Source organism: Paenibacillus sp. FSL R7-0333 (assembly GCF_038000365.1).
GTDB classification, from domain to species: Bacteria; Bacillota; Bacilli; order Paenibacillales; family Paenibacillaceae; genus Paenibacillus_AQ; species Paenibacillus_AQ silagei.
In genome coordinates, this window is sequence record NZ_JBBOBZ010000001.1 from 576,714 (window position 1) to 692,056 (window position 115,343).

The 115,343-nt window shown below is 54.0% G+C and carries 87 protein-coding genes, 13 tRNA genes, 3 rRNA genes and 1 pseudogene (1 of these 104 only partly in view); 85 read left to right on the forward strand and 19 right to left on the reverse strand.

From position 1 onward, the window contains the following. From MKY86_RS02395 to MKY86_RS02425, 7 genes are all read left to right on the forward strand, one after another. Positions 1-1,854 carry the 3' portion of a HEAT repeat domain-containing protein gene (locus MKY86_RS02395; RefSeq protein ID WP_076081964.1) on the forward strand. It extends 1,530 nt beyond the left edge of the window, so 1,854 of the gene's 3,384 nt are visible here — the last part of the coding sequence; the start codon falls outside the window, past its left edge; its stop codon occupies positions 1,852-1,854. A gap of 280 nt (positions 1,855-2,134) precedes the next feature. Further along, positions 2,135-3,262, forward strand: coding sequence for an ROK family transcriptional regulator (locus tag MKY86_RS02400; RefSeq protein ID WP_076081963.1), 1,128 nt, complete (start codon positions 2,135-2,137; stop codon positions 3,260-3,262). Positions 3,263-3,465: 203 nt separating this feature from the next. After that, positions 3,466-4,506 carry an NAD(P)-dependent alcohol dehydrogenase gene (locus MKY86_RS02405; RefSeq protein ID WP_076081962.1) on the forward strand — a complete coding sequence of 347 codons (1,041 nt, stop codon included), beginning with the start codon at positions 3,466-3,468 and terminating at the stop codon, positions 4,504-4,506. A gap of 690 nt (positions 4,507-5,196) precedes the next feature. Next, positions 5,197-5,820, forward strand: coding sequence for a glycoside hydrolase family 11 protein (locus MKY86_RS02410; RefSeq protein ID WP_076081961.1), 624 nt, complete (start codon positions 5,197-5,199; stop codon positions 5,818-5,820). Between the two features lie 166 nt (positions 5,821-5,986). After that, entirely contained in the window at positions 5,987-6,847 is an 861-nt protein-coding gene (locus MKY86_RS02415; RefSeq protein WP_076081960.1) for a formylglycine-generating enzyme family protein, read from the forward strand. Positions 6,848-7,074: 227 nt separating this feature from the next. Continuing rightward, positions 7,075-8,640 carry a glycosyltransferase family 39 protein gene (locus MKY86_RS02420; RefSeq protein WP_076081959.1) on the forward strand — a complete coding sequence of 522 codons (1,566 nt, stop codon included), beginning with the start codon at positions 7,075-7,077 and terminating at the stop codon, positions 8,638-8,640. After that, positions 8,630-8,878: a hypothetical protein gene (locus MKY86_RS02425; RefSeq protein WP_076081958.1), complete on the forward strand. Its 249-nt coding sequence runs from the start codon at positions 8,630-8,632 to the stop codon at positions 8,876-8,878. Before MKY86_RS02420 ends, MKY86_RS02425 begins: the two co-directional genes overlap by 11 nt. Before the next feature lie 68 nt (positions 8,879-8,946). On the opposite strand, the gene MKY86_RS02430 is transcribed toward MKY86_RS02425, so the two are convergent. Both MKY86_RS02430 and MKY86_RS02435 read right to left on the reverse strand, forming a co-directional pair. Continuing rightward, a complete protein-coding gene (locus MKY86_RS02430; RefSeq protein WP_076081957.1) occupies positions 8,947-9,477 on the reverse strand; it encodes a ClbS/DfsB family four-helix bundle protein in 531 nt (176 codons plus the stop codon). Positions 9,478-9,557: 80 nt separating this feature from the next. Next, positions 9,558-10,109, reverse strand: a complete 552-nt coding sequence (locus tag MKY86_RS02435) for a histidine phosphatase family protein (RefSeq protein ID WP_076081956.1) — start codon at positions 10,107-10,109, stop codon at positions 9,558-9,560. 66 nt (positions 10,110-10,175) lie between these two features. Between MKY86_RS02435 and MKY86_RS02440 the strand changes: the two genes are divergently transcribed. Together MKY86_RS02440 and MKY86_RS02445 are read left to right on the forward strand one after the other, a co-directional pair. Continuing rightward, entirely contained in the window at positions 10,176-11,114 is a 939-nt protein-coding gene (locus tag MKY86_RS02440) for an AraC family transcriptional regulator (protein WP_076081955.1), read from the forward strand. A 4-nt stretch (positions 11,115-11,118) separates the two neighbouring features. Continuing rightward, positions 11,119-11,721, forward strand: a complete 603-nt coding sequence (locus MKY86_RS02445) for a GNAT family N-acetyltransferase (RefSeq protein ID WP_076081979.1) — start codon at positions 11,119-11,121, stop codon at positions 11,719-11,721. 369 nt (positions 11,722-12,090) lie between these two features. On the opposite strand, the gene MKY86_RS02450 is transcribed toward MKY86_RS02445, so the two are convergent. Together MKY86_RS02450 and MKY86_RS02455 are read right to left on the reverse strand one after the other, a co-directional pair. After that, positions 12,091-13,866: an ABC transporter ATP-binding protein gene (locus tag MKY86_RS02450; protein WP_076081954.1), complete on the reverse strand. Its 1,776-nt coding sequence runs from the start codon at positions 13,864-13,866 to the stop codon at positions 12,091-12,093. Continuing rightward, entirely contained in the window at positions 13,853-15,628 is a 1,776-nt protein-coding gene (locus tag MKY86_RS02455; RefSeq protein WP_076081953.1) for an ABC transporter ATP-binding protein, read from the reverse strand. Before MKY86_RS02455 ends, MKY86_RS02450 begins: the two co-directional genes overlap by 14 nt. Before the next feature lie 234 nt (positions 15,629-15,862). On the opposite strand from MKY86_RS02455, the gene MKY86_RS02460 reads away from it, so the two are divergent. Together MKY86_RS02460 and MKY86_RS02465 are read left to right on the forward strand one after the other, a co-directional pair. Further along, positions 15,863-17,242: an amino acid permease gene (locus MKY86_RS02460; RefSeq protein WP_076081952.1), complete on the forward strand. Its 1,380-nt coding sequence runs from the start codon at positions 15,863-15,865 to the stop codon at positions 17,240-17,242. A gap of 467 nt (positions 17,243-17,709) precedes the next feature. After that, positions 17,710-18,150 (forward strand): GNAT family N-acetyltransferase, encoded by a 441-nt coding sequence (locus MKY86_RS02465; RefSeq protein ID WP_083685508.1) that lies wholly within the window; start codon positions 17,710-17,712, stop codon positions 18,148-18,150. Between the two features lie 53 nt (positions 18,151-18,203). On the opposite strand, the gene MKY86_RS02470 is transcribed toward MKY86_RS02465, so the two are convergent. Beyond that, positions 18,204-19,178, reverse strand: coding sequence for a DUF4003 family protein (locus tag MKY86_RS02470; protein WP_076081950.1), 975 nt, complete (start codon positions 19,176-19,178; stop codon positions 18,204-18,206). A gap of 170 nt (positions 19,179-19,348) precedes the next feature. On the opposite strand from MKY86_RS02470, the gene MKY86_RS02475 reads away from it, so the two are divergent. The 12 genes and pseudogenes from MKY86_RS02475 (at position 19,349) to MKY86_RS02530 (ending at position 36,016) form a co-directional block, all read left to right on the forward strand. Continuing rightward, positions 19,349-21,742: a GH36-type glycosyl hydrolase domain-containing protein gene (locus MKY86_RS02475; RefSeq protein ID WP_076081949.1), complete on the forward strand. Its 2,394-nt coding sequence runs from the start codon at positions 19,349-19,351 to the stop codon at positions 21,740-21,742. A gap of 19 nt (positions 21,743-21,761) precedes the next feature. Beyond that, positions 21,762-22,601 carry an aldo/keto reductase gene (locus MKY86_RS02480; RefSeq protein WP_076081948.1) on the forward strand — a complete coding sequence of 280 codons (840 nt, stop codon included), beginning with the start codon at positions 21,762-21,764 and terminating at the stop codon, positions 22,599-22,601. Positions 22,602-22,759: 158 nt separating this feature from the next. After that, on the forward strand, positions 22,760-23,656 hold the full coding sequence (locus MKY86_RS02485) for an SDR family oxidoreductase (protein ID WP_036730661.1): 897 nt from the start codon (positions 22,760-22,762) through the stop codon (positions 23,654-23,656). A 330-nt stretch (positions 23,657-23,986) separates the two neighbouring features. Beyond that, a complete protein-coding gene (locus tag MKY86_RS02490) occupies positions 23,987-24,688 on the forward strand; it encodes an ABC transporter ATP-binding protein (RefSeq protein WP_036730659.1) in 702 nt (233 codons plus the stop codon). Positions 24,689-24,791: 103 nt separating this feature from the next. Continuing rightward, positions 24,792-27,251 (forward strand): annotated as a pseudogene (locus tag MKY86_RS02495) (ABC transporter permease); the annotation flags it as partial. 596 nt (positions 27,252-27,847) lie between these two features. Continuing rightward, a complete protein-coding gene (locus tag MKY86_RS02500) occupies positions 27,848-29,593 on the forward strand; it encodes a peptide-binding protein (protein ID WP_036730651.1) in 1,746 nt (581 codons plus the stop codon). Between the two features lie 122 nt (positions 29,594-29,715). Continuing rightward, positions 29,716-30,687: an ABC transporter permease gene (locus MKY86_RS02505; protein WP_076081946.1), complete on the forward strand. Its 972-nt coding sequence runs from the start codon at positions 29,716-29,718 to the stop codon at positions 30,685-30,687. 59 nt (positions 30,688-30,746) lie between these two features. Beyond that, the gene (locus MKY86_RS02510) at positions 30,747-31,706 is read left to right on the forward strand and encodes an ABC transporter permease (protein ID WP_076081978.1); all 960 of its coding nucleotides are present in this window, start codon (positions 30,747-30,749) and stop codon (positions 31,704-31,706) included. Continuing rightward, positions 31,673-32,689 (forward strand): ABC transporter ATP-binding protein, encoded by a 1,017-nt coding sequence (locus tag MKY86_RS02515; protein ID WP_076081945.1) that lies wholly within the window; start codon positions 31,673-31,675, stop codon positions 32,687-32,689. Before MKY86_RS02510 ends, MKY86_RS02515 begins: the two co-directional genes overlap by 34 nt. After that, complete coding sequence (locus tag MKY86_RS02520) at positions 32,686-33,711, forward strand: ABC transporter ATP-binding protein (protein ID WP_076081944.1); 1,026 nt, start codon at positions 32,686-32,688, stop codon at positions 33,709-33,711. The genes MKY86_RS02515 and MKY86_RS02520 overlap by 4 nt, the downstream gene beginning before the upstream one ends. A gap of 235 nt (positions 33,712-33,946) precedes the next feature. Beyond that, a complete protein-coding gene (locus MKY86_RS02525) occupies positions 33,947-35,326 on the forward strand; it encodes a hypothetical protein (RefSeq protein ID WP_340825982.1) in 1,380 nt (459 codons plus the stop codon). 33 nt (positions 35,327-35,359) lie between these two features. Next, entirely contained in the window at positions 35,360-36,016 is a 657-nt protein-coding gene (locus tag MKY86_RS02530) for a M48 family metallopeptidase (protein ID WP_076081977.1), read from the forward strand. 32 nt (positions 36,017-36,048) lie between these two features. Here the strand turns inward: MKY86_RS02530 and MKY86_RS02535 are convergent, their stop codons facing one another. Next, complete coding sequence (locus MKY86_RS02535; RefSeq protein WP_076081942.1) at positions 36,049-36,924, reverse strand: GNAT family N-acetyltransferase; 876 nt, start codon at positions 36,922-36,924, stop codon at positions 36,049-36,051. A 262-nt stretch (positions 36,925-37,186) separates the two neighbouring features. Here MKY86_RS02535 and MKY86_RS02540 point away from each other — a divergent pair, with 262 nt between their 5' ends. From MKY86_RS02540 to MKY86_RS02565, 6 genes are all read left to right on the forward strand, one after another. Continuing rightward, positions 37,187-39,112 carry an asparagine synthase-related protein gene (locus MKY86_RS02540; RefSeq protein ID WP_076081941.1) on the forward strand — a complete coding sequence of 642 codons (1,926 nt, stop codon included), beginning with the start codon at positions 37,187-37,189 and terminating at the stop codon, positions 39,110-39,112. Positions 39,113-39,140: 28 nt separating this feature from the next. Further along, positions 39,141-39,266, forward strand: a complete 126-nt coding sequence (locus MKY86_RS02545) for a paeninodin family lasso peptide (RefSeq protein WP_036694602.1) — start codon at positions 39,141-39,143, stop codon at positions 39,264-39,266. Between the two features lie 138 nt (positions 39,267-39,404). Further along, the gene (locus MKY86_RS02550) at positions 39,405-40,343 is read left to right on the forward strand and encodes a hypothetical protein (RefSeq protein WP_076081940.1); all 939 of its coding nucleotides are present in this window, start codon (positions 39,405-39,407) and stop codon (positions 40,341-40,343) included. Next, positions 40,340-40,645, forward strand: a complete 306-nt coding sequence (locus MKY86_RS02555; RefSeq protein ID WP_076081939.1) for a lasso peptide biosynthesis PqqD family chaperone — start codon at positions 40,340-40,342, stop codon at positions 40,643-40,645. The genes MKY86_RS02550 and MKY86_RS02555 overlap by 4 nt, the downstream gene beginning before the upstream one ends. Further along, positions 40,642-41,100 (forward strand): lasso peptide biosynthesis B2 protein, encoded by a 459-nt coding sequence (locus tag MKY86_RS02560; RefSeq protein WP_076081938.1) that lies wholly within the window; start codon positions 40,642-40,644, stop codon positions 41,098-41,100. The genes MKY86_RS02555 and MKY86_RS02560 overlap by 4 nt, the downstream gene beginning before the upstream one ends. Before the next feature lie 13 nt (positions 41,101-41,113). Then, positions 41,114-42,910, forward strand: coding sequence for an ABC transporter ATP-binding protein (locus tag MKY86_RS02565; RefSeq protein WP_076081937.1), 1,797 nt, complete (start codon positions 41,114-41,116; stop codon positions 42,908-42,910). 336 nt (positions 42,911-43,246) lie between these two features. Here MKY86_RS02565 and MKY86_RS02570 read toward each other — a convergent pair whose 3' ends face one another. Together MKY86_RS02570 and MKY86_RS02575 are read right to left on the reverse strand one after the other, a co-directional pair. Beyond that, positions 43,247-44,443, reverse strand: coding sequence for a nucleotidyltransferase domain-containing protein (locus MKY86_RS02570; RefSeq protein WP_076081936.1), 1,197 nt, complete (start codon positions 44,441-44,443; stop codon positions 43,247-43,249). Positions 44,444-44,548: 105 nt separating this feature from the next. Beyond that, on the reverse strand, positions 44,549-45,286 hold the full coding sequence (locus tag MKY86_RS02575) for a hypothetical protein (RefSeq protein ID WP_340825987.1): 738 nt from the start codon (positions 45,284-45,286) through the stop codon (positions 44,549-44,551). 115 nt (positions 45,287-45,401) lie between these two features. Here MKY86_RS02575 and MKY86_RS02580 point away from each other — a divergent pair, with 115 nt between their 5' ends. From MKY86_RS02580 to MKY86_RS02605, 6 genes are all read left to right on the forward strand, one after another. Next, positions 45,402-46,295, forward strand: a complete 894-nt coding sequence (locus MKY86_RS02580; protein WP_340825989.1) for a carbohydrate ABC transporter permease — start codon at positions 45,402-45,404, stop codon at positions 46,293-46,295. An 85-nt stretch (positions 46,296-46,380) separates the two neighbouring features. Further along, positions 46,381-47,193, forward strand: a complete 813-nt coding sequence (locus MKY86_RS02585) for a carbohydrate ABC transporter permease (protein ID WP_076081975.1) — start codon at positions 46,381-46,383, stop codon at positions 47,191-47,193. 46 nt (positions 47,194-47,239) lie between these two features. Then, positions 47,240-49,576 carry an FAD-dependent oxidoreductase gene (locus tag MKY86_RS02590; protein WP_076081934.1) on the forward strand — a complete coding sequence of 779 codons (2,337 nt, stop codon included), beginning with the start codon at positions 47,240-47,242 and terminating at the stop codon, positions 49,574-49,576. Between the two features lie 143 nt (positions 49,577-49,719). Further along, a complete protein-coding gene (locus MKY86_RS02595; protein ID WP_076081933.1) occupies positions 49,720-51,522 on the forward strand; it encodes a sensor histidine kinase in 1,803 nt (600 codons plus the stop codon). Then, positions 51,515-52,285, forward strand: a complete 771-nt coding sequence (locus MKY86_RS02600) for a response regulator transcription factor (RefSeq protein ID WP_076081932.1) — start codon at positions 51,515-51,517, stop codon at positions 52,283-52,285. The genes MKY86_RS02595 and MKY86_RS02600 overlap by 8 nt, the downstream gene beginning before the upstream one ends. Before the next feature lie 162 nt (positions 52,286-52,447). Next, complete coding sequence (locus MKY86_RS02605) at positions 52,448-53,770, forward strand: ABC transporter substrate-binding protein (RefSeq protein WP_076081931.1); 1,323 nt, start codon at positions 52,448-52,450, stop codon at positions 53,768-53,770. Between the two features lie 73 nt (positions 53,771-53,843). On the opposite strand, the gene MKY86_RS02610 is transcribed toward MKY86_RS02605, so the two are convergent. Continuing rightward, positions 53,844-54,764: an NADP-dependent oxidoreductase gene (locus tag MKY86_RS02610; RefSeq protein WP_076081930.1), complete on the reverse strand. Its 921-nt coding sequence runs from the start codon at positions 54,762-54,764 to the stop codon at positions 53,844-53,846. A gap of 221 nt (positions 54,765-54,985) precedes the next feature. On the opposite strand from MKY86_RS02610, the gene MKY86_RS02615 reads away from it, so the two are divergent. Both MKY86_RS02615 and MKY86_RS02620 read left to right on the forward strand, forming a co-directional pair. Next, positions 54,986-55,426 carry a HEAT repeat domain-containing protein gene (locus MKY86_RS02615; protein WP_076081929.1) on the forward strand — a complete coding sequence of 147 codons (441 nt, stop codon included), beginning with the start codon at positions 54,986-54,988 and terminating at the stop codon, positions 55,424-55,426. A gap of 105 nt (positions 55,427-55,531) precedes the next feature. After that, positions 55,532-56,104 (forward strand): hypothetical protein, encoded by a 573-nt coding sequence (locus MKY86_RS02620; protein ID WP_076081928.1) that lies wholly within the window; start codon positions 55,532-55,534, stop codon positions 56,102-56,104. 137 nt (positions 56,105-56,241) lie between these two features. On the opposite strand, the gene MKY86_RS02625 is transcribed toward MKY86_RS02620, so the two are convergent. Beyond that, entirely contained in the window at positions 56,242-57,780 is a 1,539-nt protein-coding gene (locus MKY86_RS02625; protein WP_076081974.1) for an acyl-CoA synthetase, read from the reverse strand. A 281-nt stretch (positions 57,781-58,061) separates the two neighbouring features. Between MKY86_RS02625 and MKY86_RS02630 the strand changes: the two genes are divergently transcribed. Next, the gene (locus tag MKY86_RS02630) at positions 58,062-58,619 is read left to right on the forward strand and encodes a GNAT family N-acetyltransferase (protein WP_340825996.1); all 558 of its coding nucleotides are present in this window, start codon (positions 58,062-58,064) and stop codon (positions 58,617-58,619) included. Between the two features lie 107 nt (positions 58,620-58,726). Continuing rightward, complete coding sequence (locus MKY86_RS02635) at positions 58,727-59,443, forward strand: hypothetical protein (protein WP_076081927.1); 717 nt, start codon at positions 58,727-58,729, stop codon at positions 59,441-59,443. A 90-nt stretch (positions 59,444-59,533) separates the two neighbouring features. Here MKY86_RS02635 and MKY86_RS02640 read toward each other — a convergent pair whose 3' ends face one another. After that, on the reverse strand, positions 59,534-59,659 hold the full coding sequence (locus MKY86_RS02640) for a DUF4023 family protein (protein ID WP_076081926.1): 126 nt from the start codon (positions 59,657-59,659) through the stop codon (positions 59,534-59,536). Between the two features lie 400 nt (positions 59,660-60,059). Here MKY86_RS02640 and MKY86_RS02645 point away from each other — a divergent pair. The 18 genes from MKY86_RS02645 to MKY86_RS02730 all read left to right on the forward strand — a co-directional run bounded on the left by MKY86_RS02645 (position 60,060) and on the right by MKY86_RS02730 (position 68,982). Next, a 16S ribosomal RNA gene (locus tag MKY86_RS02645) occupies positions 60,060-61,620 on the forward strand. Between the two features lie 256 nt (positions 61,621-61,876). Further along, positions 61,877-64,806, forward strand: a 23S ribosomal RNA gene (locus MKY86_RS02650). 77 nt (positions 64,807-64,883) lie between these two features. Next, positions 64,884-65,000 (forward strand): 5S ribosomal RNA (gene rrf, locus MKY86_RS02655). The 16S, 23S and 5S rRNA genes sit together here with 13 tRNA genes alongside, the layout of an rRNA operon. A gap of 51 nt (positions 65,001-65,051) precedes the next feature. Beyond that, positions 65,052-65,127: transfer RNA gene (locus tag MKY86_RS02660), tRNA-Asn, on the forward strand. 3 nt (positions 65,128-65,130) lie between these two features. Further along, positions 65,131-65,220, forward strand: a tRNA-Ser gene (locus MKY86_RS02665). 137 nt (positions 65,221-65,357) lie between these two features. After that, positions 65,358-65,429, forward strand: a tRNA-Glu gene (locus MKY86_RS02670). 5 nt (positions 65,430-65,434) lie between these two features. Continuing rightward, positions 65,435-65,510: transfer RNA gene (locus MKY86_RS02675), tRNA-Val, on the forward strand. Positions 65,511-65,543: 33 nt separating this feature from the next. Further along, positions 65,544-65,620: transfer RNA gene (locus tag MKY86_RS02680), tRNA-Met, on the forward strand. Positions 65,621-65,693: 73 nt separating this feature from the next. Continuing rightward, positions 65,694-65,771, forward strand: a tRNA-Asp gene (locus MKY86_RS02685). Positions 65,772-65,983: 212 nt separating this feature from the next. Next, positions 65,984-66,058, forward strand: a tRNA-Gln gene (locus MKY86_RS02690). 26 nt (positions 66,059-66,084) lie between these two features. Further along, positions 66,085-66,160: transfer RNA gene (locus MKY86_RS02695), tRNA-Lys, on the forward strand. Positions 66,161-66,176: 16 nt separating this feature from the next. After that, positions 66,177-66,260: transfer RNA gene (locus tag MKY86_RS02700), tRNA-Leu, on the forward strand. Positions 66,261-66,267: 7 nt separating this feature from the next. Next, positions 66,268-66,342 (forward strand) — tRNA-Gly (locus MKY86_RS02705). Between the two features lie 10 nt (positions 66,343-66,352). Then, a tRNA-Arg gene (locus MKY86_RS02710) sits at positions 66,353-66,429 on the forward strand. 10 nt (positions 66,430-66,439) lie between these two features. Next, a tRNA-Pro gene (locus tag MKY86_RS02715) sits at positions 66,440-66,513 on the forward strand. 17 nt (positions 66,514-66,530) lie between these two features. Then, positions 66,531-66,601 (forward strand) — tRNA-Gly (locus tag MKY86_RS02720). A 409-nt stretch (positions 66,602-67,010) separates the two neighbouring features. Next, positions 67,011-67,964 carry a helix-turn-helix transcriptional regulator gene (locus MKY86_RS02725; protein ID WP_036731198.1) on the forward strand — a complete coding sequence of 318 codons (954 nt, stop codon included), beginning with the start codon at positions 67,011-67,013 and terminating at the stop codon, positions 67,962-67,964. 175 nt (positions 67,965-68,139) lie between these two features. After that, positions 68,140-68,982 (forward strand): hypothetical protein, encoded by an 843-nt coding sequence (locus tag MKY86_RS02730; protein WP_051478491.1) that lies wholly within the window; start codon positions 68,140-68,142, stop codon positions 68,980-68,982. Between the two features lie 195 nt (positions 68,983-69,177). Here MKY86_RS02730 and katA read toward each other — a convergent pair whose 3' ends face one another. Together katA and glgP are read right to left on the reverse strand one after the other, a co-directional pair. Next, complete coding sequence (gene katA / locus MKY86_RS02735) at positions 69,178-70,632, reverse strand: catalase KatA (RefSeq protein ID WP_076078809.1); 1,455 nt, start codon at positions 70,630-70,632, stop codon at positions 69,178-69,180. Positions 70,633-70,981: 349 nt separating this feature from the next. After that, positions 70,982-72,598, reverse strand: coding sequence for an alpha-glucan family phosphorylase (glgP, locus tag MKY86_RS02740; RefSeq protein WP_076078818.1), 1,617 nt, complete (start codon positions 72,596-72,598; stop codon positions 70,982-70,984). 292 nt (positions 72,599-72,890) lie between these two features. Here glgP and rbsK point away from each other — a divergent pair, with 292 nt between their 5' ends. The 6 genes from rbsK (at position 72,891) to MKY86_RS02770 (ending at position 78,531) form a co-directional block, all read left to right on the forward strand. Then, positions 72,891-73,829, forward strand: coding sequence for a ribokinase (rbsK, locus tag MKY86_RS02745; protein WP_076078819.1), 939 nt, complete (start codon positions 72,891-72,893; stop codon positions 73,827-73,829). Positions 73,830-74,197: 368 nt separating this feature from the next. Further along, positions 74,198-74,962 carry a type I 3-dehydroquinate dehydratase gene (gene aroD, locus MKY86_RS02750; RefSeq protein ID WP_076078821.1) on the forward strand — a complete coding sequence of 255 codons (765 nt, stop codon included), beginning with the start codon at positions 74,198-74,200 and terminating at the stop codon, positions 74,960-74,962. 176 nt (positions 74,963-75,138) lie between these two features. Then, the gene (locus tag MKY86_RS02755) at positions 75,139-75,831 is read left to right on the forward strand and encodes a response regulator transcription factor (RefSeq protein WP_076078822.1); all 693 of its coding nucleotides are present in this window, start codon (positions 75,139-75,141) and stop codon (positions 75,829-75,831) included. Continuing rightward, entirely contained in the window at positions 75,828-77,195 is a 1,368-nt protein-coding gene (locus MKY86_RS02760) for a sensor histidine kinase (protein WP_076078824.1), read from the forward strand. Before MKY86_RS02755 ends, MKY86_RS02760 begins: the two co-directional genes overlap by 4 nt. Continuing rightward, the gene (locus tag MKY86_RS02765; RefSeq protein ID WP_076078826.1) at positions 77,192-77,848 is read left to right on the forward strand and encodes a PepSY domain-containing protein; all 657 of its coding nucleotides are present in this window, start codon (positions 77,192-77,194) and stop codon (positions 77,846-77,848) included. Before MKY86_RS02760 ends, MKY86_RS02765 begins: the two co-directional genes overlap by 4 nt. Positions 77,849-77,964: 116 nt before the next feature. Next, a complete protein-coding gene (locus MKY86_RS02770) occupies positions 77,965-78,531 on the forward strand; it encodes a PepSY domain-containing protein (protein ID WP_076078827.1) in 567 nt (188 codons plus the stop codon). Between the two features lie 55 nt (positions 78,532-78,586). On the opposite strand, the gene MKY86_RS02775 is transcribed toward MKY86_RS02770, so the two are convergent. Beyond that, positions 78,587-79,357, reverse strand: coding sequence for a MerR family transcriptional regulator (locus MKY86_RS02775; RefSeq protein WP_076078829.1), 771 nt, complete (start codon positions 79,355-79,357; stop codon positions 78,587-78,589). A gap of 240 nt (positions 79,358-79,597) precedes the next feature. Continuing rightward, positions 79,598-80,350, reverse strand: a complete 753-nt coding sequence (locus MKY86_RS02780; protein WP_036731217.1) for a 3'-5' exonuclease — start codon at positions 80,348-80,350, stop codon at positions 79,598-79,600. Between the two features lie 213 nt (positions 80,351-80,563). Between MKY86_RS02780 and MKY86_RS02785 the strand changes: the two genes are divergently transcribed. The 6 genes from MKY86_RS02785 (at position 80,564) to MKY86_RS02810 (ending at position 93,122) form a co-directional block, all read left to right on the forward strand. Continuing rightward, the gene (locus MKY86_RS02785) at positions 80,564-80,983 is read left to right on the forward strand and encodes a hypothetical protein (RefSeq protein ID WP_076078831.1); all 420 of its coding nucleotides are present in this window, start codon (positions 80,564-80,566) and stop codon (positions 80,981-80,983) included. A gap of 13 nt (positions 80,984-80,996) precedes the next feature. Further along, positions 80,997-85,982 (forward strand): DUF4132 domain-containing protein, encoded by a 4,986-nt coding sequence (locus MKY86_RS02790; protein ID WP_076078833.1) that lies wholly within the window; start codon positions 80,997-80,999, stop codon positions 85,980-85,982. Positions 85,983-86,232: 250 nt separating this feature from the next. Continuing rightward, positions 86,233-88,344: a LuxR C-terminal-related transcriptional regulator gene (locus MKY86_RS02795; protein WP_076078834.1), complete on the forward strand. Its 2,112-nt coding sequence runs from the start codon at positions 86,233-86,235 to the stop codon at positions 88,342-88,344. A gap of 189 nt (positions 88,345-88,533) precedes the next feature. Beyond that, positions 88,534-90,105 (forward strand): methyl-accepting chemotaxis protein, encoded by a 1,572-nt coding sequence (locus MKY86_RS02800; RefSeq protein WP_076078835.1) that lies wholly within the window; start codon positions 88,534-88,536, stop codon positions 90,103-90,105. Positions 90,106-90,119: 14 nt separating this feature from the next. Next, positions 90,120-90,548, forward strand: a complete 429-nt coding sequence (locus tag MKY86_RS02805) for a chemotaxis protein CheW (protein WP_076078837.1) — start codon at positions 90,120-90,122, stop codon at positions 90,546-90,548. Positions 90,549-90,596: 48 nt separating this feature from the next. After that, positions 90,597-93,122, forward strand: a complete 2,526-nt coding sequence (locus MKY86_RS02810; protein ID WP_076078839.1) for a chemotaxis protein CheW — start codon at positions 90,597-90,599, stop codon at positions 93,120-93,122. Here MKY86_RS02810 and MKY86_RS02815 read toward each other — a convergent pair. Then, entirely contained in the window at positions 93,085-93,825 is a 741-nt protein-coding gene (locus MKY86_RS02815) for a spermidine synthase (protein WP_076078840.1), read from the reverse strand. The two genes, MKY86_RS02810 and MKY86_RS02815, sit on opposite strands and share 38 nt — an antisense overlap. Positions 93,826-93,945: 120 nt before the next feature. Beyond that, complete coding sequence (locus MKY86_RS02820; RefSeq protein ID WP_076078842.1) at positions 93,946-95,298, reverse strand: MATE family efflux transporter; 1,353 nt, start codon at positions 95,296-95,298, stop codon at positions 93,946-93,948. 133 nt (positions 95,299-95,431) lie between these two features. Here MKY86_RS02820 and MKY86_RS02825 point away from each other — a divergent pair, with 133 nt between their 5' ends. The 3 genes from MKY86_RS02825 (at position 95,432) to MKY86_RS02835 (ending at position 99,458) form a co-directional block, all read left to right on the forward strand. Next, entirely contained in the window at positions 95,432-96,127 is a 696-nt protein-coding gene (locus MKY86_RS02825; RefSeq protein WP_076078843.1) for a TetR/AcrR family transcriptional regulator, read from the forward strand. Positions 96,128-96,334: 207 nt separating this feature from the next. After that, positions 96,335-98,941 carry a beta-mannosidase gene (locus MKY86_RS02830; RefSeq protein WP_076078845.1) on the forward strand — a complete coding sequence of 869 codons (2,607 nt, stop codon included), beginning with the start codon at positions 96,335-96,337 and terminating at the stop codon, positions 98,939-98,941. Positions 98,942-99,248: 307 nt separating this feature from the next. Continuing rightward, entirely contained in the window at positions 99,249-99,458 is a 210-nt protein-coding gene (locus MKY86_RS02835) for a hypothetical protein (protein ID WP_076078846.1), read from the forward strand. On the opposite strand, the gene MKY86_RS02840 is transcribed toward MKY86_RS02835, so the two are convergent. Then, entirely contained in the window at positions 99,442-100,359 is a 918-nt protein-coding gene (locus MKY86_RS02840) for a DsbA family protein (protein WP_076078848.1), read from the reverse strand. The two genes, MKY86_RS02835 and MKY86_RS02840, sit on opposite strands and share 17 nt — an antisense overlap. 135 nt (positions 100,360-100,494) lie before the next feature. On the opposite strand from MKY86_RS02840, the gene MKY86_RS02845 reads away from it, so the two are divergent. The 13 genes from MKY86_RS02845 to MKY86_RS02905 all read left to right on the forward strand — a co-directional run bounded on the left by MKY86_RS02845 (position 100,495) and on the right by MKY86_RS02905 (position 114,849). Then, entirely contained in the window at positions 100,495-100,839 is a 345-nt protein-coding gene (locus MKY86_RS02845; protein WP_076078849.1) for a winged helix-turn-helix transcriptional regulator, read from the forward strand. Between the two features lie 120 nt (positions 100,840-100,959). Then, the gene (locus MKY86_RS02850; protein WP_076078851.1) at positions 100,960-101,454 is read left to right on the forward strand and encodes a CYTH domain-containing protein; all 495 of its coding nucleotides are present in this window, start codon (positions 100,960-100,962) and stop codon (positions 101,452-101,454) included. A gap of 98 nt (positions 101,455-101,552) precedes the next feature. Then, positions 101,553-102,941 carry a threonine synthase gene (thrC, locus tag MKY86_RS02855; protein WP_076078852.1) on the forward strand — a complete coding sequence of 463 codons (1,389 nt, stop codon included), beginning with the start codon at positions 101,553-101,555 and terminating at the stop codon, positions 102,939-102,941. Between the two features lie 1,110 nt (positions 102,942-104,051). Beyond that, a complete protein-coding gene (locus MKY86_RS02860; RefSeq protein WP_076078854.1) occupies positions 104,052-105,038 on the forward strand; it encodes a Gfo/Idh/MocA family protein in 987 nt (328 codons plus the stop codon). A 49-nt stretch (positions 105,039-105,087) separates the two neighbouring features. Beyond that, positions 105,088-105,963: a radical SAM/SPASM domain-containing protein gene (locus MKY86_RS02865; protein WP_076078855.1), complete on the forward strand. Its 876-nt coding sequence runs from the start codon at positions 105,088-105,090 to the stop codon at positions 105,961-105,963. Positions 105,964-106,079: 116 nt separating this feature from the next. Further along, positions 106,080-106,754: a response regulator transcription factor gene (locus MKY86_RS02870; RefSeq protein ID WP_036731256.1), complete on the forward strand. Its 675-nt coding sequence runs from the start codon at positions 106,080-106,082 to the stop codon at positions 106,752-106,754. Then, positions 106,751-108,118, forward strand: coding sequence for a sensor histidine kinase (locus MKY86_RS02875; RefSeq protein WP_076078857.1), 1,368 nt, complete (start codon positions 106,751-106,753; stop codon positions 108,116-108,118). The genes MKY86_RS02870 and MKY86_RS02875 overlap by 4 nt, the downstream gene beginning before the upstream one ends. Before the next feature lie 123 nt (positions 108,119-108,241). Continuing rightward, complete coding sequence (locus tag MKY86_RS02880) at positions 108,242-109,180, forward strand: alpha/beta hydrolase (RefSeq protein WP_076078859.1); 939 nt, start codon at positions 108,242-108,244, stop codon at positions 109,178-109,180. 172 nt (positions 109,181-109,352) lie between these two features. Further along, positions 109,353-111,446, forward strand: a complete 2,094-nt coding sequence (locus MKY86_RS02885; protein WP_076078860.1) for a class I SAM-dependent methyltransferase — start codon at positions 109,353-109,355, stop codon at positions 111,444-111,446. Position 111,447: 1 nt separating this feature from the next. Further along, positions 111,448-112,140 carry a response regulator transcription factor gene (locus MKY86_RS02890; protein ID WP_076078868.1) on the forward strand — a complete coding sequence of 231 codons (693 nt, stop codon included), beginning with the start codon at positions 111,448-111,450 and terminating at the stop codon, positions 112,138-112,140. A 96-nt stretch (positions 112,141-112,236) separates the two neighbouring features. Next, complete coding sequence (locus MKY86_RS02895) at positions 112,237-113,160, forward strand: ABC transporter ATP-binding protein (RefSeq protein ID WP_076078870.1); 924 nt, start codon at positions 112,237-112,239, stop codon at positions 113,158-113,160. After that, complete coding sequence (locus tag MKY86_RS02900; protein ID WP_076078871.1) at positions 113,153-113,890, forward strand: ABC transporter permease; 738 nt, start codon at positions 113,153-113,155, stop codon at positions 113,888-113,890. Before MKY86_RS02895 ends, MKY86_RS02900 begins: the two co-directional genes overlap by 8 nt. A 26-nt stretch (positions 113,891-113,916) precedes the next feature. After that, the gene (locus MKY86_RS02905; RefSeq protein ID WP_076078873.1) at positions 113,917-114,849 is read left to right on the forward strand and encodes a sensor histidine kinase; all 933 of its coding nucleotides are present in this window, start codon (positions 113,917-113,919) and stop codon (positions 114,847-114,849) included. 62 nt (positions 114,850-114,911) lie between these two features. On the opposite strand, the gene MKY86_RS02910 is transcribed toward MKY86_RS02905, so the two are convergent. Next, positions 114,912-115,262, reverse strand: a complete 351-nt coding sequence (locus MKY86_RS02910) for a nuclear transport factor 2 family protein (protein WP_051494108.1) — start codon at positions 115,260-115,262, stop codon at positions 114,912-114,914. Positions 115,263-115,343: the final 81 nt, after the last annotated feature.

A 115,343-nucleotide genomic window follows, 5' to 3' on the forward strand; every position in this document is an offset into this window, starting at 1 on the left:
CCGTCCCTTGCGAAGAATATGCCGCAGGGCGTGGAAGAGATCATCTTTGACAGTATCTATTCCTACGCCGCACAGGCGGGGAAGCGTGAGAATTACAATCTGGTGCTGAGCCTGGCAACTTCATTTGGTAAAAGAGGCTATGGCATCGTCAAGCTACAGCAGCTCTTACGGGAAGCCACCCGGGCCAAAACCGAGGGAACCGCGATACAGGCAACCAGGCTCTGGCTGAAGCCACTGCAGACGCGGGATGAACGGGTGAAGGAGCTGCTGGATGCAGATCCATCGTATATTACCATCCACGAGGTATTCTTGCATCTGCATCTGAAGCGTCAGGAATGGCTGGACCCTTACCTGTCGGGGGCTGCGATCAAGGGTAAGTTCCTCTCAGGCAAAACGGTATATCCTGTTCCGGCTGCGGACGGGTTTCACCGCTGGCTGCCGCGCCAGCAGGAGGCGTATGGTGCCCTGTTAAGCACAATCGCTTTAGGTCCCAAGTACAGCCTATTTGAGCGTTCGCGAGCGATTAGAATCATGGCGAGTATGCCGGATAGGAACCCGAAGCTGCTGTATGAGCTGGTACAGGACAAAGAGGTGGCGGTAGCGGAGGCAGCGCTTCATGCCTTGTCTCTGCTGGAGGAGCCGGAGAAATCCCTGCCCGTGCTGTTGGAGCATCTGGATGGTGATCGGGCACGTGTAGCGATGTACTCCATCCCGAGGTGCATCCGCCGGGTCAGTCCGCAGCAGCTGTCTCAGGCTCTGAAGGAGCTGTTGAGCCGGGAGAAGCTGAAGATCACCGTCCGCAAGGAAGCCATCCGCCTGCTTGGTGCGTATAGAAGTGAGGACAGTCTTTCGCTGCTGTTGAATGAATTCACGAAGCCTGCTGTGCATAAGGATGTAGTGATTGCTATAGGGCATGCTGCCAGAGGGCTGCTGGACGATGAACGGAGCTGGGAGGTGCTGCGCGCCATCGCGGCTTCTCCAGAGCGTGATATCGCAGTGAGCTTGTTGTCCCAGCAGCCTGATGCGCTTCCGCTTGCCTACAGACCGCGCTATCTGGACTTAATCATAGCCATTGCCGATCACCCGGATGTATCCGTCAGCAGCCAGGCTTATAGTTCCATGAAGAGGTGGACAAGCGGTTATGAGGGCACCGTTGCGGCGGCTGCGGCTCAGGCGGTTGCGGGTCTGAAGGACAGCTCCAGCTGGGAGTTCGCGATGATGACACTGATTGAAGCCGCCCGGGACGGCAATGTGAATGCGGTTGTGGCCGGGATCTGCCGGCAGCTGGCGGCTACCGCCATGAGGAAGGAATGGAATGCAGCAGCGGACAGAGATCTGCCCCACCGGCAACGCTTGCAGGTGCTCATCAACCAGCTTACAGGTCTGCCCAAGAGTACAAGGGTGCAGCTTACCCCGTTGTACCTCGAGCTAACCGATATTCTGGCCGCCGATGAGACATTACAACAGCTGGTCCTGACCTTATATATTGCAGTGATCGATTGGAGTAACGTTGAGGAAGCGTCCGTGTATGTGAAGCGGATCGCGCAGGAGGTAACCCGTCAGCCGCAGCTCTTGAGCGAGTTGTACCGCGGGCTTGCCGTCAGCCTGGAGAACAGCGCCGGATACTGGACAGCAGAGACATTGCTTGAGATTGTGGATGTGCTGCGGGCAGAACCGTCTTATGAAGCTCAGTATCTCGGACTGTCCTTGCTGGAAGCAGCGGGAAGCGCGCTGCGCTGGAGCCCGGAAACGTCAGAGCGTCTGCGGGAGTACAGGAACTATGCGAATCCCGCAGTCCGCACACAGGCGCTGAATATTTGGACGGCGGGGGAATCCCGGCTGTTCATGCTATAACCGCATATGCAGGATGGGCCAAGGCTTGCCTTGCTCATCCTGTTCGGAGCGGGCGTAGACCCGGAAGCCTAAATGTTCATAGAATCCGGTAGCATTAAGAATAAATAAGAATCGAGATGTCCCAAAAGATTAATGACGGGACTTCCAATTCTTGATACAATAAAACCGCTTACGTGAAATTATTCACAATTAAAGCGGCTAATGATTGCTATAACGGGTGTGATTGCATATTATATGTATAAAATTATAAAGTACATTTGTAAAAGTGAGGGGGATTCGAATGGCGACACATCGCTTGAACAGTATGGAAGTTAAAAAGATGAACCGGAACGCCATTTACCGGTACCTGTATCAACGTGAATCCACTTCCATTCAGGAGATTGCGCAGGCGCTAGGTCTAAGTCTTCCCACCGTGACACAGAATCTCAAGGAGCTGCAGGAACGCGGGCTGATTGAGGAGACCGGGCTGTATGAATCCACCGGAGGCCGTAAGGCCAAGTCGTTGGCCTGCAACAGGGTGGCGGGTTATGCTGTCGGATTGGATGTTACCCTGAATCATGTGGGAATTGTCGTCATTGACTTGAGCGGCAGGATCATTAAGAATGTCAGGAATCATTATCCATTTGCGAATGAGGAGACTTACTTCCGGGGAGTAGGCAAGCTGGTGGAGGATTTCATAGAGGCTTGTCAGCTGGAGCGCAGCCAGATTCTCGGTGTAGGCATTGCGCTGCCCGCGATTCTATCCGGGGACCGGCAGACCGTGAGCTATGCTACAGTCATAGATTTCAAGGGAGGCAGTGTCCGGCGGTTCGCCGAATACATCCCTTATCCCTGCGTCCTGAGCAATGATGCGAATGCGGCGGGACTCACTGAACTGTGGGGAGAGCAGGACATACACAATGTGGTCTATCTGTCCCTTAACAATAGCGTGGGCGGTGCCATTATAGTAGGTAATCAGATCTATACAGGCCAGAATTACCGCAGCGGGGAGTTCGGGCATATGACAATTCTGCCTGGAGGCCGGACCTGCTACTGCGGGCAGAAGGGCTGCGTCGATGCCTACTGCTCCGCGAGACTCCTCTCGGACAGCACCGGGGGCAGTATTGTGGAATTCTTCAGGCTCTTGGGAGAGGGCAGGAAGGAGCAGCAGGCCATCTGGCAGGAGTATGTGGGCTATCTGGTCATTACAGTGAATAACCTGCGGATGCTGTACGATTGCGATGTGATTCTCGGCGGCTATGCCGGAGCTTACATGGAGGAATACATCGATGATCTTCAGGCGTTAGCAGCGAGCAAGAACACCTTCGAACAGGACGGTTCCTACCTGCGGGTCTGTAAATATAAGCTTGAAGCCACCGCTGTGGGCGCTGCTCTGGAGCTGGTGACGGAGTTTATCGACAGCATCTAGATCCGGATTGATTTTACCCAAATACAATATCTGCTTTCCCCGCTCCCCCAGAAGAGGGACGTTGCTGCAATCGCGGCACTGTCCTTATCTGGGGGAGTTTTTGTTGACTTCACTTTAAATCTGATTATAATCTTATTTAAATAGTTTTATAAAAGTATATTATTATACTAAGAGTACCTAATGTCCCTGAGGAGGAGAAACAGATGAAGAACAGAGCTTGTTATATGACAGATCTGAAGCAAATGGCAATGAAGGAAATCGGCATGCCTGTAGCCCAAGCGGGCGAGGTCATTGTGAAGCTGGAGGTTGTCGGCATCTGCGGCTCGGATGTGCATTACCTGGAGCATGGCCGGATCGGCGATTTCGTGGTGAACGGAGATTTCATTCTGGGGCATGAATGCGCCGGAGAAGTGGTGGAGCTTGGCCCTGGCGTGAAGCATCTGAAGGTGGGGGACCGGGTGGCCTTGGAGCCTGGTGTGACCTGCGGACAATGTGAGTTCTGCAAGAGCGGCAAGTATAATTTGTGTCCGGATGTACAGTTCCTGGCTACGCCGCCGTATCATGGCTGTCTGATGGATTATATGGCTTTTCCGGAGAACATGGCCTTCAAGCTGCCGGATAATGTGTCTTCGAAGGAGGGGGCGCTGGTGGAACCGCTGGCGGTGGGACTCCATGCTGCGGCACAGGGCGGCGTTAAGCTGGGGGACCGTGTGGTGATTCTGGGAGCGGGCTGCATCGGGCTGGTCACTTTGCTGGCCTGCAAGGCATACGGGGCTACGGAGATTGTAGTGGTGGACATCATTGAGAAGCGGCTGGAGGCGGCGATGAAGCTAGGGGCTACGCGGGTGATTAACGCCAGACATGAGGATGTGCTGGAGGCGGCTGCGGCATGGACCGACGGCGCGGGCGTGGATAAGGTCATCGAGACGGCAGGCAGCGAGCATACGGTGAAGCAGACCCCTTATCTGGTCAAAAGAGGCGGAACCATCGTCCTGGTCGGCCTGGCCGCCAAGGATATCATCGACTTTGACTTCATGCAGATTATGTTCAAGGAAGCCGACATCAAGTCGGTCTTCCGGTACCGCAACCTGTATCCGGCAGCCATCGGAGCCATCGCGGACGGCAAGATTGACGTCAAGGGCATCGTCACCCACGAATTTGACTTCGAGGAGACGCAGCAAGCGTTCGATTACGTGATCAACAATAAGGAGGATGTGGTCAAGGCTGTTATTCGGATGGGTTAAGCGGCTGCAGGCGAACGGTGAGTATGTAGCGATGAATGAATATTGACAGTAGTGACAAGTGAGCTATAGCTGAGTGTTGAGCTGTCCCGTTCCGGGGCGGCTTTTTGGCGTTGGAGGGATATGAAGGCGGGACGAGGTGGAAGAAAGGGACCCATCCCTTTGGTGGGCTGAAGGTGGGCCGGAGGATGAACTGAAAGGCCCACTCAGGTTACGAAGAGCATTAGTACACCTGATTTCAGCAAAAGTAGGCCGGATGAGCCAATGAAGAGCATTAGTACACCTGATTTCAGCAAAAGTAGGCCGGATGAGCCAATGAAGGGCATTAGTACACCTGATTTCGGCAAAAGTGGGCTGAATGAGCAAATGAAGAGCATTAGTGCACCTGATTCCAGCAAACGCAGGCTGAAGGAGCCAATGTTAGTCCGCCGCTGCCGAAATTTCCCGAATTTCCGCCACTTGCTTCCCGCGAGAGCAAAGATCCCGTCGATTAGACCCAATAATTTCATAATATCAATAAAAATTGGGGGTTAATCTTTAGTTTGCAGAGAGAAATGTAAACGCTTACTAGATATAATCATCTCGAAAGGAGGACAAGTAAATATATGGGATAACCATCAGGATAAGTTATATTCTATGGAGAGAAGCAAGCTGCAAGCAAACACCATTATAATCGGGAGGTATTAATTTACAATGAAAAAGAAACTTCTTACGGTATTAATGACAGCGGCACTGAGCTTCAGTGCGTTCGCAGCGACTGCAGGCGCAACAGATTATTGGCAGAACTGGACCGATGGCGGAGGAACCGTGAATGCGGTGAACGGAAGTGGCGGGAATTACAGTGTGAACTGGTACAATACCGGGAACTTCGTAGTGGGTAAAGGTTGGACTTACGGATCACCGAACCGGGTTGTAAATTATAATGCAGGGGTTTTCGCGCCTTCCGGCAACGGCTACCTCACCTTATACGGATGGACCCGGAATGCCCTTATTGAATATTACGTGGTAGACAACTGGGGAACTTATAGACCCACCGGCGATTACAAAGGCACGGTGAACAGTGATGGCGGTACTTATGATATCTATCGTACGATGCGTTACAACGCTCCTTCCATTGACGGAAATGCTACGTTCCCGCAGTACTGGAGTGTAAGACAATCCAAACGGCCCATCGGCAGCAATGTCCAGATTACGTTCAGCAACCACGTGAACGCCTGGCAGAGCAAATCGATGTATCTGGGAAGCAGCTGGTCATATCAGGTACTGGCTACCGAAGGATATCAGAGCAGCGGCAGCTCCAACGTAACCGTGTGGTAATGGACAAGCTGACCGGCACCTTGCCGTTCCGGCAGTGGCGTAAGCTCAGCTAACCATTAACAGGCTAAGGCCGGCCGGGTGTACAAGCTGCCGGCCTTATCATTTTCACACACTGAACTGTGCTTAGGTCCTGTACCTTGCCCATCTGCTCAAAGGAGAGGTATTCATGAGAAAACCATTAATGATTCTGATTCTGTGCATGGCAATCGCGGTTATAGCCAGTGCCTGCTCGCAGGAGAAGCCTGCCGCTGATGAGCGTTTAGTGCGGGTGGAAGGCGGTGCTTTTAAGGATACGAAATCCAATTATTACGGGACAGAGATGATCCTCCCGGACTTCTACATCGGTAAATATGAGGTCACCCAGCAAGAATGGCTGGAAGTGATGAAGAATAACCCCTCGCAGTTCAAAGGAGATAAGCTGCCGGTAGAGAGCGTAACCTGGTATGATGCCGTGGAGTACTGCAATGAGCGGAGTGTGAAGGAAGGCCTGGCCCCTTATTATAATATAGACAAGAATACGGTCGATCCGAATAATACAAGTGACCTGGATTTCATGAAATGGACTGTAACGGCCAATGAAGGGGCGGACGGTTACCGTCTGCCGACAGAAGCCGAGTGGGAATATGCAGCAGGCGGAGGCCGGATGAGCACAAGCAATCCGTATAGCGGAAGCGATAACCCGGAGGAGGTAGCCTGGTACTGGCGGAATTCCGGCGACCAATTCCTGACCGGGGACTGGAACTGGCCTGCGATTGAGAACAACCATAGCCAGCCGAGAAATACCGGCCTCAAGCAGCCCAATGAGCTGGGACTGTATGATATGTCAGGCAACGTAAGGGAATGGTGCTGGAACTGGTACGGAGAAGGGGATTCGAATAGCAAGACCGGCTCGGTCCGGCTGGTGAAGGGCGGCGGCTGGATCGGCGGGGTGAACAACACAGAGGTATCCTTCCGGGGTCAATACGAGCCGAGCAGCCGGGGGAATGACCAGGGGTTTCGTGTGGTTCGTGCTGTTGCTGACAAGTGATTCACCTGTACGTATTCACCAGGAACAGAGTAGGTTAGCAGCAAGCCTTCGGGAAGCTTTTCCGGCATGAGCGCATCTATGAATGCGGCGGCTGGAGAGGACCCGGAGGTTTTTTTATGCTCAGGCAGCATCCTTTCAACTAACATTCAGATTCACTATGTATACTCCGTATATGGATTAAGACACATGCGAAAGACTCGCCGGACGCTGCCGATCAGGAGGGTATCATGGTAAAAAGAATCCAGCAAATCATAACGTTCATCCTCGCCTTGTTCATTGGGCTGTTCATCGCTTCATCCTTCTTTTTTCGGGCGAAATATAATTATTCCGTGTATGGTGACCGGGCAGTGCTGGAAGGGCAGCAGCTGTTTGTGTTCCTGCTATGGATTGTATTTGTTCTGGGACTGGGCTACGTGCTGTACAGACTCTCACGGAAGCTTGAAGGGTATAGCCGGGTCAAGGTTATTCCTGCCGTTCTGCTGTTGTCTGGTGCCATGCAGCTCGTGATTATTTTCCTGTTCACCCGCATGCCTACAGATGATTCACAGACAGTGCTGTCCCTGGCCTGGGCTATGCTCTATGACAAGGATTATTCCTCCTTCCAGTCAGGCGGATACCTGTACATGTTCCCTTTTAATTTCTCCTTCGTGCTGTATCTGAAGACGCTGCTGCTTCTGTTCCCGGACAATTATCTGGTGATCAAAAGCTTCAATATCCTGTTCACGCTCGTCACCACGCTGGTCATCTATCTGCTCGGCCAAGAACTTAGACCCCAATCCCGCAGCAAAAACTATGGCCTTCTGATTGTGGCTGCGACCTATGTTCCGGCTTTGTTCATGAGCAACTTCATCTATAATGATGGAATTGCCACGGCTCTGCTCACCAGCGCGCTCTACTTCGGAGTCAGGTTCATCCGCAGAAGATCCATGAAGGATATGCTGTTCGCGGCAGTACTGCTGACACTCGGCAACTACTTCCGTAGTATAGGTATGATCTTCCTGATTGCCATTGTTCTCAGTCTGCTTCTCAACCTGCGGGCAATTGGCGTGAAGAAGGTTATTGCTGCCTTTGGCATAACCCTGCTGCTGTGGGTTCTTCCTGCCTGGATTCAGAATACGGCGCTTCAGGCAACAGGCATTGTGGACGAATCGCCGTCCGGCAATTCTGCTCCAGTGTACATGTGGCTGAATATGGGGATTAATCTGGAGACACTCGGGTTCTGGGATGACCGGGAGAGCTATAATATCTACCAACAGGAGGCCGGCTATAATAAGGCGGAGAGTGTAGAACTGTTCAAGGCGTCTATCCGCAGCAAGCTCTCCGGTGCGACCTTAACCGAGCTTGCAGAAATGTATTATAAAAAGCTGGTCTGGACCTGGACGGAAGGGACATATCAGATGGAGCGCTACGGAATTGGAAATGAAGCAGCCTCCTCCGGCGGAGGAAGGGGCGGCATGGTGATGGGCCATTACAGCTATTCCACAGCTGCAAGCAGACTGTTTGAAGGTGATTCTATGTACCGGAGCGGCTTGCTGTGGGCCTTATATGTCCAGAATTTCCTGATGTACGTCTTCATTCTGATCCGGTTAATCCGGGGACTGCGGGCTAAGCGCTATGCGGAGACCCCGCTCCTACTGGTGATTCTTGGCTTCATCGGGTTCTACCTGCTCTGGGAGATTAAGTCGCGGTATCTGTATCCCGTGTATCCGCTGCTGCTTGTCTTATCCTACTTGGGTGTCCAAGACGTATATGTATTGCTGACCGGCACAAGGAGGTCTAATCATGCGGACTAAGAAATATTACATCACCTTAATCATTAGTGTGCTTAGCTGTTCGCTGCTGCTCACTTCCTGCGAAGCAGTCACGGCTCAGAATATTACCAGTGCAGACTTCAATTCCCGGCCCGGCGGGTTCCCCGGCATGAATGGCGGCGGCACCAACTTCAAGGACGGGAGCAGGGGAATGAACCGGGAAGGCCCTGGCAGGAGGGGGATGCAAGCGCCAGACGGGAGGGCAGACAGCACGCAATGATTGCGAAGCAGTGGACGCTAAGCATTGGATGCTATGCTGCTATGCGAATTTGTCATACTGCCACTATTTTACTCTGCCAGTCCTTCAGGACAATGCTTTTTCCACTTCCGGATCTTTCCCCGAAAGGTCTTGAACGGGGCCGCCGAGTTAATTTGAATCCACCGGGCCATCGGCCAGTTCTCCTTGGTTCCGGTCCACTTACGCGCGCCTTGGATGAACAGCTCCTCCTCTGTTAATGTTCCAATCCAGTCCAGCCACTGCTGCTCGGTTTGCCGGAAGAGTTCTCGTAACTCAGGCAGAGAATACTGCGCATATTTGCTGTAGAAGGACTGATACAACCCGCCGAGCTGATTCCACTTGTAATCCGCAGCGGGCATCTGGACTGTTCGTTCCGCCAGCTCATCCTTCTCCCAGCCCCTCACCAGCCCCAGCCAGCCCAGCTGATAAGCGATGATCTCGGCTGGGGTTTTGTCCACCTCGGGAATTCGCGTATCCTTATATGTATTGTTAATTCCGTCATACTCGGCATCCAAGAGCAGGTACAGATTATGGATCGTGTCTATCAGCTCCTGACGGGACGAGTATTCATAGCTTGCCATAACAATCACTCCTTTCCTCTGGTTATACCACAGGGTTGTGACAACAGTCTGTCCAGTTTAATAGGATGGATGGAGAGTAATTACCAAATACGTTGCACGCCCACAAGCTTGTCCTCATGGAAGCTTAGCTTATAGATGTCGGGCATTTCTAACTGCTTCCAGAAGCTATAATCATAACGCTTATCCAGAGCATTCATGATCAGAACCATCATATTACCGTGCGTTCCGATAGCGATCGAATTTCCTTTATATTGCTGCAAAACTTTATAGAGTGCTTGTACGCCTCTGTTCTGGGCAACCAGATTGGATTCTCCTCCCGGCCAGGCGAAGGAAAAGTCCTCCCACACCTTGGATATTGCCTGCCCGAAGTCAGGTACAGGATCTGAAGACAACACTCTTTCTCTAAAATCATCCTCGATTATAATCTTAGCATTAAGCGGTTCCTCCAGCCCCTCAATGGTCTGTATAGCCCGTTTATAGGGACTTGAGATCAGAATATTAATATTCTCATGGAGGAGTAGTCGGGTAACCCTCCGGGCGTCTGCCCGCCCCTTCTCAGATAAAGGTCTATTCAATTCATCGGTAGAATAAGTAGAGTGGGCATGTCGTACGAAGTAGAGAGTGGTAACCATTGATTATCGCCTCATCCATTTATATTTGTACAGTATTGTAACACGAAGGGGACGGAGGATTCAGCGATGCAGGAGCAGTATGGGGAGAGGATTAAGCAGGTTATTGCCTACATAGAAAATCACAGCAGCCAGCCGCTGCGGCTGGATCAGCTGGCGGAGGTCTCCCATTTCTCCAAGTATCATTTCACCAGAATATTTACAGCCTTCACGGGCATGACGCCCATGGCCTTCGTAACCAGGAAGCGCATTGAGCGGGCATGGGTGCTGCTGACTGAGACGAACCTGACCATTCTGGAGATCGCGGGGAATTGCGGGTTCGAGTCGGTATCTGCGCTGGGCGTTCATTTCAAGCGTCATTACGGCTGTTCGCCGGGCACCATCAGAAGCAGGAAACGTAAACATAGCAATTTCCCGTCATTCCTCAGCAATAAGCAGGCAGAGCCGGGCGCCCTGGTAGATTACAATAAAGCAGCAGGTAATCCGCTGTTAAGGAGGGCGTGGGACAGTATGGTAGAACTCAGAGAAATTACAGAGGTTGAGGTCGCTTATGTCAGGCATAATGGAAGTTACCTGGATACGCATCACGCATGGGACAAGCTAACCGGCTGGGCTGCTGAGCAGGGGCTGCATCCGGCGAATCAGCAGTTCATCGGAATCTCACTGGACGACGGGGAGCTTACGGAAGAGTCGGCCTGCCGCTATGATGCTTGTGTAACACTGCCTGCCGACTTCGGGCCGGAGGCGCACCGGGAGGCAGTCGGGTTCAAGACATTGGCCGGCGGCCTGTATGCGGTGTATTCTTACTACGATACGGTAGATAGATTTGTCCTTGCGTACGATACTATGTTCAGCGTATGGTTATCTCGCAGCGGCTATGAAGCCGATGACCGGCCGTGCCTGGAATTCTGTCTGAATGATCCTACGCAGGACCCGCAGGGCAAGTGCATGGTTGATCTGTACGTCCCCATCCGGCGAGGCATGCAGGAAGCAGAGAATGGAGTGTAAGGGAATGAACATGGAGGTTGTGTTTGACCAGTTCCCTGTCCTAAGATCAGGGGAGCTTGTACTGCGCAAGATTGAGGAGCAGCATCTGGATGAGCTGTTCGAGATCTACAGCAATGATCATGTGTTTGAGTATTGCGGCATCATCCCCAAGCACAACAAGCTGACAGTGAAGAGCATGATCGGTCATTATGAACGGGACTATCTCAAAAGATCGCGGATCAAGTGGGGCATCTTCACCGCAGAGGACGAGATGCACCTGCTCGGGATTATTGAAGCCTGTGACTTCAATCAGAAGGTGAACATGGTGACGATTGGCTACTTCCTCGCGGAAGCCCACTGGGGGAAGGGCCTTGCTTCCAGAGCGGTGGCCTTGCTGACGGAATTCCTGTTCGGACAGGTGCAGGTGAACCGGATTCAGGCGGAAGTGATGCTGGACAACGAGACCTCCAAGAAGGTGCTGCTGAAGAACGGATATGTCAAGGAAGGGATGCTTCGGCAAGCGGCCCTCTGGTCCGGCAAGGGGGTGGTCGATCTGGAGATCTACAGCATGCTTAGGGAAGAGTATATGAAGGTTCTACAACCGGACCATGAGGCCCTTATCTTTTGAAAAAGACAGCTTTACAGCTCGCCCGCGGACTGAGAGGCCGTTATAAGGCCAGTTGGTGATGGAAATGAGGCAAGAGCGACTAGTTAAGTGCATGTGAGTCCGCTTAGCCCCCAAAATGGTGCAATTTACAGGAATAGCGGCTCTCCAGTCCGCATGGATCGCAGCAGGAGTGCTGCTTAATTGCACAAATTGATGAAGCCAGCAACCAGCAGACTTAGGTGGTAACGGATCGTGCATGCGGACATATTCTTCACTGAATATGTGCTGTATGGTTCATCATAGCACGCCAAAAACCGCAGACAGGGGCGAACCCTTGCTGCGGTTTTGGCATACTCTTATTGGTGTCTAAGTTTTATCCTGCACTGCACCTCAGGCTTCCATCTTCTGCGCCGTATACAGCCGGTGGTACAGGCCGCGGCGGGCGATCAGCTCGTCATGGGAGCCGCTCTCGGCAATGCCCTTGTTCGCGACATACATGATCCGGTCGCAGTTCTTCACCGTAGACAGGCGGTGCGCGATGATGAACGAGGTGCGTCCCTTCAATAGCTCGTTCAACCCCTTCTGGAGCAGACGCTCGGTCTGTGCATCGATGGAGGAGGTGGCCTCATCCAGGATGAGAATCCGCGGGTTGGCCAGCAGCGTTCTGGCAAACGAGATCAGCTGCCGCTGCCCTTGGGAGAGCTTGGAGCCGCGTTCGTTCACCTCGGTCTGGTAGCCCTGATCGAATTCGCGGATGAAGTCGTCGGCGCAAACTGCCTTCGCGGCGGCGATAACCTCTGCCTCGGTCGCATCCGGTCTGCCGTAGCGGATATTATCCAGAATGGTTCCCGAGAAAATGAAGCTGTCCTGCAGCATGATCCCCATCTGGCTACGCAGCGATTTCAGCGTGATCTGCGAGATATCCTGCCCGTCGATCAGAATGCGTCCGCCGGTCAGGTTATAGAACCGCGAGATCAGGTTGACGACCGTGGTCTTGCCCGCACCGGTCGGACCAACCAGAGCAACGCTCTCTCCGGCTGCAACATCGAAGGAGATGTTCTCCAGGATATTCAGACCCGGATCATAGGCGAAGGTGACATCATCGAACGTCACCCGGCCCTGAACCGGCGGCAGCGCCTTCGCACCGGGAACATCGCTGACCGTTACCGGCTCATCCAGCGTCTCGAAGATCCGCTCCAGGTAAGCCACTGCATTAATGAAGTTGTTGTACAGGTTCGACAGGTTCAGGATCGGCTGCCAGAAGCGGGCCGCATAGCTGCTCATAGCCAGAATGACGCCCAGCGTCATGTTCTGCGGGTCCAGGGTCAGCAGGCCGACCAGGAAGATCATAGCCGTAACAATGGTAGACAGGTTATCGACACTGAACGGAATCAGAATGTTGTAACGCAACGCCTTCATCCAGGCGGTGCGGAAGTTGCCGGCCAGACGGGTGAAGATGCCCTCATTGCGTGTCTCCCGGGAGAACATCTGGGTAACGCCGATGCCGCTGATGCTCTCCTGGAGATAAGCGTTCAGGTTGGAGCTTTTGTTCGATACGGCCTGCCAGGCCCGGCGCTGCCGGGTCTTGATCAGCAGCATGATGCCGAGGAACACCGGCAGTCCGGCCAGAATGATGAAGGAGAGCCGCACATCCACGGCGAACATGAACACGGCGATGAAGATCAGGTTCACGATTTCCAGGATGAAGTTGATAATTCCGTTCGACAACACATCGGAGACCCCGTTGACGTAGTTCACGACCCGGATCAGGATTTTACCCTGCGGCCGGTCGTCATAATATTTGAAGGGCAGCTCCTGTAGATGCTTGAACAGGTCGGTGCGGATATCGAAGATAATATCCTGTCCGACGCTCGTCATAATTCGCGAGCGGATCGTAGCCAGAATGACGCTGACCACGATGGTCGCCAGCATTAGCAGGGACCAGCCTGCCAGTGCGCCCATGTCTTTGGCCGGAATGGTCACATCCACGACATGCTGCATGATCAGCGGAGCCGACAGGGCAATCGCCGCCGACAATGCGCTAAGCGCGAATGCGATAAGCATCGGCTTCTTCTTACGTCTGATATAGACCATGGCCCGCCGGAAATGCTTGATATTGAACGGCGATTCCAGATTCTCATCGACATCGAATTTATTTCTGGCCACTTTCGGTCACCTGCCTTCCAATGCCCTCGTTCTGAAGCATGAATACATCATAGTAATACCCCCGCTTCGCCAGCAGCTCGGCATGGGTTCCTTCCTCAATCAAACGCCCGCCCTCCAGAATCAGAATGCGGTCAGCCTGGGCGGTAGTGGATACCCGCTGCGCAATGATGATTTTCGTGCAGGGATACTCCAGCTCACGCAGGCTGCGCTGAATATGCTCCTCCGTCTCCAGATCGACCGCAGAGGTCGTATCATCCAGAATCAGAATCGGACGTTGGACCGCCAAGGCGCGGGCCAGCGCAATACGTTGCTTTTGCCCCCCGGACAACCCTACACCGCGTTCCCCGACTACGGTATCGTAGCCTTCAGGCATTTTGACAATGAAATCATGGGCAGCGGCCAGAGCCGCGTAAGCCTTCGCATCCTCTTCAGGCAGATCAGGATCGCCGTAAGCGATGTTGCCGTCAATGGTATCGGAGAACAGCAGGACATCCTGCGTAGCCATCCCGATATTCCCCCGCAGCTCATCCAGCTCCAGCTCCCGGACATCTCTGCCGTCTACCAGCACTCGCCCGCCAGCCACATCATAGAAGCGGGGAATGAGATTGATGAGGGAGGTTTTGCCGGAGCCGGTGGCCCCCATGATCGCAATGGTCTCGCCGGGGGCTATCGTGAAGCTCACATCATCCAGCACGGTAGCGTTATCATATTTGAACCGGACATGGTCGAATTCAATCCGTCCCTCATAGCGGCGGCGCTCCACCGGGTTATGGTCATTGGCAATCGCCGGACGGGCGTAATAGATATCGACGATTTTGGATAAGCTGGCGAAGAAGCGCTGAATATCATTAATAATAATGCCGATATTGCGCATGGGGTTCGAGACGGCCCAGATCAGCGAGGAGAACGCCGTGAACTCACCGAAGGTAATCCGCCCCTCCATCACGTAGTAACCGCCGGCCAGCATCAGGACCACGTTGAAGCCTTGTGCGAACGACTCCAGATAAGGGAAGTAGTCGAGCCAGACGAGGGCCGCTTTTTTATTCGCCACCGCGTAGTTGACATTCTTCTCCGTGAACTTGGAAATCTCGAACTCCTCACGGGCAAAAGCCTTCACCACACGGTTCCCCGAGATATTCTCCTGTGTCGTCGTATTGAGCTGGGACAGCCGCTCGCGCAGGTCGATGTACATTGGGCGCACTCTCTTGGCGAAGATAAAGGCCACCACAAAAATCGGCGGTGACAGGATCAGCATCCACAGCGTCAGCTTCACATCAATCGTGAGGAAATAAATGACGGCTGCCAGGAAAATCGTAAGCGATTCAATAATCGTCTTGAAAATCCATGCCATCGAGTGGCGGACCATATCCAGATCCCCCGTCATCTTCGTCATCAGGTCCCCGGTGCGGTTGCGGTCATAATATTCCCGGTCCTGGCCCTGAATCTTGTTGTACAGATAAATCCGGATATTGTACATCATATTCTGTGAAGAAATTTCGTACTGCATGGTCGTGAAGTATGCCAGCCCTGTACGTAGCAGAGAGAAGCCGATCATGCCCAGGCAGAGCGCAATCAGCAGCCCGCGTCCTGTAGCAAGATTCGCTCCTGCGTGGTCACCGGCAATGAACGTATCGACGATGCGCTGGCTGATGTAGGGGTTCACAATCGTAAGACTTGATCCCACTACCGAGAGGCAGAGCGCCACGATATACCGCGCCCGGTTGCCCTCCAGGTTCTGCCACAGCCATTTGATTTCAAACATTTGATCACCTGTTTCCTGTTGTTCTTGTGAATAAACAAAGTGATTATAACACTATGGTTCAGAATGTATAGGTTTTCGGGCAATTTTATTGTTACAAATGGTGAAACTTTCTGATGGAGTAATTCTGCATTGCGTTAATGTATATCACAGCATACAATGATGCTTACATATTAAGATAGATTGCGTTGAGTACGTGTGAGGTGTACAGGTGTACATATGAGGGGGAGCATTTCATTGGAATCCAAACAGTTAACCAGAGGACTTAAGCCGCGGCATATCGAGCTGATCGCACTGGGCGGCACGATTGGCGTGGGATTATTCATGGGCTCGGCAAGCACGATTAAGTGGGCAGGGCCTTCCGTGCTGCTTGCGTATCTGTTGGCAGGCATCATTATGTTTTTTGTGATGCGGATTATGGGGGAGATGCTGGTGGTGGAGCCGGTGACCGGTTCTTTCGCCACTTTTGCGCACAAATATATCAGCCCGCTGGCCGGCTTCCTGACCGCCTGGAGCTATTGGTTCCTGTGGGTGACAGTCGGAATGGCGGAGGTTACGGCGATTGGTATCTATGTCGGGTACTGGTTCCCGGATATCCCGCAGTGGATTCCGGCACTGATCGGTGTGGGCATCATTGCAGCAGCCAATCTGGCAGCGGTGAAGCTCTACGGAGAATTCGAATTCTGGTTCGCGATGATCAAGGTGGTTGCCATTGTGGTCATGCTGGTGATTGGCACCGGAGTGATTTTCTTCGGTCTCGGGAATGGCGGGCAGCCGCTCGGACTGTCCAATCTGTATAGCCATGGCGGTTTTTTTGCCGGAGGACTGAAGGGCTTCCTGTTCGCGCTCTGCATTGTCACGGCGGCCTATCAGGGGATTGAGCTAGTGGGGATTACGGCCGGGGAAGCGGAGAATCCGAAGCAAACGCTGCGCAAAGCGATAAAGAATATCATCTGGCGCATTCTGATTTTCTACGTGGGGGCCATCTTCATCATTGTGACCATTTATCCGTGGAATGAAATCGGCGAGATCGGCAGTCCGTTCGTGTTGACCTTCGCCAAGGTGGGGATTGTCGCTGCGGCAGGCATTATCAACTTCGTGGTGCTTACAGCGGCCATGTCGGGCTGCAACAGCGGAATCTACAGCGCGGGCAGAATGCTCTACACGCTGGCCCAGAACGGACAGGCTCCGAAGTTCTTCGGCAGAGTCTCTGCCAGCGGAGTGCCCCGCAACAGTATTATTACAACGATCTCCCTGCTGCTGGTTGGAGTACTGTTCAACTATCTGATACCGGACTCCAAGCTGTTTCTCTATATTTACAGTGCCAGCGTGCTTCCGGGAATGATCCCGTGGTTCGCCTTGGCCTTCAGCCAGTTCAGATTCAGGGAGCGGTGGGGAGGCGAGATGGCCGCCCATCCGTTCAAGTCCCGCTTTTTCCCGGTCAGCAACTACATTATTATTATCTTCCTGTCGCTGGTCATCATCGGCATGTGGTTCAACCCGGATACCCATCTGTCGCTGATCGTCGGCGCGTCCTTCCTGGCTATTGTTGTTGCGGGGTACTATGCGTTTGGGATTGGCAGACGCCGGATGCCCGGGGATGGGGAGGAAGTGTAGGCTTCTTATAACGAACAGAGCATGTCTCCGGCAAGTCCGGGACATGCTCTTTAATTTGAGCGTTAGGAGGCCGCCTGTAACCGGGGTGTATGAATCAAACAGTGGAGTGGCTGTAGTAACTGAACATAATAAATAAGTGGATAAACGTCATCTGATTATAGAAAAATCGTTGTTTGGGGAAGTTTAGTTGGAAATTATACACCTACTCCAGCCGAATACAGGTAACATCGCAAATAGGGCAGAATTAAGTGTCATAAATCCAACTAACTTCCGTCACCCTGGAAATGGCTCATCAACAAGTGCCGGAAATCCAACTATTGAGGACGCATGCTACCAGGATAAAGTTTGAAACTTAGAGAGGGGAGGGGATTTGTTCCTTTTTGACGAATATACACCACCATTAACATAATGAATTGATAAGCATAAGAAGCATATGGATTGCTGTAGTATTAATCACTGGAGGGTGAATGATGGTAACGATAAGGAAATGTACCATGGAGGATGTTCCTCAGGTAGCTGAATTATCTGAGATGTGGGCAAAAGAAGCGGTTACTTTCGCTTATCCAGCATCGAACACTGACAAGATTGCTCAGCGTATAGGGGATTATTTCTGGATTGCCGAGAAGCATGGACGGGTCATTGGATATACTCATGGAGCCATTCAAACATCCCAGTATTCGGTATTCCCTAATAACGCTTTATTTCTAGAGATTTATGAAGTATACGTCCATCCAGAGTACAGGGCAGATGGAGCAGGTCATCAGTTGGTGGACAAAATCATAAGTGAAGCTGAGCTACACGGTGTAGCTCATGCACTCGTAGGTTCCTCTAATTTGGATTGGAAACGAAGTATCGGATTTTATGAGCGGCATGGCTTCAAGATGTGGTATGTCCAAATGTATCGTTAATAAAAAGGCTTCCGAAGCAAACTACGCTCCGGTAGCCTTTTGCATGTCAACCCTTAAGACGAAGCTGCCGCCGCCGCAGAGGCCGCAGCTACAGCAATCGCTGTCTGCTGGGCAATGATGATGTTGGTCAGGCTGGTAGACAGCGTGGATTCAATGATGCCGTTTCTGACATCATCGACATATTGATAGGAGACGAGTGCGGCAGACAGCAGGAGCAGCTCCTGCTTGTTGATCGACCAGCCGCCGAAGCCCTTCTGCGGACGGAGGAACTCATAGGTGTCCGAGACATCGCTTACCAGCTGCTGCTGCTCATAGGGGATCAGGGACAGGATGCCAAGTGAAGAAAGTGTATACTCCTTATCCAGCCGGATATCCTGTGCCCGGAACGCCTCACGCAGGCTTAGCACCCGGCTTGTGAGATCCTCGCCGCCCAGAACCAGGACCTGTGTCAGCGCCTGGACACTGTTGCCGGAGAAGAACTCGGGCTTGAGCGTAACATATAGCTGTTCCAGCTGCTCCAGCCCTTGCTCTACAGGGATATCGGAGAGGCCGAGCATGGCAGCGAAGATATAGTCGTCCTGTCCGGTCAGGAAACGGTGCTTCGAGCGCATCCCCTCGTAGAACGCCTGGGTGCGGTCTATGGCTGCGGCATATTGATCGTACGGAGTATGGGCGGCAATCTGATAGGCGGCAATGACCAGGTAGTCGGAGGCCCGGAATTTGCGTTCCTTGAGCAAGTCATATACAGCCAGCGTATTTGCAAGCTGCTGCTGCGGCTGGGGAGACAGGGAGAGCAGCGCAGCAATACAGATGGCTGAGGTTCCCCGGAAGGACGAGAAGCCCCGGGTGTTATCCTTGACCATCTCATGGTACAGGCGGATCGCTTCCACATTGGCCATCTTGTCTTCCACGGCGTAGAGCAAGGCGGCCAGCCGGTTCACGGAGGCATTTTGCCAAGGGAATTCCTGTTTAATCTGCTGGGCGTTGGTTACGAATAATTCAAGTCTGGCTATGTATGATTGCTTCATAGGATGCACCTCTCATTTAGCTGTAGTTAATTGGGTATATTCTACTATAAAAACCAAATCGATGAAATTGAAACTCTTCCGGTAGACTTGCCCCCAAACCTATGAGAGCGTATTCTTGAATAAAGGTTACTAGAATGATGGATATTTATTCTGGAAAGAGAGGCAAGAGAATGATCAGAGCATCTGAAGATAACGAATATTATGAGCTGTCCAGTCCCACCATTCTCCCTAAGGCTTCGGGGTTCCTGTGGAATGAGCAGATGATGATTCATATGAACTGCCGGGGATATGCGGTAGCCCAGTTCATGCAGCCGGAGCCGGCCAAGTACTCCTATGCGCCGAATCTGGAGGCCAAGACGTTCATGCAGCCGGAGCAGCCTTATTATGCCCATCACCCCGGCCGCTTCGTCTATGTCAAGGATGAGGAGAACGGAGAGGTGTTCTCTGCCCCTTATGAGCCTGTCCGCACCCCTCCGGATCATTACACTTTTGCGGTGGGTAAACATAATATTGTATGGACCATCGAGAAGAACGGAATCGCGATAGAGATGACGCTAAGCCTGCCAAAGGATGACCCGATGGAGCTGTGGCGGGTGAAGGTGACCAATCTGTCTGCGGCTCCCCGCAAGATCAGCATCTATCCCTACTTCACCATCGGCTACATGTCATGGATGAATCAATCCGGCGAGTATAAGGAAGCTTTGCAGGGAATCGTGGCTACAGCGGTCACACCTTATCAGAAATATCAGGATTATGCCAAAATCAAGCATCTAAAAGACAAAACCTTCCTGCTGGCCGACCATGCCCCGGCCTCCTGGGAAGTGAATCAGGAAGCCTTCGAGGGCGAAGGCGGAATCGGCTCGCCGTCAGCGCTTAAGAGCGAACGGCTGGCGCAAGGCGAAGCCCGTTATGAGACCCCGGTTGCCGCCCTGCAATACAGTCTGGATCTGGCTGCAGGGGAAGAGCGTGAATACCGCTTCATCTTCGGCCCGGCCCGTAGTGAGCAGGAGATTGCGGAGATCCGCCGGAAGCTGTTCCTGGATACCAATGCGGCGGGCGAGGACGGATTCGTGCGCGCCGAGCGGGAATATGCGCAGTACATTGCGGAAGGCAGAGGGAGCATTGAGATCTCCACCCCGGATGCGGACCTCGACAATCTGGTCAACCACTGGCTGCCCCGGCAGATGTACTATCACGGGCAGACCAACCGCCTGACCACCGACCCGCAGACCCGGAATTATCTGCAGGATAATATGGGGATGAGCTATCTTAAGCCGCAGACGGCAAGAGAAGCGTTCCTGACGGCCTTAAGCCAGCAGGAGGCCAGCGGAGCGATGCCGGACGGCATTATTTTGCATGAAGCGGCTGAACTGAAATATATCAATCAGGTTCCGCATACCGACCATTGTGTCTGGCTGCCGATTTGCCTCAGTACCTATCTGGATGAGACCGATGAATACAGCATTCTGGATGAGGAAGTATCGTATGCGGGCGGCCTGGAGACAGGACCTGTGCATGAGCATATCGACCGGGCGGTGCAGTGGCTGCTGCATGAGCGGGACGAGCGCGGCCTGAACTATATCAATCAGGGGGACTGGTGCGACCCGATGAATATGGTAGGGTACCGGGGGCAAGGCGTGTCCGGCTGGCTGACCATCGCTACCGCGTATGCGTGTATGGTCTGGGCGGATATTTGTGAGCAGAGCGGCCGTACGGATATCGCCAAGACCTTCCGTCATGCGGCGGAGGAGACCAATGCGCTCGTCAATCGATACTTCTGGGATGGCGAGTGGTATGCGCGGGGAATTACTGATGACAATGTAGTGTTCGGAATCAGCAGCGACAAGGAAGGCCGGATCTTCATTAATCCCCAGGGCTGGGCGCTGCTCAGCGGTGCGGCCGATGAGGAGAAGCGGGCGAAGCTGATGAAGTCGGTCCATGAACAGCTGGAGACCCCGTATGGAGTGGAAAAGCTCGCCCCGTCCTATACCGCCATGCGCGAGGATGTGGGCCGGGTCACCCAGAAGCATCCGGGGACAGCCGAGAACGGCGCTGTCTATAACCATGCCGCAGCCTTCTATATCTATGGCTTGTATGCAGTAGGTGAGCAGGATCACGCGTACCGTCTGCTGCGCAAAATGCTCCCCGGGCCCGATATCGAGGATATCATCCGGCGGGGCCAGCTCCCGGTGTTCATTCCTAATTATTACCGGGGCGCGTATAAGCAATTCCCGCAGACTGCCGGACGCTCCAGCCATCTGTTCAATACCGGAACCGTTCCCTGGGTATACCGCTGTCTGATCGACGGATTGTTCGGGCTGCAAGGGAACCGGGAAGGGCTGCAGGTGAAGCCGCAGCTTCCTTCCGGCTGGCAGGAGGCCACCGTGAAGCGCAGCTTCAGAGGCGCTGAGCTGCAGATTGAGATGAAGCGTGAGTCCGGCGTAGCGGCAATCGAAGTGTATCTGGACGGACAGCTTGTGAAAGATGGTGTTCTGAAGGAACTGAAACCGGGTAAGCAGTATCAGGTGCTGGTTAAGATTCCGGCTGGGGCTGTTACTATCTAAATACAGGAGGCGCATGAACATGACGAATCATATTCCGGAAGTACTGCTGAACGATGGAATGAAGGTGCCTGCGATTGGCTACGGAACGGCCTGGATCAAAGGTACAAAGGGCGTGCAGAATCTGAGGACTGCCCTGGATTTGGGGTATCGTCTGATTGATTCGGCATTCAACTATGAGAATGAAGGCGTTGTCGGGGAAGCGGTACGGCAGAGCGGGGTACCCAGAGAACAGCTGTTCATTACATCCAAGCTGCCCGGACGCCATCACAAGTATGATGAAGCGGTCGAGACTGTTCAAGAATCGCTGTACCGGGCCGGACTCGATTATTATGACCTGTATCTGATCCACTGGCCGAATCCCAAGGTGAACCTGTATGTGGAGGCGTGGCAGGCACTGATCGATGCGCGGGCAAAAGGGCTGATCCGTTCGATCGGCGTCAGCAACTTTTTGCCGGAGCATCTGGACCGCCTGATCAAGGAAACGGGGGTGGTACCGGCTATGAACCAGATTGAACTGCATCCCTTCTATCAACAGGCGGAGCAGCGCGCATATCATGAGCAGCACGGAATCGTCACAGAATCCTGGAGCCCGCTGGGACGCGGCACGGAGCTGCTGAAGAATGAACAGCTGATTGCTATCGCCGCAGCCCATGACAAATCGGTCTCACAGATTGTTCTGCGCTGGCATGTGCAGCTGGGGGCGGTTCCGATTCCAAGATCGGCGTCGGAGGAGCATCAGCGGGAGAATCTGGAGATTTTCGGCTTCGAGCTGTCGGAGGCTGAGATGAAGGTGATTTCTGAGCTCCCGTCCACCGGACCGCTGTGGGACCAGGACCCGGCCGTGTACGAAGAGTTCTGATTCGTTGATGTTATAGTTATGGCCCCTTGCTCTTTGGCAGGGGGCTATTGTTTTGTTATAGCGCTCATACATAATTCGTTTAAGAAAAAGGGAAGCTGGTTACATAGAAAGAGTCAGAAGCCTACACAATCAGAAGCGAACAGAGGAGGAATATTATCATGAGTAATCAATATAAGATTCAAGATCCTGTGCAGCAATATGAAAAGGCTACGCCTGAATTCGAGCAGCAGCAGCCCAGTCCGGGCTTAGAGACGAAAATGCACCCGCGTCCCGATGACGGAGCGGGCACCTACAAGGGCAGCGGGAAGCTCACCGGACGGAAGGCCGTCATTACGGGAGCGGACAGCGGAATCGGGCGGGCGGTAGCGATTGCTTATGCCCGTGAAGGCGCCGATGTGGTGCTGGCCTATCTGCCGGAGGAAGAAGCTGATGCGAAGGAAGTCGTTAAGCTCATCGAGGAAGCCGGACGCAAGGCGGTGGCCCTGCCGGGCGATCTGAAGGACGAGAAGTACTGCGAGCAGCTGATTGCCAAGGCCGTAGAGGAGCTGGGCGGAATTGATATCCTGGCTAACATTGCCGGCAAGCAGCAGTTCGTGAAGGACATCGCCGACCTGACTACAGAACAGTTCGATGCTACCTTCAAGACGAATGTCTACTCGCTGTTCTGGCTCTGCAAGGCAGCGGTGAAGCATATGAAGCCTGGGAGTACAATTATTAATACCTCATCGATTCAGGCCTATGAGCCTTCAGAGATTCTGCTGGACTATGCCACCACGAAGAGTGCCATTAATACCTTCAGCAAAGCTTTTGCCCAGCAGGTGGCCCCTAAGGGAATCCGGGTGAACGTGGTTGCCCCTGGACCGGTATGGACTCCGCTTCAGATCAGCGGGGGACAGCCGGAGGAAGTCCTGAAGGACTTCGGAGCTAAGACCCCGCTGGGACGCCCCGGCCAACCAGCTGAGATGGCTCCGGCCTATGTGTTCCTGGCCAGCCAGGAATCAAGCTATGTCAGCGGTGAGACCCTGAATGCCAACGGCGGAATGCCGACCCCATAAATAAGAATGAGTAACAACACGCTTGAGCAGGAACCTCCGTCAGGAGGTTTTTTGCTGTGAGGGGAATACTTGCAGCAGTCTGAAATATAAGAATGTATATGTTTCACGCTATACATTATCCTTCTATTTCTCGCCGAAACGTTACCGTCCTTTACAAGGACGGTAATGCCGTTTCCACTTGTATCACCTGGATTTAGCAGAGGCGGGGCTTCCGGCTCCCACTTTTGCCATCATAGGGGGTTCATGTGCTACACTTGAGTCATTGAATTGAAATCGTATCTGCCAGTTCTGGTGCATTAGCGGTTTGTGGAGAAGACAGGAGGAGACGGCATGGCATTCGTAACGGTGAAGGGCGAATATAAGCGCTATAAGATGGGGGAGACCCTGATTGTTGCCAACGACGGCATTGAGTTCGAGATCGAGAAGGGTGAATTTGCTGTAATTGTAGGGCCCAGCGGGGCGGGAAAGTCAACGGTGCTTAACATACTGGGCGGGATGGATTCCGCCGACGAAGGCCAGGTCATTGTGGACGGTACTGACATCGCACGTTATAGCGCCAAGGAATTGACCGGCTACCGCCGTAATGACGTGGGTTTCGTGTTTCAGTTCTATAATCTGGTCCCTAATCTGACCACCCTGGAGAATGTCGAGCTGGCTTCGCAGATCTCGCCCCGGGCCCTCGATGCCCGGAAGGTGCTGGAGGATGTGGGCCTTGGCGCGCGGCTGAATAACTTCCCGGCCCAGCTCTCGGGCGGGGAGCAGCAGCGCGTGGCTATCGCCAGAGCGCTGGCGAAGCAGCCGAAGCTGCTGCTCTGTGATGAGCCGACCGGTGCGCTCGATTACAATACCGGCAAGCAGGTGCTTAAGCTGCTGCAGGATACCTGCCGCGACACCGGCACAACGGTGATTGTAATTACGCATAACCTAGCGATTGCTCCAATGGCCGACCGGGTCATTGAGATCAACAACGCCAAGGTACGGAAAATGGTGAAGAATCCAGCGCCGGTATCCGTGGAAGATATCGAATGGTAAGGAGCCGGGAATGATGAAGAAACGGGCACTATGGAAGGATGTTTTTCGGGAGATCGGCCGAACCAAGGCGAGGTTCCTCTCGATCTTTGCAATTATTATGCTGGGGGTCAGCTTCTTCTCCGGGATCAAGTCGGCCGGGCCGGATATGCTGGACACCGCAGCGACGTATTATAAGGATCTGCGGCTGATGGATCTGCGGGTCCAGTCCACTTACGGCCTGTCGGAGCAAGGGATTGAGCAGCTTCGGGGGATACCCGGGGTGCAGACGGTTCAGCCTGTATACAGCTCCGATGTCTTTCTTGGCGACAGCGGGCTGATTGCCAAGGTCTATTCGTATGCGGACAATAATGAACTGAACGGCTACAAGCTCACCGCCGGGCATCTCCCGGCAGCCTCTGGAGAGATTATGCTGGATGAACACCTGCGCGAACAGGAAAAATTTAAGCTCGGCGATTCCATCACCTTAGGCGGGGAGGCCGGGGAGACGCCAGAACAGAGCTTTCGGATCAAGACCTATACTGTAGTAGGCTTCGCGCAGAGCCCACAATATATTGAGACCGCGAACCGTGGAACGAGCCGGATCGGCAAAGGGACTGCCGATGCGTTCGCCGTCATCCCGGAAGGGGATTTCACACTTCCGGTGTATACGGAGGCCTATCTCAGCTTCAAGGATACGGCTGCGGAGAGGGCCTATACTCCGGCCTATGACACGTTGGTTGAGCGCCACCTCACAGAGACAGAGCAAGCGCTCAAGGATTACCCGGCGCAGCGTCTGGAGGAGCTGAAGGCGGAAGCCGCCGCCAAGCTGGCTGCGGGCCGGCAGGCAGCGGATGCCTCACAGCAGCAACAACAGCAGACAGCGGCGCAGAGCCAGCCGGAGCTGCCTAAAGTATATGTGGCCGATCGCACAATGAACCCGGGATACGCCGAATACAAGGATAATGCGGATCGTCTGTCCGCAATTGCGTCGGCTTTTCCGGTATTCTTTTTCCTGATTGCAGCGCTTGTCAGCTTAACCACGATGACCCGCATGGTGGAGGAGCAGCGGCTCCAGATTGGGACGTTGAAGGCACTCGGATACGGTGCTATGGACATTATGACCAAGTTTCTGGTGTACGGAACACTTGCCAGCCTAGCGGCATCCATCGCGGGTCTGGTGGTCGGCTTCACGTTCTTCCCGGATCTGATCTATAATGCTTACAGCTCTCTCTATAACCTGCCGGATGTGATCAAGAGCTTCTACCCTTCATACGCCGTTATTTCCATAGTCGTGGCGCTGGTCTGTACAACGATGACGGCGATGATCGCTTCACGGGTGGAGCTGCGGAGCAACGCGTCTGTGTTGATGCGGCCCAAGGCACCGAAGAGCGGGCAGCGGATTCTGCTGGAGCGCTTCAAGTTCCTGTGGACCCGGCTCAGCTTCGTGCAAAAGGTGACGGCCCGCAACCTCTTCCGCTACAAGCAGCGGATGTTCATGACCGTTATCGGGGTGGCAGGCTGTACCGCGCTGATTCTGACCGGCTTTGGACTGAAGGATTCCATCGGCAGCATCGCCGAGCGGCAGTTCGGCGGCATTATGAAATACAGCGCCCTGGTCGCCCTGCACGACAATGCAGCCGCCACAGATCAGGCTTCCTATAAGAAGCTGATTCAACAGGAGACTGCGGTGACAGGCACGCTGAATGTGCTGCAGGAGGCTATGACCGCCCGGGCCAAAGGCGTGAACGACCAGGAAGTGCGGATCTTTGTTCCCTCGGATACAACCGCACTGGCGTCTTTCGTTAATCTTAAGGACCGCAGCACCGGTAAGCCGCGTGTACTGAGCGACGAGGGCGCGGTCATTACAGAGAAGCTGGCCAAGCTGTATGATGTGGCACCCGGGGGCACGTTGACGCTTCTGGACAGCAACAATGAGCCATTCCAGATCAAGGTAGCGGCGGTCACCGAGAACTATGTGCTGCATTATGTATACATGACTCCGGCTTACTACACAGAGGTGTTCGGCAAGGAGCCGGTCTATAATACTCAATTGTTGAATTACAGCGGCAAGGATAAGGAGTGGGAGAGTGCCTTCGGGGAGAAGCTGACTGCGAATGGACAGGTGGCCTTGGTCAGCTTTTCCAGCGGTGTGGGAGAAGCCTTCGAGGAAACTATGGACAGTATGGATATCGTCATTGTGGTGCTGATTGTCTCTGCTGCCGCGCTGGCCTTCGTGGTCCTGTACAACCTGACTAATATCAATGTGTCTGAGCGGGTCCGCGAATTGTCTACGATTAAGGTGCTCGGCTTCTATGATAAGGAAGTCACTCTGTATATTTACCGGGAAAATATTCTGCTGACCTTGCTCGGTATCTTGTCCGGCAGTGCCCTGGGGGTGATTCTGCACCGGTTCGTCCTGTCGACTGCCGAGCTGGATGCCACCATGTTCGCTCCGCTCATCAAGTGGCAGAGCTACATCTATGCAGCCTTGCTGACCATACTATTCTCAGGCATCGTAATGGCTTTCATGCACATCAAGCTCAAGCGGATTCATATGATTGAAGCGCTGAAGTCGGTAGAGTAGTTCAGTCACGATTTTGTCAAAAAAATAAAAAAAGCATCAGCATACAAGGAAGGATAATGAGCCGAGGGCAGAGGGAGCCCGGAGCCGTTATCCTTCTTTTTTGTGCCTGAAAAGGAACCGATGGCTGGGGAATTAGCGCTGAAACATACGAAAATATGACGAACAGTGTCGGAAAATCGCGAAAATGATAAGAAAGTGTCATTAAAACTAACCCGATTAAACTCATTATAATAATGGGTAAAAGGTATTTTTACAGTTATTTCAAGATACGTTGGAAGTAAATGTTTCGGGAGCAAAAAAGTAAGATTGTACAGCGGTAAATAAATATATTGACGTAAGATATATTCACATGTAATATAAACCATAATTTATGAGGGAAGTTGTGAGGCTTCCCGCCGGGAATGTTATCCCTGACCTTAATTGACCCGCGGTCTATTCAACGCATTTCTACAATATATATTAGGTGTGATGTTATGTCACATGTAATGCGTAGGCGGTCATTAGTGGTCTTAGACGGATAACGATCCGGAGCATCCCAGTCTCCCGAGAAGCTTTGAAGAGCAGGTACAAGCACTTAACTAAGGAGGAGTAAAGGAATGGCGAAAAAGAGAAAATGGTGGTCAGGTTTACTAGTCTTATCGTTGGTAGGGGTTCTATTTACAGGTTGCAGTACGAATAACACTGCGGGTTCTTCAACAAATGCGCCTGCAGCCACTACAGCACCGGCAGAGAGTGCGACGCCTGATGCTACGGAAGCACCTGCGGCTGACGCACCGGTCGACGGCGGAACGCTCGTTACAAGTACATTCTCCGATATTGTTAATATTAACCCTCTTATGATTAATGACACCTCGTCGGGCGATGTTGCCCAGTTCGTCTTCGCCAAGCTGTACAATCTCGATCGTGAAGGTAATGTACAGGCAGAGGATTGGTCGCTGGCTGCCGCGTTGCCGGAGATCTCTGAAGATGGCTTAACCTATACCGTGAAGCTGAAGGATACCGCCAAATGGAGTGACGGCCAGCCGGTTATTGCAGATGATGTAGTGTACACCATCGAAACGGCCAAGAATCCTGAGACAGGTTCACCGTTGACCAGTGCCTTTGACAAGGTGAAGAGCGTTGAGAAGGTGGATGACCACACCGTCAAGATCACAATGTCCCAAGTCTATGCGCCGTTCCTGTATGCGCTGGTCCAGGAGATTGTTCCAGCCCATGTCCTGAAGGATGTGAAGCCTGCGGAAATGCAGAAGAATGCCTATGGTACTGATCCGGCCAAGACGGTTACAAACGGACCGTGGAAGTGGACAGCCTGGAAGCAGGGCGAGAGCCATACCCTGGATGCTGATCCGAACTACTGGGGAACCGTGAAGCCTCATATCGCTCAGGTTATCTACAAGATCTACGCCGACCAGAACACTGAGGTACAGGCGATTATGAAGGGTGACACTGACCATATCAGTGCGATTCCGGTAACTCAGGTTGAAGCGGTTAAGGCTGACGGGAAAATCGATATCATCCAGAAGCCGGGCGCGCAGTACGAATATGTTAACTTCAACTTTGACGGCAAGAACTTCCCGGATGGCTACGGCCTGTTCCAGGGACAGAAGACCAGACAGGCGATTGCCCATGCCTTGAACCGTCAAGGAATGGTGGATAATATCCTGAAGGGCGTAGGCGCGCTGATGAATGCGCCGTTCCTGCCGGATACGTGGGCTGACCCGGGTGATGCTGCTGTGAACTATGATTACAATGCTGAAACGGCCAAGAAGCTCCTGGCTGAAGACGGCTGGGTTGCGGATGCCAAGGACGGCATTCTGGTCAAAGACGGCCACCGCTTCTCCTTCGAGCTGCAGTATAATGCCGGCAACAGCCGTCGTGAACAGGTAGCCGCTGTTATCCAGCAGAACCTGAAGGATGTCGGCATTGAGGTGAAGCCTAAGGCGATCGACTTCGCTGCATGGATTGACCAGAACGTAACGCCGGGTAAATATCAGGCCCTGCTGCTGGCATGGTCCCTGAATACACCAGACCCGGATGCAGAGAGCATCTTCTCCTCCAAGTACTTCCCGCCTGCCGGACAGAACAGCGGCTGGTATAAGAATGAGAAGCTGGATAAGCTGTGGGTAGACGGATATTCTACGGTAGATCAGGCTAAGCGCAAAGAAATTTACAAAGAAGTAGGTAAGGAAATCTCGACCGACCTTCCTTATGTATTCCTGTATCAGTATGGTCAGGCGATCGGAACAGGACCTAGAGTGCACTGGGCAGAGGAGGATGCTCCTGAGCCGTCACTGGGCTACGGACAGTTCTTCCACGCTATCAAATGGTGGGTAACCGAGTAACGTACCGACTAACTGAATAGACTTGCGGGAGGTGAAGGAGCGTGCTCTTTCACCTCCCCCTTTTGTATCAATGGGAGGGGCCGCCGCAAGCTTTCGCCTTACCATCTCTAGGAGGATAGCCTATGACAGAATATCTGATACGCCGAGTGCTTCAATCGGTATTGGTCATCTTTCTGATTACCATACTGACCTTTCTTCTGATCCATGCAGCTCCGGGCGGCCCTACACAAGTGATGCTCGCGCCGGGCCTGACACCGGAAATCTTCGAGCAGCAAGCCAAGAACCTGGGTCTGGATCAGCCGATTCATATCCAGTATTTCCACTGGATCGGCGACCTGCTGCAAGGAGATCTGGGGTATACCTTCAAGAACCATATTGCGATCTCGGATCTGCTCTGGCCGCGTATCGGCAATACCATAATCCTGATGGGCGCGGCTTGGCTGGTATCCCTGCTGATCGCAATCCCTTGGGGAATCTATAATAGTACCAAAGTCTATGGTTTATCGGATCAGACGGCTTCGTTCATTTCTTATCTGGGCTTCGCCATGCCGACCTTCTGGTTCGGGATTCTATTGCAGCAGTGGCTGTCGCTCAAGCTGGACTGGTTCCCATTGTCGGATATGCATACAAGAGGCAAGGAAGACAGTATCGCTGATTTATTCATGCATCTGGTGCTGCCGGTAACCGTACTGGCACTTGGTTTCCTGGCTTCTTATATGAAGTATGCGCGGGCCAGTATGCTGGAGGTGCTGGATCAGGATTATATCCGGACGGCACGGGCCAAAGGTGTCAAGGAACGGAAGGTCGTCTTCCGCCATGCCCTGCGCAATGCACTAATTCCAATTATTACGATACTAGGCCTTGATCTTCCGATCCTGGTGGGCGGGGCCGCATTAACTGAGAATGTATTCAACTGGCCGGGAATGGGCCGTTGGTTCGTAGAGATGGCCACTGCACGTGAATATTCGGCACTGATGGCTGTCACTATTGTAACGGCTGTGATGGTCGTCATTGGCAATCTTCTGGCAGATATACTGTATGTAGTCGTTGATCCCCGGGTGAAGCTCGGTAAGCAAGGGGGGAAGGCAGCATGAGTACAGACAATACTGAGCTTATCAAAGGGAAGGTCTCCAAGCCGCTGGGAACGCCGGATATGAGTCCGATGCCGGGCGGGACCGACCCGGAAATTCCGGTGGTGGATATGGACAGACCTCCCGGCCCGTGGAGAGTGCTGTGGAAGAAGTTCTCGCGCAATCCGTTTGCTATGGGCGGGTTGATCGTGCTGTTTATCTTTGTGCTGTTGGCAATCTTCGCATCGCGGCTGACCCCGTATGGACCGGAGAAGATTGATCTGATGTTCGCCAACCTGAAGCCGGGAGCGGAGGGCCATCTCCTCGGTACAGATGAGCTGGGCCGCGATATTCTCAGCAGACTGCTGTACAGCGCGAGGATATCGCTGCTTATCGGTTTCTCCGTTGCTTTTGTATCCGTGCTGGTCGGATCGGTGGTCGGGGCGATTTCGGGTTACTTCGGCGGATTCATAGATACGGTATTCATGCGTATTGTTGATGTCATGAACTCCGTCCCATCCCTGTTCCTGAATATCCTGGTGATGGCGCTTTTCGGAACACAGATTAAATTCATGATCCTGATTCTGGCGTTCACCAGCTGGATGAGTATTGCCCGGCTGGTCCGGGGAACCTTCCTGCAACTGCGGGAGATGCAGTATGTGGAGGCGGCCAGAGCCATCGGGGTATCCAGCTGGGGGATCATCTTCCGGCATTTGCTCCGCAACGCGAGCTTCCCGATCATTGTCAATGCCACCTTGATGGTCGGCGGAGCGATTCTCAGTGAATCTGCACTGTCCTATCTGGGTCTTGGTATCCAGGCTCCGGCCACAAGCTGGGGACTGATGCTCAGCAGTGCACAGGAATTCATGCTGATTGATCCGATGCAAGCCGTGTATCCGGGTCTGTGCATTCTGCTCGTCGTGCTGGCGGTTAACTTCATCGGCGACGGCATCCGGGATGCCCTTGATCCCAGACAGCAAGTGACCAAATCCCGGAGGAGGCTGGAACAATGGCGCAAAAACTACTCGAAATCCGGAAACTAACTGCCGGCTTTGCGACAGAGAAGGGACTGCTCAAAGCAACCGACGGCATCTCCCTTACGGTGAATAAAGGTCAGACAGTCTGTATTGTAGGCGAATCCGGCAGCGGCAAAAGTGTCACCTCGCTGGCGATCATGCGCCTGATCGATTATGCGGGCGGTATGATCCTGGATGGACAGATTGACTTCCATGGACAGGATCTGGGGGCGAAAAGCCAGGAGGAGATGCGGGAGATTCGCGGCAACCAGATCGCGATGATCTTCCAGGACCCGATGTCTTCGCTGAATCCGGTCTTCACCATAGGGGAACAGATTGCGGAGAGTCTGCGGCTGCATCAGAATAAGAAGGATGCAGAAGCGCTGAAGCTGGCGGTCGATCTGATTAGATTGGTGGGCATACCGGCACCGGAGATCCGTGCGAAGCAGTACCCGCATGAGCTGTCTGGCGGGATGTGCCAGCGCGTAGTCATTGCGATTGCGCTGGCCTGTAACCCCGAGCTGCTGATTGCCGATGAGCCGACCACCGCACTTGATGTTACGGTCCAAGCGCAGATTCTGGATCTGCTGCGCAAGCTTCAGTCGGAGCTTGGCATGTCCATCCTGCTGATTACCCACGACATGGGAGTTGCCGCTGAGATGGCGGACCGCATTGCTGTCATGTATGCGGGCGCTATCGTGGAAGAAGGCGGTGTGGAAGAGATCTTCGACCATCCCAGTCATCCTTATACGATAGGTCTGCTCCAGTCGATTCCGGGGTTCGAAGGCGGACGGGGAGGCGAGCTCTATACGATCAGCGGAACGATCCCGCCGATAGGACAGCTGCCTGCGGGCTGCCGCTTCCATCCGCGCTGTCCGCATGCGATGGAGATCTGCCGGAGCCAGGAGCCGCCGGATTTCCTGATCTCTGATGATCACCGGGCCGCCTGCTGGCTGTTCAAGGATAAGCCGGTTTCAGCGTATACCAGCGGGGAGGCGAAGCGCGCATGATGAACAAGACATTGGCCAAGCCAGATCGTAAGGTAGCTGCCTCCTCAGAAGTACTGGTGGAGGTTAAGGATATTAAGAAGTATTTTCCGATCACCAAGGGTCTGCTTAACCGGACCGTCGGGCAGGTCAAGGCGGTGGATGGGGTCAATCTGGCGATCCGCCAAGGCGAGACGTTCGGGCTGGTCGGGGAATCCGGCTGCGGCAAATCCACCTTCGGACGGGTACTGCTCCGGCTGCAAAGTGCGACCGGGGGGCAGGTGCTATTCAAGGGCCAGGATATCCATTCGCTGGGTTCGCGTGACATGCGGAAGCTGCGGGAAGAGATGCAGATTATTTTCCAGGACCCGTTCGGGTCGCTGAATCCGCGCTTCCTCGTCAAGGATATTATCGGCGAGCCGCTGCGTATTCACTGGAACATGTCCGGCAAGGAGATCGATGCCCGGGTGGTTGAGCTGATGGAGCTGGTGGGTCTGGATGCCAGCCGCCGGAACCGCTATCCGCATGAATTCTCCGGCGGACAACGCCAGCGCATTGGCATCGCCCGGGCGATTGCACTGAATCCGCAGTTTATTGTGGCCGATGAGGCCGTGTCCGCACTTGATGTGTCGGTGCAATCCCAGGTCATTAACCTGCTAATGAAGCTGCAGAAGGAGCTGGGCCTAACCTTCCTGTTCATTGCGCATGGTTTGAACGTAGTCCGTCATATCTCTGACCGTGTGGGGGTCATGTACCTGGGCAAACTGGTGGAGGTGGGAGAGACGGAGGAACTGTTCGCGGCCCCTCTGCATCCGTATACTGCCGCCCTGCTCTCGGCCATTCCCAAGCCGACACCAAGGCGTAAGCAGGAGCGCATTATGCTGGAGGGAGATGTGCCCTCCCCGGCCAATCCGCCCTCCGGCTGCCGGTTCCATACCCGCTGTCCGTTCGTCCAGGACAAATGCCGCTTAGCGGAGCCGCTGCTGGAAGAGGTCCTGCCGGGCCGTCCGGTAGCCTGTCATTTCCCGTTGCTTCCGAAATCCTGATCAAGCATTACCCTATGCTGTACCGAAGAGGAACACTGCTGAATCTTACGCAGTGTTCCTTTTTTTGATTTTGGGGCGCCCCGCAAAGTACCTGAGTCATCACCTACGCTAAAGCCCCACTTTGTGGGGTTATTTTGTAATTCCGCTTCAAACTAATCATTGTGCTACAGGCATTTCTATAAGAAAATGAGAAAAAGACAACGCAAACGCAAAGGTTGCGGAACCGGAGGCTATGGTGAAAAAGGTCAATACAGCAATTTCAGCGCTCTTTATCCTTGTTATGATAATAGCTGTCTGGGTATGGGCAGTGTCGGTACATACCTGGACCCTGGCGGGGGCCTTGGCTTCCCTGCTCTGTCTGGCCCTGTTTATCTGGACGGGCCTGCGGGCCATCCCCGCTATAACCGGGTACATCAATAGCCCAAGCGCACTGCGGACGGTGAATACGGACGACTCCCCGGAGGAACGGCAGCGGATCTGGTGGAAGATTGTGCTGTGGGTGATCGCTAGCCGGGTGCTGCTAATCCTTGCGGCTTATGTATTCTGGGTGCTTCGGGAGGGAGGCTCCGGCAGCCTGTTCTCCCGCTTCATTGAGATGTGGCATATCCGCGGAATTGATGCGATGTCTTATCTGGGCATTGCCGAGCGGTGGTATGTGACGGAAGGAGATCCCAGATTTCATATTGTATTTCTGCCGTTCTTCCCCGTTATGATCAAGCTGGCGCAGTTCTTCACAGGCAATTATATGGCTGCAGGATTTGCCGTAGCCAATCTCTGCACGCTTGCAGCGGCGTTGTTCGCTTATGAACTGGCCCGGCTGGATATGGGGCGCAGGAATGCCCTGCGGGTAGTGAAGTACATCTTCATCTTCCCGTCGGCCTTCTTTTTCTTCCTTCCCATGACAGAGGCGCTGTTCCTGCTGCTCTCCCTGATGGCACTGTATTTTGTGCGCAAAAAGCGATGGCTGCTGGGCTGCCTCTGTGCAGCGCTGGCCGGATTCACCCGTTCCCCGGGGATTCTGTTGGCCGTGCCGATTGCCGTGGAATTTGCCCGGGAGCTGGCCGCTGGCTACAGGTCAATGGACCGGAAGGCTTTTACGAATAAGCTGATCTTGGCTGTTCTCTCCCTGGTGAGCGTCTCGTTCGGTCTGCTGGCTTATCTCTACATCAATTACAATGTGACGGGCAACGCGTTCCAGTTCAGTATTTATCAGCGGGAGCACTGGTCGCAGCGGTTCTACTTCTTTTTCGATACTGCGAGATATCAGATGGAATATGCGGTGAATACCTTCAAGGATGCCGATTACCGGTCGTTCTTAGGGCTGTGGCTGCCGAATTTGTGCGCGATCTTCCTGGTTCTCTTCATGATGCTCCGCAGTACGAAGAAGCTTAATCCCGCCTACATGGCGTACGTGATCGCCTATTTCGTCTATGTAGTGGCCCCGACTTGGCTGCTGTCTGCTCCGCGTTATTTCGCTGTTGCGTTTCCGCTGGCGTTCGCGGCTGTGCTGTTGACGGAGGATAAGAAGTGGAAAGATATCCTGCTCACTACGCTATTTATAGCGGGGGGTCTGCTGTATCTGGCGGTGTTTGTATCCGGTTATCCGGTATATTAGTGTGTAATAGAAATTACAGAAACGATGGTGGCTATGCAGATTCAACTAGAAGATCAGATGGTTACGTTACATGTCCAGTATGCCAAGCGCAAGAAGCTATCCGTAACGGTGGAAGGCTCGGACCTCATTACCGTTAAGGCGCCCAAGGGAACGAGTGAAGAGGCGATCCTCGGTGCGGTAGCAAGTCTAGGCCCGAAGATTCTGGAGAAGCTGCGCAGCAATGCGGCAGCCCGGCAGGTGCCGAGGGTTAAGGCTTATGAGGGCGACGAAGAAGCCTTCTTGTACTTGGGGAAGGAATATGCGCTGCATGAGTTGATTGGAGAACGGCAGGCGGATGCGGAGGAGCTGAAGCTTGCGCTGAAGAAATTCTATACGGCCAGTCTGAAGAAAATCATCGCAGAGCGCATCAAGCCCTACCAGACGCAGCTCAGAGTGAAGCCGAAGAGTGTGGAGATTGTGGAGTCGCGGACCAAGTGGGGGAGCTGCAGCTTTGACGGCAAGCTGACGTTCAATTACCGCCTGGCCATGGCGCCGCCCGAAGTGATTGACTATGTCATCATTCATGAGCTGTGTCATCTGCTGCATATGAATCATGACCGTTCCTTCTGGCGGCGCTTGGGAAGTATTATGCCGGACTATAAGGAGAAGGAAGTGTACTTGGCCCGGCAGGGGCAGTTCATGACGCTGTGACCATATTACAAAGGTAAAAGTGTAGCGTACGCCTAGGCGATGGAAGTAGCCGGATGCTTAACGTTCGCAGGATATTGCTGCCCGCCCTGAGTGCGGACGAAAAGGCCCTCTGAATGGCTGCTGCCTGACAATTCCCGGCCAGGGTCATCCGGGGTGAAGTGGAAGACGATCGTCTCCGTATCGCTGTCCGCAAGCTTCAGGGCGATGTCGCGGCAGGAGACGGGCTGTGCGCTGATCAGATCGAAGAGCTCAAGCTGCCCATTCTCCTGCTGGCAGATGGCAATGAGATTCTCGTCCTCCAGGTAATAGAGTTGGTCGCTGAATACGTTCAGGCAGTAGAACATTAATAGTCCATGGGCACCGCTGACGCCAAAACGCTCAGATACCGGTACCCGCTGCGCTCCAAGGGTAGAGACCAGACTCAGATCACGCGGGTCGGCAAGATCCAGCTTGCGGATTGCCGCAGATCTGGCAGCACCCCCGGGGCAGGCCATGGAGAAAATCTGTTCTTCAACAGGATGGAAGCCGAACTTTGGATAGAACTCCAAGACTGACTCATTGGCAAAAAGATACATGAATTCACACGCTCGTCCATACTCCTCCAGCACCTTGTCCATCAACCGGGCAGACAGGCCCCGCCCTCTATAGTCAGGATGAGTCATCACCGTCCCGATCTGCACAGCAGGGGACTTCACTCCATTAATGGTTAGCTCTATGAGATTCACCGAGACATTCGCCACGATCCGGTTTCCCTCCGCGTAAGAATATGGAACATACTTATCCGTCCAGCAGCCCTCTCCATACCAGCGTTCCAGCTCCAGCTCGAACGTGTCTTTTGCCAGCTCGAAAAAGCTGTTCCGAAGCGGCGCTATGTCTTTGTAATCTCTGACAAACTTCAATTCTTGCAAGGCTTATCACTCCGTATCATATATTTGTTGCCTCTACAGTATAAGCCATTATATACCATAGGTCATATTTCAGGGTTTTAATACCATAGATTTTAACTAAAGTCAATACGCTAAAGGATACCTAAAAGTACTCTCTGGTACTATTCACATTTAATGGCAAGAACGTTATCTTAGGTAATAAGAAGTGTTCACTATTAAGAACCTGTTGTAATGAACCTAGTACTGAAACGGTAGCGAAATTATAGACAGCTGGAGGTAACCCATGAGTGCAATCGCCGGGATCTATTCTATGCAGCATGGGCCGCTGGACCCGGAGCTCGGCCCGCGCCTGATGCAGGAGCTGCAGCGTTATCCGGCGGATGATGCCCGGGGCTGGAGTGCGGATGGGCTGTTCCTCGGGTGCCACGCACAGTGGATTACCCCTCAGTCCCGGGGCGAGGTGCTTCCTTATTATGATCCGCAGCGGAGGCTGGCGATCGTAGCTGATGCCATTATTGATAACCGCAGCGAGCTCTTCGGACAACTTCAGGTTGTCCGGGAGGATCGGGAGTCGATGCCGGACAGCCTGCTGATTCTTCTGGCCTATGAGAAATGGGGAGATCAGGCTCCGGTGCATCTGGTCGGAGATTTTGCCTTCATGATCTGGGATGCCGGCAGGCAGACGCTGTTTGGAGCGAGGGATTTCTCGGGGAGCCGGACGCTGTACTTCCACCGTTCAGGCAGACAGTTCTCCTTCTGTACCGTGATTCATCCATTGCTTACGCTAATGGATGGAGAGCACGCGCTGCATGAAGGCTGGATCTCGGAATATCTGGCGGGCCAGGGCCGGATGGATGTCGCGGATATGTTCTCCACGGTCTATCAGGGTGTGGAGCAGCTGCCCCCGGCGCATTCAATGACAGTAAGCCCGAAGGGGATTACATTCTCCAGGTATTACACCTTCCGGACTCCGTCTCCACTCCGGCTGCGCAGCAATGGCGAGTATGAGGAAGCGTTCCGTGAGGTGTTCGGGCGTGCAGTCCGGGACCGGCTGCGTACCCACCTTGAAGCTGGTGCGAACTTAAGCGGCGGGCTGGACTCAGGGGCGGTGGTGAGCTTTGCGGCACAGGAGCTTCGCCGTACGGGCAAGCCGCTCCACACCTTCAGCTCGTATCCTTTGGATCACTTTACAGGGTTCAAGCTGGGCCAGCGGGTGACCGATGAGCGTCCATATATTCAGGAGACCATCGACTATGTCGGGAACATTGAGCCTAGCTTTTACAATTTTCCTGACCGAAGCTCTTATGGCGAAATCGACGAATGGCTCGATATTATGGAGATGCCCTACAAATTCATAGAGAATTCTTATTGGCTGAGGGGCATATATGAACAAGCCGGACTGAAGAATGCCGGTGTGCTGCTCAGCGGACAGCGGGGCAACTGGAGTATCTCCTGGGGACCGGCGCTGGATTACCAGGCGAAGCTGCTGCGTGAATTCCGCTGGTTCCGCTTTTACCGGGAGAATAAGCTGTACAGCCATTCGATGGGAGTAAGCCGCAAAAGAATGCTGAAAATAGCCGGGCGCAAGATATTTCCCGCTCTGGGCCAGCTGATGGCCGGGAAGCAGGAGGCTGCGCCCGAGCTGATCCATCCTGAGTTTGCCCGGCGGACAGGGGTGCAGGAGCGGCTGAAGGAGCTGGACCAGTCGCCTGCCTCCCAGACTGTGTACGATATCCGCAGAGAGCATTTCCGCCAGCCGCATGTCTGGAATGTGAATGGAACGGCGGCTACCAAGCTGTCGCTGAAGTACAGGGTATGGGACCGGGATGCGACGAATGACCTGCGTGTCATCAACTTCTGTATGTCGGTGCCTGAGGAGCAATACGTTCAGAACGGAATGGACCGCTCGCTCATCCGCCGGGCGATGGAAGGGCGGCTGCCGGATAAGGTCAGGCTTAACCAGACCCGGCGCGGTATCCAGGGGGCGGATGGCATTACACGTATGCTGCCCGAGTGGCAGAGGTTCCAGCAGGAGCTGAGGGAGATGCTGCAAGACCCCCGTACTTCTTCTTATCTGAATCGTCCCGGGCTCGCCGGATGCTTGGACCGGCTGGGTAGTGAGCCCGAACCATTATTAATCTTTAACACGGATTTCCGCCTTCTTACAAGAGGACTGGTGTTTTACCGCTTTTTGAAGCGGCTCTCCTGAAGGACGTTTCTTGAAAGGGGGTGACAAGATGAAAAAGGAATACAGCAAGCCTGCATTGGAAGTGTTGGATGTGAAAATGACGATGGCTGGCCCGGGGGTATCCATTGCCGATGCGTTCCAAGCCGATCCAGATGAAATCGTTAGTCACTCCTAGTCTTCCTGCGTTACCGCTCAGCCCTAATCCCTCTTAGCTTGCTGGAGGGGGATCAGGGCTATCCCTTTATCCGAAGTAATGTTTCCACTTGTCATCCGCAAGACAACGGGTGAAATTGACTGAGATGGAGTGAGCAGTATGGCTGGCACAGTGCAATGCCCCGGTTATAAGGCTTTTGGCCTGCAAATCCTCAGTGAGTTCGCGCTACCAGAACTTCCCCGTACAGATCATCCTGGAAGGATAGGGAGCCTGTCGGTAGTTGAAGGCCGTCTGGCGGAGCGATGGGAAGTGATACCGAAGATTACGCCGAATCTGGGCATCGCAGCGCATGAAGTGATGTTCATGGTGAAGGGCACCGCTATTTTTTCCATACAGAACGGCAGTACGATTACAGTCTCTCCGGCAGCAGGCGCAGATCCGGATAGCATCCGCTTGTTCATTCTGGGTAGCTGTATGGGTGTAGTATTGATGCAAAAAGGCATACTGGCCCTGCACGGCAGCTCGCTTGTGCTGGACAATAAGGCCTATGCGCTGGTGGGGCGTTCAGGTGCGGGTAAATCCACGCTTGCCTCCTATCTGATGGATCAGGGACATCTCCTGGTCAGTGACGACGTTATTCCCGTGTTGGTGCATAATGGACATCCATTAGCTGTTCCAGGTTATCCGCAGCAGAAGCTGTGGCAGCAGAGCCTGGACTACTTGGGAATGAATTCGTCTGCGTACCGTCCGCTGTTTCAGCGGGAGACCAAGTTCGCCGTACCGGTGCATGACCGGTTCCAGAGTGAGCCGCTGCCGCTGGCCGGCATATTTGAACTGTCTGTGGTGCAGGACGGACCGGTGGCCGTAGAGACGATAAGCGGCTTGGACCGGCTTCATACCTTATACAATCATACCTATCAAAAAGCGCTGGTCGACCCTATGGGTGTCAGAGAATGGCACTTCGGGCTGCTGGCCTCGTTCGTGAACCGGCTGCCGATGTACCGGCTGACCCGCCCTGAGCAGGGCTTCAGTGCACCGCAGCAGACGGAAATGATTATGGAGACGATTATGCCCAAGGTGAAGGAGATGAATCTATGAATATAAATACTACAAAAGTGCTGTCGCCGGATTCGGTACTGGTTCAACGGGAAGGCAATATCGCAAGTGATATGGACGGCGAGAAGGTCATGCTGAATGTGAAGAACGGCAAATACTACAACCTCGGCGAAGTCGGCGGTGAGATCTGGGAAGCATTGGCTTCACCGGTATCGATTCGGCAGATTGCCGGGAAGATTCAGGAGATCTTTGAGGTGCCAGCAGAGGTGGCACAGCAGGATGTGATTGATTTTGTACAGAATCTGCTGAATGAGGATCTGGTCTCCATCGTTAGCGGCCCATGATGACCCTCCGGCGGCTCCGTCTCCTGCTGGTGCATGACAAGGCGTTGCTTGCGCTGCTTCCCGAGACATTATGGCGGCTGATGCTGGTCCGAATCCAGCTGTTGTTCCCCTTTGCCCGGACAGCCCCGCAGCTTGGGGTGAAATCCCTGGAGACTCCCGCAGTATCCAAGCCTTCCGATCTTCGCCGCATCCAGCAGATTACCAAGGCAATCCGGGTGATGAGCCGCTATACTCCCTGGAAAAGCACCTGTATGGTCCGGGCGGTAGCCGCCCTGAAGATGCTGGAGAAGCGGGGCATTGAGAGCACCCTCTATATGGGGGTCGCCCGCGATAAGCAGGGACAAATGATTGCCCACGCCTGGCTGCGCAGCGGAGCCCATTATGTCTCCGGGGATGATGCGATGCAGGGCTTCGTGGTGGTGGAGAAGTTCGCGAAGGTGTTACAAGCCGAGTAATCGAGGTGGGTCCATGCAAGCTATAATCTACTACGTCCGGCAGCTTCAACGGTTGTCGGGCGTGAAGCTGTATCTTAATCTGTTAGGCATGGTGATCAGCGGTCTGCTGGAGAGCTCCGCCATTCTGCTGCTGGTTCCCATGCTTGGCATGGCCGGCATTCAGCTGGGCGGCGCGGCGGCGGGCTATCATCTGCCTATGCTCGGATTCATAAGTGAATTGCCGCAGTCCACAGCGCTGCTGCTGGTGCTGGGCAGTTATGTTCTGATTGTGCTCTGCCAGAATCTGATCGCAAGGTTCGTGGCGATCCGCAATGTCGAAATTCAGCAGACCTATGGCAGGCAGCTGCGGGTTGAGGTCTATAGCGCATTGCTGCGGGCGCAGTGGTCTTTTTTTCTGAAGAAGCGCACCTCTGATCTGATCAACATGATGACCACCGAGCTGGCCAGAGTCCTGGCGGGTATCAGCGGCTTCCTGCAGTTCCTGACTTCGCTGTTGTTCACCCTGGTTCAGATTGCCTTTGCCTTCTGGCTGTCCCCCAAGATGACACTGGGGGTTCTCGTCTGCGCGGCACTGCTGTCCATCTTCTCCCGGCGGTTCATCCGTAAGGCAAAGAGGCTGGGTAGCCGCAGCACAGAGCTGGGCAAGACGTATCTAGGCGGCATTACCGACCAGTTGAACGGAATTAAGGATATCAAAAGCAATAATCTGGAGCAGTCCCGCCTCGAATGGCTGCATGCCTTCACCGGCGAGGTCAAGCAGGAGCAGCTGGACTATACGCGCCTGCGCTCTAACTCCCAGCTCCTGTATAAGCTGTCCTCCACGCTGCTGATTGCTGTGTTTATCTTCGTGTCCTTCCGGTTCATGCAAGTGGAGGGGCCGAATCTGCTGCTGGTCATTCTCGTCTTCACCCGGCTGTGGCCGACCTTCTCGACGCTGCAGTCGCTGCTGGAGCAGCTGGCCTCAGTAGTGCCCTCCTTCAAACAACTGCAATTACTGCAGGAAGAATGTCTGGCCGCTGTCGAGCATGAAGCGGATCAAGGCGGAGAACGGGTGCTGCCTATGACGCTGGAGCACGGTCTGGAAGCCCGGAATGTCGATTTCCGTTATCATGCGGACGAGCCGCAATATTCGCTCCAGAACGTCAATGTGCGAATTCCCGCCCGGCAGATGACGGCGATTGTCGGACGTTCAGGCGCCGGCAAAAGCACACTCGTTGATCTGCTCATGGGACTGATGCAGCCGGAGAACGGGGAGATCCTGGCGGACGGCGAGCCGATCACCGGGGAGCGGCTGCTGTCCTACCGGAGATCCATCGGTTATGTGGCGCAGGACCCGTTCCTGTATAACGCGACCATCCGCGATAATCTAATGATGATCAAGCCGGATGCGGAGGAGGCGGAGCTGTGGGAGGCGCTGGAGTTTGCTTCCTCGGCGGACTTTGTCCGCAAGCTGCCGGACGGACTGGATACGCTGCTCGGCGACCGGGGCGTCCGCCTGTCGGGCGGGGAACGTCAACGCCTGGTGCTGGCGCGTGCCATTATCCGCAAGCCGTCGATCCTGGTGCTCGATGAAGCGACAAGTGCGCTCGACACCGAGAACGAGCAGCGGATTCAAGAGGCACTGGAGCGCATTAAGGCTTCTGTGACCGTCATCGTCATTGCCCACCGCCTGTCCACGATCCGGGGAGCCGATCAGATTCTGGTCATCGACCAGGGCCGGGTCATCCAGCAGGGAGTCTACAGCGGTCTGGCTTCGGAGAAGGGCGGCATGTTCAGCAGGCTATTGAAAGGGCAGGAAGAGGCTGGATAAGGGTATACCTTAAACGCGAATGTAGGCGAAAAACCGAACACATTCGGTGCCGGGTGGGTGTGTGGTCCCAATGTAATCGAAAAACCGATTACATTGGGCGAGCGCAGAGGTTGTGACGCGAATGTAATCGAAAAACCGATCACATTGGCTGACCGCAGAGGTTCTAGCCCGAATGTAATCGAAAAACCGATTACATTGGGCGAGCGCAGAGGTTGTGGCGCGAATGTAATCGAAAAACCGATTACATTGGCTGACCGCCACCAGGCTCCGAAACCGTAAAAGGCAAGTGCTGCTAATCTAACGCAGCACTTGCCTTTTTGGTATGGCTGTCCCTGCCTACATCTCCTTCTCCGCACCCGTCACCTTCCGCCAGCTCCACAGCAAAGGCCGCAGCGGGAAATACAAGAAATGCAGCGGCTTCGGCAGCGGCAGGGTCTTGGCATCCGCTGCATAGGGATAGAGGAAGCTGGCGGAGCGGAGCATCCGGCTTCGTGTGGATAGAATGCTTGGAAGGTACCGGTTGAAATGCTGCTCCACCTCCGGCTCGAGCGGAGGGGTATTCAAATTCACGATGCGCGGGAGATAGAACAGAATGTCCTGTGCCAGCCTGCGGGCCTTGGGGTTGTCCATCAGCGGGGACAGCGCCGGGTCAACCGGCGTCTCCAGCAGCTCTCTGGCCAGGATCAGCGTCTGTCCTCCTATGGCGTTGTGATCATAGTGTTGTAGTAAGCGGACTAGCTTAGCGGAATCGGGCGGCTGCTGTCCCATTAGCAGCATCTTGATGTCCTGCAGCCATCTCAGCCGGGACCAGGCATGTCTGGCACCGTGTACAGCCAGGAACATGAACAGATCCTCCGGCCCCAGATAGCGGACATTCTGGCCGAAGGTGCTGCTGGTCCGCGAATGACGCCAGAGCTCGTCGAACGCAGGCTCTTTGGCGGGCCCCGGTCCTAACCGCCAGTGCAGCTCAAGGTTGACGTTGCTAACAGGATGCACGAACGTCGAATGATGCTCTCGCCATTTCCAGTCGCCAAGCAGGCTCTCAAACTTGTCTTCCTTCTCATAGCCCAGCCGGATCAGCAAGGTTTCGGCATCCTCCAGCTGTTCCATCGGCACCAGGAAGTCGAGATCCCGGGAGGTGCGCTGCGACAGGTCTCCGTACAGCTCCTGCCCAAGCACCGGCCCTTTGAGGAACAGACTGCGGATATTCAGCTCGGCCAGCTGACCTGCGATATTGCTCATTTCGCCGCTAAGCTGGAGCATCTGTACCGTATTCCTGCGGTATTGCCATTTCAGCTGCTCCAGAACGTCAGAAGGGACCACCTTCTCCTCCATCTTGCTCAGCCTGGAATAGAGGTAGGGATACACCCTGTGCTGACGGTTCAGCTCCACGAATAAGTCCCAGTTCACCTCTGTGAACAACTGCGGATGCTTCCGCGCCATCTCATCTGGACTTCCGGAATTCAGTAGTGCAAGAATAAGGTGTACTTCCTTGGTTAAGCTTGCCTGATTAAGGATCTTCCGGTCAGTCATAGAGACGCTCCTTACCTGATTTGTGAACGGATTACTAGAATATTAGTGAGCGTACCACCGTTTACAGAAGGTTGTCAATTTAATGGCCCGTTCGCCTGCCCGACTTCAATAAGTCCCGGCACTCAGCTTCAGAATCGTGCCGGTGGAGGCCGGAATCACATCCGCATCACTGCCCAGTCCGAAGTAGAAGTCGCCGCCGGATTCCTCGAAGGAACGGGCGAACGCATCCCGGATGAAGCGGAAGACCTCACTCCAGTCCCCTCCGCCGGAGGTGAAGGCCGAGGTGCTTTTGCGGTAGACATAATTCGTATATTGGCCGGAGGCCTCCTTGGCATAGCCAAGCACGTATACCGTCTCCCCGCGGTCGAGAATATCGATAGGCATTACTGAAGAATTCGGCAGCAGCTCCTTGCGCGTGTTCTGGAAGCCCGCTCCGGCGGAGAACAGGCCCTGCGGAATGGATTGATGGTCAGTGGCGGAGGAAGCATAGAGCGTGTCACCTAAGCCGAACAGAGTATAAGCCCGCATAATGCCGTATTGGGAGACTGTGCCGAACCGGGTCCAGCTATTTCCCCTGTCAGCGGATACATAGATCAGCGGGCCACCGCTGGCGCCGAGTGCAGCATACAGCTTGCCTTGATAGCAGGCCATATCATAGACATGGATACCCCCGGGAATATTCATATATTGGTCCCAATGGTTGCGGGCATAAGCCGCTTTCTTGAACGGGCTGCCCAGCACCGCTATGGAGGAGTTGAATGAATCTCCTATAATTTGGAATGAGGCGTGGTAAACATGCAGTGCATCCGCTGGGAGGTAAGGCCCAGGGCCGGATGGAAGCATAGTACCCCCAGTTCAATTCCAAAATCCGTACCCCTACGCCACAATTGCGTTCATTCTGCAAGTCTGCCCCCTTTGCTAGACTTACCTTATGAATACTTTGCAAAGGAGGGATCGCTTGAAGAAGCTAAGAAGAACCGGCATTCATGACCATCATCCGGCCGGTTATTGGTTTATCGCCCCCAGCATGATGGGGATTACGCTGTTCTATCTGGTGCCTGCCCTGATGTCGCTGGTCATGATGTTTACAGATTACTCCTTCATGAACAAGGGGGACATCCAGTTCGTCGGGTTGGACAATTTCAGACGGCTGGCCGGAGATGCCTCATTCTACAACTCCGTCCTGAAGACATTCATCTTTCTGCTGACGGTTCCGGTATCGCTGATTGTGGCTTTTCCCATCGCCTACATTCTGAACAGAAGCGTCTACTGGGCCAAGCTGCTGCGCACGCTGTACTTCCTGCCCTATATTATGAACGGTGTCGCCATCGCCTTCGTCTGGATGCTGCTTTTCCATCCCAGCCTCGGCCCCATTAACGGAGCACTCCGGCTGGTTGGCATCGCTGATCCTCCGGGCTGGCTGTCCGAGAGCGGTACGGCAATCTATGCGTTATGCATCATTCAGATCTGGATTATGGTCGGCTACAACATGATTATTTATCTCTCCAGTCTTCAGGAGGTGCCGAAGGAGCTGCTGGAGGCGGCGACCATCGACGGGGCCCGGCTGTGGCATTCCATCCGTTATATCACCGTGCCGCTCGTATCGCCAACCACCTTCCTGCTGCTGATTACAGGGTTCATCTCGGCCATTAAGACGTTCGGCATCATTCAGGCCACCACCGCCGGAGGACCGGGAGAAGGCAGCAATGTGCTGTCGCTCTACATTTACAAGACAGCCTTCCGCTACTATGAGATGGGTTACGCTTCTGCCGTGTCCTGGATGCTCTTCGCCATTGTTATGCTGATCATGCTTGTCAATTGGGCAGGCCAGCGCCGCTGGGTGCATTACTAAAAGAAAGCAAGGAGAGCCGCTAATGGAAACGACAATAACACCTGCTGTCCGGGCGGGGCGGCAGACGGCAAGGCGTGCCTCGCGAATGTGGAAGTGGCTGCTTACGCTGGTCATGACTACTATGGGCCTGCTGCTGCTGCTGCCCTTCTTCTGGATGATCTCCACCTCATTCAAAACACCACTTGAGGTGTTCGAGTTCCCGATTCAGTGGATACCGCTGCACCCGGTCCTGAAGCACCATGTGAATGTGTGGACAGGAACGGGGAACTTCGCGCTGCTCTATATGAATTCACTGAAAATCTCCATCCTTTCGACCCTGGGTGCGGTAACGTTTGCCGCTCTGGCCGCCTACGGATTCTCGCGGATTCAATTCCGCGGGCGGGAGCCGCTGTTCCTGATCTATTTATCCATGATGATGATCCCGCCGCAGATTCTGTTCGTGCCGAGGTTCGTGCTGTTCAATTGGATGGGTATTTACAACACCCACTGGGCGCTGATTCTGCCCGGGGCATTCACCATCTTCGGTGTGTTCCTGCTGCGCCAGTTCTTCATTACCGTGCCCCAGGAGATCAGTGAAGCTGCTTTCATCGACGGCGCCGGGCATTTCCGCATCTTCACACGGGTCATACTGCCGCTGGCGAAGGCTCCGCTCGCAACACTGACGATCCTTGATTTCTCCTGGCACTGGAATGACTATGAGAACGCCTTGATCTTCCTGGTAGACAAGAATCTGTATACGGTGCCCCTGGGCCTGCAGAATTTCGTACTGGAGAATTCGGTCGATTACAACGGCATGATGGCTGCAGCTACAGCCGCCATGATTCCGATGATTGTGGTCTTCCTGGCCGGACAGAAGTTCATTATTCAAGGCATCGCCAGCGGGGCGGTCAAGGGTTAATACATGACAATATAATAAAGACAATGAAGCCTCAGGAGGTACTATCATGAACGTTCAGATTACAGAGAATTATGACATCGTAGTGGTGGGTGGCGGACTAGCCGGCTTCTCTGCGGCTGTCGCTGCCGCACGCGAGGGCGCACAGGTATGCCTTGTGCAGGACCGTCCGGTGTTCGGGGGCAATTCCTCCTCGGAGATCCGTGTATCGCCGCATGGAGCGGCGTGCTTCCATGCTTATGCCCGGGAGACCGGCATTATCTCGGAGCTGCTGATTGAGGAACGGGCCGTCAACCATGAATGGATAACCGAGAACGGCTGGACCAACAGTGTATGGGATATGACGATGTATGGCATGGCGGTTAGAACCCCCGGTCTCACCTTCCACTTGAATACGGCGCTGCTTGACATCACGATGGAGCATGAGCGCAAGATTCATTCGGTGCGGTGCCGGACCGCAGGCGCGGAGACTGATCTGCTGATTGAAGCGAAGCAGTTCATCGATTGTACCGGCGATGGCATGCTCGCCGATCTTGCCGGATGTGAATGGCGGATGGGCAGCGAGGGCAAGGATGAATTCGGCGAGCCGCACGCCCCGGAGCAGGCCAATCAGGAAGTGATGGGCAATTCGATTCATTTCAAGGCAAAGGATATGGGGCGGCCCGTTCCGTTTGTGCTGCCGGACTGGGCCATCCGCTATGAGGATGCCAGCTTCTTCTACGATCAGGGCCGCAAGCCCTACGATATCCGCAGCGGATACTGGTGGCTGGAGATCGGCGTGCCCTGGCACACCATCCATGATGCGGAACGCATCCGCCATGAGCTGACCCGCCATACGCTGGGGGTATGGGACTGGATCAAGAACCGTGATCCCAAGACCCGGGAGCTGGCCGCGAACTATGCGCTGGACTGGATCGGCCAGGTGCCGGGCAAACGGGAGAGCCGGCGCATCATGGGCAAATATCTGATGACCGAGCATGATCCGGCAGGGCGCACCGTCTTCGAAGACGAGATTGCCTTCGGTGGCTGGTTCCTCGACCTGCATACGCCCGGCGGTCTGCTGGCACCGACCAGTGAGCCCAGCAGCGCAGAGCATTACGACCAGACCACCGATTATGCGGTCAAAAGCTATTGCGGTCCTTACGGTATCCCGCTGCGTATTTGTATGTCCAAGGATGTAGACAACCTGATGATGGCAGGCCGCAACGTGAGTGTCACTCATGCCGCTCTGGGGACAGTGCGTGTCATGGGCACAACTGCGCTGATGGGGCAGGCGGCAGGGGTCGCGGCGGCAATTGCGGCCGCGGAGCAGCTGAGTGCCGATGAGCTGCTGGCGCACCGGGTTCCGCACATTCAGCAACAGCTCCTCCGGGACGGCTGCTTCCTGCCGAATGTGGTCAATGAAGATCCGCTGGATCTGGCCCGGCTGGCTGCGGTGACCGCAAGCAGTGAAGCGCTGCTCTACGGCGTAGGCCCGTCCTCCTCGGGAACTGCGGAGCATCTGGTGGATTGGACGGAGACGAAGCCGCAGGCACCGGTAGTGCCGGTGCAGCGATACGACCGGGACCGGCTGAACCGGCGGACCGGGCAGTGGATCGCGGTGGGCGACCGTCCGGTCCGGCGGCTGGAGGTCTGCCTCAGCAACCTGTCCGGTGCCGCGCAGCAGGTTCAAGGAGCTCTGTATGCGGTGGAGAGCATCTGGGATTACCGCACAGAACCGGGAGAGCCGGCGGCAAGGCTGGAGTTCATGGTGCCTGAGGGCGAAGAGTTATGGGTCACTGTGCCGCTTGAACTGGAGCCGGGCCGCGACTTCCCGGCGTTCTCCTACCTGCGGCTCGATCTGCTGGCGCACAGCAGAGTGGCCTGGATCAAGGCCGGAACGGTCATTCCCGGCCATGCTTCGGCCTACGAGATCGGCGGCGGCAAGATGCGCAGCCTTAAGGAGAACCGCAGCTTCCGGCTGGACCCGCCGCAGAATTGCTATGCTGCGCACCAGGTGACCAGCGGGGCTACCCGCCCTTACCGCGCAGCTAATCTATGGCGCTCCAATCCGCAGGAGCCGCTGGAGCAGTGGCTGGAGCTGAGCTGGGAGCAGCCGCAGGAACTGCACACGGTGGTGCTCAGCTTCCCGGGGCATCTGTTTCACGAATATCATAACTACCCGCCGCTGTACCGTGATCCGCAGTGCGTGAGAGACTACAGCATCCATCTCTGGCAGGACGGCCGCTGGACCGAGGCTGCCAGGGTCAAGGACAACTACCAGCGCCGGAATACCGTTACGTTAACACCGGCATCCGGCAGCTTCACGGCGGACCGGCTGCGGGTAGTGATTCACGGGACGAACGGCGATGCATCAGCAGCCATATATGAGATCCGCTGTTACTAACCGAATTAGACAGACCGCCATGCGGTCTGTCTTTCGGCTGTATGCGGAGAGAAAAACTTTTTATCTATCCAAATTATTGAATAATGAATCCTCTGCTATACTGGGCAGGAACATGCTGCAAGGCCGAAGGGGGAAGAAGGATAATGAAGAGATTAAGATGGCCCGGGGGCCTGAAATACCGCATTTTCACGGCATATCTGCTGCTGGTCATTATCCCGTTCTCCCTGCTGTGCCTGATTGGCTTCCAGCAGATTGAGCAGATCCTGAAGCAGCAGCAGGTCGAACAGAACAAGCGGGAGATGGGCAGCTTCCGGGAGGATCTGCTGGATCTGGCCGGACTGATGACCCGCTCACTCATTCTGATTAACCAGAATCCTTCCCTGGAGCAGTATCTGAGCTCGGACTCGCCTCATTCTCCCTTCACGGCCATGCGCGAAATTAACCGCAATCTGGACTCGCTGGCGAACTCGTTCTTCCTGTCCACGCCGTCCGTCTTCCTGACCGTCACGGACCGGGCCGGACATGCTTATTACAATTACACTTCGCGTAAGCCCATAGACGGGGAGCAGGTCTACAACGAGATAGCCGCCGGGCTTCAGGAGCAGCGCCGGCCGGCCTCTTACTATTGGAAGGTTGCAGACAGCTATGTCTCCAAGGAGATTGCCTCCGGCAGCAAACTGCTGACGATTGATTCCCTGCTGCTGGATGCCGGCTCTGAGCCGTACGGCGCAGTGAGAATCAGCATGGACCACAGGCAATGGCTGAAGCAGTGGACAGGCGTGGCTGATCCTCAGGCGGCCTATCTCGTTCTCGGCAACGGGGGAGAGATGATCTACCGCAGCAAGGAGGATGCCCAGATCCCGGATGAGCTGACCCGCCGTTTCCAGGAGGAATTCCGCCTCCACCCGGATAAGCTGGCCGATCTGACAAGTGAACGCGAGCAAGCCCTGTACCTGGCCAGCTATATGCCTTCCCTGGAGTGGACCCTGATTAAGAAAATCTCGCTGGAGCAGGTCTTTGCCGGCACCAATGCCATCAAACGCACGGCGCTCGTCTCCCTCGTAGTGCTCACGCTGGTGTTCATTGCCGCTACGCTGCTGATCTCCTCCAATGTAACCAAGCCGCTGCATAAGCTGCGCGATCAGATGAGGCGGGCCGCTGACCAGGAGCTGAGGGTGACGATCCCCACCAGCGGCTACCGGGGGGAGATTCTTCAATTGCTGACCAGCTTCAACCGGATGATAGCCGATATCGGGACACTGATCTACCGGCTCAAAGTAGAGGAACGCCAGAAGGAATCCGTCCGGTTCCAGATTCTTGTCTCCCAGATGGACCCGCATTTCCTGCTGAATACGCTGAATATGATCAAGAGCCAGGCGCTTAAGAATAAAGACAACACCACCTTCGACATCTGTGTCTCGCTCGGTCTGCTGCTGGAGACCAGTCTCAATACCGAGCTGGATCTCATCCCGCTGGGGCAGGAGCTGGGCTTCATGGAGGCTTATATGCACATTCAGAATATCCGCTTCGGCAACCGCTATCACCTGGATGTGGAATACGATCCTTCGCTGTACTATGCCCTGGTTCCCAAGTTTACGTTGCAGCCGCTGGTCGAGAATGCCATTATTCATGGCTTCGCTGACACCGTGTCCGGCGGGCAGATCACCGTGAACATTCAGGCCAGCGGGAAGGAGCTCATCATGCTCGTGATGGATAACGGCGCAGGTCCTGAAGCCGCCCGGCAGGCTGCTGCCAAGGCTGCGGTCCGGCGCAGCCGCAAAGGAATCGGCCTAAGCAATATCCAGGAGCGGCTGGAGCTGCTGTACCGGGGGCAGGCCTCCTTAACCCTCACCCGCAGCGGGGAAGAAGGCTGGACGATAGTCGAGATCCGCACCCCGCTGCTTGTATCCGAACCTTACGCCAAAGGAGAATCAGACGATGTATAGTGTCTACCTGGTAGAAGATGAAGTGTTTGCCCGGGATATGGTGAAGCATCTCATTGCCTGGGAGAAATACGGCTTTGTCATAGAAGGCGAGTATGCGAACGGGGCTGAGGCTATGGAAGCTATGGAGCAGCGCCCTCCCGACATCGTGATTACCGATATTGTCATGCCTGTTCTGGACGGGATTGAGCTGCTGCGCCGCAGCCGGGAAGTCGGCTTGGAATGCCCGTTCATCATGCTGACCTGCATGTCGGAGTTCGATTATGCCCAGCAGGCGCTGGAGCTTGGCGCTATAGGCTATGTGCTGAAGCTCTCTCTGCGGCCGGAGCGGCTGATTGCCCTGCTGGAGCGGGCGCGGGCGGGTCTGGAGCAGCGGGACAAATGGCGGAAGCTCAGTACCCTTGGGGACACCGCGCTGCTTGCAGCGGCCGGAACAGCCGGGGGGAAGACGGGGCATCCGCAGGTTGACCGCATTATAGACTATATCTCCGAGCATTATGCACAGGAGCACACACTTGGCGAGCTGGCGCGTCTGGTCAATATGGAGCAGACCTACGTCAGCAACCTGTTCAAGAAGAAGACCGGGCTCACCCTCACCAATTTCACGCAAAAGGTCAGAATCGAAGCGGCCGTGCATCAGCTGCTCCACACCAGCCTGCCGGTCTCGGCGATCTCCTGTGCGTGCGGCTTCTCGAACGATAACTATTTCAACAAGGTGTTCAAGCGGTGGACGGGCAAAACTCCGAGCGACTTCCGCCGCTCCTGAAGCGGAGCCTCTAGCCGGGCGTACGCTATATCCCAAATCTGTATCATTAGATCACAATAGCGTTCATGGGGCAGCGGGGCGCGGGCTGATATCATTATAGGCAAGCGGAGGATGCTGCACAGCAGCGGACTTGCGGACAATAGCCAAGGGGGTTGACGATAGATGAAGAAACCAAGATACGGATGGCTTGCAGGACTTACAGCCCTGCTGATCATTGCAAGCGGTTGCAGCAGCAAGGAAGGGGCTGGCACATCGGCTGGAGTGGCTGAGGGCACGAATTCCGGGGGGCAGAACAACAAGACCATTACGCTGAAATTCTGGGGCGGGGTTCCTGAGGAAGCAGGGCCGCTGGACATGGTGAAAGCCTGGAATGAGGCGAATCCCGGAGTGCAGGTAGAATATGTCCGTTACGTCAATGATGACAGCGGCAATCTGAAGCTGGATACGGCGCTTGTGGCTGGAGAGAATATTGATCTGTATACCAATTACGCCAAGTTCCAGCTGGAGAAAAGAGTGCAGTCCGGCGGCGCGCAGAACCTCAGCGAGCTGGGCGGGTATGATATTGAAGCTGCTATGGGTGAGCAGGCCAAAGCGTGGCAGTTCGACGGCAGCTACTACGGCCTTCCGACCGTCTCCTCGAAGTCTTTTATCTGGCTGAACAAGAACAAGCTGGATGCTGCCGGGCTGAAGCTGCCGGATAACAACTGGACCCAGTCGGACCTGGCGGAATATGCCAAAGTGCTCAGCAAGGATTCAACTTACGGCTACGTTCAGGGAACCAACATGTTCCCCTTCGGCATGGACGGGGAGCTGCAGAATGAATTCGTCAAGGACGGCAAGTCTAACCTGGACAGCCCGGTGACGCGCGGCTCGGTGGAGAGCTGGTACAAGATGATGCACGATGATAAAAGTATGCCCGCCTACGGCGAGCAGATTGCCACCAAGCTTCAGGTCGATGCCTCGTTCCTCAAAGGGGAAGCGGCCATGCTGGGCTCCGGTAACTTTATTTTCCGCAATGCGAACAATCTGACCGATTACCCGCGTGAGTTCAAAATTGCCTTTGCCACCATTCCACGCCCGGATGGAGCGAGGGAAGACTTCCGCCTGGAAGGCGGGCTGAGCGATGTCATTGCCATCAACCCTGGCTCGGCTTACAAAGAGGAGGCGTGGAAGTTCCTGCAGTGGTATGCGGATGAAGGTGTAACCTATCTGACCAAGGGAGGCCGCATTCCCGCCTCGGCGAAGATTGATAACTCCCAGACGCAGGCCAAACTCGTTGCAGGCTTCGAACAACTGTACGATCTGGAGTCTATGGAGCGGGTGTTGTTCGGCGGCGAGGATACCTACATCAATACGGTGCCGATTCAACTGAACGACCTGCGTATGGAGGAGCTGGAGCATTATTTCCTGAAGGATAAGACACTGGATGAGACCTTCCAGAGCATCGGCAAGCGCCACAACGAATTAATCGCCAGAGGGAAATAACCACAGAGTTATTATCAAAATACCCGTACCGTCAGGAGAACCGCAACTCCTGGCTGTACGGGTATTTCGCTTACTATAATCCCGGTTCCTGTTGCCCGATCGTGATGGCAATAATGCCTGGAGCTTTCCCGCTCGCCTGAAGCTCACAGGCGCTCTGCAGCCCTTCCACGCTAAGCGGGAAGACCGGGCCGGCCGGTGCCTTCAGCCTCCGTGCGGCAATCAGCCGGGCCAGCTCGGACAGCTGGAAGGCATCAGCAGCGGGAATAATACACCCTGCCTGGACTCCCTGCTGTGCAGCCTGGGCGGGATCGGGCGGTCCGGCCGTGGAGAACAGCCTTCCGCCGGAAGTCAGCACCGCGAAGCTGCTGTCCAGCACGCGGCCCTCTGCCGTATCGATGACCACATCGATACTCTGCCCCAGGATGGCTGCGAAGTCCTGTCCGCTGCTGTTAATGGCCTGGTCTGCTCCCAGGCCCCAGACGGCGTCCAGATCTGCATCGTTGCTGATCGTTGTAATCACGGTTGCCCCCCGCAGCTTGGCGAGTTGCACCGCGAAGCTGCCGATGGCTCCCGCGCCGTTATGCACCAGCACGCGGTCCCGGCTGGAGACCCGGGCTGCGGCCAGTGCCTGCCATGCCGGCAGCCCGGCGGCTGCGGTTACCGCAGCCGCTTCATAGGATAGCTCCCGGGGCTTAAGCGCCAGCTCAGTCTCACGTGCCAGCGCATATTCTGCGTAGCTTCCGTCCGCTCCGGCGTTTATCAGGCCGTACACTTCGTCACCGGTCTGCAAGCGGGTTGCTGCCGGGCCGGTATCCGTTATTGTTCCGGCTATGGCTTTAAGTAACGGGCCATTATGAAGCTTCTGGAACGCCGGATGAACAGAGGCAGCGCGCAGTTCGATGAGAACTTCATACTCACCGGGAACAGGAAGCGGGGCGTTAATTTCTTTGAAGCTCCAGGTGTCGCTGAATGAATCTGGGAATAGGACTCTCATCTTGCTGTAAGACCTCCTTGTCCTGCTGGCCGCTCTTTTGGTTCATACTATACTTATGCAGCCAGGTGAAGTCAAAAATCCCGATGCCCGGTCTCGACCCTCATCCAAGCGATATCTTCGCTCCCGGTTCAGCCGAATGTTTGGACAAAAGATTGAATCAGCGAGTACAGTACTGTAGAATTGAACTATATCAGATTTAACCAAGAAGGGGATTGTAACGCTTGAATAATGAAGAAGTAATCCAAGAGCTGCCTGAGAACTATGACGAACTGAAGAAAGCCGCCGGCCGTTCCGCAGACTGGAGAGCGCGTCTTGAAGCGGTAGAAGAGCTGGGCCGCTACAACCACAAACAAATTATTGATATCCTTAATCGCCTGATGATCAGCGATCCTGTATATACCGTGCAAGAAGCCGCATATAACAAGCTGGTGGCTTTTGGCGAAGAGGTCAAGGTTCCATCGAAGAACAAAGCTGAACTGTTCAAAGGGGTATCCAAGATTATTCTGCGGATTAAGAAAAGTCTGCCTAAGGACCATTCTTACGAAGAGTTCAAAGAAAAGCTGAAGAAGATGCGGGTTGATGTCTACGATGCCTATGAAGGCGAGAAGGGCGCGGATTTCGATCAGTGGCTGGAGAAGATGTGGGCTTCGGCTGCCAAGTAAGTAACCAATCTCAAATAACATAGCACATTAGCATGGCAGCACCAAGCGGAGAGATAGGGGCGTTCCTTATCGCTCCGCTATATTTTTGTGAGAAAGGATGATTACATGCTTACCGGTACATTTCAGGAATTCCTTAAGCTGTCCACGCAGCTGCGTCCCGGGTACACCGCCAGTCTGGGGAAGGCTCCGGAAGGGGGCAGTGATGCGATATTAGAGTTTACACCCGAAGTTCCTGCGCTTCTGCGGGCGGTCTATGATACAGTTCTTGGAACAGGCGGCGCCGAGGAAGATCCCAGTCTGCTGGAGTTCATTCCGGGCTACCGGCTGATTCATATCGGGGAATACGGCCATGAAGTGAAGATACTGTCAGGGATTCTGCAGGAGAAGGGATATACCGGCGGTGGAACCGTGTTGCCGCTGCTGACGAACTATGGAAGTGATTATATCTGCTACTACCGCTCTGAAGAAGGCGTGGAACGGATCTGCGATCTGCTGCACGACTACGGAGATTTGGTGGTAATGTACGATTCGCCGGAGAAGTTCCTGGAGACGTTGTGCGAATTCTATAAGCAGGAGGTTTATTTTCTGGATGAGGAAGGCTATCTGGACTGCGATCTGGTAAAAGAAGGCGAAGTAGGCACAGCGCTCAACCCGGATGCGGAGTATTGGTCCGAGTAAAGTACGCACTGCACGCTTAGGTGTCCAAAAACACAAAAATCCCCGTCCTGCATCACTGTAGGAACGGGGATTTTAAGGTTCTAAGCTGGTGGGGAGAGCTACCTGCTTGTAGTACTCCCTTGACTGAAGAGCTTCTGCTACTGGTTAGCCTTCTTCTCATGCTCACGCAGCTCGATTCTGCGGATCTTCCCGGAAGTGGTCTTCGGCAGATCTGTAATGTATTCGATTTTTCGCGGATACTTGTAGGGAGCGGTCTGCTCCTTGACATGGGCTTGCAGCTCTTTGGTCAGCTCCGGTGTTCCGGCATGGCCGTCCTTGAGTACGATAAAAGCTTTGACGACTGACCCGCGGATCTCATCCGGGCTTGCGACCACGGCACATTCCTTAACGAGGGTATGCTTCATCAGCGCCTCTTCGACCTCGAACGGCCCGATCGTGTAGCCCGAGCTGATGATGATGTCATCGCCGCGCCCCTCGAACCAGAAATAGCCGTCCTCATCCTTGCGCGCCCGGTCGCCGGTTACAAAATATTCTCCATGCGAGCAGTTCGCTTTGCGCTCAGGGTCTTTGTAGTAGTTCTGGAACAATGCAGGCATGCTCAGATGTACGGCGATATCACCGACCACTCCGGCCGGCAGCGGATGTCCAGCCTCGTCGATCACCTCGACAATGCCCGGAGCAATCGATTTGCCCATGGAGCCGACCCGGATCGGTTCATCCTTCAGCGCTGCGATGATGAGTGTGCTCTCCGTTTGTCCGTAGCCGTCACGGATTGTAATATTGAAGTGTTGCTGGAATGTATGAATAACTTCCTGATTCAGCGGCTCACCGGCGGATACAGCGCAGCGCAGATTGGACAGGTCGTATTCTGCAAGACCTTCGGTCTTCGCCATCAGGCGGTATTCAGTCGGAGTGCAGCATAATACCCGGATCTTCTCGTCTTGCAGCAGCTGCAGGTAGCGCTCCGGATGGAAGGCTCCGTTATAGACGAAGCCAGTTGCCCCGTTGCCGAGTACCGTCAGGAATGGACTCCAGATCCACTTCTGCCAGCCCGGTGCAGCTGTAGCCCAGACCGTATCTGATTCACGGATATCGAACCAGAGAGAGGAAGTGATCCGCAGATGGGCATATCCCCAGCCATGCGTGTGAACTACTGCTTTGGGATTGCCGGTGGTTCCGGAGGTATAGGCCAGAATGGCGATATCATCGCGGCGGCTGGCAACCGTAGGGTAAGAATCAGCTTGTCCTTCCATTAGACCTTCCAGGTCAATCCAGCCTTCTTCAGCCTCAGCCTCACCGCTGGAGACGGACAAGCGGTAGTCCAGTGCGGGCAGATCGTCGGAGATTTTGTTCACTTCTCCGGTAACCTCAGACCAGACAATAACAGCCCGCGCTTCGGAATGGCGCAGCCGGTACGAGAGATCCTTCGCCCGCAGCATTTCAGACGAAGGAATAACAGCCAGTCCCAGCTTCAGGCAGGCCAGATATATCGCATAGGCGATGATGCGGCGGGGGACCATGACCAGGACCCGGTCGCCTTGCGTAAGTCCGAGACCGGCCAGTCCGCCGGCGAGACGGTTAGCCTGAGCCATGAGCGCACCATAGGTGATTTGCTCCAGGCTCCCATTTTCATGTAACCATTTAATTGCAAGCTTATCTTCAGGATGCTGCTCCATTTCCGAAGTGAGATTGTAGAATTCAGGTGCGATCCAACGTTGATTATCCAAATGAACCTCTCCTATATAAGTGTGATGATGTATCTGTTGACTACAGTATAGCACGTTCTCCTAGTACCAGATGCTAATCGGCACATAGGGAAGCGGAGAATGTTCTGTGACAGTCTTTATTTTGAAGCATCTTGATGCGTACAGAATCCCTGAAGGTATTTTTAACCGGATAAGGGAACCATACATTAGAGTCCTTCGCGCAGCGAAGCGGCAGAAAGCAGGCCATTGCAATGGACGAGAACACAGTGATCGATGAGACATTTATTAATGAAGGAAGTATTAGTGAAGCAGAATTCAATGGAATATTCGCTATCATGGAAGCCTCTTTTCCGGTAAGTGAGCTTAGAACCCGCAGCGGGCAGCAGGCTTTGCTGGATCAGCCGAATTATCATCTGTATACCAGCAAGGATACGGAGGGGCAGATACTGGCTTTTCTGGCGGCATGGGAATTACCCGAACTGCGGTTCATCGAGCATATTGCCGTGAATCCCAAGCGCCGGAGCGGAGGGATCGGCCGCAAGCTGATGAGCAGCTACCTTATGCGTTCGAGCAAGCTGGTGCTGCTTGAGGTTGAGCCGCCGGACGGGGAGCTGGAGCAGAGAAGAATCGGATTCTATGAGCGGCTGGGCTTTTACCTGAATCCCTATGACTATATGCAGCCGCCGTTGCGTACGGGGCAAGCCGATCTTCCGCTGCGCATTATGACCTACCCGGAGCCGGTGACGATGAAGGAGTTCCTCCATTTCAGAGATGTTTTGTACACAGAGGTGTATGGGGTGAGCATTTGAATTACTTCTTTACAATCCGGATACAAGTTAGAAACAAGTTAATGGTTTAATAAGTCTATAGCAAGGAACACACACAACAACATCACAACTAAGGGAGACGATATTCAATGAAAAGCAAAAAAATGATCATAGCAACGATGGTATTCGGAATGGCCGTTACAGGTTCAGCAGGGGTCTACGCAGGAACGAATATGCAGAAGATCAGCGCTTATCTTAATCACGGAATCGGGTTCAAAGTGAACGGAGCGGCCTATACCCCAGTCGATAACAACGGCAAAACGATGGCGCCAATCACTTATAAGGATACAACGTATCTTCCGGTCCGGGCGATGGCAGATGCACTGAAGGTGCCGGTGACATTCAATGCCTCCACGAATGAAGTTATCCTTGGGACTGGAACAGGGGCCACAGCGCCTGATAATGGTTCATCTGTGAAGCTGACGGCCGTACAGTACAGTGCAGCGCAGAAGGAGCAGATTGCTAAGGCGTTTGCGAACTTCCAAGGCTTTGAAACTGCCTATGCTCCGACGCAGATGGTCAGCGGAGATGCCTTCCAGAAGGTTGCAGGCGGCGATGACGGCGTAAGCTTCCTGTTCAATAAAATGCGTGTAAATGTCTCACCGCGTGACTATTCCGATGGTTATGACAGTAGTACAGTGAAGCTCTCCAATGGAACAGAAGCGAAATGGTACACTCCTTCAGATACGCCAATGCTGACCTTCAAGCTCGCAGACCGTTTTGTAACCATCAGCTCCGCTGACAAAGCTCTTAGCAAAGCACAAATTGAGAAAGTGGCTGTAGGCGTAACGAAACTAAGTAAATAATTACTACTGCTTCTATAGAATAGAATGCAAAAGGGATGTCCGCAGAGCCGTAACTGGCCGCGCAGACATCCCTGCTTTGTTTTGTCACCGTTATTTGTTAGAGCTATGCTGTTTATTGGCCAGTCTTGCTCCGGGAGTTCCTTTACCGCGTTTTCTGTTCTTTAGCGCTTTACGCTGATTCTCCTGGAACTTCTCCACGAATTCATGAGTGTCCATAACAATCCCCCTAGAAGGTTAGATAACGTAGGCTTGAGGCTTCCAAGCATACGTTTAGATATTCGGTTATTCTGTCCATTTGCGGCTAATATCATTCTAAGATGATGGTTATAAAATAATGCTTGTAATGAATCTCTATCCGTGATATATTCTATTTCTGGCCGCGAAACATCAAGTGTTCGCTAGAAAAGAAGTTGAAAAAAGAGCTTGCATTGATCGGCTGGATGTGATATATTATAAGAGTTGCTGGTGACGATAACATCGCTACTAACAACGAGCTTGATCTTTGAAAACTGAACAACGAGTGAGTATCTGGAAATCACTTCGGTGAGATCCAAAATTAGAGAATGTAAATTCTCGTCAGATGTTTCAAAATGAGCAATCGCTCTTTCTAAATACCAATTTGGAGAGTTTGATCCTGGCTCAGGACGAACGCTGGCGGCATGCCTAATACATGCAAGTCGAGCGGAGTTTGAGAGGAAGCTTGCTTCCTTTCAAACTTAGCGGCGGACGGGTGAGTAACACGTAGGCAACCTGCCCTCAAGCCTGGGATAACTACCGGAAACGGTAGCTAATACCGGATAATTTCTTTTTTCTCCTGAGAGAAGAATGAAAGGCGGAGCAATCTGCTGCTTGGGGATGGGCCTGCGGCGCATTAGCTAGTTGGTGGGGTAACGGCCCACCAAGGCGACGATGCGTAGCCGACCTGAGAGGGTGAACGGCCACACTGGGACTGAGACACGGCCCAGACTCCTACGGGAGGCAGCAGTAGGGAATCTTCCGCAATGGGCGCAAGCCTGACGGAGCAATGCCGCGTGAGTGATGAAGGTTTTCGGATCGTAAAGCTCTGTTGCCAGGGAAGAACGTCCGGTAGAGTAACTGCTACCGGAGTGACGGTACCTGAGAAGAAAGCCCCGGCTAACTACGTGCCAGCAGCCGCGGTAATACGTAGGGGGCAAGCGTTGTCCGGAATTATTGGGCGTAAAGCGCGCGCAGGCGGTTATTTAAGTCTGGTGTTTAAACCTTGGGCTCAACCTGAGGTCGCACTGGAAACTGGGTGACTTGAGTACAGAAGAGGAAAGTGGAATTCCACGTGTAGCGGTGAAATGCGTAGATATGTGGAGGAACACCAGTGGCGAAGGCGACTTTCTGGGCTGTAACTGACGCTGAGGCGCGAAAGCGTGGGGAGCAAACAGGATTAGATACCCTGGTAGTCCACGCCGTAAACGATGAGTGCTAGGTGTTAGGGGTTTCGATACCCTTGGTGCCGAAGTTAACACAGTAAGCACTCCGCCTGGGGAGTACGGTCGCAAGACTGAAACTCAAAGGAATTGACGGGGACCCGCACAAGCAGTGGAGTATGTGGTTTAATTCGAAGCAACGCGAAGAACCTTACCAGGTCTTGACATCCAACTAACGAAGCAGAGATGCATCAGGTGCCCTTCGGGGAAAGTTGAGACAGGTGGTGCATGGTTGTCGTCAGCTCGTGTCGTGAGATGTTGGGTTAAGTCCCGCAACGAGCGCAACCCTTGACTTTAGTTGCCAGCAGGTTGAGCTGGGCACTCTAGAGTGACTGCCGGTGACAAACCGGAGGAAGGTGGGGATGACGTCAAATCATCATGCCCCTTATGACCTGGGCTACACACGTACTACAATGGCCGGTACAACGGGAAGCGAAGCCGCGAGGTGGAGCCAATCCCAGCAAAGCCGGTCTCAGTTCGGATTGCAGGCTGCAACTCGCCTGCATGAAGTCGGAATTGCTAGTAATCGCGGATCAGCATGCCGCGGTGAATACGTTCCCGGGTCTTGTACACACCGCCCGTCACACCACGAGAGTTTACAACACCCGAAGTCGGTGGGGTAACCCGCAAGGGAGCCAGCCGCCGAAGGTGGGGTAGATGATTGGGGTGAAGTCGTAACAAGGTAGCCGTATCGGAAGGTGCGGCTGGATCACCTCCTTTCTATGGAGAATCGTCACCTGCAACGGTGACATTCAAATCTTAAATCTAGCCGGTCGGCTAGTTACTCACTCGTTGGTCAGTTTTGAGAGCTCAAACTCTCAAGTAAGAAACTTGATCCTTGAAAACTGGATACCGAAACGAATTTGCGTTTTAGAACATCTTTTAGCTGAAACTTGTGTAAGCAAGTGGAAATAGTTATTAGTTGCTACAAAGTGAAGGTTTTGGATTGTGCAAACAAGCCAAATGCCGGAACGTTGGTTAAGCTACTAAGAGCACACGGAGGATGCCTAGGCGCCAGGAGCCGACGAAGGACGTGGCGAACAACGAAACTGCCTCGGGGAGCTGTAAGCAAGCTTTGATCCGGGGGTGTCCGAATGGGGAAACCCAGCTGTGGTAATTCGCAGTTACTCGTATCTGAATACATAGGATACGCAGAGGCAGACCAGGGGAACTGAAACATCTAAGTACCCTGAGGAAGAGAAAACAATAGTGATTCCGTCAGTAGCGGCGAGCGAACGCGGAACAGCCTAAACCAAGGGGCTTGCCTCTTGGGGTTGTGGGACGTCTCACATGGAGTTACAAAGGAATATGGTAGGTGAAGAGGTCTGGAAAGGCCCGCGATAGAGGTAAAAGCCCTGTAGCCTAAACTGTGTTCTCTCCGAGACGGATCCCGAGTAGTGCGGGGCACGTGAAACCCCGTATGAATCCAGCAGGACCATCTGCTAAGGCTAAATACTACCTGGCGACCGATAGTGAAACAGTACCGTGAGGGAAAGGTGAAAAGCACCCCGGAAGGGGAGTGAAATAGAACCTGAAACCGTGTGCTTACAAAAAGTCAGAGCCCTTTTTATGGGTGATGGCGTGCCTTTTGTAGAATGAACCGGCGAGTTACGTTTAACATGCAAGGTTAAGGTGAGAAGCCGGAGCCGCAGCGAAAGCGAGTCTGAATAGGGCGACTAAGTATGTGGACGTAGACCCGAAACCGTGTGATCTACCCCTGTCCAGGGTGAAGGTGCGGTAACACGCACTGGAGGCCCGAACCCACGCATGTTGAAAAATGCGGGGATGAGGTGGGGGTAGCGGAGAAATTCCAATCGAACTCGGAGATAGCTGGTTCTCCCCGAAATAGCTTTAGGGCTAGCCTCGGTGAATGGAGTGGTGGAGGTAGAGCACTGATTGGGTGCGGGGCCCGCAAGGGTTACCAAGCTCAGTCAAACTCCGAATGCCATTTACTTCTTGCCGGGAGTCAGACAGTGAGTGCTAAGATCCATTGTCAAAAGGGAAACAGCCCAGACCATCAGCTAAGGTCCCCAAGTGTGTGTTAAGTGGGAAAGGATGTGGAGTTGCACAGACAACCAGGATGTTGGCTTAGAAGCAGCCACCATTGAAAGAGTGCGTAATAGCTCACTGGTCGAGTGACTCTGCGCCGAAAATGTAACGGGGCTAAACACACCACCGAAGCTATGGCTAGATACTTTGTATCTGGGGTAGGGGAGCGTTGTATATACGTTGAAGGTGTACCGTAAGGAGCGCTGGAGAGTATACAAGTGAGAATGCCGGTATGAGTAACGAAAAGATCAGTGAGAATCTGATCCGCCGAAAGCCCAAGGTTTCCTGAGGAAGGCTCGTCCGCTCAGGGTAAGTCGGGACCTAAGGCGAGGCCGACAGGCGTAGTCGAAGGACAACAGTTTGAAATTACTGTACCACCGTAATCCGCTATGAGCGATGGGGTGACGCAGGAGGGTAGTGACGCGGACTGATGGATGTCCGTCTAAGCAGTGAGGCTGGTGTGTAGGCAAATCCGCACATCGTTAAGGCTGGGCTGTGATGGGGAGCGAAAATTGTAGTAGCGAAGGTCATGATCTCACACTGCCAAGAAAAGCCTCTAGTCAGGAGAAGGTGCCCGTACCGCAAACCGACACAGGTAGGCGAGAAGAGAATTCTAAGGCGCGCGGAAGAACTCTCGTTAAGGAACTCGGCAAAATGACCCCGTAACTTCGGGAGAAGGGGTGCCTCGGTAGGGTGAATAGCCCGAGGGGGCCGCAGTGAAAAGGCCCAAGCGACTGTTTAGCAAAAACACAGGTCTGTGCGAAGCCGTAAGGCGAAGTATACGGGCTGACGCCTGCCCGGTGCTGGAAGGTTAAGGGGAGCGGTTAGGGGTTAAACCCGAAGCTGTGAACCGAAGCCCCAGTAAACGGCGGCCGTAACTATAACGGTCCTAAGGTAGCGAAATTCCTTGTCAGGTAAATTCTGACCCGCACGAATGGCGTAACGACTTGGGCGCTGTCTCAACGAGAGATCCGGTGAAATTTTAATACCTGTGAAGATGCAGGTTACCCGCGACAAGACGGAAAGACCCCATGGAGCTTTACTGCAGCTTGATATTGAATTTGGGTACGATCTGTACAGGATAGGTGGGAGCCGTGGAGGCAGGAGCGCAAGCTTCTGCGGAGGCGCCGTTGGGATACCACCCTGATCGTATCTAGGTTCTAACCTAGTGCCCTTAGCGGGTACGGGGACCGTGTCAGGCGGGCAGTTTGACTGGGGCGGTCGCCTCCTAAAGAGTAACGGAGGCGTTCAAAGGTTCCCTCAGAATGGTTGGAAATCATTCGCAGAGTGCAAAGGCATAAGGGAGCTTGACTGCGAGACCTACAAGTCGAGCAGGGACGAAAGTCGGACTTAGTGATCCGGTGGTACCGCATGGAAGGGCCATCGCTCAACGGATAAAAGCTACCCTGGGGATAACAGGCTTATCTCCCCCAAGAGTCCACATCGACGGGGAGGTTTGGCACCTCGATGTCGGCTCATCGCATCCTGGGGCTGAAGTAGGTCCCAAGGGTTGGGCTGTTCGCCCATTAAAGCGGTACGCGAGCTGGGTTCAGAACGTCGTGAGACAGTTCGGTCCCTATCTGTCGTGGGCGCAGGAAATTTGAGAGGAGCTGTCCTTAGTACGAGAGGACCGGGATGGACGTACCGCTGGTGCATCAGTTGTTCCGCCAGGAGCATGGCTGAGTAGCTACGTACGGACGGGATAAGCGCTGAAAGCATCTAAGCGTGAAGCCCCCCTCAAGATGAGATTTCCCAAGTCAGTAAGACCCCTTGAAGACGACGAGGTAGATAGGTTGGAGGTGGAAGTGCAGCAATGCATGGAGCTGACCAATACTAATCGGTCGAGGGCTTATCCAAATTTCTAACACGCAGATTCGTTTCGGATTCAGTTTTCAGGAATCAAATTCCTGAAGCATTTACGCTGTAAATGCCCGTTTGGTGGCGATAGCGGAGGGGTTCCACACGTACCCATCCCGAACACGACCGTTAAGCCCTCCAGCGCCGATGGTACTTGGACCGAAGGGTCCTGGGAGAGTAGGACGCCGCCAAGCGGACCATCCACACACATTGTGGTATTTTTTTTGTCCTAATTGGTTACATATTCCCTGATAGCTCAGTTGGTAGAGCACTCGACTGTTAATCGAGTTGTCACAGGTTCGAGTCCTGTTCGGGGAGCCATATGGAGAGGTGTCCGAGTTTGGCCGAAGGAGCACGATTGGAAATCGTGTAGGCGCCACAAGCGTCTCGAGGGTTCGAATCCCTCTCTCTCCGTAGCGTTACTTCCCTGAATAGGGATGAGAACCCTCAGTGGTTCGTTGGAGCCTAAGCTTCGATAGCACTACATCTCAATCTCGTAACGAAGTGAAGAGTATCCCTCTCTCTCCGTAGCAATACTTTTTACACAGCATGGCTCGTTGGTCAAGGGGTTAAGACACCTCCCTTTCACGGAGGTAACATGGGTTCGAATCCCATACGAGTCATATATGGAGGCTTAGCTCAGCTGGGAGAGCATCTGCCTTACAAGCAGAGGGTCGGGGGTTCGAACCCCTCAGCCTCCACCATCTATCTTTAACCGAATAGATTTTATTCAATGACGCGGGGTGGAGCAGCCCGGTAGCTCGTCGGGCTCATAACCCGAAGGCCGCAGGTTCAAATCCTGCCCCCGCAACCAATCCCCACAAAGTGAAGAGATGCTCTGTAGCATATTCCGAATACTTTCCGGGGGCCCCAAAACCTTTTATTCTGGAACCGTGGTGTAGTTGGCCTAACATGCCTGCCTGTCACGCAGGAGATCGCGGGTTCGAATCCCGTCGGTTCCGCCATTTTAGTGGCGTAAGGGATGAGAAATCCCTGGGTTCGTTGAAGCATAGGCATCGTAAGGAATACTTCGCAATCTCGTAACGGAGTGAAGAGTATCCCGCCCTGTTCCGCCATTTTAATGGCGTAAGGGATGAGAAATCCCTGGATTGAGCATCCTATATCTCGAAGTATAGAGTATCCATCCGATTCCGTAGTATTTTGCTAATTATAATATTGGGGATTAGCCAAGCGGTAAGGCAACGGACTTTGACTCCGTCATTCATAGGTTCGATTCCTATATCCCCAGCCATCTTTTTTGGATTGTTTCTCTTATGAGAGCCATTAGCTCAGTTGGTAGAGCACCTGACTTTTAATCAGGGTGTCGAAGGTTCGAGTCCTTCATGGCTCACCATTTTCTTGTAACGTGTGCGCGTGTGGCGGAATGGCAGACGCACCAGACTTAGGATCTGGCGTTTCACGACGTGGGGGTTCAAGTCCCTTCACGCGCACCATGTTTTTGCGGACGTGGCTCAGCGGTAGAGCATCGCCTTGCCAAGGCGAGGGTCGCGGGTTCGATTCCCGTCGTCCGCTCCATATAGATTTTGCGCCCTTAGCTCAGCTGGATAGAGCGTTTGACTACGAATCAAAAGGCCGGGAGTTCGAATCTCTCAGGGCGCGCCATTTTTATTAACGGGATGTAGCTCAGCTTGGTAGAGCACCTGGTTTGGGACCAGGGGGTCGCATGTTCAAATCGTGTCATCCCGATATTTCATTTCACCTATGCGGGTGTAGTTCAATGGTAGAACTTCAGCCTTCCAAGCTGATAGCGTGGGTTCGATTCCCATCACCCGCTTATATCTGTATCACGTGAGTCTGTCATCCCTATGGGGAAGGCGGACTTTTTTTGCTATTTGGAAATGTATGCGAAAAACGGAACACAATGTGATGGAGGGAAGGTGAATGACCGAATGTAATCGAAAAACCGAACACATAGAAAGCAGAGTATCTGTGAGCCAGAGCGCTAAGGGCTGTAGCTGTCAAATGGCCGTCAGAAGTCAGGGAGATGGAGAAAAGTGAGCTTCGTATACGAGTGGTATAGAGGCACCAGTAGTATCATTCACCCGCTAGGGTGATTTTGTTGTAAGGGCCCGGATGTTGCAATAGTATGGGAGGGCGTTATGTTTCTATAGAACTGATATAGTATAACTATTGGACTATTGGATCATAGGCAACACTTACTTGGAAGCTGAGGAGCATTTGTTATGACAGACAAAGTAATACGGATTTTCAGAATCATTAACGCCATTCAGTCGAACCCGGGGATTACCGCAGCAGACTTGGCCTTTAGGTGCGAGGTGAATATTAGAACGATCTACAGGGATCTTGAGGTGATCAGCCACTTTGCACCGGTTACGAATGAGGGAAGAGGCACGGGCTACCGGTTCATGGGTAAATTCTTTTTATATCCGCTGGATTTCTCGGAGCAGGAGTCGCTGGCGTTCTCTTTGCTGCCTTCTGTGCTGAATCCGGATAGAATCCCGCCGGGTTTTCATTCTGCTTATGACAAGGTGATGGGGACTCATCTGAAGGAGAAATCGCGGCAGAATGGCCTGCTGGAGAATATCGCGGATATTATTCAAATGGGTACCCCGGCCTACCGCAAGGAGAGCCGGAACTTCCTGCAGCCGCTTATTGGAGCCATTCTGGAGCAGCGCAGCATCCGGACGGTATATCACTCGCAGTCACGCAACGCCACTACAGCGCGGAAGATTGATCCTTATTATCTGATCCCGCGGGATCAGCGCTTTTATCTGATTGGTTATTGCCATCTGAAGGGCGCAATTCGTACGTTCCGGATCAGCCGGTTTGAGCAGGTCGAGATGACGGCTTCCACTTTTGATAAGGGAAATTTCAATATTAAAAAATATCTGAAAAATACCTGGTCGATCAACCGGGGGACCCGGAATGTCACGTTCAAGGTACGGTTCGATCCGGAGGTGGCGCGTTACATTAAGGAAGAGGAGCTGTTCGTACAGCCGCGGATGAGCGAAGAATGCGATGGAACGCTGCTGTTCGAGGTCACGGTTAACAATGAGAAGGAGTTCATCAAGTGGATTCTGCAGTATGGCCCGAATGCTGAGATTCTAGAGCCGGAGTCGGCCAGGGAGCGCTTGAAAGAGCAACTGGAGCAGTGGCTGGATGTGTATCAGCAGTAGCCGCAGACTACATTATTACATAATATGGAATAAAAATGTCGAAAAGGTTAGATTGAATAGCTCAACTGGAGAATAAAGGCTTTTTTAGAGATATATATGTCGGGAATGAATTGACCGGAGCGGTGAAGCAGGTTATTATTGGAATATAATGGAATGATAGGAGGCAAGATAGAAATTGCTGGAACTGGATGGGATGAATGAAGACTCTTTGACAGACATGCTTAAAGTCTCGTTCTCATGGGAGAACTGGACGGCAATTCTCGAGATTTCAGACAAGCTCTTTGAACTTGCAGTTCTAACCTACGGCTCCCATCGACAGGGTGCAAAGAAGTATTATTTGAAAAAAAATATAGCGTATTATCTCGGTTACAGTGCGTGCATGAAGGGGATTGCCTATCAAAAGCTCGGTAACCTCGCTGAATCAAGAAAGTGTATAGGTTTGTATTCGGATTTGAGCTGGATCACGGATGTGGATCAGGAAGCTGCCGTAGAAGTGGAATACTACAGGAACATTGCGATTGCCAACACCTTCGTCATTGATCTGCTGGAAGGAAAGGTTGAAGTACTCCCTGATTATGTTGAATTCATTCGCACAGGGGACCAGGAGGAACTGCTTGCCTGCTTGATTACTGTGCTGGAATCGGCCATTAAGTACAACTTTTCTATCGACTGGGTACTGGATGAATTCAATGAGCCATTGAAGGAACTAAGCTGCAGAGAGAAGCAGGAAGATATCAGATACTACATAGACTACATGCATCTTAGTGCAATTTATTTGTATAAAAGGGAGAAAATTCATGATGCAATTAATCTGACTCTCTATATTTTGGTAATAAGTAGTAAACTTTATGACGGGACAGGCTTTAGGAAGATTGTGTCGTTTTATGAACATATCCGAAGCCATGCGACCGCAGAACAACAAGAATCTTATCAAAATGTAATGAAAAATATCTTAGAGAGGGAGTTTTTAAAAGATGAAAAAGGCGATCTCGTTATTAACAGCCGTATTGCTGATTAGTGCAAGCGTAGTGGTAACAACGGCAAGCGCAGGCGGCCACTTATCCGCATCCTCTGGCAATATCTCTATTAACAATCACGGAGCAGGCCACTAGTCTAAAATCTCTCTGTCTCATGAATCTGGAAATATAAACTGCATATCATGCAAAAAAGGGGTAAGCGACGATGCTTATCCCTTCTTTGCTGTGGATAGAGGTTACTCTGTTACAGCCAAACCCAGTCCTTCTGCAATTCGCCGGCCAAACTCCGGATCGGCTTTGTAGAAGTGGCCAATCTGGCGGAGCTTGATCTCCTCGGACTCCACTGGAGTCATCGCGCCGACAATATTGCTCACGAGCCGGGCACGCTCCTCTTCACTGAGCAGACGGTACAGGTCACCCGGCTGAGTGTAGTGATCGTCATGGTCATAAGACACGCTGTCTGCCTGGCCGGAGACTTCAAAAGCAGCCGCTTTATGCGGCGCTGACTCGGTTGCCCCGCCGGCGCTGTTGGGCTCGTAGTAGACGGAGCCTCCCCCGTTATTCGTAGCATTCATCGCGCCGTCGCGCTGATTATTGTTGACCTCTGCGATAGGCCGGTTAATCGGCAGGTGGTTATGGTTCGCTCCTACCCGGTAGCGGTGGGCATCCCCGTATGCGAACAGGCGGCCCTGAAGCATTTTATCTGGAGAAGCTTCTATGCCTGGAACGAACGAGCCGGGGGAAAAGGTAGCCTGCTCCACTTCGGCGAAGTAATTCTCAGGATTGCGGTCCAGCACCATGCGGCCTACCTCAATCAACGGATAATCCTTCTGCGACCACACCTTGGTGACATCAAACGGATCGAAGCGGTAGGTGTCGGCATCCTCCACAGGCATAATCTGCACATGCAGCCTCCAGGCCGGGAAGTCTCCAGTATCAATGGCGTTGAACAAATCCGCTGTATGATAATCCGGGTTCTCCCCGGCTAGCTGTGCTGCCAGCTTAACATCGAGGTTCTTGACGCCCTGCTCTGTCTTGAAGTGATATTTCACCCAGACGGCTGCGCCTTCAGCATTCACCCACTTGAACGTATGGCTGCCGAAGCCATGCATATGGCGGAGAGTAGCCGGGATGCCGCGGTCGGACATCAGAATCGTCACCTGGTGCAGAGACTCGGGGGAGAGGGACCAGAAGTCCCAGACGGCATTCGGGTTCTTCAGATGGGTCTGCGGATGGCGCTTCTGGGTATGGATAAAGTCAGGGAACTTGATGGCATCACGGATGAAAAAGACAGGCGTGTTATTGCCGACCAGGTCGTAGTTGCCTTCCTCAGTGTAGAATTTCACAGCAAAGCCGCGCGGATCGCGCACAGTATCGGATGAACCCAGCTCCCCGGCTACGGTAGAGAAACGGATGAACATCGGGGTGCGTTTGCCGACCCCCGACAAGAAGGCAGCCTTCGTATATTGGGAGAGATCATTGGTGACTTCAAAATAACCATGGGCACCGGCGCCTTTGGCATGAACGACACGCTCAGGCACACGTTCACGGTTAAAGTGGGCCAGCTTCTCCAGCAGATGGATATCCTGCAGCAGCACGGGGCCACGGGCACCGGCGGTCATTGAATTCTGGTTGTCACCTACGGGGGCGCCCCAGCTTGTCGTTAGCTTGTTGTTATTGTTTGTGGTCATGAACACAATCACCTCGTATAGGATTTGATTTTAGATTAAGTATAAATATTATAATAGCAAGAATTTAAATAAAATCAATCTTTTTTTATAATTATTATAATTAAGTGTATGCGGGAGAAGATAGATTCATGATATGAGCGATGGTCTGCGGGTGAGAAATAAAGCTCCATTAAGAGCAGCGGGAAGATGGGCATAATGAGGCCGGATGAAGCTACAAGTAGCGGTATGGGAAATGTCAGGAGGGCCTAAAAAACTCCCGCCCGCAGCAGCGGACAGGAGGGGGGATTCGTGAACAGTAACGGAGCAGCAGCAACTGGATGCGGGTGACAGGAGCAAAAACTACCGTAAGTTAGCTTGGGATATACATACGGTTATAGTATTCATCCAGCATGCGCTTGGTGGCGAACTCGGTGCGGGTGGTCTCGATGCTGCGGTGCATCATCTGCACCCACTTCGCCTGATCCTCATAGAAAACCGGGAGGACGCGGTTCAGAAGGGTCTCGTACAGTGCATCGCTGTCATGCTGGTCAAGCACCGCAAAGTCGGTAGTCTCGAAGCCGCCGCCGATCTGCCAGCCGTTCTCGCCGTCGATGCAGGCTTCCGGCCACCAGCCGTCCAGGATGGAACAGTTCAGGACGCCGTTCATGGCGGCCTTCATCCCGGAGGTTCCGCTGGCTTCGAGCGGTCTGCGCGGATTATTCAGCCAGATGTCAGAGCCGCGGGTCAGCTGGGCTCCGATGGTCATATCGTAGTTCTCCAGGAAGACTACGCTCTTCGGATATTTGCGCATCATGGCTACAAGGTTGCTGACGATCCGCTTGCCGTTGTCGTCCAGCGGGTGCGCCTTGCCGGAGAAGACAATCTGAATCTTGCCGCTCTCCAGGTACGGCTCTATAATATCCGGCCGGGAGAAAATCAAGTCACTGCGCTTGTAGGGAGCGGCGCGGCGGGAGAACCCGATCAGCAGATGCTCTGGATTCAGGGCGATGCCGGAGCGTTCTTCAATAAAGCTGATCAGCTCCTGCTTGATCTCCTTGTGGACGGCCCACAGGTCGCCGCCCTCCTCAAAAGCACGGGTCATCCGCTCATCTACCCAGGTAGGGGTGTGAATCGCATTGGTGATGCCGATGATCTCGGATCTGCCGGCGACTTCCTTCCACATGGTGTTCGCGGTGTCGGCATGAAGCTGAGCCACTGCATTCGAGATTCTCGACAGCCGCAGACCGGCAACTGTCATGTTGAACGGCTCTCCGCCGATCCGCTCCATCTGGGCGCGGGTTAGGCTGTTGAAGGCTCCCATGTATTCCAGACGATCCAGCGGATGTGTCTCGTTGCCTTCCTTGATCGGTGTATGTGTAGTGAACACAACCTCTTCCCGTGTAGCCTTCCAGGCTTCTTCAAAGGTACTGCCGCCGGACATCTTCTCCCGGATCAGCTCGATTGCAGCGAGCGCCGCATGTCCCTCGTTGAAGTGATAGACATCGATCTTTATTCCTAGAGCGCGCATGGCTTTGACGCCGCCGATGCCAAGAACGATCTCCTGGGCAATTCGCTCCTCCCCGAACCAGCCGTAGAGCTGGCCGGTAATCCAGGCATCACTGTTCTCCGGGATATCGGTGTCGAGCAAATAGAGCGGACGGTTACCGAAATGGTCGGTTCTCCACACTTTGCAGACCACATCGGTCTTTCTGACTTTTACCGTGACCTTGACACCCGTATCTTCCAGGAAGTCGTACACATAGTTGTGGTAAGAGTCGTAGGGGTTGCCGTCCGCATCAATCTTCTGGTCCGTGTAGCCCTGTTTCCATTTGAGTCCGATGGGGATGATGGGTGCCCCGATATCCTGCGCGCCCTTGATGTAATCTCCGGCCAGAATGCCCAGGCCTCCAGCGTACATTTTGAAATCGGAATGCAGTCCATACTCCATGCTGAAATAAGCTACTGACGGTAAGTGGTTCTCGCTCACGTGATAAGCCTCCTAAATGCGATTTAGATAATAACGGGTTGCTGCAGGCTGTATCTAAGATGCAAACGTTTGCTCAATGAGGCAGGACGGGCTCTGGAAGCGATTGCACCATCATTCTAGCATACTTATCCTTAAAAAGCACAGCGGAGTTTCGGTGACAACTGGCTGCCTGCGGAGCCGATAAATAAAATTTGATAAACCTGCCGGAAGGCCATAAGATAAGGGGAGTAAAAATGTACAAGCTTCATCTAAACCATAAAGCAAACAATAAACCAAGTGGTGGTGTAAAGGATTGAGTATAGTCGTAATTGGAAGTCTGAATATGGATATGGTCGTGCGGGCAGAGCGCGCACCGGGGGCGGGTGAGACCCTGTTCGGTCAGGGGTTCGCTCTGTCTCCGGGCGGAAAAGGGGCGAATCAGGCCGTTGCGGCGGCTAGACTGGGCGCGGATGTGACGATGATCGGCAGAGTGGGGAAGGATGCTTTTGGCAGCGGGCTGATGGAGATTATGGAGCAGGAGCGGGTTCATACCGAGTATATCTCGCTGAGTGAATCCCAGGCTACAGGGGTGGCTTCCATTGTGGTCGACGGGTCCGGTGAGAACCGGATCATCGTAGTGCCTGGCGCGAATGTGGAGATGAAGCCGGAGGATATTGAAGCACTTGAGACAGTGATCAGCGGAGCCGGGATCGTGGTGATGCAGCTGGAGACGGATCTGGCGATGTGCGAGGCTGCGGCAGTCCTGGCGTACCGGCATGGGATTCCGGTGATTCTTAATCCGGCTCCGGCCCAGCCGCTGAGCGATGAGCTGCTGCACCATATTACCTACCTGACTCCGAATGAGACAGAGGCGGGGATTCTGGCCGGCATCGCTGTGGAGAGTGTGGAGGATGCAGAGCGTGCTGCCCGGATAATGCTGTCAAAAGGGGTCCGGCACGTCATTGTAACGCTGGGCTCCAAAGGGGCGCTAATCGTGGACGCTGCCGGAAGCCGGCATGTAAAGGGGTTCCCGGTGCAGGCGGTAGATACAGTGGCAGCCGGAGATTCCTTCAACGGGGCGCTGGCCTGGCAGCTGACCTGCGGCAGGACGCTGGAGGAAGCGGTCCGCTTCGCCAATGCAGTGGGTGCGCTGGCGGTGGGTAAGACGGGTGCGATTGCTTCTCTGCCCAGACTTGAAGAGGTGGAGCAGTTCCTGCGGTCAGCTGCTAAGGCGGAGCCACAAGACCTGTAGATCCCAGTAGATTTCGTGTGTGAGATAGAGGAAGCAGATGATGATATATAAGACACACTAAAGAAATTAACGAAAAGCAAAAAGAAGCGGAGGGGAAATTTGAAACTGTAGGAGCGGTAGCGTCCGCCTGAAAGATTTCCGAAGGAAAGCTCGCATCGTAAGCATCAGCTAATCAACGGATTTCAACCGCGAGTAGCGGATTAAATTAAGAAATCTGTTGACGGGCAGCGGCCGGAAGTCCAAATGTTCACCGCAGCGACGACCAAGCTTCCAGTTCAAACCTTAAGTGCGTTTTATATAATAGACAAATTAAGCGGGGAGCGTCAGAGGAAGCTCTGAGACTCCGGGTCCGCTAAGGAGCTGATAGGATGAGCGGTACAGTAACCGTCAAGAATATAACCCTCGGAGAAGGGATGCCCAAAATCTGTGTTCCGCTGGTCGGAACGACGCGGACGGAGCTGCGTGAAGAAGCTGAGGCGCTAATCGCACTGGCGCCGGATGTGGTGGAGTGGCGCAGTGATTTCTTCACGGAGGTGGAAGATATTAATGCCGTAACCCAGGTGCTGGAAGACATTCAGCGCCTGCTGCCGGAGATTCCATTGATCTTCACCTTCCGCAGCGCCAGGGAGGGCGGGGAGAAGGAAATCTCCACCGCCTATTACTTCGAGTTGAACCTGGCTGCGGTAGAGAGCGGACTGGTGGATATTGTGGATGTGGAGCTGTTCCATGAGGAAGCGGAAGTCCGCAAGCTGATTGCCGCAGCGCATGGAAAGGCGGTGTTCGTGATTCTCTCGAATCATGATTTCGACGGGACGCCGTCCGAGGATGAGATTGTCTCCCGGCTGTGCCGGGCGCAGGAGCTGGGCGGCGATCTGCCGAAGATTGCCGTAATGCCGCAAGGACCAGCCGATGTGCTGACCCTGCTGGCGGCGACGAACCGGATGCAGGAGCAGTATGCGGACCGTCCGATCATTACGATGTCGATGGCCGGGGAGGGCGTGATCAGCCGGCTGGCCGGGGAGATCTTCGGCTCGGCGCTGACCTTCGGTGCGGCGCATAAGCCTTCGGCACCGGGGCAGGTGGCAGTCGCCGAGCTGCGCGGTGTGCTGGAGCTGCTGCACCGCAGCTTGTAGCGGCTGCTGGTTCAGACGCAGCAGAAATGAAGATGGATAGGGGTGTTTCCGGCCGGTATTACGGTGGAAGCACCCTTTTGCATATAGAGAGAGATAGCAAATAGCGGGCGGAGTTTGAAACTGTAGCTGCCCATGCCCTACAATGGAGGCAACCAAGTAGAAGGGGCGGAGCGCCGATGACAGAATTGATTCTGGTGGTGGAGGATGAGGTGAGAATTGCCCGTCTGCTGCAGATTGAGCTGGAATGCGAGGGATACCGTGTGTCCATTGCCGGGAGCGGCCATCAGGGGCTGGAGATGTACCAGGAGCAGCAGCCGGATCTGTTATTGCTGGATGTGATGCTGCCTGGATTCAGCGGCATAGAGCTGCTGCGGCGAATCCGGGCGGGTGATCCCGATACGCCGGTGCTGCTGCTTACAGCCAAAAGCTCGGTAGAGGATAAAGTATCAGGCCTGGACCTTGGGGCCAATGATTATATTACGAAGCCGTTTCAAATTGAGGAGCTGCTGGCGCGTGTCCGTGCTGCGCTGCGGCTGGCCTCGGGGCAGAGGAGAGAGGAAGCCGTCAACCCGCTGATTGCAGAGGATCTGGAGCTGAACGAAGCTACGCGGGAGGTGAAGCGGGCAGGCCGGAGTATCGAGCTGACTCCCCGGGAGTTCGACCTGCTGGTCTACCTGCTGAAGAATAAGCGCCAGGTGCTGAACAGGGAACAGATCATGGCTGCCGTCTGGGGATACGATTATTACGGCGATACGAATATTGTGGATGTCTATATCCGCTATGTCCGCAAGAAAATCACGCTGGACCACCAGTCTGAATTGATTCATACCGTGCGGGGCGTTGGTTATGTGCTGAAGGATGCCCCATGAAGCTGCGGAGCACCATTCATCTGTATTCCAGCGTGCTGTTCGCCGTGCTGCTTATTCTCATGAATCTGTTCATCTACGGCGTGTTCAGCCGGATGTCACTAGACAGCCAGCTCGGGCAGGCATCTGCCGAGACGGCCAGAATTGCTGCCGCGATGAAAAAAACGGGAGACGGGGTAACGGCACCGGAGCTGCTCCGGGCATATGTGCCGGTGGAGGGAATGCTGCGGCTGCTCACTGTGGACGGAGGCGGACCGGCGCCGGTCACCTCAACCTCGGGGCAGGAGATCAGCCGGCTGAAGCCGGTCTACCATCCCGGGAAGCAGGCGGAGCGGGTCCGGGTGGACGGACGCTTGTATGCGTTCGTGAGCGTTCCGGTCATCTGGACGGACGGGAACGTCCTGAATGTCCAGATGACCAAAAGTCTGGAGGGCACGATGGATACCTTGCGGGTGCTGCGGCTGGTCCTTGCAGGCGCTACGCTTGCGGTGCTGCTTCCGCTGCTGCTCTCCGGCCGCCTGTTGTCGGGCCTGATTATGCGGCCCATCGTCCAAATGACGGCGACTATGCGGGAGATTCAGCGCAGCGGGAAATTCCGCAGGCTTCCGCTGAAAGCACACTCGAAGGATGAGCTGGTGGAGATGGGGCATACCTTCAACGACATGATAGGCCTCTTAGAGAGCAATTATGTGAAGCAGGAGAAATTCGTGTCGGATGCCTCCCATGAGCTGCGCACACCGCTGACGGTTATTGAGAGCTATGCCAGTCTGCTGAAGCGCAGAGGGCGGGATCACCCGGAGCTGTTCGATGAATCGGTTGAGGCCATCCATTCCGAAGCTGTGCGGATGAAGGAAATGACGGAGCAGCTCCTGCTGCTGGCGAAGCACCCGGAGCAGTGGGATCTGGAGCTGAAGGTGATGGATCTGGAGGAGCTGGTGCGTTCTTCGGCGAAGGCTTTTCATAATGCGTACGGGAGAGAGGTCACGGTTCAGGTCAAGGGGCCGGCTGAGGGCTACAGCGATGAAGCGAAGCTCCGGCAGCTGCTGTTCATCTTCCTGGACAATGCCCGCAAATACAGCGATGAGCAGATAACCGTGCGTATTGAGGCTGCCGGGCAGGAACGGATGATTGTGATTACCGACCGCGGCATTGGAATTCCGCCGGAGGAGCTGCCGAAGATATTCGACCGTTTCTATAGAGTGGATGAGGCGAGAACCCGTGAGAACGGAGGGGCAGGCCTGGGGCTGTCGCTAGCCGCAGAGATCGCGGGGGCGATCGGAGCGGAGCTGTCCATGGATAGTACGGTAGGCCTGGGAACCTCGGTGACGATCCGCATGGCTGCGGACCGCAGGGGAGGTGGACAATGAACCAGCATCCAAGGGACAAGAGCAAAATGTACAAGGCAGTCATAGGTATGGTTGTCTTCCTGCTGCTGGCTTGGGTTGCCTTCCGGATATTCGGGAGGGATTCGGAGCCGCTGTTATCCAGAGATCAGGCGGAGCTGGCTGTGCTGAGCGAATATCCCGGTAAGGTAGACAGTCTGAAGCTGCAAGCCGGAGCTTATGTAGCGGTGCTTCAGACGGAGCAGGGACGGTATGAGCTGAAGCTGGACGGAGTTAGCGGCGAGATTCTCTCCATCGTGCTGTTGAAGCGCGCGGACGAACCGGCGGTGCAGCCTACGTCTGCCGCTACTCCAGCTCCATCTGGCGGAGCTGACGCTACCCCGTCACCAGCACCTACCCCGTCACCAGCACCTACCCCGTCACCAGCACCTACCCCGTCACCAGCACCTACCCCGGCAGCGCAGAGCGTAGTCTCCGAAGCGGAGGCTGTCAGGCTCGCTCTGCTTGAGGTACCGGGGAAGCTGGACGATGTGGATACGGGAATCGATGCGGCGGGCGCTTTTTACCTGGTGGAGATTCATACTTCAGACGGGCGTGAGGCCGTAGTTCAGGTCAACGCAATCTCGGGTCATATTATGTCTGTGACCTGGGAAGAGCCGGATGGGGACGATTCCTAGGGTATCTGTTTACTTTTTTCTCAGCGAATTCTAATGTTGCTCCCGCTGTTCTCTCAGATTGTAGCGTTATAGTTACTACATGAAGCAGCGAAGAATGAACTTAGGAGGCGTTAACATTGAAGACAAAGATAAAGATATGGAGCAGTATCACGGCGGCAGCACTTATTCTCGGAGGCGCTTATGGTATAGGCGAGCTGAAGGGCAGTACGGCAGAAGCAGCCGCATCCGCGAAGAGTCAGAGCAAAACGTTAATTAGTGTAAGCAAAGCCGAGCAGATTGCCTTGAAGGCAGCTCCGGGACAGGTGGAGAGCATCGATCTGGAGAAGAAGGCCAGCGGCACGTTTTACGATATCGAAATTCAGCAAACCAAGCAGGAGATAGATGTCCGGGTAGATGCCTATTCGGGAAAAGTGATCAGCGTGCGCAAGGATGCAGACGATGATGACTCTCATAAGGCAGCTCCGGCCTCAGGCGGCAAGCTGATTACCGCAGGCAAGGCGGCTGAGGTGGCTCAAGCTGCTGTGAAGGGGACGGTCACCGAGATTGATCTGGACCGGGACCATGGAGGAGCTGTCTATGAGGTTGAAGTCAGGAACGGGCAGGTCAAGACAGAAGTAGGTGTCGATGCGTATACTGCCAAGGTTGTGTACACCGATACGGATTCCGACGAGGATGATGATTGATATGTAAAAGAGAGGCAGCCGGATTGAACGGCTGCCTCTTTGCTATGCCAAACTATTACGGCTGCTGCTTCGCTCCAGTATACACATGCACTGCATCCCGCAGGAACGCGGCCATGCCGGGGCGGCGCTGGTCGTAATAAGCGGTGAAGCGCTCATCCTGGGCATACATCTGGGCTACGCCTGCATGGGCTTCCTTGGTGTACGTATCCCAATAGAAGCTGAGCCACTGGCGGTGCAGATCGGCGGCCTTTTGCGCCAGTTCGCTTGCCGAGTCGCCTTCCTCCATCGCCTGCTCCAGTGATGCGAACATATCAGCCTCAAGCTGCTGAAGGTCAGCGTACTGCTCCTCTGTCATATGGCTGAGCTTGCGGTTCGACTGCTCCACAGCTTCCGCGCCGTATTTCTCCCGGATCTCCTGGCCGTACTTCTGCTCGTTATCGTCAATCAGCTTCTGCTTGAAGCCTGCGAATTTCTCCTGATTGCTCATTATACTTCTCCCTTCTGTGTGTGCAATGGTCTGCTCGACGTTCGCGATGAGCCGGTCCAGCTGCTGTCTCCGCTGAAGCAACTGGTCATGGTGCTCACGCAGGGCGCGGGCGCCGTCGAAGGAGGGCGAATGGACAATATCTCTGATCGCCTCCAGGCCGAGGCCCAGTTCCCGGTAGAAGAGAATCTGCTGCAACAGGTCTACCTCAGCCTGGCCGTAGATCCGGTATCCCGAGGAGCTGATTCTGGCCGGCTTCAGAATGCCGAATTCATCGTAATACCGCAAGGTCCGTGCACTGATTCCCGCGAGTGTCCCCAGCTTCTGCACCGTATATTCCATGGTCCAATCTGCCTCCAATCTGTCTTGGCGTATACAGCAGAGAACGGGTTCAAGGCGTTCCCGCCGGGTAAGCGGCCGCTTACAGATCTAACTGTATACTTTGACGTAACGGCAAGGTCAACTCTTAATTTGTATAATAACCAGACAGCAGGGCGGGTAACCGTGTGCTGGAAAAGCAAACAGCGGCAACCGCCCAGGCTATGCCTCGGGAGATTGCCGCTGCTGCGCGGGCATATGGGGTTATTTCTTGCTAAGCTGGGCGGTGAAATACGCCTTAAGCTCTGCCAGCTTCCGGGGGTCCGCCAAGGCATCCTCCGCAGGGAAGTAATGCTCGGCGACCAGCTCCCAGGTGGGGACGATTTTTTGGGCGGTCATTGCTTTGATGGCGATCTTAACCGTCTTGCGTTCCCTGGCGTTCGAGAAGGTATCGACATAGTGCTGGGAACGGCCGAAGTCCAGCTCGCTGAAGACTGCGCGGAAGATCTCCGCCGTCATCTTGGCATCGTCCAGCGCGCGGTGGGCGGAGCCGGAAGGCTCCAGGCCGAATAGGGCCATGGCCCCTTCGACGCTGATGTCGTTACTGAGGCCGCGGGCGCGCAGGACGCCCTTAAGCAGATCGAAGTAGGTGGCCTCCATCCAGTAGGCATCATCCATCTTGTGCATCCGCACATCCTGGATAATCCGCTTCATATCCTCGCCGCCCCAGGTTAAGAGCAGCACGCCGTCAGCACTCTGGTCGAGCCACGCTCTGAAGGCGGTAATGACCTTCGGGAACCGGCTGGCGACGTCGATATCCTCTTGGGGGATGCCGGTTTTTTTCTTGATGAATGAATTCAGGGTGGAGAAGTATATGGGTCTGATTAAGGCTGAGAATTCATCCTTAACCTGCAATGAAGCGTCTAACCGGACCGCTCCGATCTCAATGACCTCCATGGGATGCTCGCTGGCAAATTTGCGGCCGTTGAATTCGATGTCCAGAATAATATAATCCACAGGTAATGCCTCCGTTTCAGTGACTGGCGCCAGGATTGCACGGAAATGCGCCGACCCTTCTATTTTAGCAAAAAAAGAGCTGTACAGATACCGGATGCTCTGTATCCGCATAAATTTGAATTTTCGGCCGGGGGAACGGGTTGATTTCTGGGAAATGGGGTAATGAACTAGATAATCTGTCGAATAGAGCTTTTGAGGTAAGGAGGGAAGGCCATGAAGCTGTATGTAACCGTCAAAAGCCTGGGCAAACGCAGGCCGGTGTTAGAGCGTAAGGAGCTGCTGCTTGCTGACCGTCCGCAGACGCTGCGCGCGTTGATCTCGGAGATTGTAGCCGGGCAGGTGCAGGCGATGCTGGAGCGGCAGGAGCGGGGAGAACTAATTCCTTACCTGACCGCAAATGAAATTGCGGAGCAGGGTGATAACGGCAAGGTCGGATTCGGTACGGTGTACGGTGAGACGAAGCCTGAGGTAGAGCAGGCTACGGCTGCGGCACTGCTTGCTTACGAAGACGGATTGTACAAGGTATTCGTGCAGGAAGCGGAATGTTCCGCGCTGGATGAGCCGCTGAGGCTCGAAGAGGGCGATGAGCTGACGCTGATCCGGTTCACGATGCTGGCAGGAAGACTATGGTGAGGGAGATGACAGTATGAAAATCGGAAATGCAGAGTGGGAGACTCAGTGGTACGCGGATGTTGAGAACAAAGCCAAAGGGCTGAAGGGGGAAGGCGCGGAGCTGGCAGGCCTGCTCGCGGAGTTCAGCAAGAACCGCTACCTTCATGAAGGGGAAGATTCGCTGGACCGCTTCCTTGTGATCATGGATGATCGCGCTGCGGCGGCTCAGGCTGATTTTACCGGATACTGGGAGCCGCTGATGGGGATCATGCAGCAGCTGTACAGCACACATACCGTTGAGCTTGCCCGTTACATAGTTAAGCATGCAGTGGAGTACCCTTATTCCATAGGGTATCTGCGCCGGCCGTTCCGGACCCGGGAGGTTCAGGCGCACCGGATGCAGATCCTCCGGAAAATCAATGCCCTGATCTATATGGAGCTAATTGAATTCTCGTTGCCGGAGTACCTGAAGGGGGATTATGAAAAGGATTACAGTATCTCTTACCGTGTAGATGTTGCCGTTCCCGATGTAGTCGCCTATGAGCTGGACCGCAGCGGCAGCGGGATGGAGGAGCTGCTTAAGGATGCGGTGTACGGGGACAACCAGGGGGCACTGCTCAGCCGCAATATGATAAAGGGTGCATTCCTCAGTCGTAACCAGGCCGCTGTTCAGATGATTGGCGAGCTGCTGCTGGCTGCCCGGCTGCAGGAGGGACTGCGCCAGTCCATTATGGAGACGATGGATGAGGGGACGATAGAGAACAACCTGTACATGCTGAAGGTGATTCTGGACAATGATCTCGTGCGCTACAGCTCGGTGGTGCGTGCCCTGGGCGTATGGACGGGGATGGGCCTGGAAGCCCAGAACCAGCGGGTGGCGAAGCAACTGATTGAAGGAGCCTATCAGGTGCTGACGGATGAAGCGCTGCGGGCTGACTGGCTGACCAGCGAGAATGCCAACCATGTCTACCTGAGCTTGTGGGGGACGGCTGTCTATGAGGAGAATGAGTTGATCGGCAAGGTGGATGTCCTGATGGAACAGGGCCAGTCCTACCAGAAGATTGTAGCAGAGTATGTACTTTCCGGCAGCCAGAACCGGGAGGTGCGCCTGAGCAGCGCCCGGAAGTATCTGAAGGAGCAAGAGCCGGAGCTGCTGTACTGGATTCTGACGAATTATAATTATGATTATAACCGGATGTGGAGAGGGCCGAAGGATAATGGGCCGAAGATCGAGGTCGTAACCAGCCCGCAGCTTGAGGATAAAAGCGAGCGGCAGCGCGACTTCAGCCTGCTGAAGGACATCTTCCTGAATCCGGACAGCCGGGAGCTGACCGGTACCTCTAAGGTGCTGGATTTCCTGCAGGTCAACTACACCCGTGATCTGCCGGTCCAAAAGATGCTTTATCTGATCTCCTATGATATGGACCCGGCCTGGGTGAATGAATTGCTGGCGCTGAAGGACAAGCTCAGCACGGACATACGTGGGGAGCTGCTGAATTACTTCGTGCAGCATACGGAGGATACTGTGCAGCGCGAATTCATCTTCGCCAGCCTCTCCGACAAGAGTATCAAGAACCGGGAGCTGGCGCTGGACCTGGCGCAGGGGCTAACCCTGGCGGAGGATGAGCTGCTGATGGCCGAAGGGCTGCTGAAGCTTAAGACCGGTACGCTGCGGCAGAGCGTGACCCGGATGCTGCTGAATCAGCCGGATGAAGCGCTGAAGGAGTCCGTCCACAGACTGGTGCAGGGCAAGAATGCCCTGCAGCGGCAGGCAGGGCTGGAGATTATGACCGTGTTGTTCCAGGATGAAGAGCGGCAGGCACTCTTTGAAGCGGTCCGTCCGCTGGCGGAGGCGCTGGAGAAGCCTTCCGACCAGGAGCGCGAGCTGATCGCGAGGCTGAGCCAGAAGAATGAGTATACGAAGGCTAACGGCTTCGGCTTGTTCGATCCGCAGCAGACGGAGGAGTGGCTGGCTGAGGGGCCTGTACTTGACGGATTCGCCTGGGATCAGGTGTTCAAGCTGTCCTTGGAGCAGATCAAGACATTCCTTAAGGGACTGGACAACACGATCCACAAGCACCGCGACGTAGAGTACGAGGTTGAGTATTACAGCGGGTATAAGGACACGGTGCTGATCGGCACCAACCTCAGACCGTTGCAGGGGTACTTAATTAACGATGAGGAGAGCGGCAAATCCGCCCTCGAACAGTACCCGCTGCATGAAGCATGGGCTGAATATTGGGACAAGAGCGGCTGGAGCGCCCGGGATCTGATAGAGTTGAACTTCTATATCAGCCTGGAAGAGCTGGATGAGACCCTGGATAACTATGACGGTTACGACACCTTAGGAATTGATGATAAGGAACTTAGCAAGCAGAAGCTGCTGTCCGGGTGGCGCAAGGAGTTCGCGTCAGAGGTCTACCCGCTGGAGCAGATCGAGGCTGTGCTGAAGCTAGTGGACAAGCTGAAGTACAGATGGCAGGTAGAGACGCTGCTGGATGCGTACCGCGCGGACCACAAGAGCCCGGAGGGCTTCCGCCAAGTGAATGGTGCGGTGAATGCGCTGATGGCTGCGTTCCCGGAGGAGAAGCTTGCGGCGGACTGGCCTTTCCTGTCTGTGCTGGCTGAGCCGTGGGTCGATATGGTGCAGAAGCTATGGAACGGAGCAGAGGAGTTCAAGGAGATGTTCCGTACCTGCTACCGGTTCGAGGGGATCAGCGGAGGCGAAGAGCAGGACAGCATCATCGGACTGAAGCACTACGTTGAGGCCTTCACCGGTGGAATCATCCGCGAAGAGACGCTGCTTAAGGAGCTGCTGCTGAGTAAGGATGCACGCAACCATATGAGCTGGATCAGTTCACGCAGATATGATTGGATCGAAGACAGTCCACAGATGGTTGCACTACGCACACGGATCATCGACCGTCTGCTGGCCATTGAGCTGGGGCGCGGCGACCTGCCGACTGAGGTGACCGGCATGACGATGGGGCTGCAGCGGATAGAGGGCCTGGAGTATTGTATCCGTATCCTGTCAGGGCTGAACAAGGATACCTTCGTGCGCGGGTACGTGTATGGCTATGGCAACAATATTACGAAGAAGGAATCCTTCAGCCATCTGCTCAAGGTATGTTATCCGCGTGAGGGCGATAATGCGGAGCTGCTGAAGACCTTGCTGCAGGAGTACAAGCTGTCCGATCAAAAGCTGCTGGAAGCCGCCATGTACGCCCCGCAGTGGATCGAGATCATTGCCGAATACCTGGGCTGGGAAGGGCTTCGCAGCGGGGCCTGGTACTTCCACGCTCACATTAACGAGAGCTTCTCGGCCGAAAAAGAGACGGTGGTGGCGCATTACTCGCCGATCACGCCGCAGGAGTTCAACGACGGCGCCTTCGATGTGAACTGGTTCCAGTCCGCCTACAAGGAGCTTGGACAAGAGCGGTTCGAGCTGCTCTATGACTGTGCCAAATACATCTCTGCCGGTGCGAACCACCGCCGTTCCCAGCTGTTCGCCGATGCCACGCTCGGCAAGCTGAACCTGGAAGAGATGAAGCAGTCTGTGGAGCAGAAGCGGGGCAAGGATCATCTGCTCAGCTATAGTCTGATTCCGCTGGGAGAAGACCGTGAACAAGATATCCGCGTGCGTTATGAGTTCATCCAGCGCTTCCTGGCGGAGAGTAAGAAGTTCGGCGCACAGCGCCGCGCCAGCGAAGGCCAGGCCGTACAGATTGCTCTTGGCAACCTGGCACGAAATGCCGGATATGCCGATGTCACCCGCCTGATCTGGGATATGGAGGCGCGCAAGCTGGATGATTATGCTGCGTACTTCGAGCCGTATGAGCTGGACGCAGAGACCTTCGTCTCGCTTAGTATCGACGAAGAAGGGCAAAGCGATTATGTGGTGACCAGCAAGGGGAAGGCGCTGAAGTCGGTGCCCGCACGCTTCAAGAAGCATGAGTGGATTGAAGCGCTGAAGGAGGCCAAGAGCGAGCTTACCGGGCAGTTCCGGCGCGCCCGGGCTGAACTGGAGCGCTCGATGGAGTCCGGCAGCGGCTTCACGCCGGCAGAGATTGCCGGGCTGAGCCGGAATCCGGTGCTGGCACCGCTGATTAGCAAGCTGGTGCTGATGAGCGGCGATGCGCTGGGATATTACGATGCGGATCAGGGGGCGCTGGTAAGCCCTGCGGGCGAATCTAAGGCCCTGAGCGGGGAGGCGGCGCTGCGGATTGCCCATCCGCTGGATCTATACCGCAGCGGACAATGGAGCCTGTACCAGAAGGACCTGTTCGACCGTCAGCTCCGTCAGCCGTTCAAGCAGGTCTTCCGCGAGCTGTATCTGCCGAATGAGGATGAGCTGGCCCAGGGCGTGCTGTCCCGCCGTTACGCCGGCCATCAGGTGCAGCCGAGCAAGACAGTCGCCCTTCTGAAGGGGCGGCAGTGGACGGTCAGCTATGAGGAAGGGCTGCAGAAGGTGTTCTATGCCGAGAACCTGATCGTCCGGCTCTATGCCATGGCGGATTGGTTCTCACCGGCCGATACCGAAGCTCCGACATTGGAGACAGTGCAGTTCTTCGACCGGAAGACGTATAAGGGCGTGCCGCTCGATCAGGTGCCGCCAGTGCTGTTCTCGGAGGTGATGCGGGATGTGGATCTGGTCGTTAGCGTGGCTCATGTCGGGGGCGTCGATCCGGAAGCGAGCCTGACGACTGTAGAGATGCGCCGGGTCATCGTCAGCGAGTCGCTGCGGCTGCTGAAGATTGAGAACGTCCGGCTGGACGGCAATTATGCACGGATTGACGGTACGCTGGGCGAGTATGCGGTGCATCTAGGCAGCGGCCAGGCGTACAAGCAGGCCGCGGGCGCCCTGTCCATTATTCCGGTGCATTCCCAGCACCGGGGCAGGCTGTTCCTGCCGTTCCTGGACGAGGACCCGCGCACTGCGGAGGTCCTCTCCAAGGTCGTGCTGCTCTCTGATGATACGAAGATCAAAGACCCGCAGATTCTGGTACAGCTGAGCAGATGAGCGGCTGTGCAGTAAGTGGTAATGGCTAAGCGTCTGCTTAGCCAGGGGATATATGGCACCGGCGCTGGAAATATAGCGCCGGTGTTTTACTTTTATGAGGAGGATGGAGTGAGTTTTTGAATTTCGCATATGCGCATTTTTTCGCGTAGATTCCTGGACTATACTGCTACGTTTGTAGAATGAAAGGGTGTAAAAGCAGGGAATCGGTGAGGCTATGGCGAATTTTGGAGGGGAAAGCGAGGAATAAGCAATGAAGAACAAGCTCCGCCGAAATCTGCAGTCTTTGCAAGACGCATACGCATCATTATGCGGATTGACAATTATTATTACCGATCAAGCGGACAAACGAATAACAGAACCCTCCGGCTTAACCGAGATGGCATCTCTGTTGTTCGGTTCTCCTTGTGCAACCGCTGAACATGCAATTGCGAACCTGCTGGAAAAGGTCAGGAATGTATCGAAAACTATTGTCTATGAAACCCGCTCCGGGCTGAAAATGCTGATTACCTCCATCGGGATCAGTAAGCAAAGGCCCTATTATATTCTGACAGGCGTCTGGGTGGACGGTTGTACGAAAGAGCTGATTACCGGCAGGATTCATGAAACCGTTCCCCCCGGAGAATGGGAGGACTGGATTCAGGCTCTGGATAAGGTACCGGTATTGGATCAGGAGGGCGTCGCCAGGATTATCGGCCAATTGGATATACTGGCTGATACCGTGCAGGCTCTGCTTGAACGGGAGCAGGGCGGAGAATATTCTGCGTATGACCTGCAGCTTATGAATCTGATCTATCTGCTGGACCCGGCAAGCCCGGAGTGGCTGCAAGGAATACTGGGCATAGTGGTACGTATTCTTGGAGTAGAATTTGCGGGCTATGCCAGTAATGCTGCAGACGGGGACCAATTCACAGTGGTGGAGACAACCGGTATGCCGAAGGATAACTCCCTGCTGGGGGCTTCTTTTTTTTACGGTGAGGGATTTCTGGGACAGGTGGGGCTCTCCAAGCAAATGGGGTACTGGAGGAATGCTGACCGCGATCTGCGGATTTCTTTTTTTGCTGCGCATGGGGTAAGGCCAAAGGTGTTAATCTGCTATCCCATCAAATACAAGGACAAGCTGTATGGATTATTGTATGCCGGAGACCCGGTCCGTCCGGAGCTGACGGAGGAGCAGGCGGATATGGGTATGCTGGTGGCCCATCAGCTCGCTGCTTCCATGTATCATATGGAGAGCGAAGCGCTGTATGAACGTCAAAGGAAGAGGCATGATACCTATAAAGAAATTGTCCAAGGGATTCTGGTTACTCAAGATAAGGAGGATTACCTCCAGCTGTTCATCGAGTTTTTCCAGCAGCAGCTAGGCAGTCCGTTCATGTGCTTGTTATTACATACGCCTGAGGAGGCCGGACTGAGGATCTATTCTTCCTCTTCTGCTCCGAATGAACTGTACACCGTCTATGCAGAAGATGCTGAACAGATCTATTTCGCTGACGGGATACCGGGGTTCAACCTGCTGAACAAGCCGATCCGGCGGGAGTGGAAGAGCTGGCAGCTGGTAGAGCATCCTATGGTATTTGAACAAAGGCTGCTGGGGTTATTCACGGTCCAGTTCAGTGATGAGGGGCAGCGGCGGGAATATGAAACGATTTTTCATATGACCAATGTGCTGCTAGTGACCAAGCTGCTTGCCCAGCAGCCTCAGAACACGCCCTCCGGAACTGACTTCATGCGGCTGCTCCAGGATAATCTGCTGATACAGCAGCCGGTAGTACATAGCAGAGCTGCGGATATCCGAAGGCTTGCACAGGACTTGCTGGAGCCGTTAAGTCACTCTGCGGAAGAGATGGAATGGATTGGCCAGGCCGCGCTCCTTGCTCCATATCCTATAGGGCTGCTGATCAAATACCTGGGTGATATTCCTGCTGTATGCGTTCTGCGCCATATGCACTATTACCTGACGGACTACAATGGGCAAGAGGATGTAGGAGAAAGTTCCCATCTGTACTTGGCGAAGGTCTTGCTTATGCTCACGAAGTATACGGAGCAGGGCGGCAGGCAATGGAAGGAAACACTTCCTATACCCGTGCCCGAGCCACTTATGCATTCCTTTGAGCAACTGATAGCTCCTCCGCCGGTTGCAGTGCAGCAAGAGGGAGGCGTACGTTTTACTACCCGGGAAAACGATATCCTGGATGGTCTGCTGACAGGCCTCAATAACAAGCAAATTGCGGAGAAACTGTTTATCAGTACGCATACTGTCAAGAATCACATAACCAAAATCTACGAGAAGCTTGGTGTGCACAGCAGATCACAGGCGATCTCGCAAATATATCAAGCTACCGGCAAAAAAGATTCTTTATAAAAGCAATGATTACGCAGCATGTAAGCGTACATTGCTTTTTTTGTGCAGTAAAGGAAAGAAGGCCTGTAGAAAACAGGAAGATTATGTCGAAACTTAGGAACCAATGGCGATAGGCGCAGAGGCCTTACGTTATACATAATAGGGGAAGCTTTGTAGGCTCGACAAAATACATATTGAGGAGTGCTTCATTTGAAACTAAACATCCGCACCAAATTGTTGGGAGGCTTTCTGGTTATTGTAGCGTTGCTTATATTTATCAGCGGGCTATCGATTATGAAAATGGCGGGCATGAACAGTAACTCTGTACAGATGCAGAGCTACAACTTCCCCGCGCTTGTCAATATTGCTGAGATCCGGACTGAGCTGTACAAGCTGCGCGGTGATCTGTTCAAGCTTATCCTCGAAACCGATGATTCGGTGAAGGAGGAGATTCAGGCAGTTATTAAAGCGGATCAGGACAAAATTGCTGACCGGATGAAGGTCTATGGACAGCTCGCACTGAATGCGGATCAACGGGCTGCGTTAGAGATCATTAAGCAGAGCGTGGATAACTATAACCAATCCGTACCCAAAGTCAATGAACTGCTGGATAAAGATCAGAATACGCAGGCCTACGGCGTCTTAATCGACGCACTGCCTGATTTGCAGAAGGCTCAGGATACCGCCGATCTGGCCGCCAGTAATGTAATCGAAGGTGCAGATGAACGGATCGACTCTACGGTTGCCAGCTATACCTCGGGAAGATTGATGATCCTGATCATCTCCATCCTTGCGGCACTTGCAGCCATTGCGCTGGGCATCGTGATCTCGCAGGGAATTGTGGGTCCGGTATCCAAGCTGCTCGCTGCGATGGTCCGCATGGCAGGCGGTGACCTCAGGGAGGAGATTGCGATCAAGAACCGGGATGAGTTCGGCCGGCTGGCCGCAGCAGCCAATGAGATGATTACCAGCCTGCGCAAGCTGATTGGCGGGACGGTCGAAGCGGCGCAAAGTGTCGCGGCCTCCTCTGAGGAAATATCGGCAACCACCGAAGAAATCGCCAGCGGCAGCCAATCCCAGGCCCAGGCGGCGCAAAATATCAATCAGCTGGTTCAGGATCTGACCCGGGGCATCGATGAGGTTGCGAAGAATGCCGAGCAGGCATCAGAGCTGTCGCTGCTGACGCGTCAGGGTGCTGAGGAGGGAAGCACTGCGGTAAGAGAATCCGGCCTTGGTATGAGTAATCTGTCGGAGAAGATGGAGCTGCTTGAGCAGGATTCCCAGAAGATCGGCGAAATTATCGAGGTGATTGATGAGATTGCCGAGCAGACCAATCTGCTGGCGCTCAATGCAGCGATTGAGGCAGCGCGTGCCGGTGAGCAGGGACGGGGCTTCGCCGTTGTCGCCGATGAGGTCCGCAAGCTGGCTGAACGGAGCAGTGAAGCGACCAAACAGATTGCCCTGATCATCCGGGTGATGCAGAAGAATACGGTTCTGAGTGTGCAGGCTGTCAGTGACGTATCGGCCCTGTCCGAGCGTACAGAGCGGCTGATCGATGGTATCGTTACCCGCGTCAATGATACTGCCCAGCAGATTACAGGCATCGCTGCGGCTTGTGAGGAGCAGGCGGCGCAGACGAACGAGGTGCTGCTCTCGATTGAATCCATTGCGGCCGGAAGCCAGGAATCCGCCGCAGCAGCCGAGGAGACGGCCTCCTCCTCGCAAATGCTCGCCTCCTTGGCGGATGAACTGAATAGCTCGGTGTCGGTGTTCAGATTGTAGAGGGGGAGTAAGCCATGCTGGCTGCACGAACGGAGCAGTACATCATCTTCCGGCTGGTACAGGAGAAGCTGGCCATCGATATCCGGGAGATTAACGAGATTATCAAGATGGAGCCTATCACAGCCGTGCCTAACAGCAAGTCTTTTATTAAGGGCGTGATTAATTTACGCGGCAAAATTATACCGGTGGTCAGTCTGTGCAGGCGGTTTGGCCTGGCAGAATCTCCACCGGATACCCGGTCAAGGATCGTAGTGGTACATTACCGGCAGGAGGCCATAGGGATTATGGTGGATTCCGTAGAAAAGGTGGCTTCCTTTCATGAGGTAGAGCCGCCTCTGGAATCCCATGAAGTGCAGGGCGTGCAGTACATGGACGGGATCGGCATGTGTGCCGAGGAGCTGATCAGCATTCTGAACATCGGGCGTCTGTTAAGTGACGGGTGAAGGCCAACGCATGAAGGCCAACGCATGAAGGCGGGGAGGAGAACTGAGATGAACGAGTTTCATAATATGGTGTATTTGGGCGTTTTTCTGGATGAAATGGACGAGCAGCTGCGGTATTTGGATGAGGCCCTGCTCATGCTGGAGAGCAAAGGGTATCAGAATGACCTTATTCAGAGGCTCTTCCGGGTCGCGCATACGCTCAAGGGCTCATCAGCGGTCATGGGCTTCAAGCAGCTTAACCGGCTGACGCATCAGATGGAAAGTGTGCTAGAGCTGCTCAGGGGCAGACAGCTGGAGGTCACCTCCGAGTTATTGAATATTCTCTTTGATTGCGTAGATTTCATTAAGCAGCTTCGTCAATCCATTCTAAGCGGTGCCCTGGAGGAGGGGGACATCTCAGAGCTGTTGCGCCGGTTAAAAGAGTTGCGGAAGACAGCAGCCGAGTCTCCCGCTCCTGCTGCAGAGGGGCTTCCGCAGGGAGAAGCGGGGCCTGTGCCGGATATGATCTTCGATGATATCCGTAAAGAGCAGATCCAGGCAGCTATAGATCAAGGCTCTGCGGCAATGGCGGTTCATATTCAACTTGCTGCTGAGGAGCCGATGAAATATGTCCGCGCGAAGCTCGTAGAAGCCAAGCTGCGGGAAACAGGCGAGGTTGTTGCCACCTTCCCCGAGCTGGAAGCCCTCGAGAGGGATGCGCAGTTCTCCGGTACTATTGCATATATTCTGCTTACGCAGCAGTCCCGGCAGGATATGATGTCCTCTCTGCAGGAAATCTCACAGATTGAAATTATACATACAGATCCTATTACGAAAGCAAACCTCGACACCTTCACCGAAGGAAAAGAGGCTCAGAAAAATAGCGGCTATGCGGCCCAGACTGTCCGTGTGGATGTGGAGCGGCTGGAGGGACTGCTGAATCTGGTAGGAGAGCTGATTATAGATAATACCAGGCTGCACAGTGTCCGTTCCAGATTGAGCGAGCAGTTCAAGAATAACAGTGATGTTCATCTGCTTAATGATATCGCAGGACATTTGAATATGGTCATCAGCGATCTTCAGGAGGGGATGATGAAGACCCGGATGCTGCCGATGGAGCATCTGTTCGGCCGCTTCCCCCGAATGATCCGGGATTTGGCGCAGAAGTCGAACAAGGAGATCGAGTTCATCATTGAGGGCAATGAGACCGAGCTGGACCGCAGCCTCATTGAGGAGATCAGCGATCCTCTGATCCATATTCTGCGCAACGCCGTGGACCATGGGCTGGAGCTGCCGGAAGAACGTGCAGCTCTCTGCAAGCCGCGGAAAGGGACCATTACTCTGCGGGCAAGTCATCAAGGAAACATGATTGTCATTACGGTATCCGATGACGGCAGGGGCATTGATACCGGCAAGGTCAAAGAAGCCGCTGTGCGTAAAGGCTTCGTCACCACTGATGAAGTGAAGCGTATGACGGACAAAGAGCTGGTGATGCTCATTTTCCGCTCTGGCATCTCAACAGCCCGTACGGTCACAGATTTATCCGGCCGCGGAGTGGGCATGGATATTGTCAAAGCACATATAGAGAAATTAAATGGCATTATAGATATTGAGACGGTTCCTGATCAGGGGAGTATATTCACGATCAAGGTCCCGCTGACGCTTGCCATCATCCGTTCCCTGCTGGTTAAGCTGGGGAGCAGTACCTTTGCCATTCCGCTGATTAATGTCATTGAAATATTCAGAATGAAGGCGGAGGATATTGTTACCATCCAGGGGCGGGAGGTCTGCCAGTTCCGCGATCAGGTGCTTCCGCTTGTCCGTCTGCACCATATGCTGCAAGTGGAGGAAGGGGAGCATACGGTGAACGGCCGGCTGTTCGTTGTTATCGTCGGCTTCGCGGATAAGCGGGTCTGTCTGGTAGTAGATCAGACGATCGGCAATCAGGAGATTGTCATCAAGTCACTGGGAAGTTACATAGGCAACGTTTCTTATATCGCAGGCTCAACCATACTTGGCGACGGCCGAGTGGCCCATATCCTGGATATAGGCTCGATTGCAAGGGAAACAGGCTCGGCCCACGATGCATTGCTCCAAGAGAACACAGTTACGGCAGGGGAACAGGATAGTCAGAGCGAGAAATATATCACCTTCAAGCTGGAGAAGCTGGATTTCGGGATTCCGATCCGCCAAATGAAGGAGATTGTACCTGTTCCTGAGATTCATTCGCTGGTGTCTGCCCCGGCTCATGTCCTGGGAATGATCAATCTGCGCGGATTGCTGTTCCCGGTCTATGACATACGGCCCAAGCTCGAAATGGACAGCGGTGAACAGACGGCCGGCTCCCGGATTCTGATCTGCGAGGTATCCGGACAGGAGGTAGGGATATGGGTGGATCAGGTGTCAGCGGTGCAACTGCTCGCAAGGGAGCACATGGATGAGGCGCCAGATCACATTCTCCAGAATCCAGAGGTGCTGGATGCCGTCTATAAAGACAACCATCAGTTTATTCACTTGTTGAATTTGGAGAACCTGCTGGACCTGCACGCCTGCTGCATTACCGGTCACGTATCACATGACCGATCCCCGGAGTGATCTCGCTGAAGCCGGCCATGTGGCGGGACTGATAGGGAATGGGCCGGGCGCTGGCGGTCATGAGGATATTGCGCAGATCGGCGGTCCCTTCTGCCGGGAGGACGAAGGTTCTGGTATATGGATATACTTCACGGAGTGTGGTATGAATAGCACTGATAAAGCGGTCATTGCCGCTGCGGCCCATCAGATTCATGATGATCTGGCCGTGTCCGTTCAGCTTGGCACGGGTTAGGCGGAAGAACTCCAGCGTGGTGAAATGAGGCGGCGTCCCGGCAGCGGTGAAGGCATCCAGCAGGATATAGTCATGGCCGCGTTCCGGCGCGGCTTCCAGCAGGCTCCGGCCGTCACCGATCAGGATGTTATCCTGCGTGTAGCCAAAGCGGGTTCTGCTGTATTCCACCACCTTCGCATTCACCTCAGCCACCGTAAACTGCTTCTCTGCGAAATAACCGGCAATCGTACCAATCCCGTGTCCGATCAGGAAGACACGCTCGAAATGCGGATTGCCCGCCTCCATCAGATGAATCATCGCCCGGGGATATTCGAAGATCACCCGGCGCGGATGGTCCAGATCCAGTGCGCCCTGAACAGCTTCCCCCGAGAATTGCAGTACCCGGAACCGTCCGGTCTCACCATATAGCTCGGTTGTATCGTAGACCTCGATGTCCTTAGAGTCGTGGTTAGGATGGGATGGTGCGTGCAAGCGGATCAGACTCCTTCTGCAGATGGGATTCGTTCGTTACAACCTTCATAGTAACATAAAGCAGCCGCAGGAAGGGCTTCCTGCGGCTGCTAGTATTTCTTGGAGGGGGCTTAAGCCCACTTAATGAACCAGACTCTCCAGTTCGGGCTGGAGCTTGTGCCGCAGGGCGTACAGCATGACGGCACCGACCAGGAAGGCAGCGGCATCGGCAATGACCAGCGACCACACCACGCCATGGAAGCCGTTCATCCGGTTGGCGAAGTAGAGCACAGGAATCAGTGTGACCCCTTGAATAATCGACATTACGAATGCGGCCGTTCCCTGCGCGGTAGCCTGGAAGATCCCCATGAACAAGGTGGTCAGCCCTGAAATGAATAAGGACAAGAAGGTGACATGCAGAATGTAGCTGCCCATCTCAATCATCTGCGGGTCTCTGGTGAACAGACCGATCAGATGGTCGGAGATCAGATAGACGACGATACCGAATACGGCAGCCATGGCGGCCATCGCTTTTACTGTGAATCCGATCGTATGCTTCATGCGCAGCTTATCCGCTGTAAATGAGAAGGCAATGAGCGGCACCACTCCCTCGCATAACCCCATCAGAATAAACTCGGGGAACTGCAGTAATCTAGAGGATATCCCGTAAGCGGCCACAGCCGAATCCCCATATTCGATCAGGAACAGATTGAAGATCAGCGACATGGCTCCCAGAAAGACACTCATGATGAAGACCGGAACGCCGATTTTGAACACATTGCTTAGAATTTCCTTGGTGGCCTTGAACCATTTGAAGGAGACCGTCAGGAATTGGCTTTTGTAGCCCATGTGGAAGGCATAGTAGGCACTCGCAACCATGTTGGCAACAACCGTTGCCGACGCTACGCCAATTACACCCCAGTGGAGCACGAAGATGACAAATGCATCGAGCAGGATATTAACCACCACGCTGAGCATCATACCGATCATGGAGACGATGGCTGCACCCTCGGAGCGGACCATATTCTCCAGTGTAAAGAACAACACGACAAACGGTGCGCCAATCAGCATGACAGTGACATAATCCTTCGTGAATCCATAGGAATCCGGCGTTGCCCCCAGACTGTGAAGGATGGGGCCGATCAACGGCAGACCCACGGCCATCACGAGGAGGCCAAGCAAGAGACTGCTGTAAAAGGCGAAGGAAGACACTTGCTTGACTTCATCATATTTGTGCTCACCAAGCAGCCGCGAGATGTAGGTGCCGCTGCCAATGCCCACCAGATTGCCCAGCGCCATGATGATGGCGAACAGCGGCAGGGTCAGGGCTAGTGCGGTCAGCATGGCCGTATTGTGGAGAGTGCCCAGGAAATAGGCATTCAGAATCGAATAGATGACGTTCATGGAGGTGCCTAACATCATGGGCACGGCGAAATGGGCGACGGCTTTGGTGATGGGTGCTTTTTCAAAATAATAAAGGTTTTCGGTATCCATTAGGGATCACTTCTTTCACTGATTTTTGTTAATCTAACGTCGTTAGATTGAACCTTACAGTGTTAGATGATATCATGAACCTAATGGACTGTAAAGCATAAACTTACACTGTTAGATAAAAGGGCGGATAGCGATGAAAAAAGCACAACCTCAAATCTCGGAAGACCGGATTCTGGAAGCTTCATGGGAGCTTCTCAGGGAGGGGGGGATCGAAAAATTCAGTATGCGGCGTCTGGCGGACCGGCTGGGGATTCAGGCTCCCTCGCTGTATTGGTATTTCAAGAGCAAACAGAATCTCTACCAGCGGCTGGCCAACCACATCTCCAGAGTCATCCTGGAGGAGCACCGCCCGGAGGGCGACTGGAAGGAGCAGCTGACAGAATTTGCGGTAACGGTACGAAGTGTGCTCAGCCGGTATTCCTGCTCTACGCAGCTTATGATGATGACACTGCCCCACGAGCCGGACATTATCCGGTTCAACAACCGGATGCTGCACTGTGTGGAATCCACGCCGCTTGAGGAGGCGCAGAAGGTGCAGGTGGTCACTACACTTGTGAACTTCGTGTTCTTCTTCGTGCTGGATGATTACGAGCATGAGCGTAATGTCTCCATGATGGCTAAGGAACAGCAGGAGCCTCCGGGCGAGGAACTGCTCCGCCTGATGGATTCCATGAGCGAGAAGGAGGTTGGATTGTTCCGGAGGATGTTCAAGAACGGACTGTTCGAGCTGCTGGGGACCGACGGGGCCTTTGAATTCGGCCTGAGGCTGATTCTGCTCGGGACGGAGCAGGTGATTAAGGAGCATGAAGAGCAGCAGAAGCAGAAGTAAGCGCAGGGGGAAGATAACAAAAATAACAAATGGTAAATCGGTGATTGGGGCTTATTATAGCGGGACATCTGTTTGAGAGGTTTGATGGGATTTTTGTTTTGTTTGTATTGTAGCTTCTATAAATATTGTTATTGCTAACGTAATTATAACAAAATATAATGAGGGTAGCTAAGCGCCGTAATGCGCAAAAACAGTATAGGAGGAACTATGAAACAACTACAAATCGACCTGCCGAACTGGGAATTCAGAGCCTGCGGAGATGAAGAATGGCTTACGGCTGTTGTACCGGGAACGGTGCATACGGATCTGCTGCGCAATGGCGTAATCGATCAGCCCTTCTATGGAACAAATGAACATGAGCTGCAATGGATTGATAAAAAGGACTGGGAATACAGAACAGGATTTGTATTAGAAGAGACATGGCAGACGCTGGCGGTAACTGAGCTGGTGTTCGCCGGGCTGGATACGTATGCCGATGTGTATGTGAACGGCGTGCACGCCTTGTCCGCAGACAATATGTTCCTGTCCTGGACCGTGAATGTGAAGGGTCTGCTGCGGGCGGGTGAGAATGAGATCCGCATCGTCTTCCGCTCGGTGGTGACGGAGGATCTGCCAAAGCTGGCGGCGCTGGGCTACGATCTGCCTGCGCCGAATGACCAGTCTGAGCTGGGCGGGCTTCAGGAGCAGCGGATCAGCGTATTTGCCCGCAAAGCGCCGTATCACTACGGGTGGGACTGGGGCCCGCGATTCCTGACCAGCGGGATCTGGCGGGAAGCTGTGCTGACAGGCCGGGATGTTGCGGCGATTGAGGATCTGTACATTCGCCAGCAGAAGGTGAATGAGCAGGAGGCCCGGCTAACGGCCGTGATTGAAGCAGACGCCCCGGAAGCATGGAGCGGCCTGTTGCGGGTGAGTGCCGGAGGGCAGGAATGGATGAAGGCGGTTACGCTCACTCCGGGCAAGCAGACGCTAGAGCTTGAGCTGGTGATTGACCGCCCGCGTCTGTGGTGGTGCAACGGCCTGGGCACGCCGGAGCTGTACCTTTTCCGTGCAGAGCTGCTGCAAGGAGCGGAGGCTGTAGCAGTATCGGAGGTAACGACGGGGCTTCGGGAAATTAAGCTGGTGCGTAAGCCGGATGCGCAGGGGGCGTCGTTCCATTTTGAGCTGAACGGGGTGCCGGTCTTCGCCAAGGGTGCCAATCATATCCCGAATGACAGCTTCATCACAGAGGTTACGGAGGAACGTTACCGCCATGAGATTGCCACGGCCGTGGAATCCAATATGAATATGCTGCGGGTGTGGGGCGGCGGCTTCTATGAAGAAGAAGTGTTCTACCGGTTGTGTGATGAATACGGGCTGCTGGTCTGGCAGGACTTCATGTTCGCCTGTAGCATGTACCCGGGCGATGAGGCGTTCCTGAATAATGTCCGCGCAGAAGCGGTATATAATGTCCGCAGATTGCGTAACCACCCTTGTATCGCACTCTGGTGCGGGAACAATGAGATTGACTCAGCCTGGTCGCAGTATGAAGAGTACATGGGCTGGGGCTGGAAGGAGAAGCTGAATGCTGAGATTCGCCAGAGCTTATGGACTGCCTATGAGGAAATCTTCCACCGGATTCTGCCGGAAGCCGTGGCTGCGAACCATCCGGGTATGGATTACTGGCCGTCCTCGCCGCTGCGCGAACTCACAGGTGGTCAGGATCAGCATGCGACGCGGATTATGGGTGACGGGGATATCCACTACTGGGGCGTCTGGCATGCCAAGGAGCCGTTCGAGAACTATAATCTCAAGGTAGGCCGCTTCATGAGCGAATACGGCTTCCAGTCCTTCCCGGAGCTGAAGTCGGTGCTGAGCTATGCAGAGGAAGCGGAGCTGGCGCTGGAATCAAAGGTTATGCTGGCCCATCAGAAGAATGGAGCGGGCAATCAGCTGATTAAGGAGTATATGGATATGTATCTGCCGCAGCCGAAGGATTTCCGGGGCTTCCTGTACATGAGCCAGGTGCTTCAGGCCGAGGCGATCCGCATGGCTATGGAGAGTCACCGCCGCAACAAGCCTTACTGCATGGGCACGCTGTACTGGCAGATGAATGACTGCTGGCCGGTAGCCTCCTGGGCGGGCATGGATTATTACGGGCGCTGGAAGGCGCTGCAATATACGGTGCGCCGCAGCTTCCAGGAGGTGCTGCTGTCTGTAGACAGCACAGACGGGGAGAGCGTCAAGGTCTATGGGGTGTCTGACCGGAGGGAGGCGTTGGACGCAGAGCTGGTGCTGCGGCTGCATGATATCAGCGGCCTATTGCTGCGCGAATGGTCACAGCCGGTAACCCTCGCTGCGGATTCGTCGGCTGTGGTCTTCACGCTGCCGCTGGCTGAAGTGTTGGAGGGCCGCGAACCGGCTCAGGTGCTGCTGATAGCTTCCCTGCTGGAGAGCGGGCAGGTGGTGCAGGCGGAGCTTGTGCCAGGACAGGTGCAGGAGCCGGGGACGGAGACAAGGCAAGTGCTGGAGCGCAAGGAGCATTACTTCGCCCGGGCGAAGGATATTCCGCTGAGCAAGCCGGTCATCACGGTGACAGAGGTACCGGGAAGCGGAGGGCAGAGCTTCACGCTGAGCAGCGATGTGCTGGCGCGGGGCGTGCATCTCACTGTAGAAGAAGAAGGCATCTTCTCCGATAATTACTTCGATCTGCTGCCTGGCGAGCCGAAGACGGTGGAGTTCTCGATTCGGGGCGGGAGCAGCGGCGGAGGGGCAGACTTCACCCCTGCCGCTCCGACCGGACTCGTAGTCCGTTCTATGGCGGATTATATCTAATCACGAACTCTCACGCAGATGCAGACACTTCCGCAACCGTGGACTTGCCCGTAACTGTGATTCCGCCGCAACTGTGATTCTGCCGCAGCGGGGATCCCGCCGTAGCGTGAATTCACCTCTGGAGTCGTGGCTCCCCTGACCCACAGCCGGTTTGCGGACTGACATGATCTTATTTGCTCATAAACTAACCTGATTTCTGTTCTTGCGGACTCAGAATACCTTATTGTCTTCCGGGTTGGCCGTTTCAAGGGGAAATCGCACGAATAAGGGCCACTGAGTCCGGATGATTGGGCCAAAGCGGCTATTTATGCGGAATAGCGGATTCTCAGTCCGCATTGGCAGCATGATTCAGTATATGGGCATCATGATTCAGTATATGGGCATCATGATTCAGTATATGGGCAGCATGATTCAGTATATGGGCATCATGATTCAGTATAATTCAACAAAGAGCGGTCCCCCGTCATCGGAGGACCGCTCTTTGTTGAATACGGCTACCTTCAGGCCGGTTCGATAAACATCTCACCCAGGATCTGCCCGGTGCGATATGCATGCTTGGGAAGCGCAGCGGCGGTGTAGGCCTCCACATCCTCTGGATTGATATCGTACATGGCCTCGATTTCTCTGGAGAAGAGAAGATGTCCTTCGGCCAGCAGCACCGGCAACACCGGGAGAGCGGCAGGAGCAAGCGGCTCAGGAATAAGCTGCTGTAAGGCATCTACGTAGTTTTGCAGGGTGCGGGACCCGACCAGCTTAATGCCTTGGTTCTCTTCATTGACCATGACAAGGGTCGGGAAGCCGCGTACGCCGAGCTGGGCCACCTTCTGAAAATCCTCCTCCAGCAGCTCCTGCGCCGCTTCCAGTCCTGCGGCCTGAACGATCTCTGCGCCGGGTAATCCCAGACTATTCACAATATCCGTGAGGACCTCGTCTTCTCCGATATTCCGGTTGAAGACGAAGACGGCTTCTCTGGCGCTCCGCAAGTAGGCCAGTTCCTTTCCCGGATGTCTCTGCTGGATAACCTTGAATACTCTGGAGGGCGGATAAGAGGACATGACCGGATTGTTCAGCCATAGGGTGCCGTCAATGGGCATGCGGTAATGCGCCCCGACTTCCTTCCAGTGCCCCGCTACATCGGCTGGCTGCTGTATTCCATTTGCCTTGTCAGCGAAGCCATTCCAACCGGCTAATAATCCGCCCATCAGAGGCTGCAGATGAAAGTACTTGCCATATTGCTGGATAAACCGGTTCAGGGTAGGCTCGATGGCCCAGCAGTGTGAACAGATCGGATCCGTCGCATAATAGAGAGTAACTTTGGGCTGCTGCTGCGGATTGAAATCTATAATTTGTGTATGCTCCTCGTCGCTTACCCCGCATACACCTGTCTTCAGATCACAGATCATAGGATTTGTATTCATAGCTGTTTACCTCACTTTCTTTTTTTAAAATATCCGTTTCCAGTTGTAGTATGATTATAATATCTGGAATCAGATTAACAAGTACTATTGTTTTTAATACTTGGTATATAAAATATACTAATGGAGGGATCAGCCATGAAATATGAGGTTGACTTAACGCAGATGTGCCCAGCCACCTTTGCTTTTCATGTCATCGGCGGGAAGTGGAATCTGCCTATCCTCGCTTTGCTGAGCGAAGAGGGGCCGATCCGGTATAACGAACTAAAAAGAAGGCTGCACGGCATCACCGGAACCACGTTAACGAACAGTCTCAAGGACCTTATCGACTACGGCATTATCCATCGCGAGCAATATCCTGAGGTGCCTCCGCGCGTCGAGTATTCCCTGACCCCCTCCGGGCAGGAATTGGTTCCGTTAATTGAAGAGATCGTGGCTTGGGGAGCGAATAACATTCATGCCTTAGGCGGACAGAAGGTATAGGATTTTTTCCCGGTGAATCCGTTCCCTCCGGTTGACTTGCGTATGACCCGCCCCTATGATGATAAATAATATGTAACATTAACGCTCGCATAAAGCTCGCACACAGAGGAGAGAAACAGCATGGCTATGGAGATTGAACGCAAATTCCTGCTTCCGGAATACCCGGAGCGGCTGATTGAAGAAGGACAGCTGAAGGTGCTGACCCGTCACAGTATTGACCAGACGTATCTTGCCATTGAGGACGGGCAGGAGCTGCGGGTGCGGAAGATAACGGATCTGGACACGGGTGAGGTGACGTACACGCATACGTTCAAGGATGGCAAGGGCATCAGCCGCCAGGAGATTGAATATTTCATTTCCGCAGGCTTGTATAACCAGATGATTGAGGCTGTGAAGGCGATCCCGCTGGTCAAAACCCGCATTACAGGCGTATGGAACGGTACAACGGTGGAGATTGATCTCTACACCCAGCTGGAGCTTACGGTGCTTGAGGTTGAGTTCGATTCGCTGGAGGAGGCGGAAGGCTTCACCGCCCCGGAATGGTTTGGCCTGGATGTCAGCACAGAGAAGAAGTACAGCAACAAAACCGTCTGGAAAGAGCTTCAGGGCAAATAGCCTGGTGAGCCTTAATCTTATAGAATCAGCGGACTTTAACGCGTAAACGTGGTACTATGTACAGTAAATAAAGAGGGGTTCAGGAGGATGAGACGGGTATGGAGTTTATAAGCACAAGAGGCAAGGTAGCTGCCAGAGGCTTTATTGATACGGTTCTGATGGGGCTGGCGGATGACGGCGGGTTGATGGTGCCGGCTGAGATTCCGGTAATTTCCCCGGAGAAGCTGGAGGAATGGAGAAGCCTGAGCTTTCAGGAGCTGTTCCTTGAGATTTTCTCCTATTATACCAATGACGAAATTCCTTATGATGATCTGCGCTCGATGGTCTACACCAGCTATGGCAGCTTCCGCGCTCCGGAAGTCACGCCGCTGCATCGGGTGAACGATTCTCTATACGTGCTGGAGCTGTTCCATGGGCCGACGTTTGCCTTCAAGGATGTGGCGCTGCAGTTCATGGGCGAGCTGTATTCATACATTGCCAAGGTGCGGGGCGAGATTATCCATATTCTCGGGGCTACCTCCGGCGATACCGGAGCAGCTGCGATTCAGGGTGTGCGCGGCAAGGAAGGCATCAAGATCTGTATCCTTCATCCGCACGGCAAGGTCAGCAAGGTGCAGGAGCTGCAGATGACTACCGTAGATGACAGCAATGTGCTGAACCTGTCCGTAGAGGGCAACTTCGACGATTGCCAGAAGATTATCAAGGAGCTGTTCGCCGATCTCGACTTCAAGGGACGGTATCACCTGCGGGCGATTAACTCCATTAACTTCGTGCGCATTCTGGCGCAGACGGTCTATTATTTCCATGCTTATCTGCAGCTTCCGGGGAGCGATCAGAAGAAGGTCAATATCAGCGTGCCTTCGGGCAACTTCGGTAATATTTTCTCAGGCTTCCTGGCGCGGAAAATGGGTCTGCCGATCCACAAGCTGATCATCGCCACCAATGAGAACAACATCCTCGAACGGTTCGTGGTCACCGGCGAATACAAACCAGGCAGCTTCACGGGCACCTACAGCCCGTCGATGGATATCCAGGTGGCGAGCAACTTCGAACGCTATCTGTATTATCTGCTGGGCGAGGATGCGGATAAGCTGTCCGGGTACATGGCAGCCTTGCAGAGCGAGGGCGCGATTACGGTGGACGGCGAGCTGCTGGCCCGGGTACAGGCGGATTTCTCCGCGCTGGGCGTGAAGAATGCACAGTGTCTGGAGATCATCAGCAAGTACCAGCAGGAATCCGGCTATCTGCTCGACCCGCATACGGCATGTGGGGTAGCCGCGTACGAGAAGTTCAGTGCCCCGGATGAGGTGAGCATTGCTTACGCTACAGCGCATCCGGCCAAGTTCGATGAGGCGATTGCCTTGACCGGCATCAAGCAGGAGTTCCCGGCCCAGATCTCGGCCCTGTTCGAGCAGCCGCAGCATCAGGTCGTGGTCGATCATGATAAGGCGGAGATCGTGCGCCAGCTTGTAGCTTTTTACGGGTAAAATAGGTGCGTGTCCAGTGGGGCCCGTGCAGGATGAAGACAGCCCCCGCCGGGATGAGCGGGGGCTGTTTGCTGCCGCTCGTATTGTGGAACACTGGATAGTATGCGCGCGATGTGAATTTGTGAGAAGGACGTTAACTAATTGCTTACTGAGGGTTTGCTGTGCCAAGGTTAAGTTGTGAATGAGATGCTTAAATGCAATCTGTACAACTAAATCGCCTAGTGTGCCGCCGAATATCCGTTTAGCTGTATTTGGTGCAATTAAAATACCGTTATAAATGAGTACTCGCCCATTCGGGTGGATTTAGTTGTACAGACTACAGTTAGAAGAGGAAATCCTTCCTTATTCCTGTTTTTAATTGCACAGACTACAACTATCTCCAAATGTTTCGCTCGGTGCACAGCCACAGTCCAACTGACCAGTGATTAACTGCCTAACGGCCCAGTGGCTAACTGACTAACTGACTAACTGCCTAACTGCCTAACTGCACACTGCCATTGCGCTCTGCTCATTGCTCACCTCCTACTGCGACTAACCTGCCTCCGCCAGTCGGGTGATTGCATTATGTGCAATAGAAAGTCCCCAAAACACCTCTAAAATTGAGTCTGTTGTATTTCATACAGTAGATTTATGGGGTGAGGGCTGTTACAGGCCCAAACTCCAGATTCTGTTGTACAAAATACAGCAGAATGGCAAAACAGGAGCTTTACACCGGATTCTATTGTACGAAGTACAATTGCAGGCTCGGCTGTGTGGGATGCAAGGTAGGTTAGAGTGGAGTGGCTCTATGTGAGTTAATGCATGGCCCCGCTGAAGGTAAGGCATGGCTTCACTGAAGGTGAGGTATGGCTCCGCTGGAGGTGTTGGATCGGCGAATCGTTCCAGGTTCGTATGGTTGCATCTTCGATTGGCCGGCCCATGCACCATTGCCTCCATGTACGAATGGACCAAGGGATATTGGATGAAGGGTGCTTAATCTTAGGTGTTTTTTTTCACAATCGAAATCTAGCGGAATTTGTCGGAAATTACGGTATATAAGTGGACATACCTATCATGGAATGAGAAAATAGCAGTTATAGCTTATATATTTAAAAAAGGACGGGATCATTCATGACTATTCGTTTCGGGGTTGTAGGGACTAACTGGATTACAGACCGCTTTGTGCAGGCGGGACTTGAGAATGAGGAGTTTCTGCTCACGGCCGTGTATTCCCGCACACAGGAGAAGGGACAGGCTTTTGCCGCCAAGTATGCCGGGGCTTCGATCTATACGGATCTGGAGGCGATGGTATCAAGCGCAGAGGTGGACGCGGTCTATATCGCCAGCCCCAACTCGATGCATGCGGAGCATTCATTGATCTGTCTGAACCACGGTAAGCATGTGATCTGTGAGAAGCCGGCGGCCTCCAACAGCCGGGAGCTGAAGGCGATGATTGAAGCTGCGCGCAGCAATGATGTGCTGTTCATGGAAGCGATGAAATCCACGTTCATGCCGAATTTTGGCGTGATCCGGGATAACTTATATAAGCTGGGTCAAGTCCGGCGCTACTTCGCAGGTTATTGTCAATACTCTTCGAGGTATGATGCTTACCGGCAGGGGACGGTGCTGAATGCGTTCAATCCTGAATATTCCAACGGCTCTCTGATGGATCTGGGGATCTATTGCTTATATCCGATGGTGGCTTTGTTCGGCAAGCCGGATTCGGTCAAGGCCGTTGGGCTGATGCTCGCTTCAGGTGTGGACGGGGAAGGCAGTATGGTCATGCGTTACCCGGACATGGACGCGGTGGTCATGCATTCCAAGATTGCCGATTCCTATCTGCCTGCTGAGATTCAGGGCGAGAACGGAACGATGGTGATCGACAAGATTAACCAGCCCTATCAGGTCAAAATCCACTACCGCGACGGAACCGTCGAGGAGCTTACGCTACCGCAGGTGTATGAGGCAATGTACTATGAGATTGAAGAGTTCATTCATTTGCTGAAGAGCGGGCAGCGGGAGAGCGCGACCAACAGCCACGCCAATTCCCTGGCGGTGGCAGAGCTGATGGAAGAGGCGAGAGCCCAGATTGGCCTGCGGTATGCTTCGGATCTCTAACGTAACGGGCAGCCTGGGCTGCATTATATATTGAAATGGGGAGCGGAACTTGAAGACGTTCAAAAAGGTATACATCGAGATCACAAGCGTCTGCAACCTGGCCTGCAGCTTCTGTCCGCCCACGGAGCGGCAGAAGAATTTCATGAAGCTGGAGACGTTCAACACGATTCTTGATGAGATCAAACCGCATAGCAATCATATCTATCTGCATGTCAAAGGCGAGCCGCTGCTGCATCCGAAGCTGGGTGAGCTGCTGGATGCCGCGCATGCCAAGGGCTTCAAGGTCAATATTACGACCAACGGCACGCTGATCCGTAAAGCGGGGCCGAAGCTGCTCGGCAAGCCGGCACTGCGGCAGATGAACTTCTCGCTGCACAGCTTCGACGGCCATGCAGGCTCGGAGAACCGTGAAGGTTATCTTACAGAGATCATCCAGTTCGTCCGGGAGATCTCTGCGCGCGGCGTCATTGTCTCGTTCCGGCTCTGGAATCTGACGGAGGACAACCGGACGAATCTGGAGAAGGAGCGCAACCGTGAGACACTGGCCATGCTGGAGGAGGCTTTTGGACTGGGCTACAGGATCGAGGAGAAGGTCGTTCCCGGCAGCGGCGTGAAGATCGCCCCGCGTGTGTACCTGAACCAGGACCACGAGTTCAGATGGCCGGCGCTGCATGAGCCGGAGGATGACGGCAAGGGCTTCTGCCATGCGCTGCGCAGCCAGGCGGCGGTCCTGGTAGACGGCACCGTTGTGCCGTGCTGTCTGGATGGCGAAGGGGTGATCAACCTTGGCAATATTCATGAGCAGCCGTTCTCCGAGATTGTCGAGGGGGAACGGGCGAATAATCTGTTCTATGGTTTCTCGCGGAGGGAAGCTGTTGAGGAGCTGTGCCGTAAATGCGGCTACCGGCAGCGGTTCGGCACCTAGCCGTAGCGAGGCCGGAGTGGGTGCTGGTGTCGGTGCATACCGGCAAAGCAGCAGGGTGATGCTAATGGGAAGATAGAAATAGTTATAAGGCCGGATCATACGAAAAGAGGGAATAGATGCCTACTATACTTGTTGCAGACGACGATGCGAATATCCGCGAGCTTGTCTGCCTATTTCTGCGCAATGACGGATTCGATACCGCTGAAGCGGCAGACGGGCAAGAGGCGCTGGCGGTCTATGCCAGAACGCATGTGGATCTGGTCATCCTGGATATTATGATGCCGGTGATGGACGGCTGGGCGCTATGCAAGGAGCTTCGCAGAGCAGACCCGGAGCTGCCGCTGTTAATGCTGACGGCAAAGGGGGAGACCTGGGAGAAGGTGAAGGGATTCGAGCTGGGAACCGATGATTATCTGACTAAGCCCTTTGATCCGCTGGAGCTGACGGTCCGGGTCAGAGCCTTGCTGAAGCGCTCGGGAATCGGCAAGTCGCATACGATCCGTATCGGAGAGGTAACGCTGGACCGGCAGACCTACAAGGTGATGAACGGGACAGAAGCGCTGTCCCTGCCGCTTAAAGAGTTCGAGCTGCTGTATAAGCTGGCCGGAACACCGGGGCAGGTCTATACCCGCGAGCAGCTGATCGACCAGATCTGGGGCATTGATTACTCGGGGGATGACCGGACGATAGATGTACATATCAAGCGCCTGCGTGAACGGTTTGCGGCTTCGCCGGATTTTCGGATCGAGACTGTCCGCGGTCTGGGATACCGGATTGAGGTTACTGAATGATCAAGTCCTTATATACCCGTGTGGTCCTGACTTATCTGATCTCCGTAATCGGGGGGACAGTGATCTCCTTCAATCTGGCAATCTGGATATACAAAGATGAATTGAACGAGAACCTGCAGGTTCAATTGCTGCGCTTCGCACAAGATGTCGTACAGATCTATGATGCTTTCCCGCTGACGGAAGCTGACAAGTTCGTAAGCGGCATGAAGCAGCTTGAGACCTATCATGTGCGGATTTACGATGCGAACGGCGGGGTTCAGTCTTATGGCGGTCCAGAAGGAATGAAGCTGGAGACCGTGACTGAAGCGCAGGTGCAGCAGGTGCTGGCAGGCGGAATTGTGCAGGTCAATCCGTCAGGCATCTCCATCAGCCTGCTAGGGATGCAATTAACTACGGATACGGGAAAAAAAGCACTGTTCGTAGAGCCGGTCGGTCCCCCCTCCTCTGCTTTTGTGCTGAAATGGCTGGTGAATTTCGTGGTGTATTCGCTGGTCTCCGGGAGTCTCGTGATCTTGGTGGCGGCCATGTTCGTGGTCCGGCCGATTAAGAAGCTGACCAACGCGACGCGCAAGATCGCAGCCGGGGACTTCAACGTGAAGCTGAATATCAAGCAAAAGGGAGAGCTGGGCGCCCTCGCGCGCAGCTTCGAGGAGATGACGCATGATCTGCAGCAGCTGGAGCAGATGCGCCGTGACTTCGTGTCGAATGTATCTCATGAGGTGCAGTCGCCGCTGACCTCCATCTCCGGCTATGCCCTGGCGCTGAAGCAGATGAATATTCCTGAGAGCGAGCGGGGCCGCTATATCGATATCATCATCGGGGAAGCCGAACGGATGTCCAAGATGAGCGACAGCCTGCTGAAGCTGAGTCTGCTTGAATCGCAGTCCCAGCAGCTCCGGTTCACCACCTTCAGCCTGGATGAACAGATCCGGCGCGTGATCGTTGCTCTTCAGCCGCAATGGTCGGCCCGGCGCATCAACTTCGATCTTCAGCTGACGGCTGCCACGCTGACAGCGGATTATGACCTGTTGAGCCAGGTATGGACGAACCTGCTGGGCAACAGCATTAAGTTCTCCGGGGATGGGGGAGTAATCAGTGTCCATACAAAGCAAGATAATAGAAGTGTAACCGTTCGTGTATCCGACACCGGCATCGGGATCGCTCCCGAGGACCAGAAGCGGATCTTCGAACGCTTCTTCAAGGCGGACCGCTCCCATAGCCGCAAGTATAACGGCAGCGGGATGGGGCTGGCGATCGTGAAGCAGATCGTCCTGCTTCATCAAGGAGATATCCGGGTCGAGAGTGAGCTAGGCGCAGGCACAAGCTTCATTGTAACGCTGCCGCTGAATACACCGGCAGATTAGATTATTACACCGTTCATCCTCCGTTCATATTACCGTCACGGAGAGTACATTTTCATTATATATACTATCCTTAGCACTTCATCAAGGCAGTACATCCGATTCATAAGGACAGGTGATTGTATAATGAAAAAAGGACTCAGAATCCTGCTTAAGTCTATAGCGGCATTGTTGATTGTGATCGTATTGTTTTTTGCCGTAGTATTTGTGGTCAATATCATCAGCAGCAAAGCGGAGCTGAAGAAGATTGATCAGTACGGGCAGCTTGTGCCAGTCGATGGCAAGAAGATGAATGTACTCATCCAGGGATCGGGTGAGGAGACTGTGGTGCTGCTGACGGGGTATGGCACCGGGGCACCGGCGCTTGATTTCAAACCGCTGGTAGACGAGCTGTCTCCTAACTACAAAGTAGTCGTGGTGGAGCCGTTCGGCTATGGCTTAAGTGACCTGACCGATAAGGAACGGACCTCGGACAATATAGTCAGTGAGATTCATGAAGCGCTGCAGCAGCTTGGAATCAAGCGATACACACTCATGGGACATTCCATCGCCGGAATCTACGGACTGGATTATGTGAACAAGTATAAGGATGAAGTGACGGCTTTTGTAGGAATCGACAGCAGTGTGCCGAACCAAGGGGGCTTGGACGATGAAATACCGGTGGGAACGCTTAAGTTCCTCGACAAATCCGGCATTGTGAGATTGTTCCAAAAGATAGGCGGCGACCCGTATGCCGGGCTTTCGTTCGACGAACACACCAAGCAGCAGATGAAAATGATCGCCACAAAGAACTCAAACAATGACACTGTCGTGAATGAGATCGATCATTTCAAGGAGAATTTCACAGCAGCCCAGGCGCTGACCTTCCCCAGAGAGCTTCCGCTGCTGCTCTTCGTACAGTCAAATAATACCGATGTTGAGGGCTGGATGCAGCTGCATGAGGAACAGGTGAAGGATTCCGTGTACGGTAAGCTGGTGCCGCTCAATGGCGGACATTATCTGCATCATACGCTGTCCAAAGAGATTGCCAAGGATTACAGAGAATTCATGGCAGGTGTGAAATGAGAGGAATCTGATTCCCGGCCAACTATCTGATACAATTGAACAAGAGCTCTTCGCAGCCGCAGGCTTCTATAATAGAAGCTTGCGGTTTGTTCCATTCCGGGGACACTCTGATTCAAACCTGAAGCACATGGGCTATTGTATATAGATTGCTATTACATAGGGAGGCATGCAAATGCTGAAATCATTACGGGCTATAGAGGCGTATCGTGAAGGAGAATGGCCTGCCGGAGAAGTCTATCCGTGGCTGGAGTACATCGTGCAGGCAGAGCAGACGATTGTGAACCTGGAGCGGGTAGAATCGCTGCAGTCGCTTGCGCAGCAGAATCCGGTGCTGGATTATGTAGAGCGGAGTCTGCGGGTGCTGGACAGTCTGCCGCTGTCGTATTGGATCAAGGAGCTGGCCGAGGAGACGCTGATCTGGTCGGAGACGGCTAAGGGCGGGACTCTCCGGCAGCGGCGGAGCTGGCAGGAAGAGGGCATTAATATTTTCGTTCATAATATCGGCTCCGCAGAGTTGTACCGGAGGTACGCAGAAGTTATGAAGCAGGACGAGGCAGGCTCTGCGGAGAAGAGACGGGTCATACATGCGCTGATCGAGACGCATGGGCTGATTGGACAGCAAATCCGCGGCGAGGTTCCGCCTTCCGTCAATCTTCCGTTGTCCGGACTGGTGGAGCACGGCATGCTGGGCGCAGAGGAGCTGGAGCGGCTGCTGTTCGCACTGAATCACTGCATCATTGCTGCGGTATCCCCGGAGCTGTGGCAGGAGGTCCGCCTGCAGGCCATGGAGCTGATTGCTGTAATTGCTTCAGGGCATCTGCAGCCTGAAGTCCCGATGAAGGAACGTCTGCGGAGAATGCGCGCCGGGTCCATTGCGCAGGGGGAGGATTACGAGACGGAGTGGGACGGGCTGGTGCAGGAGGGCTTCCTCCCTGCTGCGCTGGAGCCGCTGCAGCCTGCCACCTTCTGGTATGTGGAATCGGCGCTTCAGACCTTCTCGCTGGAGCAGTTCCTGAAGGTCATGAGTCTGGTGGCCGGCAGCAGTCCGCTTCAGCTAAGTCATCTGAGCTTCGAGGCGGTCATGAACAGTATTCATTATGACTATAAGGGCAGTAAGAAGATCAACGTCTATAAGAAACGGATTATTGAGAAGTATCTCTCGGAGCTGAGCTGGGAGGAGATCTACAGCGGCGTGAAGCCTTCCGGCAGCAACCCGCATCTTACGCACAGGCTGCGGGGGAAGGAGCATCTGCCGGATACGCTGTTCTTCCAGTTCGAGTTCTCAGCGGCAGCGGAGAAGCTGATTGAGTTCTGTATGGAGGCCGAGAAGTCAGCGCTGTATGAACGGGCGGTCCTGTTGCTGTTCGACCTGTTCGATCTGCGGCGGGATGCCTTCGACCGCTTCCACAATGAGGACACCTACTTAAGCCAGATGAATGATACGGCAGATTATAAGGCGGTGATTCTGGACTACGTTACCGGGCGGAAGGTGCTGGACATCGGCCCCGGCGGCGGGGTGCTGTTGGACCTGATCGAGCAGCGGATGCCGGAGGCAGTGCCAGTGGGTATTGATATCTCCAGCAATGTGATTGAATCGCTGCGGCAGCGCAAGCAGCGGGAAGGCCGCCGCTGGGAGGTGCTCCAGGGCGATGCGCTGAACCTGAAGGATTATGTGGAGCCGGGCACGGTGGACACGGTGATTTTCTCATCCATTCTGCATGAGTTGTATTCCTATGTGCCGTTGGACGGCCGGAAGTTCAATCACGGCACGGTAGCGGCAGCCCTGACCAGTGCCTTCGAGGTATTGGCTGACGGCGGGACGATCATTATCCGCGACGGCATAATGAGTGAGCCGGAGGATGAGCTGCGGCGGGTACAGCTTCTAGAGGCGGACGGCATGGCGTGGCTGAAGCGGTACGCGAAGGATTTTGCCGGACGGAATATCCGTTATGAACAGCTGGGCGAACACGAGGTGCTGATGCCGGTGAATGATGCGATGGAATTCCTGTATACGTACACCTGGGGGGAGGAAGCCTACATTCATGAGGTTCAGGAGCAGTTCGGCTACTTCACACCCTCGCAGTACACCGCATTCATTCAGCAGACGCTGGGGGACCGGGCCAAGATAGAGGTCTTCCGTCATTACCTGCAGGAGGGATACACGGAGGCGCTGGAGAACAGAGTGGTTATGATGGACGATAACGGGCAGGCGGTGCCTTTGCCGGACAGCACGTGCTTTATTGTAATTCGTAAGGAGGCAGGCTAAAGTGAACAATGCCAATCTCAGCGTACTTGTGGTAGAAGATGATGCCGACATTAACCGCCTGCTGTGCCGTATGCTGATAAGTGAAGGACTGACGGCCGTGCCTGCATTCTCAGGGAGCGAAGCCTCCCTCAGAATGTCGCTTGAAGACTACCAGTTGATCCTGCTGGACCTGATGCTGCCAGGCATGAGCGGCGAATCGCTGATTGCGCAGATCCGTGAACAGTCTATCGTACCCATTATTGTAATCTCGGCCAAAAGCACGCTCGAGGACAAGGTGAGTCTGCTGCGTCTGGGAGCGGATGACTACATCACCAAGCCCTTTGACCAGGAGGAGGTGATGGCCAGAGTGTACGCGCAGCTTCGCCGGCTGCAATATGCGCCTGCCGCAGGTCCTGATGGAGAGATGCTCAAGGTACGCGGGCTGGTCATGGACAAGCAGCGGCGGGAGGTTATGCTGGATGGCCAGGTCCTGACTTTAACCAAATACGAGTTCGAGCTTCTGGCGGTGCTTATGTCCAAGCCGGATCACATTTTCTCCAAAAGCGAGCTGTACCGGCAAATCTGGGGCGGCACGTACCTGGGAGACGATAACACCATTAATGTACATATCAGCAATCTGCGTGCCAAAATGACTACAGTCTCGGAAGAGGAGTATATCCGCACGATTTGGGGCATCGGGTTCAAGCTGGTGTAACGGGGAATTCTTTAAACTTTCTTAAGACTTTGCTTAAAGCTTATTAAAAGTGTTCTTTATACAATGGAATTATCAAACGGCAAGGGAGTCTTAACGATGATGCATTGTATATTGGAGATTAAGGCGCTCAATAAGACCTATCAGGAAGCTTATGCGCTCCGGGATATTAACCTGCAGATTGAGTCAGGGGATATTGCCGCACTGATCGGTAAAAATGGCGCAGGCAAAACCACGCTGTTCAAATGTATCACAGAGCAGGTGTTTCCATCGGCAGGCACGATTGCGCTCTACGGACACCGGGATGACGCCGGTCTGCGGAAGGGACGCCGGAGCATCGGGGCGATGATTGAAGAGCCTGCGTTCTTCCCGGACTTCACAGCCAGGCAGAACCTGGAGTATTTCCGCCAGCAGAGGGGTCTGGCCGGTAAGGATTCCATCGAGCAGGCGCTTAAGGATGTCAATCTGCTTCATGCCGCGAACAAGAAATTCAAAGCCTTCTCCCTCGGGATGAAGCAGCGGCTGGGACTCGCGCTTGCGCTGATGACCCGCCCCGAGCTGCTGATTCTGGATGAACCGACCAATGGCCTTGACCCGGAGGGGAAGGCGGAGATCCGCCAGCTCCTGCAGACGCTCAATCAAGAGAAGAAGGTCACAATCCTCATCTCAAGTCACGTATTGTCTGAGCTGCAGAGTGTGGCTACCCGTTATATTTTCATGGACCAGGGGAAGATTGTGGAGCAATTGACGGCAGAAGAACTGCTGCAGAAGACCAGAAGAAATGTAGAGATCGTGGTGGATGACAGCGGCAAAGCGTCTACCGTTCTGGAGAAGCATTTCCCGGGTATCCCTTACCGGATCCTGCCGGGGCACCGGATTCTGCTCTCCGGCGGTATGGATAAGACCGATCAGCTCAACCGGGTGCTTCATGCCCAGGGCGTCAGCGTGTTCTCCATTGCAGCCACCGGCGGGGATCTGGAAGAATATTACCTGGGGCTGCTGGGAGGTGAGCGTCATGCTTAATCTGATGAAAAGTGAGCAGTACCGTTTTGTCCGCACCAAGAACTATTATTATTACGGGTTGCTCTGTGCGGTGTTAATGGCCGGTGCCGCTATAACACTCATGGTCTTTCATCAGTCTGTGCCGGATTTTCCCTATGGGAATGAGCGCTTCTTCTACCGTAATGTGCTGTCAATGATGCCTGTGGTATTCGCATTGCTGTCTATTTTTACCGGGGTCCTGATGGGAGATCACAAGCATGTGCTCAAAAATACCGTAGCCTACGGCTTCAGCAGACGCTCGATCTACACCGCCAAGCTGCTGGTTACACTGGCCGGCTTCCTGCTGTTCGCGCTCGTTCTGGTCGGGATCTCTGTCCTGCTTGGTTCGAAGCTGCTGCTGCGCAGCTATGAATATGCGCTTACTGAATACTGCCAGATGCTGCTTGGCATGCTGCCTATTATGATTGCCGGTGTAACCACCTACTTCTGTATCAACGCTGTGATGAACAAGAATGCACAGATATCTACCGTGTTCCTGCTGATCTATTTCCTGCCCTACTTGATTTTGGGTGCTCTGAAAGGCAGATATGCCTGGGCAGCATGGCTTCACAGTCATAGCCCTGCTTATTATTTGTTCAATGTCTTTGATGTGCCAACCTATCCTGCCTGGGAACCATGGGTTACAGGAATGGTGTATACGCTGTTCTTTTATGTATTGGGATTGTATCTGTTCAGGAAGGAAGAGTTCTAACAGGTGCAGCTAAGGAGGGAAGACAAATGTATCTTGCTATGGTCATTCTTGCCGCTCTAGCCGCTGTATGTATACTCCTTGTGTATCTGCTACAACGGCAGAGTATGATTCAAGTGCGGCGGCAATTGACGGAGTGGGAGTCGTCTTCCCTGCAGCACCTGCATGTCAAGCTGCCTCTGCCCGGGAAGGAGATGGAGCGGCTCATCGTGGCTGTTAACCGGCTGCTGGATCAGCGCCAGAGAGAGCGGGTGATCCACCAGTCGAGAGAGCACGCCGTGAAGGAAGAGATCGCCAATCTGTCCCATGATCTGCGGACTCCGCTTACGTCCATGCAGGGATATGCCTATCTGCTGAAAGATCCCCTTGCTTCCGAGGCCGAGCGGCAGCAGTATCTGGAGATCATTATGCATAAGATGGCGGTCATGAACAATATTGTAGAAGCGTTCTACGAATTGTCCAGTATAGACTCGGGGGACACTCCTTTGGACAGCCAGCCGGTTTATCTCTACAGCCTGCTGAGCGAAGTGATTCTGGCGTTTCATCCGGACCTTACGCAGAAGGGCATCGAGGTGCAGCTTCATCTGGATGAGAACGTCAAGGCCATCCCGCTGGATGAGAAAGCCATGATCCGCATTTTCTCCAATGTGCTGCAGAATGTGCTCCGGTACGGCAAAAACCGCTTGACTGTCTCCCTCTATACGGAACAGCAGCAGGTGAAGCTGAAGTTCGCCAATGAAACGGAGCATATCCAAGAGCAGGATCTGCCCAGGTTGTTCCAGCGGACGTATACCAGCGATTCTTCGCGGTCAAGCGGCCAGCTCGGTCTGGGACTCGCCATTGTCAAGCAACTGGTAGAGAAGCAGGGAGGCAGCCTTGAGGCTGCGCTTGACGGCGGACAATTCCGGCTGTCTTTTGCCTTCCCGGATGATTGTCTCATACCAAAGAAATCGCTCCTTTGAAAGGGCTGGGCGGCAGCCCAATCTTCCGAAGGAACGATTTCTTTTTTTTGCTTCATAAAAGCCTATTTAAGCGTGATGATTAGCTCGCTGATTTTGCCGCCTTGTACCTTGAATTCATGGGTGAACTGCTGCGGGGCGGGAACACGGTTCTTATTGAACTCCCCCTCCATCTCAGCGGTCACCGCAATGCGGCCCTGGATTTCTTCAATTTCCATAATGGTAAAGCGGACCTTAGCGGAGAACAGCTCGGATTCTCCCCAAGCCGCTATAGCCTCTGTGCCTTCGGCCGATTTCCCGTTATCCTTCACGGTAGCGCCGGGTGCGAACAATTCGATCAGAGCGTCAGGCTGGTATTGGTTCACTGCATTGTAGAAGTCCTGTACCTCAATTGGCAAGGTAACATGTTGATTCATGAATATCTGCCTCCTCTAAGTAGATTAGTGGGGAACGGCATGTCCACCGGAATGAGCCATTAGGCTACCGCTGAAGCGGCA

Excerpts from the sequence above, each read along its gene's own strand:
- MKY86_RS02400 (WP_076081963.1), top strand. The coding sequence starts at position 2,135 with ATGGCGACACATCGCTTGAACAGTATGGAAGTTAAAAAGATGAACCGG.
- MKY86_RS02405 (WP_076081962.1), top strand. The coding sequence starts at position 3,466 with ATGAAGAACAGAGCTTGTTATATGACAGATCTGAAGCAAATGGCAATG.
- MKY86_RS02410 (WP_076081961.1), top strand. The coding sequence starts at position 5,197 with ATGAAAAAGAAACTTCTTACGGTATTAATGACAGCGGCACTGAGCTTC.
- MKY86_RS02415 (WP_076081960.1), top strand. The coding sequence starts at position 5,987 with ATGAGAAAACCATTAATGATTCTGATTCTGTGCATGGCAATCGCGGTT.
- MKY86_RS02420 (WP_076081959.1), top strand. The coding sequence starts at position 7,075 with ATGGTAAAAAGAATCCAGCAAATCATAACGTTCATCCTCGCCTTGTTC.
- MKY86_RS02425 (WP_076081958.1), top strand. The coding sequence starts at position 8,630 with ATGCGGACTAAGAAATATTACATCACCTTAATCATTAGTGTGCTTAGC.
- MKY86_RS02430 (WP_076081957.1), bottom strand. The coding sequence starts at position 9,477 with ATGGCAAGCTATGAATACTCGTCCCGTCAGGAGCTGATAGACACGATC.
- MKY86_RS02435 (WP_076081956.1), bottom strand. The coding sequence starts at position 10,109 with ATGGTTACCACTCTCTACTTCGTACGACATGCCCACTCTACTTATTCT.
- MKY86_RS02440 (WP_076081955.1), top strand. The coding sequence starts at position 10,176 with ATGCAGGAGCAGTATGGGGAGAGGATTAAGCAGGTTATTGCCTACATA.
- MKY86_RS02445 (WP_076081979.1), top strand. The coding sequence starts at position 11,119 with ATGAACATGGAGGTTGTGTTTGACCAGTTCCCTGTCCTAAGATCAGGG.
- MKY86_RS02455 (WP_076081953.1), bottom strand. The coding sequence starts at position 15,628 with ATGTTTGAAATCAAATGGCTGTGGCAGAACCTGGAGGGCAACCGGGCG.
- MKY86_RS02465 (WP_083685508.1), top strand. The coding sequence starts at position 17,710 with ATGATGGTAACGATAAGGAAATGTACCATGGAGGATGTTCCTCAGGTA.
- MKY86_RS02470 (WP_076081950.1), bottom strand. The coding sequence starts at position 19,178 with ATGAAGCAATCATACATAGCCAGACTTGAATTATTCGTAACCAACGCC.
- MKY86_RS02475 (WP_076081949.1), top strand. The coding sequence starts at position 19,349 with ATGATCAGAGCATCTGAAGATAACGAATATTATGAGCTGTCCAGTCCC.
- MKY86_RS02480 (WP_076081948.1), top strand. The coding sequence starts at position 21,762 with ATGACGAATCATATTCCGGAAGTACTGCTGAACGATGGAATGAAGGTG.
- MKY86_RS02485 (WP_036730661.1), top strand. The coding sequence starts at position 22,760 with ATGAGTAATCAATATAAGATTCAAGATCCTGTGCAGCAATATGAAAAG.
- MKY86_RS02490 (WP_036730659.1), top strand. The coding sequence starts at position 23,987 with ATGGCATTCGTAACGGTGAAGGGCGAATATAAGCGCTATAAGATGGGG.
- MKY86_RS02500 (WP_036730651.1), top strand. The coding sequence starts at position 27,848 with ATGGCGAAAAAGAGAAAATGGTGGTCAGGTTTACTAGTCTTATCGTTG.
- MKY86_RS02505 (WP_076081946.1), top strand. The coding sequence starts at position 29,716 with ATGACAGAATATCTGATACGCCGAGTGCTTCAATCGGTATTGGTCATC.
- MKY86_RS02510 (WP_076081978.1), top strand. The coding sequence starts at position 30,747 with ATGAGTCCGATGCCGGGCGGGACCGACCCGGAAATTCCGGTGGTGGAT.
- MKY86_RS02515 (WP_076081945.1), top strand. The coding sequence starts at position 31,673 with ATGGCGCAAAAACTACTCGAAATCCGGAAACTAACTGCCGGCTTTGCG.
- MKY86_RS02520 (WP_076081944.1), top strand. The coding sequence starts at position 32,686 with ATGATGAACAAGACATTGGCCAAGCCAGATCGTAAGGTAGCTGCCTCC.
- MKY86_RS02530 (WP_076081977.1), top strand. The coding sequence starts at position 35,360 with ATGCAGATTCAACTAGAAGATCAGATGGTTACGTTACATGTCCAGTAT.
- MKY86_RS02540 (WP_076081941.1), top strand. The coding sequence starts at position 37,187 with ATGAGTGCAATCGCCGGGATCTATTCTATGCAGCATGGGCCGCTGGAC.
- MKY86_RS02545 (WP_036694602.1), top strand. The coding sequence starts at position 39,141 with ATGAAAAAGGAATACAGCAAGCCTGCATTGGAAGTGTTGGATGTGAAA.
- MKY86_RS02550 (WP_076081940.1), top strand. The coding sequence starts at position 39,405 with ATGGCTGGCACAGTGCAATGCCCCGGTTATAAGGCTTTTGGCCTGCAA.
- MKY86_RS02555 (WP_076081939.1), top strand. The coding sequence starts at position 40,340 with ATGAATATAAATACTACAAAAGTGCTGTCGCCGGATTCGGTACTGGTT.
- MKY86_RS02560 (WP_076081938.1), top strand. The coding sequence starts at position 40,642 with ATGATGACCCTCCGGCGGCTCCGTCTCCTGCTGGTGCATGACAAGGCG.
- MKY86_RS02565 (WP_076081937.1), top strand. The coding sequence starts at position 41,114 with ATGCAAGCTATAATCTACTACGTCCGGCAGCTTCAACGGTTGTCGGGC.
- MKY86_RS02570 (WP_076081936.1), bottom strand. The coding sequence starts at position 44,443 with ATGACTGACCGGAAGATCCTTAATCAGGCAAGCTTAACCAAGGAAGTA.
- MKY86_RS02575 (WP_340825987.1), bottom strand. The coding sequence starts at position 45,286 with ATGCTTCCATCCGGCCCTGGGCCTTACCTCCCAGCGGATGCACTGCAT.
- MKY86_RS02585 (WP_076081975.1), top strand. The coding sequence starts at position 46,381 with ATGTGGAAGTGGCTGCTTACGCTGGTCATGACTACTATGGGCCTGCTG.
- MKY86_RS02590 (WP_076081934.1), top strand. The coding sequence starts at position 47,240 with ATGAACGTTCAGATTACAGAGAATTATGACATCGTAGTGGTGGGTGGC.
- MKY86_RS02595 (WP_076081933.1), top strand. The coding sequence starts at position 49,720 with ATGAAGAGATTAAGATGGCCCGGGGGCCTGAAATACCGCATTTTCACG.
- MKY86_RS02600 (WP_076081932.1), top strand. The coding sequence starts at position 51,515 with ATGTATAGTGTCTACCTGGTAGAAGATGAAGTGTTTGCCCGGGATATG.
- MKY86_RS02605 (WP_076081931.1), top strand. The coding sequence starts at position 52,448 with ATGAAGAAACCAAGATACGGATGGCTTGCAGGACTTACAGCCCTGCTG.
- MKY86_RS02610 (WP_076081930.1), bottom strand. The coding sequence starts at position 54,764 with ATGAGAGTCCTATTCCCAGATTCATTCAGCGACACCTGGAGCTTCAAA.
- MKY86_RS02620 (WP_076081928.1), top strand. The coding sequence starts at position 55,532 with ATGCTTACCGGTACATTTCAGGAATTCCTTAAGCTGTCCACGCAGCTG.
- MKY86_RS02625 (WP_076081974.1), bottom strand. The coding sequence starts at position 57,780 with ATGGAGCAGCATCCTGAAGATAAGCTTGCAATTAAATGGTTACATGAA.
- MKY86_RS02630 (WP_340825996.1), top strand. The coding sequence starts at position 58,062 with ATGGACGAGAACACAGTGATCGATGAGACATTTATTAATGAAGGAAGT.
- MKY86_RS02635 (WP_076081927.1), top strand. The coding sequence starts at position 58,727 with ATGAAAAGCAAAAAAATGATCATAGCAACGATGGTATTCGGAATGGCC.
- MKY86_RS02640 (WP_076081926.1), bottom strand. The coding sequence starts at position 59,659 with ATGGACACTCATGAATTCGTGGAGAAGTTCCAGGAGAATCAGCGTAAA.
- MKY86_RS02725 (WP_036731198.1), top strand. The coding sequence starts at position 67,011 with ATGACAGACAAAGTAATACGGATTTTCAGAATCATTAACGCCATTCAG.
- katA (WP_076078809.1), bottom strand. The coding sequence starts at position 70,632 with ATGACCACAAACAATAACAACAAGCTAACGACAAGCTGGGGCGCCCCC.
- aroD (WP_076078821.1), top strand. The coding sequence starts at position 74,198 with ATGAGCGGTACAGTAACCGTCAAGAATATAACCCTCGGAGAAGGGATG.
- MKY86_RS02755 (WP_076078822.1), top strand. The coding sequence starts at position 75,139 with ATGACAGAATTGATTCTGGTGGTGGAGGATGAGGTGAGAATTGCCCGT.
- MKY86_RS02760 (WP_076078824.1), top strand. The coding sequence starts at position 75,828 with ATGAAGCTGCGGAGCACCATTCATCTGTATTCCAGCGTGCTGTTCGCC.
- MKY86_RS02765 (WP_076078826.1), top strand. The coding sequence starts at position 77,192 with ATGAACCAGCATCCAAGGGACAAGAGCAAAATGTACAAGGCAGTCATA.
- MKY86_RS02775 (WP_076078829.1), bottom strand. The coding sequence starts at position 79,357 with ATGGAATATACGGTGCAGAAGCTGGGGACACTCGCGGGAATCAGTGCA.
- MKY86_RS02785 (WP_076078831.1), top strand. The coding sequence starts at position 80,564 with ATGAAGCTGTATGTAACCGTCAAAAGCCTGGGCAAACGCAGGCCGGTG.
- MKY86_RS02790 (WP_076078833.1), top strand. The coding sequence starts at position 80,997 with ATGAAAATCGGAAATGCAGAGTGGGAGACTCAGTGGTACGCGGATGTT.
- MKY86_RS02795 (WP_076078834.1), top strand. The coding sequence starts at position 86,233 with ATGAAGAACAAGCTCCGCCGAAATCTGCAGTCTTTGCAAGACGCATAC.
- MKY86_RS02805 (WP_076078837.1), top strand. The coding sequence starts at position 90,120 with ATGCTGGCTGCACGAACGGAGCAGTACATCATCTTCCGGCTGGTACAG.
- MKY86_RS02810 (WP_076078839.1), top strand. The coding sequence starts at position 90,597 with ATGAACGAGTTTCATAATATGGTGTATTTGGGCGTTTTTCTGGATGAA.
- MKY86_RS02820 (WP_076078842.1), bottom strand. The coding sequence starts at position 95,298 with ATGGATACCGAAAACCTTTATTATTTTGAAAAAGCACCCATCACCAAA.
- MKY86_RS02825 (WP_076078843.1), top strand. The coding sequence starts at position 95,432 with ATGAAAAAAGCACAACCTCAAATCTCGGAAGACCGGATTCTGGAAGCT.
- MKY86_RS02830 (WP_076078845.1), top strand. The coding sequence starts at position 96,335 with ATGAAACAACTACAAATCGACCTGCCGAACTGGGAATTCAGAGCCTGC.
- MKY86_RS02835 (WP_076078846.1), top strand. The coding sequence starts at position 99,249 with ATGCGGAATAGCGGATTCTCAGTCCGCATTGGCAGCATGATTCAGTAT.
- MKY86_RS02840 (WP_076078848.1), bottom strand. The coding sequence starts at position 100,359 with ATGAATACAAATCCTATGATCTGTGATCTGAAGACAGGTGTATGCGGG.
- MKY86_RS02845 (WP_076078849.1), top strand. The coding sequence starts at position 100,495 with ATGAAATATGAGGTTGACTTAACGCAGATGTGCCCAGCCACCTTTGCT.
- MKY86_RS02850 (WP_076078851.1), top strand. The coding sequence starts at position 100,960 with ATGGCTATGGAGATTGAACGCAAATTCCTGCTTCCGGAATACCCGGAG.
- thrC (WP_076078852.1), top strand. The coding sequence starts at position 101,553 with ATGGAGTTTATAAGCACAAGAGGCAAGGTAGCTGCCAGAGGCTTTATT.
- MKY86_RS02860 (WP_076078854.1), top strand. The coding sequence starts at position 104,052 with ATGACTATTCGTTTCGGGGTTGTAGGGACTAACTGGATTACAGACCGC.
- MKY86_RS02870 (WP_036731256.1), top strand. The coding sequence starts at position 106,080 with ATGCCTACTATACTTGTTGCAGACGACGATGCGAATATCCGCGAGCTT.
- MKY86_RS02875 (WP_076078857.1), top strand. The coding sequence starts at position 106,751 with ATGATCAAGTCCTTATATACCCGTGTGGTCCTGACTTATCTGATCTCC.
- MKY86_RS02880 (WP_076078859.1), top strand. The coding sequence starts at position 108,242 with ATGAAAAAAGGACTCAGAATCCTGCTTAAGTCTATAGCGGCATTGTTG.
- MKY86_RS02885 (WP_076078860.1), top strand. The coding sequence starts at position 109,353 with ATGCTGAAATCATTACGGGCTATAGAGGCGTATCGTGAAGGAGAATGG.
- MKY86_RS02895 (WP_076078870.1), top strand. The coding sequence starts at position 112,237 with ATGATGCATTGTATATTGGAGATTAAGGCGCTCAATAAGACCTATCAG.
- MKY86_RS02900 (WP_076078871.1), top strand. The coding sequence starts at position 113,153 with ATGCTTAATCTGATGAAAAGTGAGCAGTACCGTTTTGTCCGCACCAAG.
- MKY86_RS02905 (WP_076078873.1), top strand. The coding sequence starts at position 113,917 with ATGTATCTTGCTATGGTCATTCTTGCCGCTCTAGCCGCTGTATGTATA.
- MKY86_RS02910 (WP_051494108.1), bottom strand. The coding sequence starts at position 115,262 with ATGAATCAACATGTTACCTTGCCAATTGAGGTACAGGACTTCTACAAT.